Source organism: Microbacterium sp. LMI1-1-1.1 (assembly GCF_040815675.1).
GTDB lineage: Bacteria > Actinomycetota > Actinomycetes > Actinomycetales > Microbacteriaceae > Microbacterium.
Window position 1 is genome coordinate 903,355 of the sequence record NZ_JBFPNN010000001.1, and the last position, 112,811, is coordinate 1,016,165.

The following is a 112,811-nucleotide window of genomic DNA, read 5'->3' on the forward strand; positions in this document are numbered from 1 at the left end:
CGAGAAGATCAAGGACGCGGTGCAGGCCAAGAAGCTGACCGGCATCGCCGACGTCACCGACCTGACCGACCGCAACAACGGGCTGCGCCTGGTGATCGGCATCAAGACCGGCTTCGACCCGAAGGCCGTCCTCGAGCACCTGTACCGCCTGACCCCGCTCGAGGACTCGTTCGGCATGAACAACGTCGCCCTCGTCGACGGTCAGCCGCAGACCCTCGGCCTGAAGGAGATGCTGCGGGTCTACCTCGACCACCGCATCCGCGTGGTCACGCGTCGCAGCGAGTTCCGCCTCGCGCGCAAGCGGGAGCGCCTGCACCTCGTCGAGGGACTCCTCATCGCGATCCTCGACATCGACGAGGTCATCCAGGTCATCCGCTCCTCCGACGACGGCGACGAGGCGCGCACGCGGCTGCAGGAGGTGTTCGACCTCTCGCACCCGCAGGCCGAGTACATCCTCGAGCTGCGCCTGCGCCGCCTGACGAAGTTCTCACGCATCGAGCTCGAGGCCGAGCGCGACCGACTGCAGGCCGAGATCGACGAGCTCGTCCGCCTGCTCGGCGACGACCTGCTGCTGCGCGACCAGGTCGCCCGGGAGCTGCAGGCCGCCGCGGACGCCTACGGCACCCCGCGGCGCACGATGCTCCTGAACGGCGGACCCGTGCAGCCGCGCTCGGCGAAGGCCGCGGCCGCCGCGGACCTGCAGATCGCGGACGCCCCGTGCCGTGTCTTCCTGTCGGCGACGGGCCGGATGATCCGCGCGGAGCTCTCCGCCGACGCTCCGGGGGGCGGGGTCGTCCCGCCGACCCGGCGCTCGAAGCACGACGCGGTGCGCTCGTCCGTGGACACGACCACCCGCGGCGACATCGGCGCGGTCACCTCCGCCGGACGCCTCGTCCGCTTCTCCCCCGTCGACCTGCCGTCGGTGCCGGGCAACTCCGTGCAGCTGGCCGCGGGCACCCGGGTCGAGCAGTACCTCCCCCTGGCCAAGGGCGAACAGGTCGTCGCCCTGGTCCCGCTGACGGACGGGCCGCCCATCGCCCTCGGCACCGCCCAGGGCGTGGTCAAGCGCGTCGCGGCGAGCGAGCTGGGGACGAAGCCCGACATCGAGATCATCGCGCTGCGCAACGGCGACCGCGTGGTCGGCGCCGCGCCGGCCTCCGACGGGGCCGAGCTCGTGTTCGTCGCCGCCGACGCCCAGCTGCTGCGGTTCGACGCCTCCTCGGTCCGGCCGCAGGGACGGTCGGCGGGCGGCATGGCCGGCATCCGTCTCGCCGACGACGTGGAAGTCATCTCGTTCTCGGTCGTCGGAGCGTCGGCGTTCGACGCCGTCGTCGTGACCATCGCCGGCAGCAGCAGCGCCCTGCCGGGCACCGACGCGGGCAGCGCCAAGGTGTCGGCGTTCAGCGAGTTCCCCGCCAAGGGGCGGGCCACGGGCGGGGTGCGCGCGCAGCGCCTGCTGCGCGGCGAGGACGCGCTCGTGCTGGCCTGGGTCGGAACCGACCCGCGCGCGGTGGGTCCGGACGGCGCGGCGCGCACACTCCCCGACGCCGGCGCGAAGAGGGATGCCTCGGGTCAGCCGCTCGATGCGGTCGTCGCCGCGGTGGGCACGACCGTCCGCTGACCCCGCGCCACCCACTCCCGCGCTGACTGAGCTTCTGCGCTGACTGGGCGCAGATGTACACGACACAGCCGTGTCGACGTGCATCTGCGCCCAGTCAGCGCTCGGCGACAGGCCAACCCGGGGGCTCGGGTCAGACGTCGATGCGCTCGCGCGACAGACGGTCGCTGGAGTCCACGATGAACTCCCGGCGCGGGGCGACGTCGCTGCCCATGAGCAGGTCGAACACCTGGGCCGCGGACTCGATGTCCTTCACCTGCACGCGGCGGAGGGTGCGGCCGGCCCGGTCCATCGTGGTGGTCGCGAGCTGGTCGGCATCCATCTCGCCGAGGCCCTTGTAGCGCTGGACCGGCTCCTGCCAGCGCTTGTTCGACCGCTTGAGCCGGGTGAGCAGGGCGTGCAGCTCCTGCTCGCTGTACGTGTAGATGGTCTCGTTGGGCTTCGACCCCGGGTTCATGACGATCACGCGGTGCAGCGGCGGAACGGCGGCGAACACGCGACCCGCCTCGACCAGCGGGCGCATGTAGCGGAAGAACAGCGTCAGCAGCAGCGTCCGGATGTGCGCCCCGTCGACGTCGGCATCGCTCATCAGGATGATCTTGCCGTAGCGCGCGGCGTCGAGGTCGAACGAGCGCCCCGACCCGGCGCCGATCACCTGGATGATCGACGCGCATTCGGCATTCGACAGCATGTCGCTGATCGACGCTTTCTGCGTGTTGAGGATCTTTCCGCGAATGGGCAGCAGCGCCTGATATTCGCTGTTGCGAGCGTCTTTGGCGGTACCCAGCGCGGAATTGCCCTCCACGATGAACAGCTCGGAGTCGGCCACGTCGTTGGACCGGCAGTCGACGAGCTTCGACGGCAGCGAGGACGACTCCAGCGCGTTCTTGCGACGCTGCGTCTCTTTGTGAGTGCGCGCCGAGATGCGCGCCTTCATCTCCGACACGACCTTCTCGAGCAGCAGCGACGTCTGCGCCTTGTCGTCGCGCTTGGGCGACGAGAAGCGCGCCGCGAGCTCGGAGGAGACGACGGATGCCACGATCTGGCGCACCGCGGGGGTGCCGAGCACCTCCTTGGTCTGTCCCTCGAACTGCGGCTCCGGCAGACGGACGGTCAGCACCGCGGTGAGCCCGGCGAGGATGTCGTCCTTCTCGATCTTGTCGTTGCCGACTTTCAGCTTGCGGGCGTTCTGCTCGATCTGGCTGCGCAGCACCTTCATCAGGCCCTGCTCGAAGCCCTGCTGGTGCGTGCCGCCCTTCGGCGTGGCGATGATGTTGACGAACGACCGCGACGATGTCTCGTAACCCGTGCCCCAGCGCACCGCGACATCGACCTCGCACTCGCGCTTCACCTCGGTGGGGACCATCGCCCCGTTGGGCTGCAGCACCGGGACGGTCTCGGTGAACGAGCCGGTGCCGGTCAGACGCCAGGTGTCGGTGATCGCGGCATCCGGAGCCAGGAAGCCGGCGAACTCCGAGATGCCGCCGTCGAAGCGGTAGCTCGTCTCGACCGGCTCCTCGGCGCGCTCGTCGCGGATGACGATCTCGAGTCCGGGGACGAGGAACGCCGTCTGACGAGCGCGCTGCACGAGCTCGTCGAGCCCGAACGCCGCGTCGCGCGTGAAGATCTGACGGTCGGCCCAGTAGCGGATCCGCGTCCCGGTGACGCCCTTGGCGGCCTTGCCGACGACGCGGAGCTCGCTGCTGCGCTCGTACGGGGTGAACGCCGAGTCGGGGGCGTCGCCGGCGAACGTGCCGGGCTCGCCGCGGTGGAACGACATCGCGTAGGTCTTGCCGGCGCGGTCGACCTCGACGTCGAGCCGCTCCGAGAGGGCGTTGACGACGGACGCGCCGACGCCGTGCAGTCCGCCGGAGGCCGCATACGAGCCGCCGCCGAACTTGCCGCCGGCGTGCAGCTTCGTGAAGACGACCTCCACGCCCGACAGGCCCGTGCGGGGCTCGATGTCGACCGGGATGCCGCGGGCGCGGTCGCGCACCTCGACGCTGCCGTCGGCGTGCAGGAGGATCTCGATGCGCGAGCCGAAGCCGCCGAGGGCCTCGTCCACGGAGTTGTCGATGATCTCCCACAGGCAGTGCATGAGGCCGCGGGAGTCGGTGGACCCGATGTACATGCCCGGGCGCTTGCGGACCGCCTCGAGGCCCTCGAGGACCTGGAGGTGATGGGCGGAATACTCGGAAGTCACGGTTCTCCAGACTAATCGCCGGGTACGACATCCCTGAGCAGACGCGCGGCCGCCCGGGGCCGCCGTACGCGTACAGCGAAATGTGATCAACCGTCGGCATAGACGAAACATCCGCGTGGTTGTATGTGATGACTCGCCCCACCAATCATCCGAGGAGGGCACCCGAAATGACCACCACGACTGCAACCGACGCGTCCGCCGTCCTCGAGCACCGTCTGACCGCCGCGGATCGCTGCGACTCGTGCGGCGCGCAGGCCTACATCGCCGCCGAAGTGAACGGCAGCGAACTGCTGTTCTGCGCTCACCACGGCCGCAAGTACGAGGAGAAGCTCCGCGCCGTCGCCACCTCGTGGCACGACGAGACCGCGCGTCTCTCCGCCGCGGACTGAGAACGATCCAGAAGGACCCCGCCTCGCTCACCCAGCGACGCGGGGTCCTTCTGCGTGCCGGCGCGGGCTGCGGCTGACGGGCCCGCACGGACGCCGGTGACCCGGGTCAGCCCTCGTAGACGCGCGGCAGCACGGGCGAGACGCGCAGCGCGATCTCCTCGCCGATGGTGTCCACGAGCTCGGCCAGATCCGTCGCCGTGACCTCGGCGCCGCCGCCGAACACGGCTACCCGCTGCCCGCGCTGCGCACCGGGCCACGGATCCACGACGAGACGCGTCGGCTCGATCCCGCGCACGCGGCGCGGACCGGCGAGGGTCCGGACGTCGAAGCGTCCGGCGAGGGTCTGCGGCAGCCCGTGCAGGCTTCCCACGTCGAGGTGCACCGCCGTGTCCGCGACGTCGAGGACGGCGGCATCCACGGTCCCGATGGGGCGGATGCCGAGCTCGACGTCGGAGGGACCGCCGGCGGGACGGATGCCGTACGAGAACGCGCCGATGCGGACGAGGTCCTCGCGGAACGGCGCGCGCGCGAACCCGGCGGCGCTGGCGGCGAGGTGGGCCACGGCGGGCGTCAGGCCCCGGGCGGCGGCGGCCTCGCGCGCGGCGAGGAAGAGGGCGCGGGCGTCGTCGTCGTCCTCGTCGGACGCCTCGGAGATGTGCGACCAGATGCCCGTCAGCTCCGCGCGCCCCGCGGCGACGAGGGCGACGACGGTGTCGAGGGCGGCATCCCAGCGTTCCGGGCGGATGCCGTTGCGGTGCAGCCCCGTGTCGATCTTGAGGTGCACGCGGGCCGGGGGCCCCCCTGCGGGAAGGGCCTCGAGCGCGTCGAGGAGCGCCTGGTCGCCGATTCCGAGGTCGAGTCCGGCGGCGGCACCCGTCGCGAGGTCGTCGGCGCCGCCGAGCAGCCACACGAAGATGCGCACATCGGGGCCGAGAGTCTCCCGCACCGCCACCCCCGTCTCGACGTCGAAGGCGCCGAACCAGCGCACGCCCTCGTCACGGGCGCGGGTGACGATCGCCGCGAGACCGTGGGCGTACGCGTCGTCCTTGACGACGAGCATGTGCTCCGCCGGCGCGACGGTCTCGCGGATGCGGCGGAGGTTGTCGGCGAAGGCGCCGAGGTCGACGCGGTAGACGGCGCTCACACGACCACCTCGCGGCGCGCCCGGGCCCCCACGGTCGCGACGATCTCACCGGCGCCGAGGCCGGTGGCATCCATCCACTCCCCCAGCGTCGGGTCGCCCTCCGCCGCATCGCCGAAGTAGACGACCTCGGAGCCCCACGGGATCGGGGATCCCACGTCGACGACGCAGACGTCCATCGCGACGCGGCCGACGATGCGATGCCGGCGTCCGGCGATGCCGACGCTGACCGCGTTGCCGAGCGAGCGGACCACCCCTTGCGCGTAGCCGCCCGTCACGAGCGCGACGACCGTGTCCGCCGGGGCCCGGTGCGTGTAGCCGTACGAGACGCCCTCGCCGGCCAGCAACGGCTTGCAGCCGAGCACGCGTCCGCGCAGCGACATCACCGGGCGGGTCCCGCTCCCCGGCAGGCCGAAGAGCGCCTCCGGACGGAGCCCGTCCGGCGCGATGTCGAGGGCGGACAGGGTGGATGCCACCCACTCCGCGCCGTGCCCCCACGCGTCGGCCGCGAGCACATCGCCGCCGGCGGCCGATCCCGCGAGGAGGGCGTTGGCGCGGAGGTTCGCCGCGGAGAGCCGCGCGACGGGACGGACCGCCGCGCCGCCGCCGAGGTGCAGAGCGGGCGCGGAGGTCACGCCATCTAGACTATCCGGGTCCCTGCCGCCGACTCCGGAGCCTGTATGCCGAACCAGGGTTTCTCCCTCGCCCCCCGCCTCCGCTACCTCGCCGGACGCGCCCGCCGCATCGACGTCGGATCGGTGGTCGAGCGCGCCAAAGAGGCGTCCGCCCAGCACGGCAAGGCGCTGCCGCTCGTCGTCGCCGACATGCTGTTCCAGGCGGGCGTGAAGAACGTCGGCTTCCAGGACTACATCGACTACGACTTCGCGATCCTCTCCCCCGCGGAGCGCGCCACGTACATGACGCACCCGGTGTCGAACCAGATCTCGCAGAAGTACGACCACCCCGACTACCGCGGGATCTTCCAGGACAAGGTCGCCTTCGACCGTCGCTTCAGCGACTTCCTGCGCCGCGAGTGGATGGTCGTGGAGCCCGGCAACGCCGACGAGCTGCGCGCCTTCACCGAGCGGCTCGGCACCATCGTGACGAAGGAGCCGGTCGGCCAGGCCGGAACGGGTGTGCACCGCTACCACGCCGCCGAGGTGGACGACTGGGACGGCTTCCACCGCGGTCTGCTCGAGCGCGGCGAGATCCTCGTCGAAGAGGTCATCCGCCAGCACCCCGACCTCGCGGCGGTCTGCCCCGGGACGGTCAACACCACGCGCGTGACCGCGTTCTTCGACGGGACGACCACGCACATCCTCGCCATCGCGCAGAAGTTCGGCCGCGGCGCGGTCAGCGATCAGATGACCTTCGGCGGCTTCTACACGATGCTCGACGACGAGGGCCGCGCGTTCGGACCGGGCTACGACTCCCACGGCCACGTGCACGAGCTGCATCCCGACTCCGGCGTGCGCATCGCCGACTTCCAGCTGCCGATGATGGATGAGGTCCGCGCCTTCGTCGACCAGGTCGCCCGCGTCGTGCCGCAGGTGCAGTACGTCGGATGGGACATCGTCGTCGGCCCCGACGGCCCCGTCCTCGTCGAGGGGAACTGGGGCGCCGGCGTGTACGAGAACAAGCCGAGCGTCACCGGCATCCGCACGGGGCACAAGCCGCGCTATCAGGCCGCGATCGGCTTCTGATCCCGGATGCCGCGACGGCCCGCTCCCGTGAGGGGGCGGGCCGTCGCCGTTCCGAACCCTGCGTGATCGGCCGGTGGCATCCGGATGCCACGAAGGCCCGCCCCGAGAACGGGACGGGCCTTCCGAGCGGAGCTGTCAGCTGCGGCGGACGATGCCCAGCGGCGTGGACTCGTGGCCCTGGCCGAGCGGGTTGTCCTTGAGGATCGCGACGAGGCGCTTCTCGCCGGCCTTGTCCATCGTGGAGCCGAGGATGTTGCCGCCGAGGTCGTTGATGTCGACGACCGCGACCTGCGCGTCGACGCCGAGCAGCGACTTCAGGTGGGCGGCGACCTCACGAGGACGCTCCGGACCCAGCACGACCGCCTGGTTGTACGGCGGGATGGTGCCCTTGGTCGGCCCGTCGATGGCGCGGGCCTTGTCGCCGGCGATCCGGTAGAAGTCGCCCTTGCGACCGAGCGCCTTGGTGACGGCGGCGACGGCCGCCGCGACGAGGATGCGGGGAGTCCCGCACTCGCGCAGCGCCATCTCCATCGTCTCGGGCATGCCGAGACCGATGCCGTACGGCGTGCGGGTGACGTACTTCGACAGGAACAGCGCCAGCTTGCGGGGCTTGATCGAGTCGAGCTTGTACGAGCGGCCCTGCGTGATCGCGACGATCTTCTCGGTGACGAACAGCAGGTCGCCCGGCTGCACGGCATCCTTCGCGTACTCGAGGATGAACGCGTCGAGGTCGTCGCCCGGCATGACGACCCGCGTGCGGATCGGGATGCGGGCGTACGACGTGCCCTCGACGGTGACGGTGAGCGCCTTGCCGGCGTTGGCCTGCCCGCTCATTCGAGGTAGTCCCGGAGCGACTGCGAGCGGCTGGGGTGACGCAGCTTCGCCATGGTCTTCGACTCGATCTGGCGGATGCGCTCGCGCGTGACGCCGAACGTGTCGCCGATCTGGTCGAGGGTCTTGGGCTGGCCGTCGCCGAGGCCGAAGCGCATGCGGATCACGCCCGCCTCGCGCTCGCTGAGCGAGTCCAGGAGCGACTCGAGCTGGCGCTGCAGCATGGTGAAGCCGACCGCGTCCGCGGGCACGACCGCCTCGGTGTCCTCGATGAGGTCGCCGAACTCGCTGTCGCCGTCCTCACCGAGAGGCGTGTGCAGCGAGATGGGCTCGCGGCCGTACTTCTGCACCTCGATGACCTTCTCGGGGGTCATGTCGAGCTCGCGGCTGAGCTCCTCGGGCGTGGGCTCGCGACCGAGGTCCTGCAGCATCTGGCGCTGCACGCGGGCCAGCTTGTTGATGACCTCGACCATGTGGACCGGGATGCGGATGGTGCGCGCCTGGTCGGCCATGGCGCGGGTGATGGCCTGACGGATCCACCACGTCGCGTAGGTCGAGAACTTGAAGCCCTTGGTGTAGTCGAACTTCTCGACCGCACGGATCAGACCGAGGTTGCCCTCCTGGATGAGGTCCAGGAACTGCATGCCGCGACCCGTGTAGCGCTTGGCCAGCGAGACCACGAGGCGGAGGTTGGCGCCGAGCAGGTGGCTCTTCGCGCGCTGTCCGTCACGGGCGACCCACTGCAGGTCGAGACCGAGCTGGTTGGACTTCTCCGCCGCCGACATGTGCGACAGCTTCTCCTCGGCGAACAGACCCGCCTCGATGCGCATCGCGAGCTCGACCTCTTCGGCCGCGTTCAGCAGGGGGACTTTACCGATCTGCTTCAGGTAGTCCTTGACGGGGTCCGCCGTCGCGCCCGTGATCTGGGCCGAGTAGACGGGGACGTCGTCCTCGTCGCTCGAGGAGATGACGATCGCACCCTGCGGCAGCACCTCGGCGGGCGCTGCGGGCGTCTCGTCGTCGTCATCCTCGGAGTCGGACTTCTTCTTCGCGTCGGCCTTCGTGTCGTCGGCGTCGTCCGCGTCGGTGTCGTCGCTGTCGTCCGCGGACTCCAGGTCCTCCTCGACGTCCTCCTCGATCTCTTCCTCGTCGAGGTCGTCGTCCTTCTTCGCCTTGGTCTTGGCCTTGGCGGGCGCCGCCTTGGACTTGGCGGGAGCCTTCTTCGCGGGCGTCTTCTTCGACGCCGTCACGGTCTCCTCGGTCGTGTCGAGGTCGGTGTCCTTCGCACTCCGGGAGCGGGTCTTGGTTGTCGTGCTCGCCACGTTTCGCCTTTCACCGGGAACGTGCGCGCACGGCCGCCGGTCGGTTCTCGGACACTAGTAAGACCCTTGTCAAGTCCCATCCGTGGAGCTGGGCTCCCGGACCGGTCGACAACGGGTCAGGTTCTTCATTGTCTCACATCCTCGGGCCGGGACTTGACGCGGACCGGGGATATATGCGTATGCAACGTTCGCGAGACGGCAGGAATTCCCGGATGCCGCCTCCCGGCGCTCCGCCTGCGCTCCGGTGCCGCGTCAGCCGAGTCGGCCGCGGCGATCGTCGTCGCCGGGACGCGACGCGAGGAAGCGTTCCAGCTCCGCCGCGAGCTCGTCGGCGCTGGGCAGGTCGCCCGTGTGGATGATGGGCGTCGCGTGCGTGGAACCGGCCATGTAGGAGTCGTACCGCTCCTCGAGGCCCTGCAGCATGCGGGTCAGCTCCTCGCTGTTCTCCACCTGCTCCCCGACCTTCTCCAGGAACTCGCGGTTCTCCTCGCGGAGGACGTCGCCGGCGAAGACCAGCCCCGTGGCGACGGTCAGGCTGTCCAGCGCCGCGAGGGCGGCGGCCGGGTACTCCGTGTCGCCCAGGTAGTGAGGCACCAGGAGCGCGAATCCGGCGATCTTGGCCCCCGCCTCGGCGAAGCGGTACTCCAGGAGGTGCCCGGCGGTCGCGGGGATCTGCGTGCGCGGACGCCAGATGGAGTGCGCCTCGGCGAGGTCGGCGCGCGTGCCGCTCACTGTCGTGCCGATCGGCCGCGTGTGCGGGACCGGCATGGGGATGGCGTGCACCCACGTCACCGAGGACACCTGCAGTCCCGCGCTCAGCTCGAGCACGGTCTCGGCGAACGCCTCCCAGAGGAAGTCGGGCTCGTACCCGGCCAGGAGGAGGAACGGGTGGCCGAGCGTGTCGTGGGCGAGGGAGAGCTCGAGACGCGGCGGACGGAAATCGGTGAGGTGGTCCTCGTCGAAGCTGATGAGCGGCCGACGGGCACGATAGTCGAGCAGGACGTCGTTGTCGAAGACGTAGAGCGCGTTGGGATCGAGGTCGTCGCGGAAGTACTCGACCAGGCGCGTCACCGCTCCCCCGGCGTCGGTGAAGCCGGTCAGGGCGACGACGAGCGGAAGGCCCGAGGGCACCGGCGGCGCGGCGGGGGCGCGATCGTACAGCGGTGCGGAATACGGCATGTCCCCACTCTACGAGCCGCTTCCGACAGGCGGACCCGGTGCGTCCCGCTGCTAGCGAACAGGGGCCGAACCTAGGATGGAGGGCATGCCGTTCCCCTCCGTGGCGCACACCAGCGCTCCCCTCATCGAGTCCGACGCGGATGCCCTGCTCCTCCTGATCGACAAGAACGACGAGCGGGGACCGGACCCCGACGGGTGGGACGGGCTCTTCGCCGCCCTCTCCGCCGTCGGATTCACCGGTGCCGCGGGCTCGTTCCAGCGCGTGCACGTGCCGGGCGTGTCGACCCCGGTGGCGGTCGCCGGCGCGGGCGCGTCCCCGGATGCCGCCGCCCTCCGCGACGCGGCGGGGACCGGCCTGCGCCTGCTGACCGGCTTCTCCCACGTCGCCGTCCAGTCCCTCGTCGACGCCCCGTGGCGACCGGTCGCCGAGGGCGCCGCGCTCGGCGGCTATCGCTTCGCCGGCTACAAGGCGGACGGCCCCAAGCAGCGCGCGGAGCGCGTGACCGTGCACACCGGCGAGGCCCCGAGCGAGGCGGACGTCGCGGCGGTCGCCGCGGTGTCCGGTGCCGTCGCCCTGGTCAAGGACCTCGTGACCACCCCGGCCGAGTGGCTGGGGCCGGCCGACTTCGCCGCCGCCGCCACCGAGGCCGTCGCCGGTCTCCCGGTCGAGGTCGAGGTGCTCGACGAGGCGGCCCTGCGCGACGGCGGGTACGGCGGCATCCTCGGCGTCGGTCAGGGTTCCGACCGACCGCCGCGCATGGTGCGCCTGGACTACGCCCCGGCGGGCGCCGAGCGTCACGTCGCCCTCGTCGGCAAGGGCATCACCTTCGACACCGGCGGACTGTCGCTCAAGCCCGCGGCATCCATGGTCGGGATGAAGTACGACATGTGCGGCGCCGCCACCGTCCTGGCCGTGGTGAAGGCGGCCGCGGAGATGCAGCTGCCGGTGCACGTCACCGCGTGGCTCTGCATCGCCGACAACATGCCCTCGGGACGCGCCATCCGTCCCGGCGACGTGCTGCGCACGCTGGACGGCACGACCGTGGAGGTGCTCAACACCGACGCCGAGGGACGTCTGGTCCTCGCCGACGGTCTCGCCGCGGCGAGCCGGCAGCACCCGGACCTCATCGTCGACGTCGCGACCCTCACCGGCGCGATCACCGTCGCGCTCGGCACCCGCCACACGGGCGTCATGGGCGGCGACGAGGCGGTGGCCGAGTACCTCGCCGCCTCCGGCTCCGCCGGGGAGCTCGCGTGGCAGCTGCCGCTGCCCGCCCACATGGTCGACGACCTCGACTCCCCCATCGCCGACCTGCAGAACGCCAAGATCGGCGACCCGGCCGGCGGCTCGCTGTTCGCCGGACTCTTCCTGCGCCACTTCGTCGGGCGCGTGTCCGAGGACGCGGACGCCCCGCGCATCCCGTGGGTGCACCTCGACATCGCCGGCGTGGGGATGAACAAGGCGGCGCCCTTCGGGTACACCGACAAGGGCGTCACGGGCGCGACCGTCCGCACGCTGGTCGAGCTGCTCGCGGCGGGCGCGGCGCGATGACCGAGCACCGCGCCGACGTCGTCGTCCTCGGGGGCGGCAGCGGCGGGTACGCGGCGGCTCTCCGGCTCGCCGAGCTCGGCAAGGACGTCGTCCTCGTCGAGAAGGACAAGCTGGGCGGGACCTGCCTGCACCGCGGGTGCATCCCCACCAAGGCGCTGCTCCACGCCGGCGAGGTCGCCGACGCGGCACGCGGGGCCGCCGACATCGGCGTGCACGCGAGTTTCGACGGCATCGACATCGCCAAGGTCCGCGCTTATCGCGAGGGGATCGTCGCGAAGAAGTTCAAAGGCCTCGAAGGACTGATCTCGACCCGCGGCATCCGTGTCGTCGCCGGAGAGGGCACGCTCGAGGCGGGCCCCGCGGTCCGCGTCGGCGAGGACCTCTACCGCGGGACGGACGTCATCCTGGCGACCGGCTCCTACAGCCGCAGTCTCCCCGGTCTCGAGATCGGCGGCCGTGTGCTCACGAGTGAGCAGGCCCTCGACCTCGACGAGGTCCCGGACCGCGTCGTCGTGCTCGGCGGGGGCGTCATCGGGGTCGAGTTCGCGAGCGTATGGCGGTCGTTCGGCGTCGACGTCACCATCGTCGAGGCCCTGCCCCACCTGCTGCCCGCGGAGGACGTGTCGTCGAGCAAGGCGCTCGAACGCGCGTTCCGCAAGCGCGGCGTCTCCTTCCAGCTCGGCCGCCGCTTCGCGTCCCTCACGCAGACCGACACGGATGTCACGGTGCAGCTCGACGACGGCTCGGCCGTGACCGCGGACTACGTGCTCGTCGCCGTCGGGCGCGGACCGTCGACGTCCGGACTGGGCTACGAGGAGGCCGGAGTCATCCTTGAGCGGGGCTTCGTGCGGACGGACGACCGTCTGCGGACGGCGGCCCCGCACGTCTGGGCCGTCGGCGACATCGTCCCCGGGCTCCAGCTCGCGCACCGCGGCTTCCAGCAGGGCATCTTCGTGGCCGAGGAGATCGCCGGGCTCGCGCCCGTCGTCGTCTCCGACGTCGACGTGCCGCGTGTGGCGTACTCCCACCCCGAGGTCGCCTCGGTCGGGCTCACGGAAGCGCAGGCCGTCGAACGCCACGGAGCCGACGCCGTCAAGGCGTACGAGTACAACCTCGCGGGCAACGGCCGCAGCGAGATCCTGGGCACGTCTGGCATCGTCAAGATCGTCCGCCGCGTCGACGGCCCCGTCCTCGGGGCCCATCTCGTCGGCGATCGCGTCGGCGAGCTCATCTCGGAGGCCCAGCTCGCCGTCGGCTGGGAGGCGCACCCCGAGGACATCGCACCGTTCGTCCACGCGCACCCCACACAGAGCGAGGCGCTCGGCGAAGCCTTCCTGGCGCTGGCCGGCAAGCCGCTGCACGCACTCTGATCCCCAACCCGTCACTAAGCTAGTTACCGCATCCGGTACGAAGGAGACATACCCATGAGCACTTCCGTCGTCCTCCCCGCTCTCGGCGAGAGCGTGACCGAGGGAACGGTCACCCGCTGGCTCAAGCAGGTCGGTGACACCGTCCAGGAGGACGAGGGTCTGCTGGAGATCTCGACCGACAAGGTCGACACCGAGATCCCCTCGCCCGTCTCGGGCGTGATCGAGGAGATCCTCGTCCAGGAGGACGAGACCGTCGAGGTCGGCGCCGTCCTCGCCAAGATCGGTGACGGCTCGGGCGCCGCGTCCTCGGACGACGCCCCGCAGAGCGCGCCCGCCCAGCAGGAGGCCGCCCCGGCCGAGGAGCCCGCCGCACCCGCGGAGGCCGCCCCCGCCGAGCAGCCCGCCGCCGAGCAGCCGGCCCCGGCGTCGTCCGGCTCGGACTCGGGCGACTCCACCGAGGTGAAGCTGCCCGAGCTGGGCGAGAGCGTCACCGAGGGCACCGTCACCCGCTGGCTGAAGTCGGTCGGCGACGACGTCGCCGTCGACGAGCCGCTCCTGGAGATCTCGACCGACAAGGTCGACACCGAGATCCCGTCGCCGGTCGCCGGCACGCTGCAGGAGATCCTCGTCCAGGAGGACGAGACCGTCGAGGTCGGTGCAGCGCTCGCCCGCATCGGCAGCGGCGCCCCGGCCGCGTCCGAGGCCCCCGCCCCCGCCCCCGAGCAGCCCAAGGCCGAGGAGCCGAAGGCCGAGGAGCCCGCGCCCGCGCCGGAGAAGCCGGCGGAGCAGCCCGCGCCCGCCGCCGAGAAGCCCGCCGCCCAGCCCGCGCCCGCCGCCGAGAAGCCCGCCGCCCAGCCCGCTCCCGCCGCGTCGTCCAACGACGAGGTCACCTACGTCACCCCGCTCGTGCGCCGTCTCGCGCAGCAGCAGGGCGTCGACCTCGCCTCCGTCACCGGTACCGGTGTCGGCGGACGCATCCGCAAGGAGGACGTGCTGAAGGCCGCCGAGGCCGCGAAGTCCGCTCCCGCCGCCGAGTCGGCTCCGGCTCCCGCCGCTGCGGCCTCGTCCGCACCGGTCGAGGTCTCGCCGCTGCGCGGGACGACGCAGAAGATGTCGCGTCTGCGCAAGGTCATCGCCGAGCGCGCCGTGGCGTCGATGCAGGCCACCGCTCAGCTGACGACGGTCGTGGAGGTCGACGTCACCAAGCTGTCGGCGCTGCGCGACCGTGTGAAGGGCGACTTCCAGCAGAAGACCGGCGACAAGCTGTCCTTCCTGCCGTTCTTCGCGATCGCCGCCGTCGAGGCGCTCAAGACCTACCCGATCATCAACTCGACGGTCGAGGGCGACGAGATCGTCTACCCCTCGAGCGAGAACATCTCGATCGCGGTCGACACCGAGCGCGGTCTGCTGACGCCGGTGGTCAAGGAGGCCGGCGACAAGAACATCGCGCAGCTCGCTCGCGAGATCGCCGACCTGGCCGCGCGCACCCGTGACAACAAGCTGAAGCCGGACGAGCTCGCGGGCGGCACCTTCACGCTGACCAACACCGGTTCGCGTGGGGCGCTGTTCGACACCCCGATCGTCTTCCTGCCGCAGTCGGCCATCCTCGGTCTCGGCGCGGTCGTGAAGAAGCCCGGCGTGGTCTCGGTCGACGGCAAGGACGCGTTCGCGGTGCGCTCGTACGTGTACCTGGCTCTGTCGTACGACCACCGCATCATCGACGGTGCCGACGCCGCCCGCTTCCTCGGCGCGGTGAAGACCCGCCTCGAGGCGGCGCAGTTCGAGGGCGACCTGGGTATCTGACCCCGCCCCAGACCGGCTCATGATGGCTGGTCCGTGATCGCTCCGGCGGCGCGGACCAGCCATCTGTCGTTCACGCGGACGAGCGTGACGTACTGTCGTCGTCCAGACACCTCGAGGCGCAGCACCACGAGTCCACCGAAGTCGTCGACGAGCGCCATGCTCGCGCCGGCCGGCGGCAGCAGCTCCGGCTCGTCCGGGGACGGTGGGGCCTCGCGCAGCGGGGCGAGGCAGACGGTGTCGGACCCGCAGGCTCCCGCCGCCTCGACGACTCGCCGTATCCCGTTCGGGACAGCGCCGTCCGAGGACACGTCCGGGGCCGCCGACGGGCCGAGGTCCGCCACGGCATCGTCCACGTCATCGCCCTGCACGGGCCGGTCGGCGACGCTCCCGCCCGTCACGCCCGGCGTCGCGCCCCCGCCATCGCCCGGCCCCGCGATGGCCGTGACGCCGACGGCCACCACGGCCGCGAGGACAGCCGCAGCCGCCCACAGGACGACACGACGCCGCGAGGATGCCGGCGCCCGGCGGCGCCATCGCCTGCGTGCGTCGCGGAGGGCCGCGGCGACGGCTGTCCGGAGGTCGGCGTCCACGAGGGCCAGCAGTCCCGTCGACCCGCCCGCGTCCTCCTCGGGGTCGTCGGCGACGACCGGGCGCAGAGGACCGAGAACGAGTGGGCGCGGCTCCCCCAGACGGAACACCCGCTCCTCCGCAGCTGACGCCGCGGCGGTCGACGGTCGCTCCAACACGCGGCGGACCTCGGCGACCACCGCGTCGATGTCCGGAGGCGCCAAACGCCGCAGACCGTCGACGGTCCGCAGGATCGCGGGGGGCCGCGCCGGCGGACACGGAACGGGGCGTCCTTCCCTGGTCAGTCCCCAGGCGGCATTCCGATCCGCCCTCCCGGCGCCCCGGAGAAACGGGACGAGCAGGGTGACGACCTCTCCGGTCGACATCGCGATGCCGCTGCGTCGACGGCGCTCAAGGTAGTCGTCGAGGAGTTCGACGCACTCGGATGACTCCCCGGGCGGGGAGCTGAGGGGCGGCACGGTGTTCACGGGACGATGGTGACCGGAACGGCGGGGACGCCGTGGGGCCGAACGTGCGATCCGTGGACGGGGACGATCACCCGACCACTGGGGAGGAGCGGTGACCACGCCGCGCGAAGATAGAATCGACCCCATGGCCGCGCGCACTTCGACCCCCGAGAAGCGACCGGGATTCTTCTCCCAGCTTCGGACCCTGTACACCTTCACGCAGAAGGAGTACCGCTGGCTCCCCTTCCTGCTGGCCGGCATCGTGCTGGTGAGCATCGGCATCGGCGTGCTGATCGGCTTCCTCATCCCCCCGGCCGCGATCTGGGGGATCCTCCTGTGGGGCTTCACGGGCCTGCTCGCCGGTGTGCTGGCGTCGATGATCACCATGACGCGGCTGTCGACGAAGGCCATGTACAAGAAGATCGACGGCATGCCCGGGGCGACCGGTCACGTGCTGTCGTCCTCCCTCGGGCGTCACTGGCAGGCCTCCGAGACGCCCATCGGCGTGAACCCGCGGACGCAGGAGGCCCTCTACCGGGCCATCGGTCGTGGCGGTGTGGTCCTCATCGGCGAGGGCTCGCAGTCCCGGCTGACCCGTCTGGTCGGCGAGGAGCGCTCACGCGTGCAGCGCGTCGCCGCCGGCGTGCCCGTCACCGTCCTCTACGTCGGGCACGGCGACGACCAGGTGCAGATCAAGGACCTCGCCTCGACCATCAAGGCGCTGCCGAAGAAGGTCGACCGGGCCACGATGGCGGCCGTCATCAAGCGCGTCTCGTCGGTGTCGCAGGGCCTGTCCTCGCTCCCGATCCCGAAGGGCGTCGACCCCACCAAGATGCGGGCGCCGCGCCCCCGCTGAGTCTTCACAGAAGCCCCCGCCACGGCGGGGGCTTCGTCGTTCGTGGGAGCCGTGGCATCCCGTGGTCCCGAGATCACATGATCTCGCCGAGGACACGCTGACGACGACCGGAACGTGGCGCTCCGCGAGACCAGGCGACACGCACCCGGACCCCGACGGAGCCGTCCGAGACACGGACGGTCGCGCCGGGTCAGGAACGGACGAGGATCGTGCCCGCCGCCTTGTCGTGGAGTCCGCGCTGGTCGGCGTCCCAGATCACCGCCGGGATGACGACGATGAGCAGGAGTGTGCGGACGACGGGGCGCCACAGGCCCGCCCACGCGCCGTCGAGCCGCTGCAGGCGCAGACCGAACAGACGATGCCCGGGGCTCCCCTGGAGAGTCGGGAGGAAGACGATCTGGATGGCGGCGAAGATCACGAGGATCGCCAGGCTGTCCCAGCCGAAGAAGCCGGAGATCAGATACGCCGCGCCGTAGTCGACGAACAGCGCTCCGACACGGCGGCCCGGACGGGCCACGGAGCCGCGTCCCTCGCGGGGCAGGCCGAGTCGTTGACCCGGGTAATCGTTGGCGGGAGCGGCACTCACGTGATTAGCGTAATCGCCGCCGCGTAACATGCCCGAAACATGCGGGACTTCGCCGAGCAACTGGTTCTGGATAGGGTCGTGGAGGCTGGCCACGCCGGTCGATCCCGAATGTTCTACCTCTGGAGTCTTCATGTTCAAAGATTCGTCCGAGGTGCTCAAGTTCATCCAGGACGAGGACGTCAAGTTCCTCGACATCCGTTTCACGGACCTCCCGGGTGTGCAGCAGCACTTCAACATCCCCGCCTCGACTGTCGACGAGGAGTTCTTCACCGTCGGGCAGCTGTTCGACGGCTCGTCGATCCGCGGGTTCGCGAACATCCACGAGTCGGACATGCAGCTCATCCCCGACGTCACGACGGCGTACCTGGATCAGTTCCGCGAGGCCAAGACCCTCGTCATGATCTTCGACATCTACAACCCGCGCAACGGCGAGATCTACTCGAAGGACCCGCGTCAGGTCGCCAAGAAGGCGGAGAAGTACCTCGCCTCGACCGGTATCGCCGACACCGCTTTCTTCGCCCCCGAGGCGGAGTTCTACATCTTCGACGACGTCCGCTTCGAGGTGAAGCAGAACTCGAGCTTCTACTCGGTGGACTCCGAGGAGGGCGCGTGGAACACGGGCCGCGCGGAAGAGGGCGGCAACCTCGCCAACAAGACCCCGTACAAGGGCGGCTACTTCCCCGTCTCGCCGGTCGACAAGACCGCCGACCTCCGCGACGACATCACCCTCAAGCTGATCGAGGCCGGCTTCGTGCTCGAGCGCTCGCACCACGAGGTGGGCACGGGCGGCCAGCAGGAGATCAACTACCGCTTCGACACCATGGTGCACGCGGCCGACGACATCCTGAAGTTCAAGTACATCGTCAAGAACACGGCCGAGGAGTGGGGCAAGGTCGCGACCTTCATGCCCAAGCCGCTCTTCGGTGACAACGGCTCGGGTATGCACACCCACCAGTCGCTGTGGAACGACGGCAAGCCGCTGTTCTACGACGAGACCGGCTACGGCGGGCTCTCCGACATCGCGCGCTGGTACATCGGTGGCCTGCTGGCCCACGCGCCCGCCGTCCTCGCCTTCACCAACCCGACGCTGAACAGCTACCACCGCCTGGTGAAGGGCTTCGAGGCGCCGGTCAACCTGGTGTACTCGGCCGGTAACCGCTCGGCGGCCATCCGCATCCCGATCACGGGTTCCAACCCCAAGGCCAAGCGCATCGAGTTCCGCGCGCCCGACGCCTCGGGCAACCCGTACCTCGCGTTCGCTGCGCAGCTCATGGCCGGCCTCGACGGCATCAAGAACCGCATCGAGCCGCACGAGCCCGTCGACAAGGACCTCTACGAGCTCCCCGCCGAAGAGGCCAAGAACATCCCGCAGGTTCCGAACTCGCTGCTGGACTCGCTCGAGGCCCTGCGCGCCGACCACGAGTTCCTCCTCGCCGGTGGCGTCTTCACGCAGGAGCTCATCGACACCTGGATCGAGTACAAGATCGAGAACGAGATCCAGCCGATCGCCCAGCGCCCGCACCCCTTCGAGTACGAGCTGTACTTCGGGGTCTGAGCACCGCTGACCCGACGCCCGTCCCGCCTTCCGCGGGGCGGGCGTCGTGCTGTGCGGGGGTGCTCTTCCGAATGTCCCCGGCCCGCCCTACCCTGTCCGCATGTGCCGAAACATCGTCCCCCTCCACAACTTCACGCCGCCGGCGACCGATGCCGAGTGCCACGACGCCGCCCTGCAGTTCGTCCGCAAGATCGTCGGCACGACGACGCCGTCGCGCGCCAATCAGGACGTCTTCGATCGCGCGGTGAGCGAGATCGAGGCATCCCTCCGTCACTTGCTCGACGACCTCGTCACATCGGCGCCGCCGAAGATCCGGGAGGTCGAGGCGGCCAAACGGCAGGCGCGGTCGGCGGAGCGCTACGAGGCGATCCGGGTGTTCCAGGAGCAGAAGCGGGCGGCGCGCAGCGCGTCGTGACCCGACGACGGAGACGGACATGACCGACGACGAGGTCCTTGCCTGGCTGCGCGAGAGCGACCCCAGCCTGCGGTGGAAGGTGGAACGCGATCTCCTCGACGCGCCCCCGGCGACCTGGGAGGCCACCCGCGCGCTCGTCGCACGCGAGGGATACGGTGCGCGTCTGCTCGCCCTCCAGGACGAGGACGGGCTCTGGGCGGGCGGGGCCTACTTCCCCGCCGACGCGAGCCGCGAGGAACCGGGTCAGCCGTGGACCGCGACGACCTGGTCCCTGAACACGCTGAGGGAATGGGGAGTGGATGCCACTGCCCTCCGGCCCGGGACTGCGGCGCTGCTCGACCGGAACGCACGGTGGGAGTACGAAGACCTCCCGTACTGGGGCGGCGAGGTGGACGTGTGCATCAACGCCTTCACCCTCGCGAACGGCGCCTGGCTCGGGGCCGACGTCGATGGCATCCGGAACTGGTTCGTGGAGCACCGGCTCGCCGACGGTGGCTGGAACTGCGAGTGGGTGGAGGGCTCGACGCGGTCGTCCTTCGCGTCGACGCTGAACGCGGTGATCCACATTTTGGACGACGAGCGACGCACCGGCGGGACTCCCGAGCTGCGGGCCGCCCGGCACGCGGGCGAGGAGTACATCCTCGAGCGACGCGTGCGGCATCGGCTGTCGACGGACGAGGTGCTGCCGTCGGTGGACCGGTTCGGCTACCCGTTCCGCTGGCGGTACACCGCGCTGCGGGTGCTCGATCACTTCCGCGCGGCGTCGGAGGCCGACGGAACGCCACCGGACCCCCGCCTCGCCGAGGCCGTCAAGGTCGTGCGGAACGCGCGCGACGCCGACGGCACCTGGCATCAGCAGGACCCTCCGGTGGGTCGCGAGTGGTTCCCGGTGGACGTCCCGGCCGGCCTGCCCTCCCCGTGGCTGACGTTCTTCGCGCTGCGCGTCCTCCGGTGGTGGTCGGCCGCGACATGAGGGACTGACGTGGCGGGGTCCTCGGCGATGGATGCCGGGGGCTGAGTCCCGCTGCGCGGTCCTGGGACCGGTGCGCATTCGGATGTGCGATGCGGATTCGGATCGTTCGCGGCGATCCGTCCGATTCCGGCGCCGAGATCCGATTCCGGCGCCCCTACGAGGAGCCCTCGAGCAGCTCCGTGTGCATGCGGCCCGGGTGAATTCGACGTCGTCCGCGGGCTAAATGCCGCCTCCCGACCTCCCCCGCACGGCATCGTGGTCGCGTTGTTGGGAGGACCACCGTGAGCCACTATCGAGTCGACCCGGACCGCGTCATCGGGGTGCTGGCGGGTGTCGATGACGCCGGGGCGGAGATGGCGCCGGCGATCTCGGGAATGACGGATGCCGCCCTGGACGGGGAGGGTCTGGTCGTCGACGGCCGCCGCACCCTCCTTGCCGGGTGGTGGGCGTTCCTGGAGGAACGTCGATCCGTCCCGGGTCGGCTCGCTCGTGTGGTGGCCGCCGCCGCATCGGCGGTGAGTGCGGCCACCGTCGCGATCGTCACCGGCGACGTCGACATGGGGGTCAGTGCAGCGGAGGCCGAGACGCGGGCTCTGACCGAGTGGCGATTCGCCTTGCCCGAGGGCCTCGGAGCGAGCGCACGATGAGGGTGCCCCGCGTCGATGACCTGCCCCGGGTGGTCGAGGAGGCGGTTCTGAGCGATCTCGGTGCGCGGCTGGAGCTCATTGCCGGGCAGACGTCACGGTCGATGGCGGACGTGGAGGAACGCTGGCGGGGGCTCGGCGAACACGACGTCTTCGACGTCGCGGGGACGGAGGAGGTCGGCTCTCTCCTCGCGTCTCCCGCACGGGATGCCGGCTTCTTCGCCGATGCGCTCCGGACGGCCCGCGACGCGCTCTCGCAGGCGGAGACGGAGGACTTCGCCCCACTCCGGAAACGTCGGGCAGAGCTGGAGGCTCGTATCCCGACGGTCGTCGCGGAGTACGAGACCGCGGCCGACGGGTCGATGAGAGCGGAGGCCGAGTACCGGTCTGCTCAGCGAACGGAGGCCGGTGTGCACGTCCTCGAAACGACGACGTGGGCGCGAGTGGCAGCACATCAGGTGCTGCAGTCCGCCGAGGAAGCGCTCGACGATCTGCGCCGCGACGTCCAGCAGTTCGAAGAGGACGTGGAGGAGGCGGAGGACCGTCTGTCGTCGCGTCTGCGCGGCATCGCCGGCGGCACGACCGTGCACGACGGCGCCGGGAGCGAGGTCCGCGTCGCGCAGGACTTCTGGGGCTTCGTCGAGCGCGCCTATCCCGGCGCCCCGGCAGCCGCGACCACGTCCCGCTCGCTCTCGGAGCAGTTGACGCACGTGCTCGGCCGTTCGACGGAGCGCCGCATCGAGTGGCTGTCCAAGACGGACCCAAGGGATGCCACCACGTGGCTCAAGGATCATCCCGACTTCCTTCAGTCCATCGCCTTCGTCGACGCCGGGCGCGCGGCGCGACTGTTCGCGGAGATGGCCGCGGCGTCCTCGGCGGCGGAAGACGGTGAATGGAACACGGGCCCGCTGGGTCAGCTCATGACCGTGGCGCCGCTCGCGGTGGGGAACTTGAACGGGATTCCGACGGCGCAGAGGAACCTGTTCAATCAGAAGGGACTCTCACGGATGCTGGCCCAAGACGACCTCGACGACGGGACACGGTCACAGCTTGGCGAAGTGCAGTCCAGGCTGCGTCAGCCCCTCGACGATGACACAATGCCATCACTTCTGAGTCTCTTCCCCGACGCAGACGGATCTCCACGTGCCAACCTTGCGTATGGCGACATCGACGGAGCCACACAGGTGACGACGATCACGCACGGGCTCTCGACTAACCTGCGATCGCTGCCCGACTGGTTTTCAACCGGCGCTGACCTCTACTCCACTCTTTCGAACGAACTGGATCGCACGGACCATATCTCCGATGTGGCGCTCGTCCTGGTGATGGACTGGGATTCGGGCGACCTCCCCACGGTGTGGGGGATAGACGGTCCGGATGCGGGGGCTGCTCGTCTGTCCGAGACATGGAAGGGGATACGGCAGCTGAACCCCGGTGCGCAGCTGAACGCCGCCGGCTACTCGCTTGGGACGACGATGACCACCCAAGCTGTGGCGGACAATCCAGGTCTCGTCTCGCATGTGTGGCTCTTCGGATCGGCAGGCATCACCCCGCAGACAGGTGAATCGTTGGCAGAGCAGATCGACGCCGGTCGGACCGCGGTCTCAGTTACTCACGCCGACGCCGATGGCATCGCCGAGTGGGGCCGCAAGTCGTGGCTGGGTAGTCGTCACAGCGAAGACCCCCGCGAAGTCGACGGCGTGCACGTTTTCGGCTCAGACGGCGGGTGGGTGCCGGGGTTCGGTTCTCCTGAGGGCGAGTACGGCGAAGCGACCGACGGCCACAACGCGCGAGAAAGCGCTGGCGACGAGGTCGTGGGATGGGGCGCGGGACCTGACGGAACCTTATATCCCGAGTTCCACCGGATGGAGAAAACGGGCTACCTCGACCCCTGGGCGGAGTCATTCAAACACCTGGTCAACGAAATGCGGGAAGCCTACGACGAAGTGGGGGGGGCTTCGGTGATGCGGAACGGACGGTGCATCCGTCTGCTTCTCACCGTCACTTGCCTGCTCACAACGACCGTCTTGACCGGATGTGGAGGTCCGAATGTGTCCCCTGTGAAGCCCCCAGCCGACGATGCGACATTCGCCGAAGCCAAGGCCGTCAACGCCGAGTTCAAACGCACCGTCGCCGAGGTGCAGGAGCAGATCTACGACGGTGATTGGCGTGTCTGGGAGTACGGCGATGTCCCCCTGACATGCGGGCAGAACGGCTACGAGTTCTTCCTCCGGCGAAAGCTCCCCCTCGACTTCTCGTTCCACGAACGGGGACCGCAGCGAATGACGGAGCTGCACACCTGGCTGCAGGAGGACGGATGGTATGTAGAGCCCATCAAGACGTACAGCCCCGGTATCGACAACATCGTCATCGTGGGCTCGAAGAAGGAAGGCCGCGTCGCCCGACTCGATATCGACTTCGTGCCCGGAGTCGCCGCGGAGGGCACGATCGACGTCCTGGAGATACGAGCCACCTCGACATGCGCGCCGGGCAACGCGTATCCGTTGCTCGACCGGCTCCGCGGGCCTTACACAGGCAGGCCCGAAGACCCCGGCCTCCCCTCACTGGAAAGCCCGCACGACACCCCCCTCTTCGAGCCGTTCGACCAGAAGCACACCCAGTGACCGCCGACTTGCTCAAGCGAATGCGCCTCCCCCCGCTGGAACGCCCCCGCGACACGCCCCTCTTCGAGCCGTTCGACCAGAAGACCCCGCACCCGAAACCCGCAGATTCGGACGAGTGACGCGGAATCGGAGCAGATCGCGTAGGCGGTCCGAATCCGGCACCGTCCTCCGATTCCGGCGCCGCCGCCCAACACGGGAAGCACGAAAGCGGTGAGAAGTTCGCGGCATCCCTCCAGGTCAAGGTCCACGACGGATCCGCCGGTCACGGGAGGATGGATGCCATGCCCACCTCCCCCTACGCATCGCGTCCGTGGCTGAGCTCCTACGCCGAGGGCGTCCCGCACGAGATCGACGAACCGTCGCAGACCCTCCCCGAGATGCTGGCCGCGAGCGTCCGCGTCCACGGCAAGCGCCCCGCCCTCGAGTTCTTCGGGGCCACGCTCAGCTACCGGGAGCTCGGCGACCAGGTCGACCGCGCCGCCGAAGGCCTGCGGCGGCTAGGCGTCCGCGCGGGTGACCGCGTCGCGCTCGTCCTGCCGAACTCGCCGCAGCACGTGATCGCGTTCTACGCCGCGCTGCGGCTCGGCGCCATCGTCATCGAGCACAACCCGATCTACACGCCACGCGAGCTGCGGCATCAGTTCGAGGACCACGGCGCGCGCTTCGCCGTCGTCTGGGACAAGATCGCCGACACGGTGGCCGGATTCCCGCCCGACCTCGCGCTGGAGCACATCATCAGCGTCGACATCACGGCCGCGTTCCCGCTCGGCAAGCGCCTCGCGCTCAAGCTCCCGATCCCCAAAGCGCGGGCGGCGCGCGCGCAGCTGACCGTGACGCCCCGGTCGAAGCGCGTCCGACGTTGGGAGACGCTGCTCACCCACGGGCATCTCCCGCGCAAGGTCGAGGGACCGTCGCTCGGCGACATCGCCCTACTTCAGTACACCAGCGGGACGACCGGGTCGCCGAAGGGCGCCATCCTCACCCACCGCAACCTGCGTGCCAACGCGATGCAGGGTCGCGCGTGGGTGCCCGGGCTGCGGGACGGCGAGGAGACCTTCTACGGCGTCCTCCCCCTGTTCCACGCCTACGGCCTCACCCTCAACCTCACCTTCGCGATGAGCATCGGCGCCAAGCTCGTGCTCTTCCCGAAGTGGGACCTCGAGCTGGTGGCATCCGCCGTCAAGAAGAGCCCGCCGACGTTCCTGCCGGCCGTCCCGCCCATCTACGACCAGCTCGCACGCGCCGCCTCGCGCGGATCGATCGACCTGTCGACCATCCGGTTCGCCATCTCGGGAGCGATGAGCCTGCCCGTGCCGACCGTCACCCGCTGGGAGGACGCGACCGGCGGTCTGCTCGTCGAGGGCTACGGCATGACCGAGTCGTCCCCCGTCGCGCTCGGCAACCCGATCGGCCCGTCGCGCCAGCCCGGCACGGTGGGCGTGCCGTTCCCCAGCACGGAGATCCGCGTCGTCGACCCGGAGGACCCCGAGCGCGACCTCGAGGCCGGCGAGACGGGCGAGCTGCTGCTGCGCGGGCCGCAGGTGTTCCAGGGGTACTGGAACCGTCCCGCCGACTCCGCTGCGACGCTCATCGACGGGGGCTGGCTCCGCACGGGTGACATCGCCTCCGTCTCCCCCGACGGCTTCGTGTCGATCGTCGACCGCCTGAAGGAGATCATCATCACCGGCGGCTTCAACGTGTCGCCGAGCGAGGTGGAGGACGTGCTCTCGTCCCACCCCGACGTCGCCGGCGCGGCCGTCGTCGCACTCACCCGCCCGCGCGGCGGCGAGGAGGTCGCGGCCGCCATTGTCGCCCGGGAGGGGACGGACGTGGATGCCGAGGCGATCAAGGAGTTCTGCCGATCGCGCCTCGCCCCGTACAAGGTCCCGCGCCGCGTGTTCGTCGTCGACGACCTGCCCCGGTCCCTCATCGGCAAGGTCCTCCGCCGCGAGGTGCGCGAACGCCTGATGAAGCTCTGAACGCGCGGGGGCGCTCTCGCGAGGCGGCCGCGGCTCACGTCCCGCCGTGACGTCCGGAAGAGACTCGCCGAGGGCGGCTCACGCGCATCGACCGTGACGCCCGGAACAGCCCCGAGCCCGGGGCGCCCGCGCAACGATCGCGCGCGCGCCCCCGCTCGACTCACCCGTAGAAGAGCTTCTCGAACACCCGGCGGGAGCGCCGCGTCGCGCCGAGGTAGTCCTCTTCGACGCGCGTCGCCGATCGCGGCGGGTATTCCAGGATGCGGCCGATGCCGTCGAGCTTGGCCCGGTCCGCCGGCAGGACGTCGCTGGTCTGTCCCGACAGCAGCGTGTTCGCCGACCGCAGGCGGCTGGCGAGGTGCCAGGCCGCGGCCAGCCGCTCCCCCGCCTCGGGCGGAATGATGCCCGCGTCGACCGCCGCGGACAGAGCCCCCAGCGTCGAGGTCGTCCGCATGCCGGGAACCGCGCGGGCGTGCTGCAGCTGCAGGATCTGCACGAGCCACTCGACGTCGCTGATCGACCCCGGGCCGAGCTTCAGGTGGCGCGCCGGGTCAGCGCCCTGCGGCAGCCGCTCGTTCTCGACGCGCGCCTTGATCCGTTTGATCTCGCGCAGTCCGTTGGCATCCGCCGTCACCGGGTACCGCACCTCGTCGGCGAGGGCCAGGAACGCGTCGATGAGCTTGACGCTCCCGGCCACCCCCCGGGCTCGCAGGAGCGCCTGCGCCTCCCACGACAGCGACCAGCGCCGGTAGTACTCGGCGTACGCCTCGAGGGAGCGGGCGAGCGGGCCGCTGCGCCCCTCCGGCCGCAGCTCCGCGTCGAGCTCGAGCGGAAGCCGGTGATCCTCGGAGTGCTCGCGCAGCCCCGCGACGATCTTCAGCGCGAGCCGGCTGGCCCGCTGCGGATCCACGCCGTTCGCCCGGTAGACGTACATCACATCGGCATCCGATCCGAATCCGATCTCGCGCCCGCCGAAGCGGCCCATCGCGATGACCGAGAAGTCGAGGTCGTCGTCCTCGGGGGGAACGACCGCGCGGCGCACCGCGCGCAGCGTGGCCTGGATCGTCACCTCGGTGATGGTCGTCAAGGCATCCGCGAGCTCTTCGAGGGAGACCACCTCGAGCACCGCCGCCATCGCGACCCGGAGCATCTCACGTCGGCGCAGCGCCCGCACCGAGCGCATCGCGTCGTCGATGTCCGCCCACCGCGTCTGGATCGCCCGCGCCTCCTCCTGCAGGGCCACCCCCGTGCGAGGACGCAGCAGCGCGTCGTCGTCGAGCCAGGCCACGGACTCGGGGATCCACTCCATCAGCTCGCCGATGTACCGCGAGCCGGAGAGCACGCGCGTCAGGCTCTCGGCGGCGCCGGCGGAGTCGCGCAGCATCCGCAGGAACCAGGGCGTATTGCCGAGACGCTCGCTGATCCGGCGGAACACGAGCAGCCCGTAGTCGGGGTCGACCCCGTCGGCGAACCACCGGATCATGATCGGCATCAGGTGGCGCTGGATGGTGGCCTTGCGACTGAGTCCGGTCGTCAGCGCGGCGATGTGCCGCAACGCCCCCGCCGGGTCGCGGAAGCCGATGGCCGCGAGTCGGTCGCGCGCCTGCGCGGTCGACAGCGTCCGCTCCCCCTCGGGCAAGGCGGCCACCGCCGACAGCAGCGGACGGTAGAACAGACGCACGTGGATGTCGCGCACCTCGCGCTTGATGGCCTCCCACGCCGCCTGGACCCCGGCCGCGGTGTCCGAGAGCCGCGAGGCGCGCGCGAGGATCCGCAGGTCGTCGTCCTTCTCGGGCAGGAGGGCGGTGCGGCGCAGCCCGCGCAGCTGCAGCCTGTGCTCGAGCAGGCGCAGCAGACGGTAGTCCCGGCCGAACGCCTCCGCCTCGGTCCTCCCGATGTACCCCTCGGCGACGAGCGCGTCGAGGGCATCGAGGGTGCCGCGTTGGCGGATCCGCTCGTCGGTCAGTCCGTGGACGAGCTGCAGCAGCTGCACGGTGAACTCGACATCCCGGATGCCGCCCGGCCCGAGCTTCAGCTGGCGGTTGACCTCCGCGGCGGGGATGTTGTCCGTCACGCGCTCGCGCATCCGCTGGACGCCCTCGACGAAGTTCTCGCGTCCCGCGCTGTGCCACACGAGCGGCTGGACCGCCGCGACGTACTCCTCGCCGAGGGCCGCGTCGCCCGCGATGGCCCGCGCCTTCAGCAGCGCCTGGAACTCCCAGCTCTTGGCCCAGCGGTCGTAGTACTGCAGGTGCGAGCCGAGGCTGCGCACGAGGGCGCCCTGCTTGCCCTCCGGGCGGAGGTTCGGGTCGACCTCCCACAGCGGCGGCTCGATCTCCGGCCCGGAGATCCCGCGCATGGTCTGCACCGCGAGGCGGGTGGCGATGTCGAGGGCGCGCGCCTCCGACACCGTGTCCTCGTCCGCGGTCCCCCCGACGAAGATGACGTCGACGTCGCTGACGTAGTTGAGCTCGCGGGCCCCGGCCTTCCCCATCGCGATGATGGCGAACCGTGTCGCCGCGACCTGCGCGCGCGGGAACGCCGCCGGGCCCGTCCCCGAGATGCGCGTCCGGGCGACGCTGAGGGATGCCTCGAGCGCAGCGCCGGCGAGATCGGCCAGCGCCGACGCGACGATCGGCACCACGTCGGCCGGCTCCGGCTGACCGAGGTCGAACGCCGCGATCCGGGCCAGCAGACGGCGGTAGCGGATGCGCAAGGCCACCCAGGCGGCATCCGTCCCGTCCTCGGCGAAGCCGTCGACGTCGCCGACCGCGGCGAGCAGCTCGGCGCGCATGGTCTGCTCGTCGGGCACGGTCAGCCCGGCACCGCTCAGGTGCGCCAGCTCGTCGGGATGCCGGAGGTAGAACTCCGCGAAGCCGTCGGACGCGCCCGTGAGGTCCCAGAGCGCACGCCACGCACCGGCGTCCGCCGCGGCGGCGCGCACGGCGTCGGGATCACGCCGGGCGACCTGCACGATCGCCGACAGGGCGTGATCGGGACTCGCCACGCGCTGCGCGAGCGCGGTCGCCTCGTCGCGGCCGGTGCCGACGAGCCGCTCGAGCTCGTCGAGCATCGCGTCGGCCTCGGCCAGGCGGGAGAACCCCGTGCGGGCCAGAGCCGTGAGCGACATGGATCGATCGCCCGAGATCATCGGTCCTCCCCGGAGAGGTCGCCGGTCAGAGCGCCTCGAGGTTGCTCGCGAGCTCGAACGGCGTCACCTGCGCACGGTACTGGTGCCATTCGCGACGCTTGTTGAGCAGCACGTACTTGAACACCTGCTCGCCGAGAGTCTCGGCGACGAGCTCGGACTCCTCCAGGTACTCGAGCGCGTGGTCGAGGCTCGACGGCAGCGGTGCGTACCCGAGCGCCCGACGCTCGACGTCCGAGAGCGACCACACGTTGTCCTCGGCCTCGGCCGGGAGCTCGTACTCCTCCTCGATGCCCTTCAGGCCGGCGGCCAGCATGAGCGCGTACGAGAGGTACGGGTTGGCCGCGGAGTCCAGCGCCCGGTACTCGACACGGGTCGACTGCCCCTTGTTGGGCTTGTAGAGCGGGACGCGGACGAGCGCGGAGCGGTTGTTGTGACCCCAGCAGATGAAGCTGGGCGCCTCGTCGCCGCCCCAGAGGCGCTTGTACGAGTTGACGAACTGGTTCGTGACGGCGGAGATCTCGTTGGCGTGCCGCAGCAGGCCGGCGATGAAGTGACGGCCGACCTTGGAGAGCTGGTACTGCCCGCCCTCCTCGTAGAAGGCGTTCATGTCGCCCTCGAAGAGCGACAGGTGCGTGTGCATGCCGCTGCCGGGCTGACCGCTGATCGGCTTGGGCATGAAGGTGGCGTACACGCCCTGCTCGATCGCGACCTCCTTCACGACGGTGCGGAAGGTCATGATGTTGTCGGCCGTCGTGAGCGCATCGGCGTACCGCAGGTCGATCTCGTTCTGCCCCGGACCGCCCTCGTGGTGGCTGAACTCCACCGAGATGCCCAGGTCCTCCAGCATGCGCACCGAGCGGCGGCGGAAGTCGTGGGCGGTCCCGCCGGGGACGTTGTCGAAGTACCCGGCGGAGTCGACCGGCTGCGGGCGCCCGTCGGCGCCGAGCTGCGAGGACTTCAGGAGGTAGAACTCGATCTCGGGGTGCGTGTAGAAGGTGAAGCCGGCGTCGGCAGCCTTGGCCAGCGTGCGCTTCAGGACGTGGCGCGGGTCGGCGACCGCGGGCTGGCCGTCGGGCGTCGTGATGTCGCAGAACATGCGCGCGGTCGGGTCGATCTCGCCGCGCCAGGGCAGGATCTGGAACGTCGTCGGGTCCGGGTGTGCAAGGAGGTCGGACTCGTACGACCGCGTCAGCCCCTCGATGGCGGACCCGTCGAAGCCGAGGCCCTCGGAGAAGGCCCCCTCGACCTCGGCCGGCGCGATGGCCACCGACTTGAGCGTGCCCACCACGTCGGTGAACCACAGGCGTACGAACTTGACGCCGCGTTCCTCGATCGTCCGCAAGACGAAATCGCGCTGCTTGTCCATCAGATCCCCTCGTCGTCTCGTCGCTCAGCGACCGGCGCCGTCGGCGCCCCAGTCGGCCTCACGCGCGTCGTCTTCATCCCATTTGGCCGACCGTGCGCGCAGAATCTCGGGTGCGCGCGCGGCTTCCTCGGCGCTGTCGAACGGGCCGGCGCGATCAGCCATGGGAGATTCGAGGCCTTCCTCGACCTGACCGGTCTGGAGGTTGTACCAGTACTTCCGCGTGCCGTCGCTCACGATGTCTCCTCCAGGATCTCGCGCCCCGGCGCAGATGCGTCGGGCCCTCCCCCGATCCTACTGATCGCGACCCCGCGGCTGGATAGGCTGGAGGGCATGGCAACGAATGCGTCCCGCGCGATCGGGGTGGACATCGGCGGCACCGGCATCAAGGCCGGCATCGTGGATCTGGAGGCCGGCGAGCTGGTGAGCGACCGCATCAAGGTCGCCACGCCCGCCGGCGCCGAGCCCGCGGACGTGCTGACGGCGGTGCATCAGGTGATCGAGCGCCTCGAGGCCCCTGCGGACATGCCGCTGGGCGTCGCCTTCCCGGCCATCGTCAAGGGCGGCCGCACGCTGTCCGCGGCGAACGTCTCGGCGACCTGGGTCGGCTTCGAGGCCGAGAAGTTCTTCGAGGACGGCCTGTCGCGCGGCATCCATTTCGCCAACGACGCGGACGTCGCGGGCATCGCGGAGGTGCGGTACGGCGCGGCCAAGGACGTCGAGGGCCTCGTGATCCTCACGACGCTCGGCACGGGGATCGGCTCGGCCATGATCTACGACGGCGTCCTCGTCCCGAACAGCGAGCTGGGACATCTGCAGCGCGCGGGGCACAAGAAGGATGCCGAGCACTTCGCCGCGTACTCCGCGATGGAACGCGAGGAGCTGTCGTGGGAAAAGTGGGCGAAGCGCCTGCAGTGGTACTACGACTACGTCGAGTTCCTGTTCAGCCCCGACCTCATCGTCGTCGGCGGCGGCGTGTCGAAGCACTCCGAGAACTTCCTCCCGCTGCTGAAGCTCCGCGCGCCGATCGTGCCCGCGAAGCACCGCAACAACGCCGGCATCATCGGGTCGGCCTCGCTCGCGGTGCCGGTTCCGGAGGCCCTCCCCGCCGTCAAGTGACGTTCCCGTCGCACTGACGAGAGGCGCGCGCCGTCGGGCGGCGTGTCGGAGGGGTGTGGCAGTCTCGGTCCCGTGACCGCCCAGGACCCCTCGGAGACGCCGCGCCTCGACGCGTCGATCGTCGCGCTCCGTGTCGTCGTGGTCGCCAGCACGGTCGTCGCGGCGGTGGCCGGCTACCTCGGGTGGGCGGACGACACCGACCCCGCTCCCGCCGTCGCGGCCGCCGTCGCCGCCTCCGTCGCGGCGGTCGGGGCCTTCGTCGTCTGGTACCTCGAGGAGCGGCGCAAGCGCGCTCTGCAGTCCGCGCGGACGACGGTGGCGGAGCTGCTCCGCGCCGAGAAGATCCGCATCCTCACGATGACCAACGGCGCCTTCCTCCCGACGCTGTCGGCGCTGCAGGACCTCGCCGCGATGCGCCCCGGCGAGCGGGCCGTCGAGATCAGCGGCTTCCGTCAGGCCGTGGTGGAGCGCGCCTGCGACCTCGTCAAGAACGAGAGCCCGCGAGCGGCCTACTTCCGCGTGCAGGACCTGTCGGCGCGGCGCCGGGTGATGAGTCCGCGCCCGTACATCTCGCAGCGGGCCCGCGTGGACGAGTTCACCTCGCAGTTCGTCGAGGGCGCCGACGACGAGCCGGGCGTGTGGGAGCTCATCGACCACGCCGAGCACGCCATCCTCCGCGAGGACGTCCGGCCGCCCGGCAAGGTCTACCGCTCGTACATCTCCGCGCCCGTCCGCTGCGGGGGGATCGCCTTCGGCATGCTCACCTTGAACGTCCTGGATGCCGGCGGCCTCTCCACCGAGGACCGGGACTTCCTGCTCGTGCTCGCGCGCGTGCTGGCCGTCGCAGAGGCGCTGACGCTCCTCGAGAAAGAGCGCGAGGCGTCCGTCCGGATGTCGCTCATCCGTTCTAGAATCGGGTCAGAAGGGGGTAACGCATGAGCACTGCCGTGTCGGTCTCGGGCCGGTCCAGCTTCGTGAACGCAGAGATGGCTAAGGCGCACGCCGAGGCGATCCGATCGGTGGATGCCGAGCGCTCGCAGCCCCCGCACATCCGCGCCGCTCGTGCGCGTGCCCTTCTGCGCTGGCTCGACAAGACCGACTGACGTCGCGCCGCCCGTCGGTCACGGAAAGACGAGCTCGAACCGCTCCAGGGCGACCCGAACAGTCGCCGGGTCAGTCTTCGTGTCGGCCGCTGAGGCGGTCCCACTCGAGTGACCGGTACTGCAGGTAGGTGCAGAGGTTCGACGCGACGATGAGCTCTGCCCCCAGCGCCCCCATCTCATAGGGCGGAGCGGAGAGCTCCGTCTCGTGGACCTCGAGCGTCATCTGCCACAGCGGATCGTCGAACCCCCGCGGTTGCATGTAGATGACGCCGTCCGCCCGCCGAAGGCGCACGATCACCAAGCCGGTGTCGCTTCTCCGGTCACCGTCCTGCTCGGCGACGACGATGTCGGCACCGGCGGTGTTCCCCGCCTCGATGAAGTCGTCGACCCACTGCTGCAGCACGTAGACGTCCCGTCGCGGCGGGAAGGGGATCTCTCCGGTCACTGAATCATCCTCTCAGCTGTCGCGCGCGGACGGCGCATGACGGCTAACTATTGCGTCACGTCCGCGACGACGTTATGGGCGTTTCATGAAGCTCGCGCGGGTGCCGCTCGACGGCGGGTGGGCGACGACCTCGTCACGCGGTCGAGGCCTTGCCGACATGCACCGTCAGCCCGTTCGGGCCGTTCGCCTCGTCGAACATCTGCTCGACGAGATGTTGGTCGATCGACGGGCTCCGACCGCCCCAGAACTGGAGCACGAGCGGCGTCGACGCGCTGAGCCACAGGCTCAGGGTGCCGGCGCTCGGGTGCGGCGCGTGCAGCATGAAGGACTCGCCGCGCCGCAACTTGTTCATCACCACGATGCGAAGGTGCGCGAGGGTGCGGTCGTCGACATCGAGGACGGCACGGCCCTGATAGAAAAGACGGCCCACGTTCAACTCCTGACACGAACGGCCGGCGGGACCCTGCCGGACCCGCTTACGCCGTAAGGGACATCTTACGCAACGCCGTCACGGGTACGCGCGCGTGGCTCAGACCAAGAGCCAGGCCGACGTCGGTCAGTCCTCTCGCGCCGGCGTGATCAGCACCCCGCCGAACCGCGCCTCGGAATAGCGCCACTCCCGTCCATCGACCCACACCCGCGCCGATGCGCAGGGCAGCGGTTCGTGCTCGCCGTTCGGCCAGAGCAACACGAACCCACCGCTCGGGGACGCATTCGACCCCGTCACGCGTGCGCCGTTCGCATCGACGGCACGAGCCTCGCAGTCGCGGCACAGGTACTCGGGATACCGGTCGGATTGGGTGACCTGGGCGCCGCAGTTCGGACAGGGCTGGGTTCCGCGCGCACCGGGGAGAAACGGGCTCATTCGACAAGCGTAGGTTGCGCCGCCTGCGCGCTGTCGGCTGCTCTCGAAGAAGCGCCGTCGGTGGAGGCGAATGGGCCGGCCTGTACGCCGGGTTCTGTCCGGGGGCGGAAGCCCCGTGGACGGTCATCTCTCTCGGCGACACGTTGCCGTGCCGCTCCAGCGGCCTACCCGGGGACTCGGCGAGCCGCGTCGACATCCCCTGTCTGGCCTTGCTCCGGACGAGGTTTACCGTGCGGGTCGTGTCACCACGACCCCGGTGGTCTCTTACACCACCCTTTCACCCTTACCCGCGCGAGGCGGGCGGTCTGCTCTCTGTGGCACTGTCTCGCGGATTGCTCCGGGTGGGTGTTACCCACCGTCCTGCCCTGTGGAGCCCGGACGTTCCTCGGCACGGGCGAACCCGTGACGCGACCGTCCAGCCGACCCATTCGCACGTGCGAGTCTACCGTCGCGGGCGGTCACGCCTTCTCGGCGGTCGGTCCGATCCGCAGGTCGAGAGGGAAGTCGAGCGGGAACGACCCGAACAGCAGACGACCCGCGGATGCCGCGGACTCCCGCACCGCCTCCGCCACCGCGTCCGCGTATTCGACGGGCGTGTGCACGACGATCTCGTCGTGCAAGAAGAACGCCAGATGCGGCGACCGGTGGAACACGGGACCCGACGCGGGCGCGGAGCGCGCGGCATCCACGTCCGGGAACGCCGACAGGCGCGTGCGCAGGTCGGCCAGCCAGGCGAGCGCCCACTCGGCCGCGGTGCCCTGGACCACGAAGTTGCGGGTGAAGCGCCCCCGGTCGCGGGCGGAGCGGCGCGCGCGGGTCTCGTCGATCCCGGATGCCGCGGCGTCACTCGCCCGCGACTGCAGGTCCCGCCAGGTCGACCCCGCGGTCGGCGAGGTGCGTCCGAGCCAGGTGTGGACGACCCCGCCGTCCTCTCCGACGCGGGCCGCCTCGTCGACGAGCGCCATCGCACGAGGGAAGGTGCGCCGCAGGCGCGGGAGGAGCCGTCCGCTCTCCCCCGTCGTGGCTCCGTACATCGCCCCGAGCATCGCGAGCTTCGCCTCGGCGCGGCTCGCCACGGCGCCCCGCTCGACGATGCCGGCGTACAGGTCGCGTCCGGATGCCGCCTCGGCCAGCGCCATGTCGCGCGACATCGCCGCGAGCACGCGGGGTTCGAGCTGCGCCACGTCGGCGGTCACGAGCGTCCAGCCCGGGTCGGCCCGGACCGCCGTGCGCAGCGCTCGCGGGATCTGCAGGGCCCCGCCGCCCGACGACGCCCACCGGCCGGTGACCACGCCCGCGGGGACGTAGACGGGACGGAAGCGGTCGTCGCGGACCCACTCGTCGAGCCACGCCCACCCGTTCGCGGTGTAAAGACGCATCTGCTTCTTGTAGGCGATGAGCGGGGCGACGACCGGGTGGTCGTGCTCGGACAGCTCCCACCGGCTCGTCGACTGGACCAGGACGCCGGCCCGGCGCAGGGAACGCAGCAGGCGCGGCTGCGAGTCGAGGGATGCCGACGGGTCGTCGAGGGCCGCACGGACGACGGCCGCCGTCTGCTCGATGCGGGCGGGCAGGCCGCCGCCCCGGCGGGCACCGAGCTCGCGTTCGAGCATGTCCTCGTGCGCGCGCCGGCTCCACGGCACGCCCGCGGCGTGCAGCTCCTCCGCGATGAGCGCCCCCGCCGACTCGGCGGCGCAGAGCAGACGGAGCGCGCCGGGCGACGTCGACGACGCGATCGCGGCGATCTGGCGGCGGTACTCGGCGAGAGCGGCCGTGAGGGTCTCGGGGATCCCGGATGCCGCCTCCCCCAGGTCGAAGAGGGTGTCGCCCGAGCTGGGCGCCGTCGTCCCGGCATCCCATTCGCCTCTCGCCCGGAGGCCGTGGTCGTCGGTCACGGCCTGCGCGTCGCGGAGGATGCCGTGGACGAGGCGGAGGTCCCACACGCGCGCCACGCGGACCCCGGCCTCGAGCAGACGCGGGTAGACGAGTGCGGAGTCGGCCCACACCCATCGCACGTCGCCATCGTGCTGCCGGGCGGCGATCGCCGCGGGGAGCGCGTCGGCGGTCAGCTCCTGAGCGGGTCCGGTGGGCTCGGTGTCCCCGTCGACGGCGACGATCGCGAACCGGCCGTCAGCGACCCGTCCGACGACGACCGTGTCAGTGGGCACGGCCGCCGCGACGGGTCATCGGGATTCTTCGGTGCGGACGAGGATCGCGCCGCACTCGGGGCAGAAGACGACCTCGTCCGTCTGCGCGCGGCGGACGGCGCTGAGGTCGCTGGGCGGGAGGACAATGCGGCACGCCTCGCACGCGCCGGCGCGCAGGAGTCCGGCGCCGTTGCCGCGCGCGGCGAGGCGCTCGTACAGCGCGACGAGGTCGGCGGGGATGGCCGCGGCCACGGCGTCCCGGTCGCGGCGGGCGGCCTCGAGGCGGGTGGTGGCCTCGGCGACGGTTGTCTTGGCCTCCGCGCTGAGCTGAGTGCCCTGCGCGTTCGTCTCGGCGATGAGAGCCTCCTGCTCGGCGACCGCGGCATCGGCGGCCTCGAGCCGCTCCATCAGGGCGATCTCCGCGTCCTCGAGGTCGCTCTTGCGACGGGCGAGGGAGGTGAGCTCGTTCTCGAACCCCTGTGCCTGCTTCGCGTTGGACGAGGCGGCCAGGCGCTCGGTGTCGCGGGCGATGCGGGCGTCCACGACCGACACGTCGGACTCGAGGCGCTTCAGCTCGGCGGCGATGTCGTCGCGGACGTTCGCGCGCGCCCCCAGCTCCTGCGACAGCGTCGACCGCTGCGCGATCAGCTCGCGCACGCGCTCGGCCTGCGGGGGGTTGCCGGCGACGCGCTCGTCCCGACGGATACGGGCGTCGAGGTCGGCGAGATCGAGCAGTCGGCGCTGGTCGGCGGGATCGGCGTTCACGCTCCCACGCTACCCCGGGGGTGGGACAGACAGGCGTCCGGCTAGCCTGGACCCACGGAACCCCCGGATGAATGGATGCCATCACCGTGACCTGGAGCATCGACCCTGCGCAGGCGCGCGCCGTCTGCCGTGCCACGGACGAGCACGCGTCCGCGATCGACGCCGTCGTGATCACCACCGCGGACGCCTTCGAGTCGGCGCAGAGCGCCGTGGGAGCGGGTGAGACCGCCACGGCGCTGGCAGAGGTCGCCGCCGACCCGTTCCTCATCCGCCTCGCGGGCATCCGGCGGCACATCAGCACCGTGACGGAGACGACGGAAGGGGTCGTCGCCCTCTACGAGCAGGCGGACTACGACATGGCCGCCCAGACGCAGGCGACGATGAACGGGTCCAAGCCGTGAGCGTCGCTCCCGCGACGATCCCGCGGTCCGCCGACGTCTCGGCCGCCGCGGACACGCTGTCCGCTGCCCTCGACGGGCTCGACGACGCCGTCTCCGACGTCACGAGCTCGTGGAGCGGGCTGAGCGCCGTGTACGAGGCGCCGGAAGCACAGACGGCCTACGGCGCCCTGGCATCCGTGTCGCCCGCCGCCGATGAGCTTGCGACCGCGCTGTCGTCGGCGGTGAGCGCGCTGCGGACGTATGCAGAGGCCCTCGCCTCACTGGAGACCCGCCGCGCGGCCATCGTCTCCGATCTCGCGGTGGTCGAGCGCGAGATCGACCTCCCGCTCGAGGAGCGCGACCCGGAGGCCCCGACCGTCGCCGAGGTCGCCCGCGCACGCCGGACCTTCGACGCCGACGCCGCCGCCGCCGACGAGGACTGCGCCCGGGCCCTGCGGGCGCTGCGCACGTCGACGACGTGGGTGATGAACGACGGTCTCGAGATCGTGACCGGCAACGCCGGGTCGGCGGTCCAGGGTCTCGCGAGCGAGCTGCTGCAGCGCTACCGCGGCACGCTGATGGTGCCCGGCCCGGGGGCGATGCTGCCGGACGAGATCCGGCTCACCGCGGGCGATCTGGAGCCCACCTGGCCCCGCTCCCGCATCGACGGGCAGATCTGGGTGCAGCGCCCGTCCGGCACGTGGATGCTGGAGAGCAACCTCCTGCCCGACGCTCCCCCGGCGCTCGGCGGCCTGCCGGGCTGGAACGGGCAGCCGAAGTTCGCCCCCGCCGAGATCGGGACGCCGCCCGCCTGGGCCGGGCACGCCGGTAAGGCGCTGTCGGTGGTGGGTGCGGGCCTGACCTACTGGAGCGTCTACGGCGAGAGCTACAACGACACGCTCACCCGCCACCCGGACTGGAGCGAGGAACAGCGTCAGCAGGAGGCGTGGGTGGACACGGCCGTCGTCGGCACGAGCTCTGTCGCCGGCGGCGCCGGCGGCGCGTGGGGCGGTGCGCTGCTCGGCGCGAGCATCGGGTCGGTGTTCCCGGGACCCGGGACGATCATCGGCGGCATCGTGGGTGGGGTGATCGGCGGCGTCGCCGGTGGATGGGGAGGACAGCAGGTGTCGCAGAGAGCGGTGGACAGCATCCGCGGCGAGAACGAGACCATCATGGCGCCGGGTCCGCTGGGTGCGGCGCACGGACCCGCCGGAGACCAGCTGTGACCGCCGGCCTGATCGTCGGCATCGCCTTCCTCGCGCTCGGCGTGGTGGCCTACAGCGGCGTGTGGAAAGGCTGGATCCGCGTCCGCCGCGGGTACGGAAGCACCATCGGCTTCGCGTGGCTGTGGCTCGGCCTGTCGTTCACGACGGCGTCGGTCGCCACCTCCATCGCTGCGGCTTCCCGCCCGCTCCTGCTCGTCCTCCTGGCGGTCGCGGCGGTGCTGCTGGTCGTGGCCATCGTCGGCTTCTTCTGGCTCCCGCCCTTCCTCCTGCCCGCGTGGTACCGCGTGCTTCGCGGCGACGACGTGCGTCCGAAGGGTCGCCCATGAAGTTCTCGACCGGTCCCGCCAGTCGCGAGTCCGCCCTCCTCGTCGCGGAGACGCCCCATGCGCACGTCACCCACCCGGACTGGCTCGAGACGTCCGCGTTCGACGGGGCCGACCTCGTCCTGACACCGGTCGAACGCCCGGACGGATTCGTTCCCAACCTCGTGCTGACCTCGGTGGCGAGCACCGCTCCCCTGACGGATGCCGCGGCGGCGGCGGTCCGAGCCGCCGGTGCCCAGCACGACGGCGCGTACATGATCGCGGTCGACCTGTGGCATCCCTCGCCCGACGAGTCCCCCGCCCGCGGTCGACGCATCATCTTCGCCTACCCGGGCGACGACGGACGAGATGTCGTCGTCGCCAAGTGGGTGTGGGCCACCGGAAGTCATCACGTGCACCTGTCGGCCAGCTGCGTCCCCTCCCAGTGGACCGGGTACTCCCCGGTCTTCGACGGGATCGCCGCCCACCTGGCGCTCACCACCGACCCGGCGGAGACCGCGGAGGCGGCGGCCCGCGCCGGTGACGCTCCGCTGGATGCCGTCGTGACCGCCCGTGTCGGAAATCCGATCGAGTCCCTCGACGACATCCCGGCGCCGGCGTTCGCCTCCGCGGCGCCGCGTCTGTCGCCCGACGCGCTGCAGGCGGTGCTCACCGGAACGGCGAGATCGCGCATCGGTGCGGCCCACGGCGTCCTCGCCCGCCGCGACCGCGGGACCGCTTCGGCGCACGAGCTTCGCGATGCCGGGTGGATCGACGACGACGGTCGGCTGACACGGGACGGTTCGGCTGCTGGAGCGGCCCTCGCCGCGAAGCGGCACATCGCGACCGTCCAGGCGCGCCGGGGGGATCGCGCCGCGCTGCTGATCGCGTATGCGGGTCCGCGCGGCGTGCTCGTCCTGCACGACCCGGCGCTGTCCGAAGACGTCGGCGGCCCTGCTGACACGGCCTCGCGACACGCGGTGGTCCTCGACCCCGATCACATGCCGGTGTTCGTGGCCGCCTGGCTCGGTGTCACCCCCGGCTGGCCCGTGAGCGAGCCGGACGAGCAGATCGCCGCCGACGAGCTCGCCGCGCACATCGGGGCCACCGACGGCGCCGTCGAACCCTGGACCGAGGTCCTGATCCGCGGCGACGACGGCGACCTGTACGACGTGGTCTCGCCGTCACGCGGCTGGCTCCGGATCGGAGCGCCGGTCGATGGCATCCATCCGCTCCGCGCCGAACCGACGGCCGTCGTCTTCGACCGGCTCGCCCTGCTGAGCACGCGGGCCCTCGCCTGAGGAAGGGGTGCGTCCCGGGCTAGACTCGGGGACTCCAGGGCCTTTAGCTCAGCTGGTAGAGCGCCACGTTTACACCGTGGATGTCGTCGGTTCGATCCCGGCAGGGCCCACCGCTCGCTTCCGCTGGTCCAGTGAACGCTCGCGCGCGGGGGAAACGCCGTGGCACGGCGTTTCCCCCGGCGCAGAGCGTTTACCGACAAAGCACCCGGCTCGGTGAGGTCATGTTCTCCGCGTGACGACGAGGCACCCGACGCAGACTGCGACGAGGACCGCGCACACCGCGATGGCCGTCCCGGCCGGTGGCACCAGCTCCCCCTTGAAGCGCACCCATGCCAGCGTGGGCGAGAACACGGCCGCGGCGAGGGCAGTTCCGAACATCAGTCGCGGATACGCCCGTCTTTCCTGCATCGACGTCACCGTCATCCGTCGCAAGGCGACGATGACGCAGACGAGCGTGCTGATGGCAGCGGCCGCGAGGATCCAGGTCCACGACGCCTCTGGCGTCATGGAAAAGCGGCGCGTCCCCCCGAACCCTCCCCCCACCAAGGCGACGATCGGGACGGCGGAGACCCATTCGAAGAGTTCCCACCCGACCGGGGCACGCCGGGGTAACGCCCCGGTCCGGGCGCGCCAGGCCCGCCGCGTCTTCGGCGCGTCCTCCCGAGGGAGGTCGGGCGCGTCGCTCGTGGTCACGCGATCAGTATCGAGCACGCGGCGGCCCGCCGTCGCACGCCGGTAAACGCTCGCGCGAGCGGGACGGCGGACGGGCGAGAGCGGTCGATTCCGGAGAATGGATGCCTCGACGTCGAGGCATCCATCCGCCCCGACACCCGCGGGTGGAGGACCGCACGACCGGAGCGCCGCCGACTCGCTAGGCTGGACGCTGGTGAATTGTGCGGAGCAGACAAGGGTTGCCGCACGCGTATGGCGATTCTCTGGCATGACCTGCCAGACGACGAAAGGTCTTCCGTGACTGTTCACGATCAGGATCCGTATTCGCAGGGGCCGCAGGACAGCGACCCGGAAGAGACCGAGGAGTGGAAGGAATCCCTCCGTCAGCTCGTCCAGGCGAAGGGTCCGGCTCGCGCCCGCGAGATCATGCTGAGCCTGCTCAAGGGCTCGAAGGAGCTGCACCTCGGCGTGCCGATGGTGCCGACCACCGACTACATCAACACCATCGCGCGCGACAGCGAGCCCGAGTTCCCCGGTGACGAGGAGCTGGAGCGCCGCTACCGCAAGTGGATCCGCTGGAACGCCGCGGTCACCGTGCACCGTGCGCAGCGCCCCGGCATCGGCGTCGGCGGCCACATCTCGACGTACGCCTCGTCGGCGGCGCTGTACGAGGTGGGCTTCAACCACTTCTTCCGCGGCCTCGACGACCCGTCCGGCGGCGACCAGATCTTCGTGCAGGGCCACGCCTCCCCCGGCACCTACGCCCGCGCGTTCCTCGAGGGCCGCCTCACCGAGGCGCAGCTCGACGGCTTCCGCCAGGAGAAGTCCGCGGCGCCGAACGGCATCCCCTCCTACCCCCACCCCCGTCTCATGCCGGACTTCTGGCAGTTCCCGACGGTGTCGATGGGTCTGGGCCCGATCAACGCGATCTACCAGGCCATGTCGAACAAGTACCTCAGCAACCGCGGCATCAAGGACGTGTCGGACTCGCACGTCTGGGCGTACCTCGGCGACGGCGAGATGGACGAGGTCGAGAGCCGCGGACAGCTCCAGGTCGCGGCGAACGAGGGCCTGGACAACCTGACCTTCATCGTCAACTGCAACCTGCAGCGCCTCGACGGCCCCGTCCGCGGCAACGGCAAGATCATCCAGGAGCTCGAGAGCTTCTTCCGCGGTGCCGGCTGGAACGTCATCAAGGTCGTCTGGGGCCGCGAGTGGGACGACCTGCTCGCCCGCGACACCGACGGTGCGCTGCTGAACCTCATGAACAGCACGCCCGACGGCGACTACCAGACGTACAAGGCCGAGAACGGCGCGTACGTCCGCGAGAACTTCTTCGGCCGCGACCCCCGCGCGCTCGAGCTCGTCAAGGACTACTCGGACGAGCAGATCTGGGGCCTCAAGCGCGGTGGCCACGACTACCGCAAGGTCTACGCGGCGTTCAAGGCGGCCAAGGAGCACAAGGGCCAGCCGACCGTCATCCTCGCCAAGACCATCAAGGGCTACGGCCTGGGTCCGCACTTCGAGGGCCGCAACGCGACCCACCAGATGAAGAAGATGACCCTCGACGACCTGAAGGCGTTCCGCGACGCGATGGACATCCCGGTGTCCGACGCGCAGCTCGAGGAGAACCCGTACCAGCCGCCGTACTACACCCCCGGTGAGAAGGACGAGACGATCCAGTACATGCTGGAGCGTCGCCGCTCGCTCGGCGGGTTCCTGCCCGAGCGCCGCTCGACGCACGTCGGCCTGGAGCTGCCCGGCGACGCCGCGTACCAGCTGCCCAAGAAGGGCTCGGGCACGCAGGAGGTCGCCACGACGATGGCGTTCGTCCGCCTGTTGAAGGACCTGCTGCGCGTCAAGGGCTTCGGTCACCGCATCGTGCCGATCATCCCCGACGAGGCGCGCACGTTCGGCATGGACGCGTACTTCCCGACGGCGAAGATCTACAACCCCAAGGGCCAGCACTACACCTCCGTGGACCGCGAGCTGCTGCTCGCGTACAAGGAGAGCCCCGAGGGTCAGATCATCCACGTCGGCATCAACGAGGCCGGCGCCCTCGCCGCCTTCACCGCGGCGGGCACCTCGTACGCCACGCACGGCGAGCCGCTGATCCCCGTCTACGTCTTCTACTCGATGTTCGGCTTCCAGCGCACGGGCGACGCCCAGTGGGCGGCGGGCGACCAGATGGCGCGCGGCTTCATCATCGGCGCCACCGCCGGCCGCACCACCCTGACCGGTGAGGGCCTGCAGCACGCCGACGGCCACTCGCAGCTGCTCGCCTCGACCAACCCGGCGACCGTGTCGTACGACCCGGCCTACGGCTACGAGATCGCGCACATCGTGCGCTCCGGCCTGGAGCGCATGTACGGCGGGGAGCACCCGGACCCGAACGTCATGTACTACATGACGGTCTACAACGAGCCGCTCGTGCAGCCGGCCGAGCCCGAGGGGGTCGACGTCGACGGCATCGTCCGCGGCATCCACCACGTCTCCTCCGGCGAGGGCGACGGTCCCCGCACCCAGCTGCTCGCCTCGGGCGTCGGTGTGCCGTGGGCGTTCGAGGCCCAGCGCCTCCTCAAGGAGGACTGGGGCGTCGTCGCCGACGTGTGGTCGGTGACCTCGTGGACCGAGCTGCGCCGCGACGGCCTCGCCGCCGACGAGCACAACTTCCTCCACCCCGACCAGGAGCCGCGCGTCGCCTACCTGACCGACAAGCTCAAGGAGGCCCAGGGTCCCGTCGTCGCGGTCAGCGACTGGATGCACGCGGTCCAGGACCAGATCCGTCCGTGGGTCCCGCAGAACTACTGGACGCTCGGCGCCGACGGCTTCGGCTTCTCGGACACCCGTGCGGCCGCGCGCCGGTTCTTCAAGATCGACGGTCCGTCGCTCGCGGTCCGCGCCCTGCAGGCGCTGGCCGAGGAGGGCAAGGTCGACCGCGCCGTCGTCGGCCAGGCGATCGAGAAGTACCGCCTGCACGACGTCAACGCCGGGACCAGCGGCAACGCGGGCGGCGAGGCCTGATCGCGTGACCGACACCGCGGCCGCGCAGGACAAGGCCGAGACGCTGGCGTGGCTGCGCCGTATCTCGGGTGACCTCGCGACCGCGACCATCCAGCGTCTCGAAGAGACGCTGCCCTGGTACGCCGAGATGCCCCCTGCGCGCCGGTCCGCTGTCGGACTGGTCGCGCAGGCGGGCATCACGTCGTTCCTGAAGTGGTTCGAGGAGCCCGCCTCGACCCCGGCCATCGCCGCGGACATCTTCGCCGCCGCCCCGCGCGAACTGCTGCGCAGCGTCAGCCTCACGCAAACGCTCCAGCTGGTCCGCGTCACCGTCGAGGTGATGGAGGAGCGCGTCGCCGGCCGCAGCGAGAAGGTGCGCGAGGCGATGCTCTCGTATTCGCGCGAGGTCGCCTTCGCCGCCGCCGACGTCTACGCCCGGGCCGCCGAGGCGCGCGGACTGTGGGACGCGCGCCTGGAGGCGCTCGTCGTCGACTCGATCCTCACGGGCGAGGCCGACGAGGAGCTGCCCAGCCGTATCGCGGCCCTCGGGTGGCACGGCCACGGCGAGGTCGCGGTGCTCGTGGGCACCACCCCGCGTCTCCTCGACGTCGACCAGGTGCGGCGCACGGCCCGCAAGCTCGGCGTCGACGTCCTCATCGGGGTGCAGGGCTCCCGTCTGGTGCTCGTCATCGGCCGCGCCGACCTCCCCGCCCGTGGGGCCGACGAGATCACCGAGCTGCCCTTCACCGACATCGCCAAGCGGCTCGAACCGGGCTTCGGCGGCGGACATCTCGTCCTCGGGCCGGCCGTGGCGGCGCTCGTCGACGCCGGGCAGAGCGCCCGCGCCGCCCTCGCCGGATTCGCGGTGGCGCGCGCGTGGCGCAACGCCCCCCGCCCGGTCGAGGCCGACGACCTCCTTCCCGAGCGCGCCCTCGCGGGCGACCCGGTCGCCAAGCTCACCCTCGTCGAACGCGTGTACCGCCCGCTGCAGGCCCACAGCGCCGACCTCGTCTCCACCCTGTGGAGCTACCTCGACAACGGCCGGTCCCTCGAGGCGACCGCCCGCGAGCTCTTCGTGCACCCCAACACCGTCCGCTACCGCCTCAAGCGCGTGTCCGAGGTGATCGGGTGGGATGCCACCGGCCCGCGCGAGGCGTTAATCCTCCAGACCGCGCTGATCCTCGGCTCCATCGGCACGGATGCCACCCGCCGACGCGGCGCGGGCGCACGCCGGCACAGCCTCTCCTGACCCGCCGTCCCGGCGCGAGGACCGCGTCGATGCACGGCGCGCACAAAGACACGCCGCTTTCTTGTGCCGATATCTCCAGAAGCGTCGGCCGGATCCTTGACAGGATGGACGGGTGATCATCGCCGTCTTCCCCGGACAGGGTTCGCAGACCCCCGGGTTCCTCTCCCCCTGGCTCGAGATCGACGGCGCCCGCGAGCGCCTCGAGGCCTACTCCGACCAGGCGGGCGTCGACCTGGTCGCCGCCGGGACCGAGTGGGACGCCGACCGCATCCGCGACACCAGCGTCGCGCAGCCGCTCATCGTCGCGGCGTCCCTGCTGTCGTGGGCGGCCCTCACCGCCGCCGGTCCGCGCCCGTCCGGCGTGGCCGGGCACTCCGTCGGCGAGATCGCCGCGTTGGCGGCATCCGGGGTCCTGTCCGACGCCGACGCCCTGCGCCTCGTGGGCCTGCGCGGCCGCGCCATGGCCGAGGCTGCACAGACCGTCGAGACCGGCATGAGCGCCGTCGTCGGCGGCGACGAGAGCGCCGTGCTCGAGCGCCTCGACGCGCTCGGCCTCACCCCCGCCAACTACAACGGCGGCGGCCAGATCGTCGCCGCGGGCGAGCTGCCGGCACTGGCCGAGCTCGCCGCGGACGCACCGCGCGGGACGCGCGTCATCCCCCTGCAGGTCGCCGGCGCCTTCCACACGCGCTTCATGGAGCCCGCCGTCGCGGCCCTCCGCGACGCCGCCGCGACCGTCGAGACGGCGGCCCCCGACACGACCCTGTGGACGAACTCCGACGGCTCGACCGTCGACGACGGCCGCCGCGCCCTCGACCTCGTCGTCGCGCAGGTCGCCTCCCCCGTCCGCTGGGACCGCTGCATGGCGTCGTTCGCCGCGCAGGGCGTCACCGGCATCATCGAGCTCGCGCCCGCCGGCGCGCTGACGGGGCTCGCCAAGCGCGCGCTGCGCGGCACGCCGACCGTGGCGGTCAAGACCCCCGACGACCTCGACGCGGCCGTCTCACTCCTGAAAGAAGACCAGGCATGAGCACCCCCACCCTCCGTCAGCTGCAGGGCCCCGCGCACACGCGCATCTACGCGTACGGCGCCGCCCGCGGCGAGAACGCCGTCCCGAACGAGGATCTCGTCGGCCCGATCGACTCCAGCGACGAGTGGATCCGCCAGCGCACCGGCATCGTCACGCGCGTCCGCGCGGACAAGACGACGGATGCCATCGACCTCGCCGCCGCCGCCGCGCAGGAAGCCGTGGAGAAGTCCGGCGTCGCTCCGTCCGACATCGACGCGGTCATCGTCGCGACCATCAGCAACCCGAAGCAGACGCCCTCGGCCTCGGCCATCGTCGCCGACCGCATCGGCGCCAACCCGGCGGCCGCCTACGACGTCAACGCCGCCTGCGCCGGCTTCGCCTACGGCGTCGCCCAGGCCGACGCCCTGGTGCGCGGCGGTCTCGCGAAGCACGTCGTCGTCGTCGGCGCCGAGAAGCTCAGCGACATCGTCGATCCGACCGACCGCAGCATCTCCTTCCTGCTGGGCGACGGCGCCGGCGCTGTCGTCGTCGGCCCGAGCGACACCCCCGGCATCGGCCCCACCGTCTGGGGGTCCGACGGCTCGAAGGCGGATGCGGTGGGGATGAACCACACCCTCACCGACTTCCGCGACGGTTCCGCACCGTGGCCCACGCTGCGCCAGGAGGGCCCCACGGTCTTCCGCTGGGCCGTGTGGGAGATGGTCAAGGTCGCGCGCCAGGCGCTCGAGGCCGCCGGCGTGGAGGCCTCCGACCTGGCCGCCTTCGTCCCGCACCAGGCCAACATGCGGATCATCGACGAGTTCGCCAAGCAGCTGGGCCTGCCCGAGAGCGTCGTCATCGGTCGCGACATCGAGACGACGGGCAACACCTCGGCGGCATCCATCCCCCTCGCCACCCACCGGCTGCTCGCCGAGCACCCCGAGCTGAGCGGCGGCCTGGCCCTGCAGATCGGCTTCGGCGCCGGTCTCGTCTTCGGCGCGCAGGTCGTCGTCCTCCCGTGACACGCGGGCCCCGAACCCTAAACTGATCCAGGCCCGCGACCAGGGCCGAATCCCCAAGAACAGGAGCAACCCATGGCTTTCACCAACGACGAGGTCCTCGCCGGCCTGGCCGAACTGATCACCGACGAGACCGGCATCTCGGCCGACGAGGTCGCCCTCGAGAAGTCGTTCACCGACGACCTCGACATCGACTCGATCTCGATGATGACGATCGTCGTCAACGCCGAGGAGAAGTTCGGCGTCACCATCCCCGACGACGAGGTCAAGAACCTCAAGACCGTCGGCGACGCCGTCACCTACATCTCGTCGAACCAGTCGTGACTCTCCCGGTGGGGGCTGCGGCCCCCACCGGTCAGACCGAGGATCTTTCCCCATGAGCACATCCCGCATCGTCGTCACCGGTATCGGTGCGACCTCGCCCATCGGCGGCACCGCGCCCGAGAGCTGGTCCGCCCTGCTGGACGGCGCCTCCGGCGCCCGCACCCTCGAGCACGAGTGGGTCGAGAAGTACCAGCTCCCCGTCACTTTCGCCGCCGAGGCCCTCGTGCGGCCCGAGACGGTCCTCGAGCGCCCCGTCGCGAAGCGCCTCGACCCCTCCTCGCAGCTGGCCATGGTCGCCGCGAAGGAAGCGTGGGAGGACGCCGGCGCGCCCGAGATCGACCCCGAGCGCCTCGGCGTCGACTTCGCCACCGGCATCGGCGGCGTGTGGACGCTGCTGGACGCGTGGGACGTCCTGCGGGAGAAGGGCCCCCGCCGCGTCATGCCGATGACGGTGCCCATGCTGATGCCGAACGCCGCGGCCGGCAACCTCTCGCTGCACTTCAACGCACGGGCCTTCGCCCGTACGGTCGCCTCGGCCTGCGCCTCGAGCACCGAGTCGATCGTCAACGCCGTCCAGCACATCCGCGACGGTCTCGCCGACGTCGTCATCGCCGGCGGCACCGAGAGCGCGATCCACCCCATCACGATCGCGTCGTTCGCCTCGATGCAGGCGCTGTCCAAGCGGAACGACACCCCCGAGACGGCGTCCCGTCCGGCGAGCGTCGACCGCGACGGCTTCGTCATGGGCGAGGGCGCGGGCGTGCTGATCCTCGAGACCGAGGAGCACGCGAAGGCCCGCGGCGCGAAGATCTACGCCTCCATCGTGGGCGGCGGGGTCACCGCGGACTCGTACCACATCACGGCCAACGACCCCGAGGGCCGCGGCGCCGCACGCGCCGTCCGCATGGCGCTCGAGATGGCCGACGCCTCGGTGGACGACGTCACGCACATCAACGCGCACGCCACCTCGACCCCGGTCGGCGACCCGAACGAGTACCAGGCGCTGCGCGCCGTCTTCGGCGACCGCGTCGACGAGATCCCGGTGTCGGCGACCAAGGCGTCCACGGGTCACCTCCTCGGCGGCACGGGCGCGCTCGAGGCGATCTTCACCGTCCTCGCCCTGAAGAACCGCGTCGCCCCGCCGACCATCAACCTCACCGAGCAGGACCCGGCCGTGCCGTTCGCGCTGTCCGGCTCGCCGGTCGAGCTCGGCTCGGGCGACCAGCTGGCGATCAGCAACTCCTTCGGCTTCGGCGGTCACAACGCCGTCGTCGCGATCGCGTCGGTCTGACCACGTCGAACGCCCCCGTCATCCCCCGACGAGCTCGGGGATGGCGGGGGCGTTCGTGGTATCGGACGAGGGATACACGGTCCCGGTGCCGGGGAGCGGTCACCGGCCTCCGGTAGTGGTGCCTCCCCCGTCCGACGATCAGGGGCCGGCTCAGCCGACCTTGTGCAGCCAGACGATCTGCTGGTCGTCGCCGGCGTGGCGGAACGGCTCGAGCTCCTCGTCCCAGGCCGAGCCGAGGGCGATGTCGAGCTCGCGCTGCAGCTCGAACGCGTCGCCGGCGGCGACCTCCAGCGCGTAGCGCACGCGGTCCTCGCCGATGACGACGTTGCCCGCGGCATCCGTCTGGGCGTAGTGGATGCCAAGACCCGGCGTGTGCATCCAGCGTCCGCCGTCGCTGCGGGGCGTGGGGTCCTCGCTCACCTCGAAGCGGAGGTGCTCCCATCCGCGGATGGCGCTCGCCAACGCCGCTCCGGACCCCACCGGGCCCTCCCAGTAGAACTCCGCGCGACGGCTGCCCATCAGCACGGGCTGGTCGGCCCAGTCGAAGTTGACGGGACGGCCGAGAGCGCGTCCCACCGCCCACTCGAGGTGGGGGCACAACGCGCGTGGCGCTGAGTGGATCAGGATCACTCCGCGCGAAGACGTGGTCGCCATGGTCTCTCCTTCGTCAGGTACGTCTTCCCCTACGACCTGTCTGGAGCGATGGCGGTTGTTCGGTTGTCTCGGGTCATTATCACCCGCACATAACGAAATCACAACACTGTGATTCCGCCCTTCGACCGCGGCCGTTCCCGCCCGGGGCGGGGCGCGGACGGACATTAATCCGCAGGAAACAGTCCGGTTACCCTGCGCGGATACTGTCGCGGCAAGGCACATCCGTTGGCTGGGGGGCGGTTCAGGATGAGCAGGTCGTCGTATCTCGTCGCTCGACCGCCCGCGCGCGTCGCCGGACGGACGTGGGCGCTGCTCGCCGGCGCCGCGGTCGTCGTCATCGGTGCGACGGGAGCGGCCATCCGTGCGCTCGACCAGCCCGGACCGGAGGTCGTCGTGCTGATCCCGGCTCTGGCCGTGGTCGCCGTGGCGGTCTTCCTCGTGCCGGTCCACTGGCTGCCGTCGGTGGTGGTGGCCGTGCTCGCGCTCTTCCCGACGCGGTTCATCCCCTCCGACGGCCCGTTCAACGCCCTGCCGCCGCTCGCGATCCTGCTCGGGGTGTGGGTGGTACGCCGGCTGCTGTGGCCGCAGGACCGCGGCCGTCTGCCGCAGGAGCGCTCCGCCGCCCTCGTCGCGCGATACGCCGTCTACGCCACGGCGATCGCGCTGACCACCTGGCTGCTGCTGTCGGTGGCGCTGACCGGCCTGCAAGAGAGCTCGCTCGGCTGGACCCTCTCGTTCGTCGCGAGCGTCTTCGTGCCGCTGCTGGTCCTCGACGCCCGCCGCGAGGTCGCCCTGTTGCGCAAGACGCTCCTCGTGGTCGGCGCCCTCGCGGGGGCGTACGTCGTCGGCGAGATGGTGCTCGGCTTCTCGCCCCTCTACGGGACGGCATCCGGGGACCTGCTGTTCTCCGTCTACCGGGCGCGCGGCGCGTTCTCGCACCCGCTCTTCGCCGCGGCGTTCCTCACGATCCCGGCCGCGCTCGGACTCGGCACGTGGCTGACGGAGGGCCGACGCTGGCCGCTCGTCGCCGCGGCGATCTCGGCCGCCGGCGTCATGGCCACCGTCTCGCGCGGCCCGCTCGCCGCGCTGGGCATCGCCGTCGCCTTCGCCGTGCTCCTCAGCCCGCTCTTCATCGGCTGGGCCCACCTGCGCCGCTGGGTGCAGCTGCTCGCGGTGGCGGCGATCGGGGCCGTCGCCGTGCTCAACTTCGGTCCGCTGGCCGAACGCGCCGACTCGATCGAGTCGCGGATCTCCGCCGAGGTCCGCGACCGCGCCGTGGACGTCTCGATCCGCGCCGCCGACTTCTCCGGGTGGATCGGCACGGGTCCGGGTACCTCCGGTCAGACCAGCCGCCTCTTCGACACGATCATCATCGAGAACAGCCTCCTGCAGCTGCTGATCAGCATCGGCATCCCGGGTCTCCTGCTCTTCGTGCTGTTCGTCGCCGCCCTCGCGTGGCGCACGACGCTGACCGGGGCACTCGGTCCGCTGCTCGCCCTCATCGCCTACGTCGTGGCGATCGCCGGGTTCAACACCCTCGACGCCGTCCGCAGCATGCACGTCGTCGTCGGCGTGCTGGCGCTGCTGTGCGTGCACGGCGGCACGCGGACGCGCGACCCGCTCTCCCCCGCCGCCGTCGCCCGACCCGCGGCCGTCGCGGCGCCGCGCGCGACCCTCCGGAACGCCGGCGCGCGATGACCGCCGCGACGCAGAGCCTCGGGCGGACGGCGTCGCGCGGCGCGGCCACGACCATGGGCGCACAGGGGCTGCGGATCCTCGTCCAGGTCGTCGGCATCGTCCTGCTGGCGCGTCTGCTCGCCCCGGGCGACTACGGCGTCATGGCCATGGTGCTCGCGATCGTCGGCGTCGGCGAGATCGTGCGCGACTTCGGGCTCTCCAGCGCGGCCATCCAGGCACGCACCCTCTCGCACGGACAGCGGTCCAACCTCTTCTGGATCAACCTCGGCATCGGCGCCGTGCTGACCTGCCTCTGCGCGGCGCTGGCGGTGCCGGTCTCGGCGCTCTACGGCGATCCGCGGCTCGTCGCCGTCACGCTCGCCCTCGCGCCCACGTTCCTGCTCAACGGGTTCTCGACGCAGTTCCGCGCGCACCTGAACCGCGACTTCCGGTTCGTCGCCCTCTCCGCCGTCGAGATCGGCGCACAGGCCACCGCGCTCGGCGTCGCCCTCTCGCTCGCGGCGTGGGGATGGGGCTACTGGGCGCTGGTCGTGCAGCAGGTGCTGCAGGTGCTGCTCCAGGCGGTCGCGCTGCCGATCCTCGCGGGCTGGTGGCCGGGACTGGCGCGGCGCGGCGAGCCCATGCGGGGCCTGCTCACCTTCGGCGGCCACCTCGTGGCATCCCAGGTCCTCGTCTACGCCAGCCGCAACATCGACAGCGTCATGATCGGACGCCTCTACGGAGCGGTGCCGCTGGGGTTCTACAACCGCGCGTTCCAGCTCATGGTGCTGCCGCTCAACCAGATCAACGCGCCCGCCTCGCGCGTCGCGCTGCCCACCCTGTCGCGCCTGCAGGACGACCCGGCGCGGTACGCCCGGTTCCTCGCGGTCGGGCAGGTGGTGCTGCTGAACGTGGTGGCCGGGGTGCTCGCCTTCAGCGCCGCGCAGGCGCCCGCGCTCATCGCCGTCGCCCTCGGCCCGCAGTGGGAGCCGAGCGTCCACCTGTTCCAGATCCTCGCCGTCGCCGGGTTCTTCCAGGCCGCGGCGTACGCGACCTACTGGGCGTCGCTGTCGCTCGGGCTCATGCGGCGCTTCTTCTGGTACACCGTGGCGACCCGCCCGCTCATCATCGGCCTCATCGTCGTCGGTGCCTCGTGGGGCGTGGAGGGCGTCGCCGTGGCCTACACGGTCGGCAACGCCCTCGCCTGGCCCATCGGACTGATCTGGATGACGCGCGGGACCATCGCCCCCACCGGGCCGCTGTTCGTCGCCGCCCTGCGCACCCTGCTCGTGCACGGCGCCGCCGCCGGGCTCTCCGCCGCCGCCACGTGGGCGCTGCCCGGACTGAGCGAGCCGCTGCACCTGCTCCTCGGCGCGGTGGTGCTCGTCGCCGCGCTCGCCCTCGCCGCCGCGATCGTGCCGGCGTTCCGGCGCGACGTCCTCGGCATCCTCGCGCTGCGCCGCCACCTCGGACGCGCGCGCGCCGCCACCCCTCTCGAGACGGAGTCCGCATGAGAGTCCGCAACATCCCCCGACGCGCCCGTCGCGTCTGGTCCGGCCTGCTGCAGCGCAGCGGTCTGCCGACCCGCCGCTTCGCCCGCACCCTGCGCACCGCCGCGGGCCGGCCGGGCGACCGCGCGCACCTGCTCGTCGCCGCGCCCGGCGCGGGCAACATCGGCGACCAGGCCATGCTCGAGGCGTTCGTCGCGGCCGCCGACCGGCCCGTCACGATCGTGACCCGCCACGACGACGACTTCGTCCTGCCGCCCGATCTCGCGCCGCGCGCGCGGACGGTGGCCCTGCCGCATCTGCTGTACGGCGACGGCGTGGAGCACCGCGGAGACGTGCGGGCGCTCGGCGGGCTGCTGGGCGAAGCCGCGACCGTGTCGATCATCGGCGCGGACATCATGGACGGCGTCTACAGCCTGCGCCCGTCCGTACGGCGGTCCACGATCGCCGCGGTCGCCGCCGAGCTCGGCTTCGACACCACGGTCATCGGCTTCAGCTGGAGCCCCGCCGCCCCCGCCCCGGCCCGCGAGGCGCTCCGCCGCGCCGGGGCGGCCGGGGCGCGCCTTCTCCTGCGCGACCCCGCCTCCGCCGCGCGCGTGCGCGACCTCGGCGTGGCGGGCGTGCACGAGACGGCGGACATCGTCTTCACCGACGAGCGCGTCGCCGTGGACCTCCCGCCGGAGCTCGCCGCGCTCCCCCGGCCCTACGCCCTGGTCAACGCGAGCGGGCTCATCGCCCGGACGGTCGACCACGGCGTCGAGTACGCCGGGCTCGTCGCGGACCTGCGAGCCCGTGGCATCCATGTCGTCCTTCTTCCCCACGTCCTGCGCGACAGCGCCGACGACCGTGCCGCCTGCCGGACCGTTCGGGACGCCGTGGGCGCGGACGGCGTGACGCTCGTGGCGGGCATGCTGTCGCCGTCGGTGATCCGGCGCCTGGCCGCCGAGGCCGAGATCGTCGTCACCGGCCGGATGCACCTGGCGGTCATGTCGCTCGCGCAGGGGGTGCCCGCCGTCACGCTCGCGTCCCAGGGGAAGGTCGAGGGCCTCATGCGGCTGTTCGACTGGCCGCAGCTCTGCGTCGCGCCCCGGCCCGGGATGTCCGCCGACATCCGCGCCGTCGTGGCCGACGTCCTGTCCGACGCCGGCAGCCGGGAACGGGTGCGGCTGGGAACCGAACGCGCGCGCGAACGCGCCCGCGTCAACATCGACCGCATCGGCGCCGGGGGCGGAGCCGTGCGGGCCGACAGCTCTGGGGGGAGCATCGATGGACGTGCAACGACGTAGCGGGTGGGTCCGCGACGACGTCGGCCGGCGGGAATGGGTCGACCTCGTGAAGGGCGTGGCGATCATCATGATCGTCGCGTACCACTCCTCGCTCTTCCTGAACTCGGTGGGAGTGGATGCCGCCGGCATCGGCCGCGCGCGCATCGTGCTCGACCTGTTCCCGATGCCGGCGTTCTTCCTCATCTCGGGGCTGTTCCACACCCGCGTGCGCGAATGGAGCTTCGCGGACCTGTGGCGGCGGCGCCTCCGCCAGTACCTGTACCTGTACGTGCTCTGGTCGGTGCTGCGCTTCCTCTTCTACCTCGTCGTGCCGAACGTCCGCGCGGACGGAGCGGGACAGGCCGCCGACGACCCGGTCGCGCTGCTGCTCATCCTCGTGTGGCCCATCAGCTCGTACTGGTTCATCTACGCGCTGTTCGTCTTCACGATCGTGTTCTGGGCCTTCCGACGGATGCCGCCCTGGGTGCTCCTCGCGCTGACCGCCGTCGCCTCCGCCCTCACCTCCGCCGGGCTGCTCGACACGGACAACGTCGGCCTCAACCGCATGATCGAGTACCTCGTGTTCTTCGTCGCCGGCGCGTACTTCCACCGCCGGATCTACACGGCGGTCGAGCGCACCGGGCCGCTCGGCACGGTCGTGGCCGTCGTCGGGTTCGCCGCGTTCGCCGCCGTCGCGACGTTCGTGCCGCGCCTGGGTGGCATCCCGGGGGTCGCCCTCGTCGGGCAGGTGCTCGTGCTGGCCGCGGGTTTCACCCTCGCGACCTGGCTGGTGCGGCTGCGGCCGCTCGGCTGGCTGACCTACGTGGGCGTGCGGTCGTTGAACATCTACCTCGTCCACATCTTCGTCATCGCGCTGCTCGCGCTCCCGCTGGCCCTCGTGCCCGAAGCGCTGGACTCCCTGCCGGGTCGCGGCCTGCTGGTCATCGGCGCGATGACCGCGGTGGTCACGGCCCTGTCGATCCTGCTGACGCGGTACCTGACGCGCGTGTCGTGGCTGTTCGTCTACCCCTTCCGCAACGGCGTGAAGCTGCGTGCCCGACGCCCCGCGGCGGAGCGGTCATGACCGGCCCGCTCGTGACGCTGCGTGCCCGACGCCCCGCGGCGGAGCGGTCATGACCGGCCCGGCGGCTCCCGTGCGGCTGAGATGGCCGGACGTGGCCCGGGGCGGCGCCATGATGCTCGTCGTGCTCGCGCACACCCTCCAGCTGCTCGACGCCTACGGCTGGTCGCTCGGGTGGCTCGACACGGCCAACACGTTCCTCACGGCGATCCGGATGCCGCTGTTCTTCACCATCGCCGGGATGCTGGCCACGTCGGCTCTCCGCCGGCCGTGGGGGCGGCTGTGGCGCACGCGGCTGCTGCTGCTGGTCTACGTGTACGTGCTCTGGATGGCCGTCCGGACCGTGTGGTTCTCGTTCGTGCCGTGGCCGTTGAGCGACCTGCCGCCGTGGGCGTCGTTCCTGCTGCTGCCGGTGTGGCCGACCACCGGGCTGTGGTTCCTGTACGCGCTCGTGCTGTACACGGTCGCCGCGAAGGCGCTGTCCCGTGCCCCCCGGTGGGTGTCGCTCGGGGCGGCCGCGGCGCTGTCGGTGCTGGCCGCGTACGACCTCGTCCCCACGGGCGACAACCCGATCTGGCGCTCCATCGCGCTCTACCTTCTGTTCTTCCTGCTCGGCGTGCACGGCTCGGACCTCTGGAAGGCGCTGGCCGCGCGGACCCGCGCCTGGTGGGCGGTGCCGGCACTGCTGCTCGTCCCGGCCGCATTCGCCGTCTTCACGCTCGTCCCGTCGGCCGGCGCCGGTGCGGCCCGCGTGCTGCTGTCGACGGTCTGCGTCGCCGCCTGCATCGTGCTCGCGAGCGTCCTCGCCCGCGTCCCGGGGCTCTCCGCCCCGTTCGCTGCCGTGGGACGCCGCACCCTCCCCATCTACGTCATGCACACGCTGCTGCTGGCCGCCGCGGTGGCCGTCGTGCCCGTCGGCGTCGTGCCGACCCCGGCTGCGGCGATCGGGCTCTGCGCGGGGGCCATCGTGGTGAGCCTGGGCCTGGCGAACCTCCTCGAGCGCGTACCCGGCGTCTTCGCACCCCCGGCCGCCTGGACCCGGGACACGACCCGGGTCTGACGCGGGCGCGCGCGGCGTGCGGCGGGCTCGAGGGCGTGTCTGCAGGGCGGGCGGCATCCGGGTCGCCCCAGCGGCCACATCCGACGCCGCGGGCCCCACCGGTCCTGCAAAATCGCGCGGCGGCCCGGGCAGCGATCCGCGGCGCACCGGGGCCAGCCCCCTCACCCGCTGACTTGGCGCAGATGTACGCGCCGGAGGCCCGGCGGCGTACATTCGCGGCAAGTCAGCGCAAGAGGAGGGGGCGGGGGCGCGCAATTGCAGGATTGGCGGCGTCAGGGACGCCCCAGCGGCCACATCAGACGCCGCATGCCCCACCGGTCCTGCAAAATCGCGCGGCGGCCCGCGCGACGAGAGATGCGACGCGGCGTGGCCAACCCCCGCTGACTTGGCGCAGATGTACGCGCCGGAGGGCCGACGGCGTAGATCTGCGGCAAGTCAGCACAAGAGGAGGAGGGGCCGGGGCGCGATTGCAGGAGCGGCGGCATCGGGGACGCCCCAGCGGCCACACCAGACGCCGCAGGCCCCACCGGTCCTGCAAAATCGCGCGGCGGCCCGCGCGACGCGAGATGCGACGCGGCGTGGCCAACCCCCGCTGACTTGGCACAAATGTACGCGCCGGAGGCCCGGCGGCGTACATCTGCGGCAAGTCAGCGCAAAAGGAACAGGAGGAGGGGGTCAGGCCAGGACGGGCGCGGGGGTCTCGGGAGGCTCGGCGAGACGGCGGCTGCCGAGCGGGGTCAACCAGATGTCCTCGGCGCGGGGATAGACCGCCCCGGCCGAGAAGGCGGCGGTGAACCCCTCGGCGCCCCGGCGGGCACGGCGCTCCCGCTCGGCCGCGTCGCCCATCGCCTGTGCGAGGGCGTCGGCGAGGGCGTCGACGTCCCCCGGCGGCACGAGGAATCCGCGCTCGTCGTCGAGGACCGCGGGGATGCCGCCGACCTCGGTCGAGATCACGCACACGCTCCGCGCGAGCGCCTCGAGGACGAACATCGGCATCGCCTCGTCGCGCGAGGGCAGCACCGCGATCGCGGCCTCGCCGAGCAGGTCCAGGAGTCGGTCGTGCGGGACAGAGCCCAGGAACGTCGCGCCCGGGAGGGCGGCATCCACGAGCTCGCCCTCCCGGATGGGACCGGCGACGATGAGCTCCCACTCGGGGAAGCGCTCGTGCACGCGGCGCCAGGCCCGGTCCAGGACGTCGATGCCCTTGCGGTGCGAGACGACGCCGCCGAAGACGACGGCGGGTGCGCCGCGCGTGGGCGCCCCGGCCGGCACGGCGTTCGGCAGCATGGTCACCGCGGACGATCCCACGTGCCGGGCCGCGATCGCGCGCGACTCCTCGGAGAGGGCGATGACATGGGATGCCGCCTGCAGCACGCGCGCCACCCGCCGGGGGCTCCGCTTCTCGTACGCGGCGAACTCGCTCCCGTGCAGGTGGACGACCACCGGCATCCCGAGTCGGGCGGCGAGCAGGGCCAAGTGCCCCTCGCGGACGAACGACCCGCGCTCGGACAGGTGCGCCACGACGACGGCCGGTCGGTCGCTCCGCCCGAGGCGGTGCAGCGTGCGACGAGCCGCCAGGAAACGGAACAGGGCGGTGGGGTGGTCGCCGGGGTCGCCGCGCGTGACGAGCACGGTGTTGTCCACGCGGTCGAACGGCCAGCTGAGGTACGCGTTGACGACCTGCGTCATCCCGCCCGGGATGTCGCCGGCGCGGCCGAGGTGGTGCACGACGGGCCGAGCGCTCGCGGGGGCGGCGACGGGGACGACCTCGTCGCGGCGCAGAAGGCGACCGAGGTCGCTGCGCACCGCCGCCAGCCGTGCGCGGGCGCCCTCGAGCGTCCCGAGGGCCTCGCCGCGACGCCCCGCGAGCTCCACGAGCCGGTCGCGCAGCTGTTCGGCGTCGAGGTCGCGCGTGTTCAGGGCGATTCCGCTGAGGCCGATGGTGTCGAAGTGGCGGGAGATCTTGTCGGCGTCGTCCAGCTGGAGGCCGATCGGCATCGCGCCCTCGGTGAACGCCGCGATGATGGCGTGAAGACGGTCGCTCGCGGCGACCCGGGTGCGCCGGTAGACGGCGCGCAGTCGCGCCTCGTGCGCGTCGTGGGCACCGAGCACGGGCCAGCCGACCACCTCGGCGTCGAGGTCGCGGCCGAGTCGCTGCGACCGCTCCTCGTCCACGCTGACCTGCGTCACCACGACCAGCCGGAGACCGAGCGCGTCCGCGGCCCCGCGCACGCCGCGCATCCAGGCGGCATCCGGGTAGGGACGCTGGGCCACCTCGGTGTCGTCGCGCAACGAGACGACGAAGAGGTCGCGGGTGTCCCCGCCCGCCCGGGCCGCGGCGAGCGCATCGGCGTCGAGGCCGTCGCTGAAGCCGAGATCGGGCATCGACGGGCCGAAACCGAGATAGTCGGCGGTGCGGTCGTCGCGCCAGCGCGTGTAGCTGGAGAGGGCGTTGGACGGCCACATGAGCGCCCGCGGGAGGGGCGCGAAGTTGCGCGCCCCGGCGCCGATGCGGGCGACGCGTCCGCCGCGGGCGCGGACGAGCGCGACGGCGGGGAGCATCGCCAGATGCTCCTTCATGCCGATGAGCGTGAGCTGGAGCTCCCCCGGCTTGTAGAGCGTGTCGGCGTTCCCCCGCGCGGCCTCGGCGAGCAGCGCCCGGTACCAGGAGACGAAGGAGCGGTAGACGACGTCGTCGGGGTGCAGCCGCAGGCCGTCGTCGTAGCCCGCGGGCGAGTGACCGACGTACACGTGGAGCCGGCCGTTCTCCCGCGCCCAGTCGAGCAGCGGCCTGCGCAGGAGCACGTCGCCGATGTTCTCGTACTGCCCGCGGCCGACGGCGAAGATCTGACGGCGGGGCTCCGTGGCATCCGTCCCCTCCGCCGGGGCCTGCGCGGCGCTCACGCGGCCCGCCGGACGGGTGCGGCGAGGTCGTCGACGATCGCCCGGGTCGCGGCGACGTCGAGGACGGCGGCGGTGACGTCGGGGCCGTCGACGGCGATGCCGATGCCCAGCTCGTTGACGAGCGCGGCGATCTCGGCCTGGTGGTCGTCCACGTGCTCCCCCCGGGCGGCGGCGCGGGTCGCGATGACCGGGAAGACACCGAGCGAGAGCATCTCGAGGAGCGTGCCGACGCCGGCGTGGCTGATGACGACGTCGGCGTTCAGGGCCTCCTCGACGAACTGCTCCGGCGGCATCTCGTCGTACACGCGTCCCGGCAGGTCGTCGCGACTGGTCTCGCCGAGCTGCCACACGGTGGTGTCGTCGACGAGCCCGCTCGCGAGCAGGGCGTCCACGAGCGAGTCGAAGCGGTATCCGCGGATGGTCCCGAGGGTCACGAAGAGACGCCGGCCCGTTCGGCGCCGCGGCGTCGGGCGGTACGTGCTGAGGACGCTCTGGCACTCGTGCCAGCGACCGCCGGCCCAGGCCGGGGTCTGCGTTCGCAGGTGGACGGCCGGGACGTTCTGCAGCAGCCGCCCGGTGGTGGACGGGCCCTCGACCCGGCACACGCTCTCGACGTACGTCGACGCGATGCCGAGGCTCGCCGCGAGCGGCAGGGCAGCGGTGGCCACGGCGGCGCCCGTGCTGATCGCGGCGTCGAAGGGCTCTGACCGCAGGAAGCGGTGGATGGGCCCGACCGCGGCGAGCGTGCCGCGGAGGTCGCGCGGCCCGATGTACGGCAGCATCGCGACGCGTCGTCCTTCCAGCAGCTGCCGGCTCTGCGGTGTGTCGAAGGTGATCCAGAGCGAGTCGGGATGCCGCCCGAAGGACGCCTCCAACCGCAACAGCTCGGCGAGGTGTCCCCCCGTCGAGCACACCAGAGCGGCCTTGCCGCCCGATCCAGGTATGCGCCATGCCATGGCCGACCCGCTTTCCTCATGCAGGGTCGATGAAGACCCCACCCCCAACTCACGCGATCGGATCGTTTCCCCACAACCGACCGTGTGCTTGCCTGAGACGCGCTGGTGGACTCCGCGTTCGCGAGGAATGTATCGCGGGCCGGAGGGGCCTCGGACGGCTTTTTACGCAGCGAGTCGAACTTGTCATACGCCGTTCATCTGGGGCGTGCGCCGAACGGCCAGGATAGCGGGCAGGGGACGGGAGCCGGCTGTCGGCGCCCGGAAGACGGGCCGGGGGCCCACGGGGGATGGTCATGATGACGGGTGCTTCGACGACGGGCGGGCGGGCGGGCGTCTCGCGCCGCGGACTCCTTGCGGGCATGTTCGCGGGGGCCGGAACGGTCGCGCTCGGCTCGGGGGCGGTGCTCTCGGCGGCGGCGGCGACGGCCGCACCGACGCCCACGCTGCCCGGCGAGTACACGCGCAAAGAGGACGTGACCGCGACCGGGGTGGTGTTCGACAACATCTGCGTGACCATCTCGAAGGATCCGGCACGCATCTACGTCCCGCGGACGATCAAGCCCCAGAGCGGGGTGCCCGTCCCGGTCGTGTGGTAATACCACGGCTCCGGCGGCGACCACAACGCGCTCGAGGGCGGGTACCGCTCCCCCGCGCTGTCGACGATCGACAAGGGCGGCATCGCGATCTGCCAGAAGGCCGGCGGCACGCTCTACACGAACCCGACCGCGCTCGCCCTCCAGCAGGCCGGCTGGGACTACATCGCCCGGCTGTTCACCGTGTCGGCGAACACCCTGCGCTCCACGTCGGGCGGTGGCATCCTGGCCACCGAGGTCTACGGCATGCGCCTCATCCCGAACATCGTCGGCATGTACGGCGTGAACGCCAGCTACGACCTGCGGGCCATGTACGACCAGGGCGGCCGCGGTCAGGCCTCGGTCATCCTCGCCTACGGCGACGACCTCGACGCCATCGAGGCGCGCAACCCGGCGCGTCTGCCCGCGTCGACGTGGACGGGCACGAAGCTGCGGGTCGTGGTGTCCTCGCCGAGCGGCACCGACACCATCGTCCCGCCGGAGCAGCACGGCCTGCTGCTGCGCGAGCGGGCCCTGCCGGTCGCCGCGGAGGCGTCGGTGCGCACGCACACGAACGGGCACAACACGCCGGGCTTCGCCGCCTCGGACTTCGTCGCGGCGATGGGCCGCTGGGGCAGCTTCCCCGTCGTGGCCACGCCCACGCCGACGCCCACGGCGACGGCGACCGCGACCGCCACCCCGACGCCGACCGCGAGCCCCACGCCGACGAAGACCGCGACGCCCACGGCGAGCCCGTCCCCGACGCCCACGAAGACCGCCACGCCGACGCCGACTCCCACGCCGACCCCGACGCGCGACACGGTCGCCCCGGCGGTGTCGATCATCGCGCCGGCAGACTCGACGACCGTCTCAGCCGTCGTGACGCTCCGCGTGTCCGCCACCGACGCCGTCGGGGTGACCGCCGTCGGCGTGTACGTCGGCACGAACAAGATCGCGGATGCCACCAAGGTGAGCGCCTCGGAATGGCGCGCCCCCTACGACACCCGCAACATCCGCAACGGCACCTACGCGATCACGGCGAAGGCGACGGATGCCGCGGGGAACGTCGGCACGTCGTCGGCGGTGCGCCTCATCATCAAGAACTGACCGGGGGGCTCTCCGCCGTCGCGGCGGGAGCCGTCCGCCGGCGCGGGGGCTCTCCGCCGTCGGGGCGGGAACCGTCCGCCGTCGCGCCCGCGGCCGGACCCCGCCCGGCCCGGAGCGGGGCTCACCGCGGCGGCAGGTGCGCCTCGATGACAGCCGCCTGCGACAGCGCCGTGTCGATGCCGATCGACGACGGCAGCCCGGGGGCGCTCGACACGTACGCGAGCAGCGTGCCCACGGTGCGGGTGCTGGTGGCGCCGAAGTACATGACGTCGAGCCCGTCCTCGTCGGCGATGTCGTAGAACCGCGTGAACAGCGCGTTCCACGCGGCGGCGTCCGCGGCGGACTGCACGCCGCCCTCGCCACCGGAGGGCCACCCGACCTCCCCCACCGCGCAGTGCACCTGCCAGGTCGTGCACCAATCGCCGAACGTGCCGAGCTGGGTCAGCACGCGCTCGGGGTCCTCCACGTCCCCGTACACCGCGCCGTCCGAGTCCGCGTAGAAGTGCTCGGAGTACACGACCCGCCCCAGGGGGTCCACGATCCACGGTCCGTCCGGGGCGATGGCGGCGAGACGGCCGCGCTCCTCGCTGAGGATCCCCTCCACCCAGACCGGCTGCACGGCGCCCGTCTCGCGGATCGCGTCGACGGCCACCTGCGCGTAGTGACGGTAGGTGTCCACGCCGACGGACCACCGCGGCTCGTTGAAGACGTCGAAGGCGGCGACGCCCGGCTCGTCGCGCAGGGCGCCCGCCAACGCTCCCCAGATCGTGCGGACGTGCCCTTCGTCGATGCCCGCGCCGCACGCGAGGCTCCCCTCGACGTACGGCCCCGCTCCCCACGGGTACGTGCACCCGTTGTGCAGGTCGACGACCGTGCGCACCCCGGCATCCCATGCCGTCCGCACCTCCCGGACCACCGCGGCCAGGGCGTCCTGGTCGACCGGCTGCGCGAGCCCGTCCGCGGCGGTCCCCCCGTCGGGGATGACCTGCAGCCGCTGCCAGGGCACCGCGAGCCGGACGGAGGTGATCCCGCGGCCGGCGAGGAACGCGTAGCTGGACGCGGGCTCCCCGAGGGTCGCCGCATCGGCGCCCGCCCCAGCCAGGACGAAGCTGTAGATGTTGACGCCGCGCAGGTACGGCTCCCCGGCGAGGTAGTCCGCGAGCGCGTCGGGCGGCGGCGAGACGATCTCGGGGCGGGGGGTGGGCGGCGTGCCCTCGGGCAGGCACCCGCTGAGGACGAGGGCCGCCGCGAGAGCCGTCGTCACGGCGGCCGTCACGCGCGCGGTTCGCCGCCCCCGGGCCCTCACGCGCGCGGTTCCCGGACCCTCACGCGCGCGGTTCGCCGACCGCGCTGCCCGACCGCACCACGGCCCGGGTCACCGCCTTCTCGAGCAGCGTCGCACTGGCATCCGCGCCGAACCTGTCCAGCCAGTCGTCGATGCCGCCGACCTCGAGGCCCGCGGCCTCCTGAACTGCGTCCGCGACCGCTGCCGGGTCCGCACTGGCGGCGAGCTCGCCGGTCACGCCAGGGATGATGGCGTCGGCGACGCCGAGGGCGGTGGAGATCGCCACGGAGGGCACCCCGCGTGCCGCGGCCTCGATGAGGACGTTGCCGAGACCCTCGCGGTGCGACGGCAGGAGCACGACCGACGTCGGACCGAAGTGCGAGATCCAGTCCTCCACCCAGCCGTGACTAGTGAACGCGACGCCGCGGCGCTCGGCCTCCGCGGTCATCTGCGCGAGCAGCGGTCCGCCACCGAACGAGACCACCTCGGTCGGGATGCCGCGGCGGACGAGCTCCTCGGCGACCGACAGCGCCAGCTCGGGGTTCTTCTGCGGGACCAGGCGGCACGCGAGGACCAGTTGCACGCCAGCCGCGGTCCCGGGCACGCGCGGGACCGGCGTGCGCTCGCGCACCTTGGCCATCGCCGGGTTCGGCACCACGAGGCTGCGGCTCGCCGGAATGCCGAACGCCGCGTTCATCTCAGCGGCGACGGGGTGCGAGGCGCTGGTCACGACGTCCGCACGGCGGTACCACCGGCGCGCGAGCGCAATCTTCGCCCGGTGCGCGGGCGGCGCCCCCGGCAGCCCCAGGCTGATGAGGTTGTGCTCCGTCACGACGAGCCCCGGCCGATGCCGGGCGCGCTCGCGCGCCGCGATCGCGAGGAGGTTCGGGTACGTCTGCAGCCCCACGAGGGCGTCGAACCCCTCGCTGTCGATCAGCCGTGCCAGCGCCGACACCTTCTTCAGGTGGGACCGGATGCCGCCGAGCCGGTGCACGGTGACACGGGGCGGCAGCACGTCGCCGGTCGGACGGTCCGAGACGACGACCACCGCCACCTGGTGCCCCTGGTCGGCGAACCACGTCGCCCAGGCCACGCCGACCGCTTCCGCCCCGCCGCCGTGCACCGAGCTGACGACGAACGCCAGCCGGCGACGGGGGGCGCCGGTCCCAGCACGGACCGTCTCAGGGGCCGCAGTAGACATTCGTGCCCCCGCTCGCCGCACCGTCCACGACGTTGTCGCACGACACGCTCACCCCGCGGCTGCGGTCGTGCACCCACACGCCGTACCCCGAGGCATCCGCCGTCCCGGTGTTCGCACGGAACTCGTTGTTCCAGCCCCAGTCCTCCCACGCCATCGACGAGTAGGCGTGCTGGACGGCGGAGGTGCCGGTGTTGCCGGTCACGGACCAGTCGTTGCCGGTGACGAGCACCCAGCCGAGCGACCGCGAGCCGGGCTGGGAGCCCTCGAAGACGTTGTCGGCGATCAGGCCGTCGCTCGTCCCCTCCTTGGCCTCGATGCCCTCGGCGCCGGTGTTCTTGATCGTGTTGGCGACGACGACGTTCCGGTCGGAGGCGTCCGGCCGACCCTGGGTGACCTCGCTCCAGCGTCGCTGGGAGGTGCCGATGTAGACGCCCTCGCCGTAGGCGACGTCCGCGGAGCCGGTCCGCGAGATGAGGTTGTGCGCGACGATGCTGTCGGTCGTGAAGGCGTAGAGGTGGATGCCCTCGTAGCCGAGGTCCTTCACCACGAGGTCGGTCACGGCGAGGCTGCTGCTGCCCTTGACCATCACGCCCTGCAGGGAGCGCGCGACCGTGAAGCCGGTGACGACGACGTTCTTCGCCCCCTCGATGCGCAGCGCGGACCCGCTGTTCACGTCGCCGGTGGTGAGCACCGCCCAGGGGCTGCCGCACAGCCAGATCGGACGCTCGGCCGTGCCGGACGCGTTCAGCAGGAAGGTGCCGGTGTAGCTGCCGTCGGCGAGCCGGATGACGGTGCCGGGCCCGGCGGTGCGCAGGGCGGACGTCAGCTGGGACGCGGTAGAGACCGTCGTCGTCGCCGCGGGGCAGTCGGTGGCCCGCGGGGCGTCGGCCGCGGCCGCCGGCGGGGCGGCGTCGGTGACGACGAAGGAGTCGAGGTGGGTCATGCGCCCGCCCGAGGCGCTGTTCTTCGATCCGGAGCCGACGATGGTGATCGTGTGCTCGCCGGGCTCGACGGGGGCGCTGTAGCCGACGACGCCGGTGGTGGAGCTGCGGGCGTAGTTGTCGACGCGGGCCACCTCCTCGCCGTCGATCAGCACGCGGATGATGCCCGCGTTGGCGGACTTCCACGTGTACCAGGTGATCCAGGAGCCGGAGAAGGTGAGGCTGGCGGACGCCGACGACGCGGTCGCGTAGCGGATGCCGCCGCCGCTGCTGCCGGAGCTGCTGAGCGAGCTCCAGGACCCGCTGTACCGGATGGCGGACGAGTTCTCCTCGTACGTGCCGGGACCGGGAGCGGTGGATGCCGCCCGCACGGCGCCCGTGGACGCGCTCGGGGCGGCCGCGGCGACGGGGCCGGCGGCCACGGCCGGCAGCGGTCCGGCGAGGAGGGCGAGGACGGCCCCGGCGACGACGGCCCCGCGCAGGCGCAGGCGGGACGGGCGACGGGAGGGGACGGTGGAACTGGGGGTGAGGCGCATGGCGTGTCCTGTCGGTTGCTGTGGGGCAGGAGGTCGGCGTCTACCGATCGGCGATCGCCAGGAGCACGCGATGCGCACGCGTGGACGTCTTCGCCGTGAGAGCGAGCAACGCCCGGCGCGGATCATGCCGTCGGACGAACAATGCCAGGTCGCCGGCGCGGAGGATCCGACGGTTGCGAGAAAGCAGCAGTTTCTGCTCTGATGTCCGGTAGTCCGCACGCAGAGCGTCCTTGATCCCCGAAAGGGCCACGTACCGGGCACGGAAGTACCGATAGTCGTCGGACCCCCGCAGGCCGAGCCGGGAGGCCGCCCGGGCCATCGCCTCGTCGATGACGGCGAGGGACTCCGCCCGACGGCTCACGGACGTGATGAGGGATCCCGGCCGCAGCCGGTACTCGTACACGGAGACGTCGGTGAAGGCGACGCTCCGCGCGTGACTCAGCGCGTCCGCGACCATCACGAGGTCGGACTGAACGCGCGCGGGGGCGAAGCTCGCCTGCGCCATCACCGTCCGGCGGAACAGCTTGTTCCACAGGTGACCGGTGACCTCGCCGCGCAGCAGCATCCGGAAGGCGTCGCGCCCCGACACGGGCGGGGACACCGGCGGCCGGAGCGCGCGCCGCCGCCCCTCCGCCGTCACGAGCGTGGCCGCCGCGACGACGACGTCCACGTCGCGGGCGCTGGCCATCGCGACCAGCACGCGCAGAGCGTCGTCGGCCCACTCGTCGTCGGCGTCGACGAACCACAGCCACTCGCCCCGGGCGGCCTCCACCCCGGCCTGGCGGGCGCGCGCGACCCCGACGTTCTCCGGCAGGAGGACCGCCCGCACCCGGTCATGCGCGGCGGCCAGCTCGGTCGCCACGCGGCCGGTGTCGTCGCCGGACCCGTCGTCGACGATGACGATCTCGACGTCGGTGGAGTGCTGCTCCTCGAGGCGGGCGATCGCGCGAGGCAGGTCGTCGGCCGCGCGGAAGGCGGGCAGGATGACGCTCACGCGCGGCTCGCCGGTCATCGGCGCACCTCCGCGGAGATGCGGTCGGTGAGCTCGGCGAGCCGTCCGCGGGCGGCGATGACGGCCTCGACGATCTGCGCCCGCCGGGCGAGCGCGTCGGCGAGGACGGCGCGGACCGCCTCCGGGTCGCCGAGGTCGCGCGGGACGCTCGTGCGCTCGATGCCCGCGCCGGCCAGGGTCCGGGTGGTCTTGTCCATCGCGCCCGTGCTGAGGGCCACCGGGACGGCCCCCTCGGTCGCGGCGATCACCACGGCGTGCAAACGGTCGCTGAGGACGAGCGCGCTGCGGCGGTACGTCTCGCGCAGGCGCGCCTCCTGCCGGGCGTGGTCGTCGTCGAGCCAGGTCACGGCCTCGCAGTCCAGCCGCGCCGCGAGGTCGCGGGCGAGGTCGCCGTCGCGCTCGATCTGCGCCACGACGACGGGCTGCAGTCCGAGATCGTCGGCGAGCGCGCGCACCCGCGCGACCCACGCGTCGTCGGGCCGCTCGCGGGCGGCGTGGCTGAGGCCCTGCCGCACCGAGAGGGCGAGGAGCGGGCGCGGGGCCTCGGCGTCGCGCAGCACCTCCGCGTCGGCGCCGAGGGCGAACGCCCAGTCGGGGGTGACGGCCCCCAGACCCATGAGGCGACGGCTGGGCGCGTCGCGCCAGGTCACGACCCGGCACAGTCGCAGGACGGCGGAGATGGGATGCCGCCACGCCTGCGGCTCCCGCACTCCCACGCCGGTGAGCACCGCCGTGCCGCCGCGCAGCCGGTGCACGAGCAGCAGCGGGGCCAGCCGGAGGTAGCGCAGGGCGAAGGGGCGGCGCACCTCGGTCTCGCCGGTGTCGAAGGCGTAGACGCCCCGTCCGGCCAGCAGGTGGCGCGAGACGGTCCGCCGCCAGGTCCGCGGGTCGCGCACGGGCCGGTCGCCAGACTGCAGGCCGAGGCCGCTGAGGTAGTCGTCGGTCTTGTCGCCGACGTAGACGGTCAGGGGGCCGAGCGTGCGCAGGTGGTCGAGGTAGCCGCGCCGGAGCACGGTGTCGCCCACGTTGTCGTACTGCCCGACGGCGGAGGCCAGGACCGTCATGTCACGCTCTTTCCGGCGGCTTTCGCGCGCCCGGTCGATCGCGCCGAGCAGCATCTCGCCGCTGCGGTCGCTGGAGAAACGGCGGGCCCACGCGGCGGTGCGCTCCGGGACGACCCGGTCGACCGTGCGGATGGCCGCGGCGAGATCCTCGGCGTCACCGGTGAAGGCGAGCTGCCCGGTGATGCTCGGCACGAGGGCGTCCGCCACGCCGTAGGCGGACGAGACGGCGACGCTCGGGATGCCGCCCATCGCCGACTCGACGAGCACGTTGCCGAACCCCTCGCGGTAGGACGGCAGCACCGTGACCGCGTTGGGCGGAGCGGATGCCACCCAGTCGGCGGTCCAGCCCGGGACGCTCAGCGGCACGTCGAGGCGTTCGGCGGCCGCGACGAGGTCGTCGGCGAGCGGACCGCGGCCGAAGCACACGAGCCGCGCGTCGACCCCGTCGCGGCGGAGCAGGGCGGCCGCCTCGGCGGCCATCGGCGCCCGCTTCTGAGCGACCAGGCGCATGGGCAGCAGCAGGTGGACGGGCTCGTCGAAACGCACGGCGGTCGTGCGCGGGCTCGCTCCGGTCCGCAGCTCGGCGCGGCGGGCCGCGGGGTTCGGGACGACGACCAGGCGCTCGGCCCGCACCCCGTAGGCGCCGACGAGCTCGGCGGCGACGGCGTGCGAGATCGCGACGACGGTGTCCGCGCGGCGGTACGCCCGCCGGGCGACGACGCGTTTCACCGTGTCGGCGATCGAGCGGGGCTCGCCCTCGCGGGTGGTGATGTTGCGCTCGCTCACGAGGACCACCGGTCCCCCGCGCAGGCCCGCCGTCGCGGCGAGGGCGACGAGGTTCGGGTAGCTCTGCAGGGCCACGACGGCGTCGATGCGCTCGCGGCGCAGCTCGGCGCGGACTGCGCGGACGCGGCGCGCGGTCCCCCCGGCGCGCAGCTGCCGGATGCGCACCCCCGGTCCCGTGGGCGCGTCGGCGACCGGTCCGGTGGTGATGACGCGTACGTCGTGCCCCTGGCCGGCGAGCCAGTCGGCCCAGACGGCCGCGACGAACTCCGCGCCGCCGCCGGTGAGGGAGGTGGTCAGCAGGGCGATGCGCATGTCATCGGCCTCGTCCGGTCAGGCCCGCGCCGCACGCAGGTCGCGGTAGAGCGAGGTGGAGGGGTCCGCGTCGACACCGCCCACCGGGGCGTCCACGACGACGACCCCGACGGGGTCGATCCCCACGGCCCGCAGCCCGGCGGTCGCGGCGCTCAGCTGCGGGCGGGTGGCCCGCCCCGCCGTGACGGCCAGCAGCGTTGAGCCGGCCGCGGAGGCGGCGAAGATCGTGTCGCTGAGGGGCAGGGCGGGGGCGGCATCCAGGATCACCATGTCGTGGCTCTCGGAGAGGGTCTTGACGAGGGCGGTGAAGGCGGAGCCCGACATCAGCTCGGCGGGGCTCTGCGTCGTCTCCCCGACGGGCAGCACGTCCACGCCGTGCACGGTGCGGAGGGCGGCGGCCGCCTCCGTCTCGCCGCGCAGCACGCCCGCCAGGCCGGGGCCGTCGAGCGCGAGCATCTCGGTCACGGACCCGGAGCGGAGGTTGGCGTCCACGAGCGCGACGCGCACGCCGAACTCGGTCATGGCGAGCGCGAGGTTGACCGTCAGCGCCGACGACCGGTCGCGCGGGGTCGCCGGGACGACGGCGACGATGTCCAGGCGCGTGTCGGGCATGTGCCCGAGGACGGCGGCGACCGTGCGGTAGGCCTCCGCACCCGCGCTGAGCGGGGCGTCGGCGACCTCCGTGGCCGATCCCGACGCGCGCGCCGGGATGCTGCCGATGACGCGCGGCACCTCGTCGCCGTCGACGCCCACCGAGGCGGCGCCGTGGACGCGGCGGTCGCGGACGGCGGCCACGGCGATCCAGATCAGTCCGACCGCGAGACCGCACGCCATGCCGAGGGCGATGTTGACGAGCGGGTCCGGCGACACCGGCTCCTCCGGGGCCAGGGGCTCCTGCAGCGTGTCGATGCGGATCGGCGCCGTCCCGCCGCCGGAGGGCGTCTCGATGTCGAGCACCGTCTGGCTGAACGCGTCGACGAACGCCTGCGCCTTCTCCTGCGCCCCGGCCGCCGTGGGCGCATCGGCGGACAGGGCGAGGATCGGGGTGTTCAGGGGCGCCTCGATGGAGAGGTCCCGTGAGACGACCTCGACGGTGTCGGCGAGACCGAGGCTCGCGATGACCTCCTCGATCACGCGCGGCGACATCGCGATCTCCGTGTAGGCGTACGCCTTCTGCACGGCGTAGTTGTTCGCCTGGACCAGGTCGGAGGATGCCGCCCCCGCCGGGGCGTCGTACGTGACGACGAGCTGCGCCGTCGACTGGTACACGGGGGTCATGACGAACCCGGCGCCGAACCCCGCGGCGGCACCGATCACCACCAGCGCCACCACCGTCCACCACCACTTCCGGATTGCGCGAAGGAGGGTCGTGGCGCTCATAACGTGGTCCGTTCGTTCGAGAAGCTCGACGTGACCAAGTGGGAATCGGCACCGGAGTACCGAGAACGCTCCCCCCAGACACGTTCTTGGTACTTCGGAACGTACTGACGGCATGTTGCGCGCGTGTTGCCGTCGAGCGGCGATTTGGGACGGGGTGTGTCCCGCGGATGACCCCCGGGTGAACGTTCCCCGCATCCCTCCCGGACCTTCCGCCGTTCGATCTCGTGCCGTCGTGCGGAGTCGTGGCCCGACACGCCGCGGGACGACGGCCGTGGCTCGGCGTGTCGCCCCGGAACTCCGCAGGACGGTTGAGAGGGAGGGATGCCGCCGTGAGCTCGTGGCATCCCTCCCCTTCTTCGGTGCGCCCTCCGCTGCCGTCGTGCGGAGTCGTGGCCCGACACGCCGCAGGACGACGGCCGCGGCCCGGCGTGTCGCCCCGGAACTCCGCAGGACGGCAGCAACGGGACGGCGTGCAGCCGAAGATCAGGCCCATGCGGCACGATCGACACGTGGCGGATCGGCGAGGCACCGGGGCTCGAGGCTCCCGTCCGGGCCAGCGGCGCCCGGCGGCATCCCGCCCGGCGGCATCCCGATCGACCCCCCGCCGCCCGGCCGCCCGCCGCCGCCCCCCGCGACGCACCGTGCTGCTCCGCCGGCGCATCGTCGCCGCCGGCATCCTGGTGGTCGCCCTCGTGGCGCTCGTCGCCGTCGCGATCGTCCCGCTGGCCTCCCGGCTCGGCGCCGCGACCGACGACCGCCCGCCGCTGAACGCCGCCGCGTTCGATCCCGGTCTGCTCATCGAGGACGCCGCCTTCTACGACGGTGCGGCGATGACCGCGACCGAGATCCAGGACTTCCTCGACGAGCACATCGGACGGTGCGCCACCGACTCCTGCCTGAACGTGCTGCGGGCGGACCTGCCCGCCCGCGCGGAACTGGTGTCGGATGCCACCGGCCGGACCATCTGCGGGCCGTGGGAGGGCGGTGAGCTGTCCGCGGCGGAGATCATCGAGCGGGTCCAGCAGGCGTGCGGCATCTCGGCGAAGGTGCTGCTCGTCATGCTGCAGAAGGAGCAGAGCCTGGTCGCCGGGGCCACCGCGCGCGACCCCGCCCCCGAGGAGCTGGCCGCGGCGATGGGCGCGCGGTGCCCGGACGACGCCCCCTGCGACCCGGGCCGTGCCGGCTTCGCCGACCAGGTCGCGCAGGGCGCCACCGACCTCGCCGCCTACCGTGCGTCGGAGTTCATGCGGCAGCCCGGCGTGCACGTCATCGCCTACTCGCCCGACCCGGCGTGCGGAGGCTCCGAGGTGCGGATCGCCAACGACGCGACCGCCGCCCTGTACAACTACACCCCCTACCAGCCGAACGCCGCCGCGCTCGCGGCCGGATGGGACGAGGGCGACGCGTGCTCGTCCTACGGCAACCGCAACTTCGCCTGGTACTGGGCGGCCTGGTTCGCCTGAGCCCGCGTCCCCCGAGCCGCCTCCGAGGCGCCGGCGCGGACCGGCTCAGTACGCGCCCTCGCGCCGCACGACCGCGCGGACCGTCTTGAACAAAATCGCGAGGTCGCCTGTGAGGGTCCAGTTCTCGACGTAGAAGAGGTCCAGGCGCACCGTCTCGTCCCAGTCAAGGTCGCTGCGGCCGCTCACCTGCCACAGTCCCGTGATGCCCGGCTTCACGAGGAAACGCCGGTGCACGCTCCGTCCGTACAGCTCGACCTCGCGGCCGAGCGGGGGCCGCGGACCGACGAGCGACATCGAGCCGCTCAGCACGTTGAACAGCTGCGGCAGCTCGTCCAGGCTGAAGCGCCGGAGCACCGACCCGACCGCGGTGACGCGGGGGTCGTCCTTCATCTTGAACATGACCCCGTTGCCGGTGTCGGCGGCGCGCAGCTCGGCGAGGCGCTCCTCGGCGTCGACGTACATCGAGCGGAACTTCAGCATCGCGAACGTCCGGCCCTTCAGCCCCACCCGTTCCTGACGGAACAGCGCCCCGCCCGGGCTGGACCCCCGCACGAGGAACGCGATCGCGATGAGCAGCGGCGACAGCAGCAGGATGAGGGACGCGGATGCCACGATGTCGAACGCCCGCTTCACGTGCAGGCGCCCGCCGTCGTAACGGGGCGTCTCCACGTGCAGCAGCGGCAGGCCCGCGACCGGCCGGGAGTGGATGCGGGGACCGCCGACGTCCGTCAGGCTCGGCGCCACGACCAGGTGCTGGCGCCCCGGCTCGAGCTGCCAGCTCAGCTCCCGGACCGTCGCCGGGCTGAGCTCGTTCGCACTGGAGATGAGCACGGTGTCCGCCCCCAGCAGCTCCAACGCCTCGACCACCGAGACCGCCGTCGCCCGCGGCGTGGCCGAGCTGTCGACCGGCGACACGAAGCCGTCCGGATCGTAGGAGCCGACGACGTGCAGCCCCGCGCCGGGGACCTTCTGCAGGTCGCGGACGAGCGGCTCCACGGCATCCAGGTCCCCCACCACGAGCACCTTGTGGGACATGCGGCCGCGCCGCCGCTGGGCCACCAGCCACCGGCGGGCGAGCCACCGGCCGGCGACGAGGCCGACCCCGGTCGACACGCCGCCGATGGCGAGGATCGCGTGCAGACCGGCGAGGGAGGTCACGTAGGCGACGAGGGCGACGCCGGCGAAGGTGAACATCACCGACAGCAGGACGGCGCGGTACTCGCGGCTGCCGACGCCGAAGACCCGGGGGACGCGGCTGCCGGTCGACGAGAGCGTGACGAGCATCGCCGCCGCCAGGACGGCCAACGGGATGCCGACCGGCACCCACACCCGCCCGTCGAGCAGCGGAAGCATGTGCGGCTGCGAGCCGAACACGGCCGCCGCCAGGAGGGAGACCACGACGATGATGACGTCGATCACCACCAGGCCGCGGGCGTAGCGGCGCGCCCACCTCTCCCGCGCGAACGTCGGCGCCGCGCCTCCGCGCCGCGGCACGTCCTCGACAACGTCCTCTTGCCGTCGTGTGATCGTCACTGGGCACCCCCCGTCATCGGCTCGCCGCCGGGCTCCCCTCCCGGCACGCGAACCACTTCCCCGAGGTCAGCATGAACCCGTCCGGTGGAGAAAGGGTTACCCCCGTGTTACGGGGATGTGGAGTTTGCCCGCGCCCGGGGAGCGACCGTCCGTGGCCCACGTCGGGCGACCTTCACGCCCGGGAAACGCCCGCTTCACGTTCGGCGGTTACTGTCGCGCTCATGAGCAACCTGGGGGGCCGCGCTCGCGGGGACGGGCGCACGGAAGGCCGGCGCGGATGAGCCCGGCCGAGTCGATCACGGTGCTGCACTCGCTGGCACCGCCGGACGGCACCACCCGGTACGTGGACCAGATGACCGCTGGGGCGCCAGACGACGTCCACGTCGCGTACTTCAGCTGGCGACGGGCGCTCACCGGGCGCTACGACGTCCTGCACCTCCACTGGCCGGAGTTCCTGCTGCGCGGCCGGACACGCCGGCAGCGCCTGCGCCGCCGTCTCGCGATGCGGGGGACCCTCCTGCGCGCCCGCCTCACGCGGACGCCGATCGTCCGCACCGCGCACAACATCGCCCCGCACGAAGACGGCTCGCACGCGGAGATGCAACTGCTGCGCGCCGTGGACCGTGCCACGACGAGCTGGATCCGTCTGAACGACGCGACCCCGCTCGCGGACGGAGCGCACGGCACCACGATCCTGCACGGCCATTACCGCGACCGCTTCGCCGCGCACCCGCGCCGCGAGCGCGTCGACGGACGCGTGCTCTACTTCGGCATCATCCGCCCGCGGAAGAACGTCGAGCAGCTCGTCGACGTCTTCACCCGCCGGGACCGCCCCGGCTCGCACCTGCGCATCGTCGGGTCGCCGACGCCGGAGCTGGCCGAGCGCATCACCGCCCGGGTCGACGGCCGCGACGACGTCTCGGCGCGGCTGGCGTTCGTGGACGACGACGAGCTCGTCGCCGAGGTCAGCGCCGCCACGCTGGTCGTGCTGCCCTACGCCGAGATGCACAACTCCGGCGCGGCGCTCGTGGCGCTCTCGCTCGACCGTCCCGTGCTCGTCCCGCGCAGCGACGCCAACACCGCGCTCGCCGCGGAGGTCGGCCCCGGCTGGGTGCGCCAGTTCGACGGGGCGCTCGACGAGGACGATCTCACGACCGCGCTCGCCGCCGCGGCGGAGATCGACCCGGCCGCCCGCCCCCGGCTCGAGGGCCGCGACTGGGACGAGGTCGGCCGTCGCCACCGCGACGTCTATCGTGAGGCCATGGCCCGCGCCCGAGGAGGACGACGATGACCCCTATCCGCCGGAGGAGCCTGGCCGCCGCGGCCCTGGCGGTCCTCGCGCTGACCGTCACCGCCTGCACGCCGGGAGGGGACGCCGAGCCGACGGCCGCTCCCATCGTCGTCGAGAAGGACCTCACCTACCCCGGGGGCGACGGCAGCGCCCTCGGCGTCGACGCCTGCCGCCCCGACGACGACACGGCGCACCCCGCGGTCGTCCTCGTCCACGGCGGGGCCTTCTCCGAGGGCGACCGCACCACCATGGCCGGCGTGTGCAGCGAGCTCGCGAAGAACGGGTACGCGGCCTTCGCGGTCGACTACCGCCAGCTCCCTGCCACCTATCCGGCCCAGATCGACGACGTCCAGGCGTCTGTCCTCTGGCTCCGCGAGCCGGAGCAGGTCGAGCGCTTCCGCCTCAGCTCGACCGTCTCGCTCCTCGGCAGCTCCGCGGGCGCCATCATCTCCCTCAGCACCGCGGCTGCGCTCGCCGGCAACGACGCGCCCGTCGCCTCGGTCGTCGCCTTGTCGCCGGCGGGCTCGCTCACCGCGGACGCCGCGGAGCTCGGGGACCCGCGACCGGACCTGGAGAAGGTCGTCCTCGGGTACCTGGGGTGCGACGTCATCACGGACTGCCCGATCGCCGAGCAGGCGTCGCCCGTGGCCTCCGCTGCGCTGCTGCCGCCGACGCTCATCGTGCACGGCACCGACGAGCTCATCCCGCTGGCGCAGGCGGAGCTCCTCGACGACGCGCTGTCGACCGACGGCATCGAGCACGAGCTCGTCGTCGTCGACGGCACGCGGCACGGCCTGCAGCTGCTCGACAGCGCCGTGAAGGCCGACGTGATCGAGTTCCTCGGCGCGCACGCGTCCTGAGCGGCATCCCTCCCCCATCCCTTCCCCCTCGACCGTCCTGCGGAGTGCCCGGGCGACACGCCGGGCCGCGGCATCCCTCCCCGGCGTGTCGGACCCGGACTCCGCACGACGGCACGGAACGCGCTGCAGACGGACCGGAATGGATGCCACCAGCTCACAGCGGCATCCATCCCCCTCGACCGTCCTGCGGAGTTCCCGGGCGACACGCCGGGCCGCGGCATTCCTCCCCGGCGTGTCCGACCCGGACTCCGCACGACGGCTAGGGGCCGCACGGCAGACCGACCGGGATGGATGCCGCGAGCTCACAGCGGCATCCATCCCCCTCGACCGTCCTGCGGAATTCGCGGGCGACACGCCGGGCCGCGGCATCCCTCCCCGGCGTGTCCGACCCGGACTCCGCACGACGGCACGAGTCCGCATTGCAGACAGACCGGGGATGGATGCCGCGGGCCGTGAGGTCAGCTGCCCTGCGACGGCGTGGCGCCGGGGGTCGGGGCGTCGGCCGGCGGGGTCGGGGCGTCGGCAGGCGGGGTGGGAGCCTGGCCGTCGGCCGGCGGCGTGGGGGCCTCGCCGCGGGGTCCGCGGGGTCCGCCCTCGGCGTCACTCGGCGGGCCGGGACGCTCCCCCGGACCGCAGGCGCCGGGTCCCTCGCCGCGGGTCGGCGGGGTCTGAGCCGTGCCGTCGGCGGGCGGAGTGGGTGCCGTGCCGTCGGCCGGCGGGGTCGGGGCATCCGTGCCAGGAGTGGGCAGCGCGGTCGGCGCTCCCCCGTCGGCGGGGGCGGGCGCAGCCGTGGAGGCGCTCGTCGCACCGGTCGGCTGCGCGGCCAGAGCCGCCGTCCCGCCGGCGAGACCCGCAGCGACGACGACGGCGCCGACGATCAGGGCCGGTCGCGCCCACGTCCGCTTCTTCTGCGCCACGGACGCCGCAGCCGCAGGGCCCGCGGGAGCCCCGGACGCCCCCTCGTACGGCGTGAGCGGCAGTGTCTGCGCGTCGCCCGCGGAGTCCAGCCGGGCGACCTCCGCACGATCCGCGACGGACTGAGCCGCGTCCAGCCGGGCGGTCTCCGAGCGATCCGCGTCGGAGGGAGCGGCGTCGAGGCGGGCGGCCTCCGCCTCGTCGCGACGCTCGGCGTCGCCGTCGGCGGGGATGTTCTGATCGGTCATCATCTTCTCCTTCTCGGCGTTCTCCGCCGTGTCGATGACCAGCCTTCGAGCCGTGTCTGAAGCCCACCTGAAGCCGCCACCCCGGGGGCGATCGCATACCGTTCGCATAACCGTCGCCCAGCCGTCCGCCCTACCGTGGAGCGGATGTCCGCTGCTGCCCGTGTCCTCGTCGTCGACGACGACGAGACCATCCGTCTCGCCGTCGTCACGGCCCTGCGCGCGGACGGTTTCGTTGCCGAGGGCGCGGCCGACGGTACGGATCTGGCGGACCGGCTGCAGGCGTTCCGCCCCGACCTGGTGATCTTGGACTGGATGATGCCGGGACCGTCCGGCATCCGTCTGCTCCCCCTCATACGCGCCACCGGCGACATCGCCGTCATCATGCTGACGGCACGCGACGAGGTGGACGACCGGCTGCGCGGGTTCAGCGAAGGCGCGGACGACTACGTGGTGAAGCCGTTCACGATGGCCGAGCTCGTCGCCCGGGCCGGTGCGGTGCTCCGACGTCGCGGACGGCTGCCGCAGACGATCGCCGTCGCCGACCTCGTGGTCGATCCCGACGCCGCCGTCGCCCGCCGCGCGGGCGAGACGCTGGACCTCACCGCCACGGAGTTCCGACTCCTCCACCTTCTGGCCGACGGACGCGGGCGTACGCTGTCGAAGACCCAGATCCTGACGCAGGTGTGGGGGTACGAGGACTACGACCCGAACCTCGTCGAGGTGCACCTCAGCGCGCTGCGCCGCAAGATGGAGGCTCACGGGCCGCGTCTCATCCACACCGTCCGCGGTCTCGGATACCGATTGAGCGCGGCGTGAGCGCGCCCCGCCCGCTGCGGACGGGCTCGCTGCGGCTCCGGACCGCGGCGGCCGTGCTCGCACTGGTCGCGGTCCTGCTGCTCGTCCTGACGATCACCGTCGACGTGGCGCTGGGCGCACGGCTCCGCGCCCAGATCGAGGACCGCCTCCGCGACCGCGCGGCCGCCACCGCGTCGCTCGTCGGGACGGTCGACGACGCCGACCTCGCCGACCGCCTGTCGGCGCAGGGCCTGGCGGTCCGCATCGATGGGGCGAGCGGCGGGTCCGTGGTCGCCGGCCCGAGTCCCGATCAGCTGCGGAACGGGCCTCCCGGCGGTCCTCCCGCGGGCGGGCCGGGCGGCGAGGACCGCACGCCGACGACGACGACTCAGGATGCCACGGGCGTCACGGTCACGACATCCGAGGTGTCCGGTGACGACGATCTGGTGACGCTGCGGTCGACGCTCAGCGACGGATCGGTGCTGACGCTCACCGCGTCCGCCGCGGGCGTCCAAGACACGCTGGTGCAGGTGCGGTGGGTCATGGGGCTCGCGTCCGCGGCGATCCTGCTGTTGTCGGCGGGCGCGATCGTGCTGGTGGTCCGGGCGACGCTGCGGCCGCTGGACCGCGTGTCGCAGGTCGCGCGCTCGATCGGCGCCGGCGAGCGGGAGCGGCGCCTGAACCCGACGCGTCCGGACACCGAGATCGGCCGCGTCGCGACCGCGCTGGACGACATGCTCGACGACGTCGTGGGCGCCGAGAACGCCGCCGTCGCCGCGGAGGCGCGGCTTCGGGCCTTCCTGTCGGACGCCGCGCACGAGCTGCGCACGCCCGTCGCGGGGATCCGCGCCGCCGCCGACACCCTCGTCCGCGCGGACCTCGACGGGCCCGACCGCGAGCTGCTCGCGGCGCACGTGGCGCGCGAGGCCGCGCGGGCCTCCCGCCTGGTCGACGACCTGCTGATGATGGCGCGCGTCGATCGCGGTCTCGAGCTCGCCCCCGTCCGGACCGACCTGCGCACGCTGGTGGGCGCCGAGGCGGAGCGGGCGCGTCTGCTGCACCCGTCGCTGACTGTGCGGGAGAGGATTCCGGATGCCGCCGTGCCGGCACTCGTCGACCCGCAGCGCATCGCGCAGGTGGTGTCGAACCTCGTCGAGAACGCCGCCCGCGCGACGGACGGTCGCGGTGAGGTGACGGTCGACCTCCACGCGTCGGCGGACCGCGCGACGGTGTCGGTGACCGACGACGGCCCGGGCGTCCCCGCGGACGAGCGCGAGCGCATCTTCGAGCGGATGGTGCGCCTCGACGCCGCCCGGTCGACGGGCGGCGTCGGGCTCGGGCTGCCGATCGCCCGCGGCATCGCCCGCGCGCACGGCGGCGACGTGCAGTACGTCTCCGCCGTGCGCGGGGCGCGGTTCGAGCTGGAGCTGCCGCTCGCCGCGCTGTCCACCGCGGAGGCGCCGGGGGCGCCGTTCGCGGCGGAGGTGCCGGACGCGCCGTTCGCGGCGGAGGTGCCGGCGTCCCGGGCCGAGGATGAGCCTGGGCCCGGGACGCGGGGCGGTCACGCGCGGGCGGGGGCACCGTCCGACTCGACGCGAGCCAGGTGATGCCCGTCGTCCTCGGCACCAGGGCTGGTCACCTTCACGACGAGTGTCAGCAGGTGGCCCCCCTTATGGGGATGCTCCTCGCCGAGCACAGCCGCGAGCCCGAGCCCGCCCGCTCCCCCGACCGCGTCTACATCGCGGCGCTCGACTTCATCGAGGAGTGGGGCCGCAGCCCGTCGGTCACCTCGCCTCCGTGCACGAGGCGATGTACGTGTCACGGCAGTACCTGGCGCGTATCTTCGCCTCCCACGGCACCACTCCCGGCGCCGAGCTGCGACGTCATCGCGCGCGTCTGGCCCACCGGCTCCTCGCGGACGGGTTCATGGATGCCGCCGAGATCGCCGCCGCAGCAGGATTTCCATCCGTGCGGACGATGCGGCGGGTGCTGCGCAACGACTAACGGAACGGAAAGCACCAGAGAAAGGTCCCGGGCCAAACGGATCGCCGGCCCGGGACCTGAGAGTGACGTGATTATGAACAGGCGGGCTTGAGGAAGGCGGCACCACCGCCATCGAGCGAGAAGCCGGAGACGTTTGTGGCATTCTTCACCTTGGCCCACGTGCCGTCGTAAGAGTTCACGGTCCAGATGGTCTTGTCCGAATCGATCGCCCACACGGTCTTGCCGTCGGTTTGAATGCTCGTGAAGGTACCGGGCTGGCTCTTCCCGTAAAGCTCCCCGTCGCCGGAGTAAACCTTATTCGCTGTCAGGAAGTTTGCCCCACCCCCATTCACGGAGTAGCCCGAGACACTGGTGGCATTCTTGACCTTCGCCCACGTGCCATCATAGGAACCGACGCTCCAAACGGTGTTGTCGGAATCCACGGCCCACACCGTCGCGCCGTCTGTCTGAATGCTTGTGAAAGTCCCCGGTTGAGTCTTGCCGTAGAGCTGACCGTCGCTCGAGTAGACTTTCTTATCTTTCAGATAATTCCCGCCGCCGCCATTGAGGGAATACGCCGAGATATTGGTCCCACCCGTGACCTTCGACCATTTCCCATCATAGGAGTCGACACTCCAAAGGGTACTGTCCGAATCGATAGCCCAGACCGTTTTTCCATCGGTCTGGATCTTGCTGAAGGTCCCGGGCTGATCAGTGCCATAGAGCGACCCCTCGCTGTTGTAGACCTTGCCGCCCTTGAGATAGGTAGCGCCCCCGCCGTTGACCGAGTATTGAGTTACATCGGTGGCGTTAGTCACCTTTGTCCACTTGCCGTCGTACGAGTTGACGTACCAGACGTTCTTATCGGAGTCCATTGCCCAGACCGTCTTCCCAGTCGTCTGGATACTGGTGAAACTATTCGGCTGATCGGTGCCATAGAGGCTCCCGTCACTCGCATAGACCTGCCCGGTCGGCTTGCCGCTCACCGTGGCGTTCGTTGACGCACTTCCACTCGTCGCGGAGAACGTGCTGTTCCCACCCCTCCCCGGCACCTTGATGTCCGGCAGCGAGATCGAGCCGTCGGACCCGGTCGTAGCCGTGTAGCTGGTCGAGCCGTCGGAGAACGTATAGCCGTCCGCGAGAGTCACCGTGACCGACTCTCCGGCCGCCGCGACGCCGTTGCGGGTCGCGGTGACCTTCACGCCGGTGATGGTCTTGCAGCCCTCGCCGGAGTATGACGACTTGTCGAACGCGAGCTTGAGGTCGGTCGTCGCGGCGAACGCGGGCGCCGCCGTGACGACGGAGATGACGGGGATCGACCAGGCCGCTCCGGCGAGGATGGTCCGGCGCTTGACGCCGTCGTCGTCGACGAAGATGCCGTCACGGTTGAGGGAAGGGGTCATGAATGAGCCTTTCGTGTTGGGGGCAGGTGGCATCCACACTCCCGACATCGCCGCCGCCCTCCGACATCGACGTGTCGCGTCTGACCTGCGGGTTGTCACATCGACCGACGGCTGGTGATTTGCGTTTGCGGCACCGGGTGGCGGGCGTCGACAGGCTTTGACGTGTGTACGTTCCCGGTCGGAGGTGTTTCCTCTGACGAGGACGAACGTGGGCGGAGATGCGCTCCGTCGCGACGTGAAGGGCCCCGGTGCGTGATGCGGTGCAACCACGGAGACGCAGGTACCAGCTGGATGGACGTGCCGCTCTCGAGTGGCTGAGAGGACGGGGCTGGGTGGCCGCGCCGCCGACGGGTGCGCTGCTCGAGGTGGGGATCGTGTCGGACGAGATGGTGACCGAGGCGTTCATCGTCCGGCGGTTGTGGCACACGCCGCTCGACCTCGAACGGAGTCCGGCGCTCGCGCTACCCCGTCAGGACCGGGTGGCCGTCATGCTGCTCGTCGACGGCGGGGTCACCGTCTTCGCGGACGATGAACCACTCCCCCTGGCGGTGAATGACGCATTGCTCTACACCGCTGGCGGTCTTCGATCCATCCATGGCGACACACCCACTGCACGGATCGAGCTGTCTCTGGCGCGACCGCCGTCCGTGCTCTCCGGGTCGCCACGTTTCGTCCCCGGCACCGAATCCGCCGTGGCCCCCGCCGCCCTCAGCTCCCTCGCGAACGTCATCCTGAACGCCGAGGGCTCCCCGCGGGCCGTCGTCACGGAACCGCTGCGCAAGATGCTGGCCGCCACCGTGGAGCTGCTGGTCGCGGAGAACGCGACGCCCTCCTTCGGCGCGCGCCCTCCCCAGCGTCTGTTCGAGGATGCGCGCACCTACATCGAGACGTGGGGGCACAGCCCTACGGTGACGGCGTCGTCGGTCGCCGAGGGGATGCACGTGTCGCGGCAGTACCTCACGCGCGTCTTCGGCGCGCACGGCACGAGCATCGGCGCGGAGCTGCGCCGCCACCGTGCGAGCCTGGCCGAGCGCCTGCTGGCGGAGGCGCTGATGAGCCCGCACGAGGCGGCGACGGCCGCGGGCTTCTCGTCGCTGCGCGCCATGCGCCGCGCGCTCCGCGAGTCCTGTTGAGCAGCCCCGCGGTCCGGCTCCGCGTGGGAGGTGTCCCGACCTCTCCACGGCCACGGGAGGATGAGGTCATGGCATCCCGATTCACCCTCGTCACGGACATCGACGCACCGCCCGCGGCGGTGTTCGACCTGGCCCGAAACATCGGAGCGCACGTGGCATCCATGACCCCCTCCGGGGAGAGCGCCATCGGCGGGGTGACCACGGGCCTCATCAGGCTCGGCGAGGAAGTCACCTTCCGCGCCCGTCACTTCGGCGTGTGGTTCACGATGACGGCCCGCATCGTCGAAATGACTCCGCCCGAACGGTTCGTGGACGAGCAGACCCGCGGCCCATTCCGCCGATTCCGTCACGAACACCGGTTCGAGCCGAGCCCATCGGGCGGCACGACCATGACGGACACCATCGAGTTGGCCTCACCCGTTCTCGGGAAGGCGGTCGAACGTCTGCTGCTGGTTCCCTACCTTCGGCGGGTCATCGCCGGACGGAACGCCGTGCTCGCGGCATCCATCCGCCCTTCCGCCCCCGACGAGGAACGCCCGCTGCCCTGAGAAACGCCGGGTGAGGGCGTTTCTCGGTGCAGCGGGCGTTTCTCGGTGCGAACGGCCGGGCTCAGCGCCGGGCGTGCGTCGGCACGGGCACCGGGGCGATGCCCGCTGCGGTGAGCGTCAGGCCGTCGGCGCCGCTGGCGTCGTGCATCATCTGGTCGATGAGCTCGCGGTCGATGGCCGGTTCGCGGCCGCCGTAGAACTGCAGGACCAGGGCGTTCGACGCGTGGATCCACAGGCTCGCCTGCCGGACCCCCTCGTTGACGGGCACCTGGAGCATGAAACCCTCGTTGCGGCGCAGCTTGTTCATGATGACGATGCGGAGGTGGGCGAGGATGCGGTCGTCGATGTCGAACGACGCACGGTCGCGGTAGATGAGGCGTCCCACTGCTGGTCCTTTTCCGGCGCGCTGAAGCGTACCTGTGATGCAAGGGCGGGACCGCGCCGGGAAGCGCAGCAATGCGGGGACCTCCATTCTGCCACCTCCCCGCGGCATCCGGTCATCGGAACGGCTGCTCTCATAGCCGTCCCCCAGCCACCGCGCTCGTCTTCTGCAGGACCGCCGGTGCCCCGGTCACCCCACGTGACGGACGAGGGATGCCACGCCCCACCGCCCCTGCAGCCTCGCACCCCCACGGCCCGCTCCCGGGCTCGCACAGGCCCGCACACCGGCCAATCCGCAGGACCCCTGAGGCCCACGTCACCCCACGTGACGGACGAGGGATGCCACGCCCCACAGCCCCTGCAACCTCACACCCCCACGCCCCACAGCCCCACAGCCCCACAGCCTCGGGCCCGGGCGGCTCAGCCCTGGGCGCGGTACTGCTCGAGCCCGGCCGCGGCCCACGCCGCCGCCGCCTGTCGGGCGCCGGTCGGCTCGAGGACCTCGACCTCGCCGCCGCGGCGCGCCGCGAGGCGCTTGAGGCCGTGCTCGTCGGCGAGCCACAGCGTCGCCGTGGACGTCTCCCCGTCGGTCTCGATCTCGGCACGGGCGAGGTAGTCGCCGATGAGCGGGGCGACAGTCGACGGGAAGCGGAACCGCGTGGGCGCGTCGTCGTCGCTCGGGGCGAACAGCTCGGGCACCGGGTCGGCCCCGTGGAGGGCCGGGATGTCCGTGAGCGTCGGGTCGCTGACGCGGTCGAGGTGGAAGGTCCGCACGGCCTGACGCGTGTGGCACCAGCCCTGCAGGTACCACTGCCCGTTGGCGATGTGCACCTTGATCGGGTCGACGGTCCGCGTGGTGGGACCGGCGTCCGGAGCCCGGTACGTGAAGGTCACGGCGACGTGGGCGCGCAGCGCGCGGTCGACCACGTCGCGGACCCCGTCGACCGGTCCGGGGGCGACGATCACGGCCGCCGGCGTCGCCGAGGCCCCGCGGGCGAGCTTGGCCAGCAGACCCGTGACGAGCTCGTTGTCGCCGACACCCGGAAGGGTGCGGGCCAGCTGCAGCCCGGCCAGCAGCGCCGCCGCCTCGCGGGCGGTCAGACGCGGGCTGCGCTCCAGGCCGACGGTGTTGGTGATCGCGATGATCTCCTCGCGGTCGAGGAGGTCCCAGTCGATGTCGAACAGCTCGTTCGGCAGCTGCCAGTACCCGGCCTCGCCCGGCAGGCCGATGACCGTCAGGCGCTCCACCATCGCGCGCATCTGCGCCGGGCTGACGTCGAAGTCGTCGGCGGCCTCGGCGACGGACACCTCGCCCTTGCCGATGAGGTACGGCACGAGCTGCAGCAGCAGGGCCGCCCGGTCGAGGGCGGGCAGCGGACGGTCCATGCTCATCGGGCACCTCCGCTGTGGAGGGCGAGCGTCGCCTCGAGCCGGGCGACGACCGCGTCGCGCAGATCGTCGGGCGCCACCACGCGGACCTCCGGCCCGTACGAGGCCAGCTCGTCGGCGAACACGTGCAGGTCGACGTAGGGCACGACGATCCCCTGTTCCGCCGGCGTGGCCCGCCGGGCGAGCCGGAGCGCCGCCTCGGTGCCGGGGTGGACCTCGAGCAGCGCGCGCTGCCGGTCCGCGACCGCCCGCAGGCCCGCCAGCGCGCGTTCCCCGGCGCCGTCGCGCAGGGCAGGGTCGAACGACTCGCGCGTCACCGCGACATCGCCGACGATCCGGGAGAGGAGGAAGGTGCGGTCGGCATCCAGGTTCAGGTCATGCCCGAACACGTGCCACCGGGCCTCGTACTCGACGAGGGCCAGCGGACGCACACGACGCTCTCGCGGGTGGGCGGACCCGGGCCGCAGATAGGCGAAACGGACGACGCGCCCCTGCTCGATCGCCCGCTGCAGCACCGGGAACGACGCCTCGCGCAGGCTGATGCGGGGCGCGTAGCCGATGATCGGCTCGTCCACCGGGATGCCGAGGGCTCGGATCTTGCGCAGACCGCTCCGCGCGTCGGCCGACAGCGACTCGCTGCCCCAGACGCTGCCCGCGATGTTCAGGAGGGCGATCTCGGCCGGGGTGAACGCGATGTCCTCCGGGAGGGCGTACTCGGCGGTCGGGACGCGGTACCGCGCCTCTCGCAGGTCGTCCGGATCGGCGCGGTCGCCGATCGTCTCGATGGGCACGCCGAGACCCCGCAGGTTCTCCTTGTCGCGCTCGAACATCTTCTCGAGCGCGTCCTTGGACGCCCCGGCTTCGAACTGCTCGCGATACCCCGCGACGGACGACAGGATCGTGTCCTTCGTCAGCCCCTGCTCGGTCGCCATGAGCGCGACCACGAGATTGACCAGCCGCTCCTCAGGAGCGTTGCGAGGTGATCTGGGGGGCACCCGCCCATCCTAGGTGCGGGGTGGGACTCAGTCGTCGACGCCCAGCACGTCGATGACGAACACCAGTGCGGTGTCGGCCGGAGCGCGGAACGCCGACTGCTCCTCGGTCGTGTCGTCCGCGGGGACGACGACCAGCACCTGCGAACCGACCGTCTGGCCTTCGAGGGCGGATGCCACGGACTCCGGCAGCTGCGAGGGCTGCACGGCCACGGGGGCGGTGTCCCACGTCGAGACGAACTGGCGGCGATCGGTCCAGCCGACGCCGAGCACGTGGATGCGGGTGATCGCGTCTGCGGTGACCTCCGCGCCGTCGCCCTTCTTCAGCGTCTGGACGACCACGTCGGACGGCGCGTCGCCGTCGGGGATGGTCACGCCCGGCTGACCGTCGGGCGCACGGACCACGGAGGGCAGACCGAAGCCGGAGGTGAACTGGTCGGCGCCGTCGGCGGCGGCCAGGTAGGCGCGACGCACGTCGGCCACGACCACGGCCGAGCCGCCCGCGGGGATGCCGAGACCGGTCGCGGCCTGCTCGCCGACGCTGTCGTAGGGAAGCGAGACGACGAGACGCGAACCCTCGGTCGCGCACAGCAGCGCGCCGGAGAAGTCGGGGAACGTCTGGTCCCACACCGAGAGGGGCTGCGCGTTCTGCGTGTTGCCGTCGTAGCGGGAGCTGACGATGCGCTCCCCCGTCTCGCCGTTGTAGACGGTGAGGTCGAGCAGGACCGTCTGGTCCGCCTCGGTGATGCGCGTGCCGTCGCCCTGGATGACCGTCTCGACGGAGCGGTCCTCGGCGACGAACGGCGTGCGCAGCTCGACGTCGGGGATCTCGCCGAAGTCGCCCGACACCGTGACGAGGTCGTCGAGCCGCGCATCGGAGGTCGGAGCGGGGCACGAGGAGGCGGCGGATGCCGAGCAGCCGACCAGGCCGAATCCGGCCAGGGCGGTCACGGCGACGAAGGCGGGGAGTCTGCGCACCGGAACAGTTTAGGCGGTCGGATCCGCGGGCTCCGCCGCTCCGGTCGCGGCGTCGGCGGACTGCTTGACGCCCGCGGCGGCCTTCTGCGCCTCCCGGATGCGCTTGCGGAGGTTCTTGTCCGTGATCTCGCGGTCGCCGACCGCGCCGGGCGTCCACAGCTCGACGTCCTCGTCGCCGTAGCTCGACTTCGACGCGCGCCGCTTGACCTCGGGCGGGACGGCGCCGGGCGCGAGACGACGGGCGGTCAGGAGGAAGCCGGTGTGCGCCACCATGCGGTGGTCGGGTCGGACCGCGAGGCCCTCGACGTGCCACCCGCGGACCATGGTCTCCGAGGCATCCGGGTCCGTGAAGAGACCCGTGTTGCGGATGTACTCCGCCACCCGGCTCAGCTGCGTGGCCGTGGCGACGTAGCAGAGGACGACGCCGCCCGGCGTGAGGGCGTCGGCCGCGACGTCGATGCATTCCCAGGGGGCGAGCATGTCGAGCACGACGCGGTCCACCGAGGCGGGCGCGACCGCGTCGGGGAGGCTCTCGACCAGGTCGCCCACGACGACGTCCCACGTCGGCGGCGTGGTCCCGAGGAAGGTCTCCACGTTGGCGCGGGCGACGTCGGCGAACTCCTCGCGGCGCTCGAACGACACGAGGCGGCCGGACGGGCCGATCGCGCGCAGCAGCCACAGCGACAGGGCGCCCGAGCCGACGCCGGCCTCGACGACGGTGGCACCGGGGAAGATGTCGGCCGCGGCGAGGATCTGCGCCGCGTCCTTCGGGTAGACGATCGCGGCGCCGCGCGGCATCGACATGACGAAGTCGCGCAGCAGCGGGCGGAGGGCCAGGTACTCGTGGCCGGAGCTGTTAGTGACGACGCTGCCGTCGGGCTCGCCCACGAGGATCTCGTGCTTGAGGACGCCGTTGTGGGTGTGCAGCTCGCCGTTCTCGCGGAGCGTGATCGTGTGCAGGCGGCCCTTCGGGCCGGTGAGCTGCACGCGATCGCCGACCCGGAAGGGGCCGCTCAGGTGGGGGGTCTCGCTCATCGGGTCTCCAAGCGGGTGGGGGCGGCGGCGTGCGCGGCGTGCAGCACGGCCAGGTCGTCGGCGGTGCGGCCCTCGAGCGTGGGCCACAGGGCGTGGGCGCCGACCTCGTCGAGCGACACCATGAGCGGGATGCCGAGGGACACGGCACCGCTGGCGATCGCCGACCGCAGGCCGTTCGGCGAGTCCTCGATGGCGACGGTGTCGGCGATGTCGACGCCGAGCGCGGCAGCCGCCTGCAGGTAGGGGTCGGGGAACGGCTTCGGGCGCTCCACGTCGTCCCCGGCGACGACGACGTCGAAGGCGGGGAAGTCGATGAGGTCGACCACCGACAGGGCCATGCGCCGCATCGACATCGTCACGAGCCCGGTCTTCACTCCCGCGCGGCGCAGGTCTGCCAGCAGCTCACGGGCGCCGGGACGGAACGGGACACCGGTCGTGGCGAGCTGACGGAGCACCTCGTCCGTGAGGTGGGCGATGATCTCGTCGACGCTCATCCGGACGCCGGCGTTCTGCAGCAGCGCCGCCGAGTCCTCGAGCGCGAGGCCGACCATGCCGAGGGCCTGCGCGTGCGACCAGGTGCCGCCGAAGCTCTCCACCAGCGGCTTCTCGGCCGCCATCCAGTAGGGCTCCGTGTCGACGAGGGTGCCATCCATGTCCCACAGGACGGCGGCGGGAACGGGAGTGGTCATCGTTCCATCGTATCGAGCGCCCATCCTTTTCCCCCGCCCGCCCGCCCCGGCCCGGGCGGGAGCGCGCCGGGCAGCCCGCTCCAGCCGCCGTGCGCCGCATGCGCCTATCCTGGAAGTCAGCCCGGACCGGGCAGAGGAGGTCGTGTGGACGCACTGGGTCGCCGGATCATCGTCGCCGCATTCGATGGGTGGAACGACGCCGGAGAGGCGGCGTCCGCCGCTGCGGCGCTCCTGCGTGCCGATCGGGGCTACGAGGTCGTCCACACGGTGGATCCGGAGCTGTACTTCGACTACCAGTACACGCGCCCGCAGATCGGCCTCGACGCCGAGGGCCGACGGACGCTCACCTGGCCCGAGGCGACGCTGCTGCGGCCGGTCGAACGCTCCGACAACGAGTTCTGGCTGCTCGTGGGCGTCGAGCCCGCGCGCGCCTGGCAGGCGTTCTCGGCCGAGTTCATCGACGTCGCGCTGCGCGAGGACGTCACCGGCTTCGTCGCTCTCGGCTCGATGATGTCCGACGTGCCGCACACGCGCCCCATCTCCGTCTTCGCCGGGAGTGACAACGACGGCGTGCGCCAGTCCCTCGGACTCGAGAAGAGCATGTACGAGGGGCCGGTCGGCATCCTGAGCGCGATCGGTCACGCGGCCGAGGGCGTCGGCATCCCGACCGCCAGCCTCTGGGCGAGCGTTCCGCACTACGTCGCGGGTCACACCCCGTCGCCCAAGGCGACGCTGGCCCTGCTCGACCGCCTCGAGACGATCACGGGCATGGACGTGCCGCGCGGGGAGCTCTCCGCCGAGGCCGCCGCCTGGGAGGCCTCCATCGACGCGGCCGCGGCCGACGACGAGGAGATGAGCGATTACATCCGCCAGCTGGAGCAGACCCGCGACACGTGGGACTCGCCGGAGGCGTCGGGGGATGCCATCGCGCAGGAGTTCGAACGGTACCTGCGCCGCGGTGGTGAAGGTCCGGCCAAGCCCGGACGCGACGACCCGCCGCGACGCTGAGCGCTGCGCTGCTGCGCGTGACCGGTGGTCCGCGGCCGACGCCCGGCGATGAACGCTTTCTGCGCTCATGAACGCGCGCACCCCGCGTTTCTCGGCGCCAACAGCGTTCATCGCGCGATGCAGGAACGGGCACGGGAACGACGACGGCGCCGCCCCCGAAGGGACGGCGCCGTCGTGTCGTGTCCGGATCAGTACGGCTGGAGCACGCCCACGGACAGCAGGACGATGAGCACCGCGCCGAGGAGCACCCGGTAGATCACGAACGGCAGGAAGCTGCCGCGCTTCAGGTAGCGCATCAGGTACGCGATCACGGCGTAGCCGACGACGAAGGCGACCACGGTCGCGATGGCCGTCTCGCCGAGGGTGTACGGTCCGCTCGGCTCCTCGAAGCTCTGGTACAGCTCGTACAGGCCGCTCGCGAAGACCGCGGGCACGGCGAGGAGGAACGCGTACTCGGCGGCCGCGGTGCGCGTGTAGCCGAGGGCGAGGCCCATCGTCGTGGTCGCACCCGAGCGGGAGACGCCGGGGATCAGCGCGAGGGACTGCGCCGCGCCGTACGCGAGGCCGTGCGGGTACGTGATGTCCTTCAGCTCCCGCGTGCGGCGCCCGTAGCGGTCGGCGATGCCGAGGATGATGCCGAAGACGATCAGCACGATCGCCACCAGCCACAGGTTGCGGAACGTGTCGCGGATCACGCTCTGGAACGCGAATCCCAGCAGGCCGATCGGGATGGTCCCGATGATGATCAGCCAGCCCATACGGGCGTCGGGGTCGTTGCGCGGGACCTTGCCGCTCAGCGACTGCGCCCACCGCGTGATGATGCGCACGATGGTGCGCCAGAAGAACAGGAGCACCGCGATCTCGGTGCCGATCTGGGTGATCGCGGTGAACGTCGCGCCCGGGTCCGTCGCCGAGGGAAGGATCTCGCCCACGATGCGCAGGTGCGCGCTGGAGGAGATGGGGAGGAACTCGGTCAGGCCCTGGACGAGCCCGAGGATGATGACCTCGAAGATGTGCATATGGTCCTTCAGTACGTCCGGATGAGGTCGGCGAGGACTCGACGACCGAACTCGAGTGCGTCGACGGGGACGCGCTCATCGACACCGTGGAACATACCGGTGAAGTCGAGGTCGGACGGGAGTCGCAACGGCGCGAACCCGTAACCGGAGATTCCGAGGGAGGAGAGGGCCTTGTTGTCCGTGCCGCCGCCGAGGAGGTACGGGATGACGGGGACGCCCGGGTCGTGGCGGCCGAGCTGCGCGACCATCGCGTCGACGAGGTCGCCGCCGAAGGGCACCTCGAGACCGATGTCCTGGTGCACGATCTCCACCTCCACGGCGGGCCCGACGATGCGCCGGATGTCGGCCAGCGCCGCATCCTCGGTGCCCGGTAGGACGCGCACGTCGACGAGCGCCTCGGCGCGGTCGGGGATGACGTTGTGCTTGTAGCCGGCGGTCAGCCCGGTCGGGTTCGTGGTGGTCCGCAGCGTCGAACGCACGAAGGCGGCGGCGGGTCCGGTGCGGTCCGCGAGCGCGTCCGGATCACCCGCGTCATCACCCGTCAGCTCGGCGAGTCCCGCCAGCAGCTGGGTGGTCGTGTCGGTCAAGCGGACCGGCCACTCGGTGCGGCCGAGCGCGGCGACGGCCTCCGACAGCGCGGTGACGGCGTTGTCGGGGTGGAGGCGGCTGCCGTGCCCGGCGCGGCCGCGTGCGACGAGCTTGATCCAGATGAGCGCCTTCTCGCCGACCTGCAGCAGATAGGCGCGGCGGTCGCCCACGGCGATGGAGTAGCCGCCGACCTCGCTGATCGCCTCGGTCGCCCCGGCGAACCACTCCGGGCGGTCCTTGATGACGAGGGCCGATCCTTCGACGCCGCCGTTCTCCTCGTCCGCGAAGAACGTGACGATGATGTCGCGTTCGGGCTGCTCCCCCGCCCGCAGCAGGTCCGCGGCGGCCGTGAGGATCATGGCATCCATGTTCTTCATGTCGACCGCTCCGCGTCCCCACAGGATGCCGTCGCGGATCTCCCCCGCGAACGGGTCGACGCTCCAGTCCTCGGCGACGGCCGGGACGACGTCGAGGTGGCCGTGGAGGATGAGCGCCGGCTTGTCCCGGTTGCGGCCGGGGATGCGCGCGCTGACGTTCGTGCGACGCGGGATGGGCTCGTAGTACTCGGGCTTCAGACCGAGCTGTTCCAGGTACGCGCCGACGTACTCGGCGGCCTCTCGTTCGCCCTCGGAGCGCCCCCCGCCGTAGTTCGACGTGTCGAAGCGGATGAGGTCGGCCGCGACGCGGGCCACCTCGGGGATGTCGGTTCCGGGCGTGGACATGCGGACTACGGTACCCGCGCCGATGGCCCGCGCCCGGCAGGTGTCGCCCCGAGACGCGCCCGGCGGGCGCCGCCGATTCGAGGGCGGGTCCAGAGCGTGGTAAAGTCGTTCCTCGGTTGCGAAAGCGCCGACACCCAGATGCGCGGGTGGCGGAATAGGTAGACGCGCTAGCTTGAGGTGCTAGTGCCCGTATAGGGCGTGGGGGTTCAAGTCCCCCCTCGCGCACAGAACGACGAAGGCCCCCGGTTCATCCGGGGGCCTTCGTCGTTGTGTGCCCGGGCGGGAGGACATTGAACCCTCGCGGGGTTGGGCCCACGCCGCCCGAGAGGCTCCGCGCGCCGCGCAGCAGCGGGTGGAGGGGCGGTGGGGAAAGTCCCCCCTCGCGCACAGATGAGAAAGACCCCCGGGTTCGCCCGGGGGTCTTTCTGGTTTTGTACGTGACCCCGGGGTAACACCGGCGTGACACGGCGGCCGTAGCGTCGAGGCGTCCCTCGCAGAACGGATCCCCATGCCTCGCTTCCAGGTGCCCACGATCGACATCTCGGCCTGGGTCGGCCGCGGCTCGCCCGATTCGCGCGCCGCCGTCGTCGCCGCCGTCGACCACGCGTGCCGCACCGTCGGCTTCATGCAGATCAAGGGTCATGGCATCCCGGATGCCGTGATCTCCGACTTCGAGGCCGGGCTCGACGAGTTCTTCGCGTTGCCGTTGGCCGCCAAGAAAGCGTACGTGCGCCCCTCCGGGGAGAACCGCGGGTACAGCCCGCCGAAGAGCGAGTCCCTCAGCTACAGCCTCGGCGTGGACCCGGTCACGCGGATGAACGACTTCTTCGAGGCGTTCAACGTGGGGACGTCGGCCGCGGAGTATCCCGGCAGCACCGCGACCCCCGCGGACTACGCCGAGAACACCTGGCCCGCCGAGACCGCACTGTTCGAGCCGGCCGTCCGCACCTACTACGACGAGGCGCGCCGCGTGGCGCACACCCTGACCCGCATCTTCGCCGCGGCCCTGCGCGTGCCGGAGGACTTCTTCGACGGGGTGACCGACCACTCGATCGACGTTCTGCGCATGAACAACTACGCGCTGCCGCCCGGGACCATCGAGCTCGACGGCGAGCTGACCGGCATGGGCGAGCACACCGACTTCGGGCTCGTGACGGCGCTGTGGGCGGATCAGGTGAAGGGCCTGCAGGTGCTCGGACAGGACGGGTCGTGGAACGACGTCTCCCCCGCCGACGGGGCCCTGCTCGTCAACCTGGGCGACGTCGCGGCGCGCCTCACGAACGACAAGTGGATGTCGACGCTGCACCGGGTCAAGCCGCCCGTCATCGACGGCACGATCGAGCGGCGACGGTCGGCCGCGTTCTTCCACGACGGCAACGCCGACGCCGTCATCGCGCCGCTGCCGCACTTCGTCTCGCGCGAGGCCCCCGCCCTGTACGAGCCGGTGACCGTCAGCGAGCACATCGCCGCGAAGCTCGGCGGCTCGCGCGCCGGGCGCAAGAACGACACCGCGGTGCGGGAAGCCGCGCGGGTGATGGCCAGCCTGGGCTGAAGCGCGGCGCCGGTGCGCAGGCGGACGATCGCGGTCGCGCCCGGCACCGGCGCGAGGGGCGGAGGGATGCCACCGGCTCAGGCCGCGGACACCCCGAACAGCAGTCCGAGCACGTAGGTCACGGCGGCGGCCCCGAAGCCGATGGCGAGCTGCCGCAGTCCGCGCTTGAGCGGGGACGCGCCCGACAGCAGGCCGACCATCGCGCCGGTGGCCAGGAGCGCGACGCCGACGAGGGCGAGCGCGAGGACGACCGCGACGACGCCGGACAGCCCGAGCAGCCACGGCAGGACCGGGATGATCGCGCCCGACGCGAAGAACAGGAAGCTCGACAGGGCCGCACCCCACGCGCTCCCGACGACGTCGTCCGCGGACTCCCCCGGCGCGGCGCCGACGGGCGCACTGCCGGCCTGCGCCGCCGTGACGACCTCGCGGGCCTTGTCGAGGGCGGCATCCGCGTCCATCCCCCGTGTGCGGTAGACGAGGGCGAGCTCGTTGGCATCCAGGTCCAGGTGCGGGAGGGCGGAGTCGGCGTAGTCGCTCTCCTCGGTGGCCTCGAGCAGCTCGCGCTGGGACCGCACCGAGACGAACTCGCCCGCGCCCATCGACAGCGCGCCGGCGAGCAGGCCCGCGATGCCGCTGAACAGCACGAAGCCCGGGGCGACGCCGGTCGCGCCGATGCCCATGACGAGGGCGAGGTTGGAGACCAGCCCGTCGTTCGCGCCGAACACGGCGGCGCGGAAGGTTCCGGACAGGCGCCGTCGACCGCGGGCGGCGAGACCGCGCACCACCTCGTGGTGCACCCGCTCGTCGGCGGCCATCGCGGGGGTCGCGTACGGCTCGTCGGCGTACGGCGACCGGGCCTCGGCGTTCTGCGCCAGTGCGAGGACGAAGATCGACCCGAAGCGGCGCGCCATCCACGCGAGCAGCGTCGTGCGGACACCGGCATGCGGCAGGCGCTGCGGGGTGTCGCCGAGGAGGTCGAGCCAGTGGTCCTCGTGGCGTCCCTCCGCCTCGGCGAGCTCGAGCAGGATGGCCCGCTCCTCCCCCGTACGCCGGGACGCGAGCTCGCGATACACGCGGGCCTCGGCGCGCTCGTCGACGAGGTAGCGGGCCCAGCGACGGCGGTCGCGGGCGGTCGGTGTGGCGAGGGTCGTCACGGTTCTCCTTCAGGTCGCCCCCCACCGTAATGAGGCGCACCCCGGCGTCCGGGCGCGTCGGCCGATACTGACAGCATTTCGGGCCTCCGAACCGCGTCTTCCCGCGGATCTCGGACGCCGGATGCCAGTGTTTCGGGCGCGCGAAACGGACGGCGGACCGCGGGTTCGCGCCGGCCGTCGCGGGCGTCGCGCGCGCGTCGCCGGCCATTGCCCGCGCACACTGCAGGACCGACCCACAGGCCCGCGCCACTCCCGCCCCATCCGTGCCCACCCGCACCACCGGCCCTGCAGAGTGCCCGCGACACGAACGAACGCGCGGGGCGAACGCGCGCGACACGAACGAACGCGCGCGCGTCAGGAGTGGACGCGCTTGCGCAGCACCTCGATGCGCGCCTGCAGCTGCGCCACGGTGGCGTGCGAGACGGCCGGGCCGCCGCAGATCCGCCGCAGCTCCGCGTGAACGAGCCCGTGGGCCTCGCCGCTCTGCCGGGCGTAGAGCCCGACCATGCTGTTCAGCAGCTGCCGCTGCTCCTTCAGGGTGCGGTGCAGCGGCTGCGGCAGGCCACCCTCGTCCACCGTCGGCGGCTCCTGCCCCGCGGCCTTCTCGTTGGCCTCGCGGGTGGAGCGGTGGCGCGACTGCCGGGTCGCCCGCGACATGAGCACCTCGTGCACCTGCTCGGGCTCGAGGAGACCCGGGATGCCGAGGAACTCCTCCTCCTCGACCGTCCCGGGCACGGCGAGCTGACCGAACTCCTGCCCGTCGAACATCACGCGGTCGAAATGGGCGAGCGAGCCGAGCGCTTGATACTCGAACTCCTGCTCGAGCGCGTCGGACGCCTTGTCCTCGCGCTCGGCGGCATCCATCATGTCCTCTTCGGCGTTCCACTGGTCGTCCGCGTCGCTGTCGCGGTCGAGGGCGTGGTCGCGCTGCGCCTCCATCTCGCCGGCGAGGGCGAGCAGCTGCGGGACGTTGGGGAGGAAGACGCTCGCGGTCTCGCCGCGACGGCGGGCGCGGACGAAACGGCCGATGGCCTGGGCGAAGAACAGCGGGGTCGACGCGCTTGTGGCGTACACGCCGACGGCGAGGCGCGGGACGTCCACGCCCTCGGACACCATGCGGACCGCCACCATCCAGCGGCTCGTCCCCTTCGAGAACGTCTCGATGCGGCCGGACGCCTCCGCCTCGTCGGAGAGGACGACGGTGACCTTCTCGCCGGAGATGTCCTCGAGGATGGCGGCGTATGCCCGGGCGGCCGTCTGGTCGGTCGCGATGACGAGGCCGCCGGCATCCGGGACCGTCTCGCGCACCTCGGTGAGGCGGCGGTCGGCGGAGCGGAGGACGGCGGGGATCCAGTCGCCGTTCGGGTCGAGCGCGGTGCGCCAGGCCTGGGAGGTGATGTCCTTCGTGTTGTCCTGCCCGAGCTGTGCCTCCATCTCCTCGCCGGCCTTGGTCCGCCAGCGCATCTGGCCGGCGTAGACGAGGAAGAAGACGGGGCGGACGACGCCGTCGTCGAGGGCGCGCCGGTAGCCGTAGGCGTAGTCGGTGCGCGAGAGGCGGATGCCCTTCTCGTTCGGGTGGTATTCCACGAACGGAATGGGCGCGGTGTCGCTGCGGAACGGCGTCCCCGAGAGCAGCAGGCGGCGGGTGGCGCGGCTGTACGCCTCGCGGAGCGCGTCGCCCCAGCTCAGCGCATCGCCGCCGTGGTGGACCTCGTCGAGGATGACGAGGGTCCTGGCATCCATCGTCAGGCGCTGGTGGACGTCGGCCTTGACCGCGACCTGGGCGTACGTGACCGCGACGCCGTGGTACTGCCGGGACGGCGTGGCGTGCCGGTTGGAGAAGTACGGGTCGAGACGGATGCCGACCCGGGCCGCAGCCTCGGCCCACTGGGTCTTGAGGTGCTCGGTCGGGGCGACGACGACGATGCGGTCGACGACCCGACGGCGCATGAGCTCGGACGCGAGGCGGAGGGCGAACGTCGTCTTTCCGGCGCCGGGGGTCGCGGCGGCGAGGAAGTCACGGGGACCCTTGCCCTCGCCGTCGGGTCCGTCGAGGCCGAAGTACAGGTCGAGCGCCTCGGCCTGCCACGCGCGCAGGCGCTGGGCCGTTCCCCAGGGCGCGCGCTGCGGGAACGACGGCGACAGATGCTCGGCGGCGAAGGAGCCGAAGTGCGTCTCGGAGCCGAGGTCGCCCTCGGGGACGGCGCCCGGGGCCGGCTGATCGGCGACGGGGGCGGTCGCGTCGGCGGGGGCGCCGTGCACGGGTGCGACGGGACGGTCGGCCAGGGCGTCGGCCGATGCGAGGGGTGTGGTGCGTATCTCGTCTTCCAGCATCGAACCTCCATCCCTCGCGAGCGCGAACATCCACGATAGGTCACGGCGGCGACGCCCGCGCCCCGGGGGTGTGCGGCCACCACCCCGTCCGACCGGCGCCGCCCGCGAGAAACGCCGTCTGCACCGAGGAACGCCGGGTGCGACCGTTTCTCGGTGCAGCGAGCGTTTATCGGCAGAGGGATGGGGGCGGACGGATGCCACGGCTCCCACCCCCGCCGCCCTTGCCGTGTCGGGGGGCGGGGTTAGCCTGGGGACGGAGGTTTCGATGACACTCGATCCGCACTCGCCCCGCACTCCGCAGAACAGCACCGCGCCCGCCCGGCCCGACGACACGGCCGCCGCCGCGTCGGACAACCCCGGCCCGCACCCCTGGCGACGATACGTCGCGCTCGGCGACTCCTTCACCGAGGGGATCGGCGACCCGCTGCCCGAGGGCGGGCACCGCGGCTGGGCCGACCGCGTCGCGGAGGTCCTTGCGGCCCAGGTCGAGGACTTCGCCTACGCGAACCTCGCCGTCCGCGGCAAGCTCATCGGTCAGATCGTGGCGGACCAGATCGAGCCGGCCCTCGCCCTCCACCCCGACCTCATCACGTTCTCCGCCGGCGGCAACGACGTCATCCGCCCCGGCACCGACCCCGACGCGGTGGCGCAGCAGTTCGAGGACGCGGTCGTACGGCTGCGCGGCCAGGGCGCCACGGTCGTCGTCTTCACGGCGATCGACACCGAGTTCACGCCGGTGTTCCGCGGCATCCGGGGCAAGGTCGCGATCTACAACGAGAACATCCGCGCCATCGCGGACCGGTACGACTGCGTCGTCGCGGACCAGTGGGGCCTCAAAGAGGTGCAGGACATGCGCTTCTTCGACGACGACCGCCTGCACTACAACGCGCTCGGTCATCACGAGGTCGCCCGCATGGTCCTCCGTGCCTTGAATGTGCCGAACGACCTGCAGCCGATGCAGCCGCAGGCGCTCCCGCTCATGAACTGGCGCGCCGCGCGCGAGAAGGACCTCGTCTGGGCCCGGTCGTACCTCGTGCCATGGGTGCTGCGCCGACTGCGCCACCAGTCCTCGGGCGACCACGTCGTCGCGAAGCGTCCGGAGCCGCTGCCGGTCGTCACCCTGGCGCCCGGACCGGATGCCGCCGGCCCCGACGCCCGCCGCCCGCACGGCACGGAGGTGTGACGTGCCCTTCGTGAACGCCGGCACGCTCGGCACCGAACCGGGCCGACGGGAGGAGCTCGTCGGCATCCTGGTCCGCCGGAACGACGCCCTGCGCGAGCTGGGCTGTCAGCTGTACGAGGTGGGCACGAACGAGACGCCCGACACGGTGTTCGTCGTCGAGGTGTGGCGAGATGCCGACGCGCATCGCGCGTCGCTGGAGCACCCGGACGTCCGCGCCGCCATCGCCGAGGCCCGGCCGCTGCTGAACGGCGAGTTCGGCGGGTTCCGCTTCGACGTGGCCGGATCGCCTTTGCGCGACTGACGGCACGGCCCGATCCCCGCGCCGGCTCGGCGATCGCCCGCCGTACCCCGCGCGCTCAGCGCTGCGCGCGCCCCAGCTCCCACAGCGCGACCGCGCTGGCGGCGGCGACGTTGAGCGAGTCCACTCCCCCGGCCATCGGGATCGTGACGACCGTGTCGGCCGCGGCCAGCGCCCCGCGGCTCAGCCCGTCGCCCTCGGCCCCGAGCAGCAGGGCGACGCGCTCGTGCCCGGCCGCCGAGAAGGCGTCGAGCGGCACGGCGTCGTCCGAGAGGGCGAGCGCTGCCAGGTGCAGTCCGGCGTCACGGAGCAGCGGAGCGGCCGACGACCATTCGGGCAGACGCGTCCACGGCACCTGGAAGACGGTGCCCATCGACACGCGCACGCTGCGCCGGTAGAGCGGGTCGGCGCAGCGCGGGGTGACGAGCACGGCGTCGGCGCCGAGCGCGGCGGCCGACCGGAACGCGGCGCCGACGTTGGTGTGGTCGACGATGTCCTCGAGCACCACGACGAGCCGCGCCCCGGCGACGACGTCGTCGACGGACGCGAGCGCCGGACGGTGCATGGATGCCAACAGCCCCCGGTGCACCGTGTACCCGGTGACCCCCTCGGCCACCTCGGACGCCACGACGAAGACGTCGACATCGACTCCGACGAGCGCCACCGCGTCGTCGACGAACTTCTCCTGCACCAGCACCGAGCGGGGACGGTGTCCCGCGCGCAGCGCCCGGTCAAGCACCTTCGACGACTCGGCGATGTAGAGGCCGCCGGCCGGTTCGGCGACGCGGCGCAGCGACACGTCGGTCAGGTCGCGGTAGTCGGCCAGGCGCGGGTCGGCGGCGGAGTCCACGGGGATGAGGGGCATCCCTCCACTCTGCCAGCCGACCGGTCCGCGAGACGCCGACCCCCGCGCACGACGCACCCTTCACGCAGAACAGGACGCCCGCGGCATCCCTCCCCCGGATTCAGGCGACGTGCAGCACCCGCCCGCCGCCGACCACGAGCGCGCGCTCCGGCTGGCGGACGAGCGCGTCCATCGCGTTCTCCGCATCGAGCAGGACGATGTCGGCGCGGGCACCGGCGACGAGGTCGTGCACCTCGCGTCCGACGGCCCAGCCCGCGGCGCTCGTCGCCCGCTGCACGACCCGCAGCAGGTCGTCGTCGCGCACGAGTCCCCCAGCCCGCGCGTACTGCCACGCGATGCCGAGCGTGTCACCAGTGCCGTAGGGGCTCCAGAGGTCCCGGATGCCGTCGGTGCCGAACCCGAAATCGATCCCGGCCTCCTCCAGCTCGCCGAGGGGCAGCTGCGGCAGGCGCAGCGGGGCGACGGTGGTCATCGTGACCCCCGCGGCCCCCATCGCGGACAGCAGGTCGCGACGCCGCGCGGGCTCGAGCTGCGCGACGGCGAACCCGTGCGCGATGTTCACGCGGCGCTGCAGGCCGAGCCGTTCGACGCGTTCGACCACCAGCTCGATCTGGAACGCCCCGAGCTCGGCGGGGTCGTGCAGGTGGATGTCGACGCCGACGCCCGTCTCGGCTGCGAGCCCCAGGACCGCGTCGATCTGCCCGACCGGGTCGCGGTCGATGGTCGCCGGGTCGAGCCCGCCGATCCACCGCACGCTGTCCCGTCCGGCGGCCTCGCGCAGCAGGTCGAGCACCCCGGGCCGGCGCAGCACCCCGTCCTGCGGAAATGCGACGATCTGCACGTCCAGCGCCTCGCCGTAGGCTCCGGCGGCGTCCTCGACGGCATGGATGCCGCGCAGCCCCACCCCCGTGTCCACGTCGACGTGACTGCGGATCGCGGTGGTGCCGTGACGGACGAGCTCCTTCAGCACGCGCGCCGCGCGCTCGGCCGACGGGATGCCGAGGGCGTCGCGCTCGGCCCGCTCGTGACGGATGCGGCCCTCCGTCGTCGGCTCACCGCCGGAGGACTGCCACGGCAGCCCCCACCAGGACTTGTCGAGATGGGCGTGCGCGTTCACGAGACCGGGCAGGGCGAGCAGGTTGCGCCCGTCGAACTCGCGGGCGCCGACCGGGTAGGTCGCGGGGGCGGTGACGGCGGTGATGCGTCCGTCGGCGAGGGCGATGTCGACGGGCTCGCCGCCCCAGGGCCGCACCCGTCGTATCGCGGTGACGTCGAGCGTGGGGATGGGGGGCGTGGAGCTCATCGGATCGTTATGGGCGGCGCGACCGGCGACGACCCGGCCGCCCCGCGGGTCGGGCCCATGGCATCCATCCTCCTTCGTGCACGCGGCTCGCGCCCGACGGTAAACGCTCTCCCGTGGGCGAAGCGCCGTGTCGCGTCGTTTCCACCGGGCCGGAGCGTTTACACACCCCGGCGGTCCTCCGCGGGGCTCGACGTCGACGCCCCGATCTACACTCGGACAGGACGGAGGTGCGCATGACGGACACGACACGGGATGCCGGGACGGAGGCATCCATCGACCGTGCCGTCGAGGTGCTCGCCGGTCGTCGTGTCGCGGTCCTGACCGGCGCGGGCGTCTCGACGGACTCGGGGATCCCCGACTACCGCGGCAAGGGCGCGCCGACGCGGACGCCGATGACGGCGCAGCAGTTCCTCTCCAACGAGGACGCGCGGCGGCGGTACTGGGTGGGCAGCCACCTGGGGTGGCGTGTGTTCGCCGCGGCGCAGCCCAACGGCGGTCACCGCGCCTTGGCCGCCCTGGAGCGGGCCGGCGTCGCCAACGGGGTGGTCACGCAGAACGTCGACGGTCTGCACGTGCGCGCGGGCAGTCACCGCGTCGTCGAGCTGCACGGCACGATGCGCCGGGTCGGCTGCCTCCACTGCGGCCAGGTGTTCGACCGGCGCGATCTGGCCGAGCGGGTCGAGGCCGACAACCCCTGGATCACGATGCCCGAGAACGTCGAGCTCGGCCCGGACGGCGACGTGACGCCGGCGTCGGCCGAGGGCTTCGTGGTGCCGACGTGCTCGGTGTGCGGCGGGACGCTCAAGCCCGACGTGGTCTTCTTCGGCGAATACATCCCGCTGGAGAAGTTCCGCGAGGCCGAGCAGCTCGTCCACGCGGCGGGTGCGCTCGTCGTGGCGGGGTCCTCCCTCGTGGTGAATTCCGGCATCCGCCTCGTCGAGCGGGCACGCCGTCGCCGATTGCCGGTCGTCATCGTCAACCGCGGCGAGACCCGTGCCGACGCCCGCGCGAGCGTCAAGATCGACGGCGGCACGACCCACGTGCTCGAAGAGCTCGCCGCGCGCCTGCCCGCCCTCCTGTGACGCCTCGCCCGGCCGACGGCCGAGCCCGCCGGGTTAGGCTCGGACGGTGACGATCCTCACCCTTGTCCGCCACGGCGAGACCGACTGGAACGCCGGCGGTCGCATCCAGGGCTCGACCGACATCCCGCTGAACGCGACCGGTCGGGCGCAGGCGCGCGAGGTCGGCGAGATCCTCGCCGCGGAGTACGCCGGCCGCGCGGCCTTCGTCGTCTCCAGCGACCTGTCCCGCGCCGCGGAGACGGCCGACGTCATCGCGGCGGCCCTCGGCACGAGCGTCGCGCGGCGCCTGCCCGGCCTGCAGGAGCGCTCCTACGGCGATGCCGAAGGGATGGATGCCGCCACCTTCTACGCCACGTACGGCCCCTGGCACGCGGCGAACGTGCCGAACGCCGAGGCGTGGCCGGTCGTGCGCGAGCGCGCCCTGGCCGCGCTGGCCGAGGCCGTCGCCGCGGCGCCCGCCGACACCGACGTCATCGCGGTCGCGCACGGCGCGCTGATCCGCGAGGTCATCATGCACGCGACCGACGGGGAATTCCCGCGCGAGGGCGAGCGCCTGCCGAACTGCTCCGTCACGACGTTCCGCCTGGACGACGAGGCGTGGGAGATGCTGGCCTACGCCGGCGTCGCCACCTGACCCCGGTCCCCCTCGCGGGCTCTCCCCCGCGCCCCCCTGCCCTTCTGCCCCTGCGCTGACGTGGCGCACACGTACGCGGCGCGGGTACCCCCGCGTACATTCGCGCCACGTCACGGCCGAAGGCGCGAGCTACCGGCGGGCAGTGGCGGGAGCAACGGCGCCGGCGCGGGTCAGCGCTCGCGCTGCAGCACCCGACGCGCGTGCCGCAGGATCGGCTCGTCGATCATGCGACCCCGGAAGCGGAACACGCCGCCCTCCCCCTCCGCCGCGGCGAGCACCGCACGGGCCCATCCGACCTCCGCGGAGGACGGCGCGTACGCCGAACGGATGGTCTCGACCTGACCCGGGTGGATGCAGGCGGTGGCGGCGAACCCGGACGCCGCGGCATCCCGAGCCTCCTCCGCCAGGCCGTCCACGTCGGCGATGTCGACGTGCACCGCGTCGATGGCCGCCTTCCCGGCCGCCCCGGCCGCGAGCAGCACGCGTGCCCGGGCGAGGCGCGCGACGTCGCGGTAGGTGCCGTCGTCGCGGCGGCTGGCGGTGCCGCCGAGGCTGGCGACGAGATCCTCCGCCCCCCACATCAGTGCGACGACGTGCGGAACGGCGGCGAGCTGCTCGGCGGCGACCACCCCGCGAGCGGTCTCGCACAGCACGACCACCTCGTACCCGGACAGGGCGGAGAGGGATGCCACGTCCTCCGCCTTCGCGACCATGACCCGGCGCACGCGGGTCGCGGCCAGCGCGGCGAGGTCCTGCGCGAAGTCCTCGCTCCCGGGGGCGTTCACGCGCACGACGAGGCGGTCGGGGTCCGGGTCGGCGTCGACCAGCGCCGCCCGCGCGGCGGCCTTCGCGTCGGGGGCCACCGCATCCTCGAGGTCGAGGATGGCGGCATCCGCCCGGTCCAGCGCCTTCGCGAGACGGTCGGGACGGTCCCCGGGGACGAACAGCAGGGCCGGCCCGAGATCGAACGCACGGGTCATCGTGCTCCCTCCCCGCGTCGCCGACGCGCCGGCGGATCTGCGCGGCTCATCGCCCTCTCCCCTCGCTCCAGACGAGGACCGTCCGCGTCGCCGTGGCCACGATCTCGTCGTTCTGCGAGCGGCCGGTGTGGGCGAGCACGACGACGCCCTGCCCGGGCCGCGAGGCGGAGGGCCGGACCGACACCACCTCGGTCTGCGCGCTGAGGGTGTCCCCGACGAACAGCGGGGCGGGGAAGCTCACGTCCGTCAACCCGAGCTGGGCGACGAGCGTGCCCTGCGTCAGCTGCGCGACCGACAGGCCGACGAGGGTGGACAGCGTCCACATCGAGTTGACGAGGGGCCGCCCGAAGGGCTGGGTCGCCGCGTAGGCGGCATCCAGGTGCAGCGCCTGCGTGTTCATCGTCAGCGTCGTGAAGAGGACGTTGTCCGCGTCGGTGACGGTGCGCCCGGGCCGGTGCGCGTACCGCTCGCCGACGACGAACTCCTCCAGGTACAGGCCGCGCTGCTCGATCATGCCGCCACGGTACCGGTGAGCCCGAGCGCCCGCGAGATGACCATGAGCTGGACCTCGGTGGTCCCCTCTCCGATCTCGAGGATCTTCGAATCCCGGTAGTGGCGCGCGACGGGGTACTCGTTGATGAACCCGTTGCCGCCGAACACCTGCGTCGCGTCGCGCGCGTTCGCCATGGCGGCGTCGCTGGCGGTCATCTTCGCCACCGCGGCCTCCACCGAGAAGGGCTTCCCGGCGTCGCACAGCCGCGCCGCGTGCACCCACGCCAGTCGCGCGGTGTGGACACGGGCGTGCATGCGGGCCAGCAGGAACTGGATGCTCTGCCGCGTCGACAGCCGCTCGCCGAAGACGGTGCGGCTGCGCGCGTAGTCGACGGCCGCCTCCAGGCATCCCTCCGCCGCCCCCGTCGCGAGCGCCGCGATGGCGACGCGCCCCTCGTCGAGGGTGCGCAAAAAGTTCTTGAACCCCTGCCCGCGCTCGCCCAGCAGGTTCGCCGCGGGCACGCGCACGCCGTCGAAGGTGAGGGGGTGCGTGTCGGACGCGTTCCAGCCGACCTTGTCGTAAGCGGGCCCCACGGTGAAGCCGGGGGTGCCGTTGGGCACGATGATCGTCGAGATCTCGGGCCGGTCGCCGGTCCGGCCGGTGACCGCCGTCACGGTGACGAAACGGGTGATCGCCGTGCCGGAGTTGGTGATGAACTGCTTCGACCCGTCGACGACCCACTCGTCCCCGTCGAGACGGGCGGTCGTGCGCGAGGCGCCCGCGTCGCTGCCCGCCTCGGCCTCGGTCAGCCCGAACCCGGCGAGGGCGCGTCCGGCGACGAGGTCGGGCAGGTACTCGTCCTTCTGCGCCGGGGAGCCGTAGCGGTAGATCGGCATGGCTCCGAGCCCGACACCGGCCTCGAGGGTGATCGCGAGGGACTGGTCGACGCGCGCGATGCCCTCGATCGCCACGCACAGCGCCGCGTAGTCGCCGCCCTGTCCGCCGACCTCCTCGGGGAAGGGCAGCCCGAACAGCCCGAGCTCGCCCATCTGGGCGACGATGTCGAGCGGGAGCTCGTGCGCGCGGTCCGCCTCGTAGGAGCGGGGCGCGACCACCTCGTCGGCGAACTCCCGCACCATCGTCCCGAGCTCTCGTTCGTCGTCGGTGAAGGCCTGCTGGCTGTCGATGCTCACGGGTGCGTCTCCTTGAGAGAAGGGGTGGGAAGGGATGCCGAGGACGCGACGCGATCGCGGACCCCGGACGGGAGAGGGACGTCGATGGATGCCGCGGCGTCGACGTGATCGCGAGGCCCGACCTCCCCGGGGGTCACGGTCGCCACGACCGCGTCGCGCGCGACCTGGGCGCCGACGGCGACGCGGACGCGCACGATGCCGGCGTGCGGGGCCACGACCGTGTGCTCCATCTTCATGGCCTCGATCGTGAGCAGCCGGGCTCCCGCGTCGACGACCGCGCCGTCGGCGGCGTAAACGGCCACGACGGTGCCCGGCAGCGGAGCGACGAGCTCCGGGGCGACGGCTCCCGGCGCGCGACCGGCCGCGGCGCGTCGGCGGGCGGCGGCGTCCCGCCGCGACACCAGCCGCAGACGGTGCGCCGCGCCGTCGGCGTGCACCCAGTACTCGACCGGACCGCCCGTGACGACGGCGCCGTCGGCGGCGCCCGGGGCGACGTCGTGCATCCGTCCGGCGTCGTCCTCCAGGACCACCGTGCGGGGAGCCTGTGCTCCGCCGGCGCGCCAGGCCCCGACGCGACCCCAGACCGAGCCGTCGGCGGGGGGCGCGGCATCCCTCTCCGCCCGTTCCGCGACGGCGGCGAGCGCGGTCTCCGACGGGGACGGGACCGCGGGCGTGCCGCGCCGGTCGAGCAGCCCCGTGTCGAGGTCGCCCGCCTGCACGGCGGGGTCGGCGAGCAGCGCCCGGAGGTCGGCGATGTTCGTGTCGACGCCGAGCACGACGGTCTCGGCGAGCGCGGCGTCGAGCCGGGCCAGGGCGGTGGCGCGGTCGGGTCCGTGGGCGACGACCTTGGCGATCATCGGGTCGTACAGGGCGCTGACGACGCTGCCGGCCTCGACGGCACTGTCGACGCGGGCGGAACCGGGATGCCACCGGCTCACGGTCCCCGTCGCGGGGAGGTAGCCGCGGGCCGGGCTCTCGGCGTAGACGCGCGCTTCGATCGCGTGCCCGTCGAGGCGGACCGCGGGCAGGTCGAGGGCGAGTCCCGCGGCCATGCGCAGCTGCTGCTCGACGAGGTCGATGCCGGTGACCAGCTCCGTCACGGGGTGCTCGACCTGCAGGCGCGTGTTCATCTCGATGAAGAACGGCTCGTCGACCCGGTCCCCGGCGACGAGGAACTCCACGGTGCCCGCGCCGAGGTAGCCGACGCTGCGGGCTGCGGCCACGGCGGCGTCGCCGAGGCGCGCGCGGGTCGCCGCGTCGACCACGGGTGAAGGCGCCTCCTCGATCACCTTCTGGTGCCGCCGCTGCAGCGTGCACTCGCGCTCGCCGAGGGACACGGTCGTCCCGTCCGCGTCCGCGAGCACCTGCACCTCGATGTGCCGCGGCCGGTCGAGCAGCCGCTCCAGCAGCAGGGTGTCGTCGCCGAAGGCGGCGGCGGCCACGCGGCGGGCGGTGGCGAGCGCGTCGGCGAGGTCGTCCGGGCCGGTGGCGACCGTCATCCCCTTGCCGCCGCCGCCCGCCGAGGGCTTCACGAGCAGCGGATATCCGGCGCGATCGGCCTCGTCCGCGATCCGCGCGTCCGACAGGCCCGCCGCCGAGAACCCCGGCACCGTGGGGACGCCGTGCCTCGCGACGTGCTGCTTCGCCCGGATCTTGTCCCCCATCACCTCGAGCGCCTCCACGCCCGGGCCGACGAACACGATCCCCGCGGCGACGCACGCGCGGGCGAAGCCGGCGTTCTCGCTGAGGAAGCCGTACCCCGGGTGCACGGCCTGCGCCCCCGACGACACCCCCGCCGCGATCACGGCGTCGACGTCGAGGTACGACGGCACGCGTACGGCGTGGTCGGCGTCGCGGACGTGGGGCGCGGCGGCATCCACGTCGGTGAAGACGGCGACGGAACGGATGCCGAGACGCCGGAGCGTCCGGAACACGCGGCGCGCGATCTCCCCGCGGTTGGCGACGAGCACGGTCGAGAAGAGGGGGTCGCTCACGATCACATCCGGAAGAGGCCGAAGCCCCGGTCGGCCAGCCGCACCCGGCTGACGACGTCGAGCGCGAGCCCGAGCATCGTGCGGGTGTCGACGGGGTCGATCACGCCGTCGTCCCAGAGCCGGGCGGTGGCGTAGTACGGGTCGCCCTGCTCCTCGTAGCGGGCGCGGATCGGTTCCTGGAACGCGGCGTCGTCGGCATCCGTCCACTCCTGTCTGCGCGCGACGCGCTGATCGCGGGTGACGGTGGACAGGACGGATGCCGCCTGCGCGCCGCCCATGACGGAGATGCGGCTCGACGGCCACGTCCAGAGGAACCGCGGGTCGTACGCGCGGCCGCACATGGCGTAATTGCCCGCGCCGTAGGAGCCGCCGACGAGGACGGTGAGCTTGGGGACGCGGGTCGTGGCGACGGCGGTGACCATCTTGGCGCCGTCCTTGGCGATGCCGCCGGCCTCGGCATCCCGTCCCACCATGAACCCCGTGATGTTCTGGAGGAACAGCAGGGGGATTCCGCGCTGGTCGGCGAGCTCGATGAAGTGCGCGGCCTTGAGGGCGGACTCGCTGAAGAGCACGCCGTCGTTCGCGATGATCCCGACGGGGTGTCCGTGCAGGCGCGCGAACGCCGTGATGACGCTGTCGCCGTAGAGGGCCTTGAACTCGTGCAGGGACCCGCCGTCGACGAGGGTGTCGACGACGGCGCGCATGTCGACCGGCTGGGCGACGTCGGCCGGGACGATGTCGTAGAGATCCCGCGGGTCGCGCGCCGGGTCCGTCGGCGGGAGCACCTCCCACACCGGTGCGGGGGCGGGCGGGAGGGTCGCGACGATGTCGCGGACGATCTCGAGCGCGTGCTCGTCGTCGTCGGCGAGGTGGTCGACGACCCCCGAGCGGCGGGCGTGCAGGTCGCCGCCGCCGAGCTGCTCCGCGGTGACGTCCTCGCCGATGGCGGCCTTGACCAGCGGCGGCCCGCCGAGGAACACCGTGCCCTGGTTCCGCACGATCACGCTCTCGTCGCTCATCGCCGGGACGTACGCCCCGCCCGCGGTGCACGAGCCCAGGACGGCGGCGATCTGCGGGATGCCGCAGGCCGACAGCTGCGCCTGGTTGCGGAAGATCCGGCCGAAGTGGTCGCGGTCGGGGAACACCTCGTCCTGCAGCGGCAGGAACGCCCCGCCCGAGTCGACGAGGTACACGCACGGAAGGCGGTTCTCGAGCGCGATCTCCTGCGCTCGGAGGTGCTTCTTGACTGTGAGCGGGAAGTACGCGCCGCCCTTCACGGTGGCGTCGTTCGCGACCACCATGACGTGGCGGCCGTGGACGAGACCGATCCCGGCGACCACGCCCGCCCCCGGCGCCTCGCCGCCGTAGAGCCCGTGCGCGGCCAGCGGCGCGACCTCGAGGAACGGGCTGCCCTCGTCGAGCAGCCGGTCCACGCGATCGCGGGCCAGCAGCTTGCCGCGGGCGGTGTGCCGGGCGCGCGCCTCGTCGGACCCGCCCCGCGCGGTGCGGGCGAGGGTGTCGCGGAGGGCCCCGGCGAGGCTCTCCTGGGTCGCGGATGTCGTGCTCATGGTGCGGTTCCCTTCCGGCTCAGCGGAGCAGCATGGCCCGGCCGGGCTCCCGCAGGACGCCGGCGACGTCGGTGAGGAACCGCGCCGCCTCGGCGCCGTCGACCAGGCGGTGGTCGAACGACAGGCTCAGCGTCACGACGTCGCGGAGGGCGATGGCGCCCTCGTGCTCCCACGGCATCCGTCGCACCGCCCCGACCGCGAGGATTCCCGCCTCCCCCGGGTTGAGGATGGGCGTGCCGGCGTCCACGCCCAGGACGCCGACGTTCGTGATCGAGAAGGTCCCGCCGGTCATCGCCGCGGGGGCCGTCCGACCGGCGCGCGCCGTCGCGGTGAGCTCGGCGATCGCGTCGGCGAGGTCGACGAGCGCGAGACGGTCGGCATCCGGCACGTGCGGCACGACGAGGCCGCGGTCGGTGGCCGCCGCGATCCCCAGGTGGACGTAGTGGTGCGTCACGATCTCGCCGGCCTCCTCGTCCCAGCGCGCGTTGAGCGCCGGGGTGCGTCCGAGGGCGAGGCAGGCGGCCTTCGCGACGACGGCCAGGATGCCGATGCGGTGACCGTCGAGGGCGCGATCGCGGGTCAGCGACCCGAGCAGCTCGGTGGTCGCCGTGACGTCGACCGTGAGGAACGTCGTGGCGTGCGGAGCGGTGAACGCGCTGCGGACCATGGCGGCGGCGGTGTGCTTGCGCACCCCGCGGATGGGCGTGCGCGTGACCCGGTCGTCAGCCGCCGCGGCGGCACGCGGCGACGGGGCGTTCTCTCGCGCGGCGAACGCCTCGACGTCCTCCCGGGTGACGACCATGCCCGGCGCGGTCGTCGCCGCCACCTCCGCCAGGTCGATGCCGAGGTCCTTGGCGAGCTTGCGCACCGGCGGGGTCGAGCGCGGGCGCTCCCCCGTCGTCTGCCCGCCGGGCAGCGGCTCGGCGTCGTGGGGCATCACGTCGTGCGGTGCGGCCGCGTGCACGGCGGCATCCCGGTCCAGAAGCGTGCCGGCGCCCGTCCGCGGGCGGCGCCGGGGCCGGTCGCCGCGGGTCGGGGCGGCGCCGTACCCGACGAGGTTGGGTGTGGCCCGGGTCTCCCCGTCCCCCGTCTCGGCCGTCGTGCGGAGATCCGGGACGACACGCCGCCCGGCGGCGGCCCCCACCGGCGTGTCGGCCGTGGACTCCGCGGGACGGCGGGCGGGATCGGATGCCGGCTCGGTGGCATCCCCTCCCCCGACCTCGAACGAGACGAGGGGCGCGCCGACCTCGACGACGTCTCCGGCGGCGGCGTGCAGTCCGCGGACCACGCCGGCGTACGGGGAGGGGATCTCGACGATCGCCTTGGCCGTCTCGACCTCGGCGATGGTCTGGTTGAGGGTGACCTCGTCGCCCTCGTCGACGTGCCACTGGACGACCTCCGCCTCGGGCAGTCCCTCGCCGAGGTCGGGCAGCAAGAAGCGCTCGATCATCGCGCCACCTCGCCCGGGACCCGGTCGCACACGATGTCGACGGCGTGCAGGATGCGGTCGAGGTCCGGCAGGTGGTGCCGTTCGAGTTTCGCCGGCGGATAGGGGATGTCGTGCCCGGTCACCCGCTGCGGCGCGGCCTCGAGGAACGTGAAGCACCGCTCGGTGATGCTCGCGACGATCTCTGCACCGACCCCCGCCTCGCGGGCCGCCTCGTGCGTGACGACGACGCGACCGGTCTTGCGGATGGATGCCGCCACGGTCGACATGTCGAGGGGCGACAGCGACCGCAGGTCGATCACCTCCAGCGACAGGCCCTCGTCCTCCGCGGCGAGCGCCGCGTCCAGCGCGACACGGACTTGCGCGCCGTACGTGACGATGGTGGCATCCGTCCCCTCCCGCGCGACGCGGGCGAGGTGCAGCGGCGGGGCGTCGGCGAGGTCGAGGTCGAGGTCGACCTCCCCTTTGGCGTGGTACAGCCGCTTCGGCTCGAAGAAGATGACGGGGTCGTCGGAGGCGATCGCCTGGCGGAGCAGGAGGTGGGCGTCCTGCGGGGTCGAGGCGGCCACGACGCGCAGACCCGCGGTGTGCACGAAGTACGCCTCCGGCGACTCGGAGTGGTGCTCGGCCGCGCCGACGCCACCCGCCCACGGGATGCGGATCACCAGCGGCATCCGGACGCGCCCGTTCGTGCGGTAGTGCAGCTTGGCGACCTGGCACACGATCTGGTCGAACGCGGGGTAGACGAAGCCGTCGAACTGGATCTCGACGACCGGACGGTAGCCGCGCATGGCGAGACCGACCGCGGTGCCGACGATCCCGGCCTCGGCGAGCGGGGTGTCGATGACGCGGTCCGCCCCGAAGCGCTCGAGCAGGCCGTCGGTGACGCGGAAGACGCCGCCGAGGCGGCCGATGTCCTCGCCGAGCAGCACGACGCGGTCGTCGTCCGCGAGGGCGCCGGCCAGGGCCGCGTTCACCGCGGCGCCGAGAGTCAGCGCGACCATCAGGCGACCTCGTCCTGAGCGCCGGTGGGGCATGCGACCGTGAGAGCGACCATCACTCGTCCTCCCCGAACCCGTCGAGGTAGGCGCGGTACTCCGCCTTCTGCGCGGCGAGGGGCGCGTGCGGCTCCGCGTACACGTGGTCGAAGAGGCTGTCGGCGGGGCGGGTGGTCGCCCCGATGCACGCCGCGCGCACGTCGGCGGCCAGCGCGTCGGCGGCGGCGTCGACCTCCGCGGCCGCGTCATCGTCGAGCAGCCCTTCGGCGCGGAGGAACGCCTCGAACCGGGCGATCGGGTCCCGTCGCGCCCACCGCTCCACCTCGGCGGCGTCGCGATAGCGGGTGGGGTCGTCGCTCGTGGTGTGCGGACCCATCCGGTACGTGACCGCTTCGAGGAACGAGGGACCCTCGCCCCGGCGGGCGCGGTCGAGCGCCCAGCGCATCGCGCCGACGCAGGCGAGCACGTCGTTGCCGTCGACGCGCATGCTGGGCACGCCGAAGCCGGGCGCGCGGCCCGCGATCGGGAACCGCGCCTGCACCGAGACCGGCTCGGAGATCGCCCACTGGTTGTTCGAGCAGACGAACACCACCGGCGCCCGGAACGACGAGGCGAACACGAGCGCCTCGTTCACATCGCCCTGGCTGGTGGCGCCGTCCCCGTAGTAGGCGACGGCGACGTCGGTGGAGCCGTCGCGCTGGGCGCCCATCGCCCAGCCGGTGGCGTGCAGCGACTGGGCCCCGATGATGATCTGCAGGGGCGCGACACCGATCGCGGCGTGGTCGTACGCGGAGTGCTCCTCGCCCCGCCAGGCGAGGACGTAGTCGGCGGGCTGGGCGCCACGGGCGAGCAGGACGCCGTGCTCGCGGTAGCTGGGGAAGACGAAGTCCCCCGCGGCGAGCGCGTGCGCGGTGCCGATCTGGACGGCCTCCTGCCCGCGGCACGGGGCCCACAGGGCGAGCTGCCCCTGGCGCTGCAGGGCGACGCCCTCGGCGTCGAGGCGGCGGGTCAGCACCATGTCGCGATGGAGGGCGCGCAACGCGTCCGGGGCGAGGTCGACCACCCAGGGATCGAGCGAGGGATCCGCGACGCGCGTCCCGTCCGGCTCGAGCAGTCGGGCGGTGCCCACGTCTTCCGCGAGGTCGGCGGCGTCGGTGCGGGTGTACGTCATCGTCATCCCTCCAGTCCTGTCCGCGCGCCTTGTGGGTGCGTCGGACGATCCGGGTGCCGGCGGCGTCGCCGACAGGGCCGACCGTACGCGCGGAAGGCAAGCCGCTCAAGACCCGGCCTCGGAAGTGAGCAGGCTGCCCATTGCGCCGACCGTCAACGCTGCTAATGTTCGCAGCATGACCAAGCTCGACGCGGTCGACCTCGACCTCCTCCGCGCCTTGTCCGCGGATCCGCGCGCCACCGTCGTCGCCCTGGCCGAGAGCCTCGGCCTCTCGCGCAACACCGTCCAGGCGCGGATGGCCCGCCTGGAGCGCGGTGGCGTCTTCCTGTCCTACGAACGGGCACTGGCGCCCGATGCGCTGGGCTTCCCCATCGAGGCGTTCCTGCAGGTGACCGTGCGGCAGGCGGAGCTCCCCGCGATCCGCGAGGCGCTGGCGCTGGTCCCCGAGGTGGTCCAGGCGCACGGTCTCAGCGGCCAGGTGGACCTGCTCGTGCGCGTCGCGTGCCGGGACACCCAGCACCTGTTCGACACGGACGCGCGCATCCTCTCGATCGAGGGCGTCGAACGCACCGAGACCTCCCTCGTCATGGGCGAGGTCATCGGCTACCGGGTCGCGCCGCTCATGCAGCTCGCCCGCCGCGGCGCCGGGGCCACCCCCGCCTGACAGGACCGTGGATGCCGCCCGCGTGGCATCCATCTCCCACCCGTCGGGTCGGAAGAACAGGGGATGCCACCGGCGTGGCATCCCTCCCGCCCTCCCGCTCGCGGCCTCAGGGGCTGGGGATCACCGGGATGCTCGCGGTCTCGGTGCGCGGCTCGACCGGGCCGGACGCGTCGAGCTTGACGAGCACGACGCCCGCGAGGATGAGGGCGCCGCCGACGAACTGGATCGGCGCGGGGGTCTCGCCGAGGAGCAGCCACGCGAAGCCGAGCGCGAACAGCACCTCCGACAGGCCGACGAACGACGCCAGGCGCGAGCCGATGAGCGGGACGGCGATGACGCCGAGCGCATACCCGACGGTGGTGGCGACGCCGCCGACCCACAGCAGCGGGAGGATGCCGGGCACCTCGAGTCCCGCGAGCTCCACGGTGATGGAGGGGGCGGCGAAGGGCAGGACGCCGACGAGGACCAGCGCGCCCATGAGGGCGGTTCCGACGAGCAGTCCCCCGGCCGCCAGGGCGAGCGGCGGGAGGTCGTCGCCGGCGCGGCCCGCGATGACGAAGTAGGCCGCGGCGCACACGGCCGCGCACAGGGCGAACACGGTACCGAGCAGGTCGAAGCGCGCACCGCTGATGTCGACGACGAGGACGAGTCCGGTCATCGCGACCACCGATCCGATGACGACCGCCCGCGACGGCGCGCGGCGGGTCCGGACCCAGACGGCGATGACGATGAGCACGGGAGCGATGTACTGGATGAGCAGCGCGACGGCGACCGGCATGCGCTGCATCGCGGAGAAGTAGAACAGCTGGCACCCGGCGACGGCGGTCAGGCCGAAGGCCGCGATGAGAAGGCCGTGACGGCGGAGGAAGCCGCGCTGCCGGCGGATCGCGAGGACCAGAGCGGGCGAGAGCAGCAGCGCCGCAAGGCCCATGCGGACGATGAGCACCGCGCCGAGCGACCACCCGCCGTCGAGGAGCGGCTTGACGAACGGGCCGCTGGAGGAGAACGCGAGCGCCGACGCGACGGCGATCGCGAGCCCGGTGACCGCGCCGGAGCCCTGACGGACGGGGCGCGGGAGGGTGACGGGCGTCGTGGTCATGCGGGTTCCTC

98 protein-coding genes, 2 tRNA genes and 1 other RNA gene (1 of these 101 running past the window's edge) are annotated in these 112,811 nt (G+C 72.2%); 50 read left to right on the plus strand and 51 right to left on the minus strand.

The features are described 5' to 3' along the window. Window positions 1-1,621: the 3' portion of a DNA gyrase/topoisomerase IV subunit A gene (locus MRBLMI1_RS04250; RefSeq protein WP_367726906.1), read on the plus strand. 833 nt of this gene lie to the left of the window's left edge; only the last 1,621 of its 2,454 coding nucleotides appear in the window; the start codon falls outside the window, past its left edge; the stop codon is at window positions 1,619-1,621. Between the two features lie 130 nt (window positions 1,622-1,751). Here the strand turns inward: MRBLMI1_RS04250 and MRBLMI1_RS04255 are convergent, their stop codons facing one another. After that, complete coding sequence (locus tag MRBLMI1_RS04255; RefSeq protein WP_367726907.1) at window positions 1,752-3,821, minus strand: DNA gyrase/topoisomerase IV subunit B; 2,070 nt, start codon at window positions 3,819-3,821, stop codon at window positions 1,752-1,754. Between the two features lie 167 nt (window positions 3,822-3,988). Between MRBLMI1_RS04255 and MRBLMI1_RS04260 the strand changes: the two genes are divergently transcribed. After that, window positions 3,989-4,210, plus strand: coding sequence for a DUF7455 domain-containing protein (locus tag MRBLMI1_RS04260; protein WP_367726908.1), 222 nt, complete (start codon window positions 3,989-3,991; stop codon window positions 4,208-4,210). Window positions 4,211-4,316: 106 nt separating this feature from the next. On the opposite strand, the gene MRBLMI1_RS04265 is transcribed toward MRBLMI1_RS04260, so the two are convergent. Together MRBLMI1_RS04265 and MRBLMI1_RS04270 are read right to left on the minus strand one after the other, a co-directional pair. After that, on the minus strand, window positions 4,317-5,354 hold the full coding sequence (locus tag MRBLMI1_RS04265; RefSeq protein ID WP_367726909.1) for an alanine racemase: 1,038 nt from the start codon (window positions 5,352-5,354) through the stop codon (window positions 4,317-4,319). Continuing rightward, window positions 5,351-5,986, minus strand: a complete 636-nt coding sequence (locus MRBLMI1_RS04270) for an alanine racemase C-terminal domain-containing protein (protein WP_367726910.1) — start codon at window positions 5,984-5,986, stop codon at window positions 5,351-5,353. The genes MRBLMI1_RS04265 and MRBLMI1_RS04270 overlap by 4 nt, the downstream gene beginning before the upstream one ends. 45 nt (window positions 5,987-6,031) lie before the next feature. On the opposite strand from MRBLMI1_RS04270, the gene MRBLMI1_RS04275 reads away from it, so the two are divergent. Next, complete coding sequence (locus MRBLMI1_RS04275; protein ID WP_367726911.1) at window positions 6,032-7,054, plus strand: sugar-transfer associated ATP-grasp domain-containing protein; 1,023 nt, start codon at window positions 6,032-6,034, stop codon at window positions 7,052-7,054. Between the two features lie 135 nt (window positions 7,055-7,189). Here MRBLMI1_RS04275 and MRBLMI1_RS04280 read toward each other — a convergent pair whose 3' ends face one another. From MRBLMI1_RS04280 to MRBLMI1_RS04290, 3 genes are all read right to left on the minus strand, one after another. After that, window positions 7,190-7,888, minus strand: a complete 699-nt coding sequence (locus MRBLMI1_RS04280; RefSeq protein WP_367726912.1) for a coenzyme F420-0:L-glutamate ligase — start codon at window positions 7,886-7,888, stop codon at window positions 7,190-7,192. Further along, window positions 7,885-9,207: an RNA polymerase sigma factor gene (locus MRBLMI1_RS04285; protein WP_367726913.1), complete on the minus strand. Its 1,323-nt coding sequence runs from the start codon at window positions 9,205-9,207 to the stop codon at window positions 7,885-7,887. Before MRBLMI1_RS04285 ends, MRBLMI1_RS04280 begins: the two co-directional genes overlap by 4 nt. A 252-nt stretch (window positions 9,208-9,459) precedes the next feature. After that, window positions 9,460-10,386: a proteasome assembly chaperone family protein gene (locus MRBLMI1_RS04290; protein WP_367726914.1), complete on the minus strand. Its 927-nt coding sequence runs from the start codon at window positions 10,384-10,386 to the stop codon at window positions 9,460-9,462. 85 nt (window positions 10,387-10,471) lie between these two features. On the opposite strand from MRBLMI1_RS04290, the gene MRBLMI1_RS04295 reads away from it, so the two are divergent. The 3 genes from MRBLMI1_RS04295 to sucB are packed head-to-tail and all read left to right on the plus strand — an operon-like array spanning window position 10,472 to window position 15,111. Then, window positions 10,472-11,938 (plus strand): leucyl aminopeptidase, encoded by a 1,467-nt coding sequence (locus tag MRBLMI1_RS04295; RefSeq protein ID WP_367726915.1) that lies wholly within the window; start codon window positions 10,472-10,474, stop codon window positions 11,936-11,938. After that, window positions 11,935-13,308 (plus strand): dihydrolipoyl dehydrogenase, encoded by a 1,374-nt coding sequence (gene lpdA, locus MRBLMI1_RS04300; RefSeq protein WP_367726916.1) that lies wholly within the window; start codon window positions 11,935-11,937, stop codon window positions 13,306-13,308. Before MRBLMI1_RS04295 ends, lpdA begins: the two co-directional genes overlap by 4 nt. Before the next feature lie 54 nt (window positions 13,309-13,362). Then, window positions 13,363-15,111 carry a 2-oxoglutarate dehydrogenase, E2 component, dihydrolipoamide succinyltransferase gene (gene sucB / locus MRBLMI1_RS04305; RefSeq protein WP_367726917.1) on the plus strand — a complete coding sequence of 583 codons (1,749 nt, stop codon included), beginning with the start codon at window positions 13,363-13,365 and terminating at the stop codon, window positions 15,109-15,111. A 17-nt stretch (window positions 15,112-15,128) separates the two neighbouring features. Here sucB and MRBLMI1_RS04310 read toward each other — a convergent pair whose 3' ends face one another. Beyond that, window positions 15,129-15,857 carry a hypothetical protein gene (locus MRBLMI1_RS04310; protein ID WP_367726918.1) on the minus strand — a complete coding sequence of 243 codons (729 nt, stop codon included), beginning with the start codon at window positions 15,855-15,857 and terminating at the stop codon, window positions 15,129-15,131. A 433-nt stretch (window positions 15,858-16,290) separates the two neighbouring features. Here MRBLMI1_RS04310 and MRBLMI1_RS04315 point away from each other — a divergent pair, with 433 nt between their 5' ends. Then, a complete protein-coding gene (locus tag MRBLMI1_RS04315; RefSeq protein WP_367726919.1) occupies window positions 16,291-17,001 on the plus strand; it encodes a DUF4191 domain-containing protein in 711 nt (236 codons plus the stop codon). A 190-nt stretch (window positions 17,002-17,191) separates the two neighbouring features. On the opposite strand, the gene MRBLMI1_RS04320 is transcribed toward MRBLMI1_RS04315, so the two are convergent. Next, a complete protein-coding gene (locus MRBLMI1_RS04320; protein ID WP_414685775.1) occupies window positions 17,192-17,617 on the minus strand; it encodes an RDD family protein in 426 nt (141 codons plus the stop codon). 100 nt (window positions 17,618-17,717) lie between these two features. Here MRBLMI1_RS04320 and glnA (MRBLMI1_RS04325) point away from each other — a divergent pair, with 100 nt between their 5' ends. The 6 genes from glnA (MRBLMI1_RS04325) (at window position 17,718) to MRBLMI1_RS04350 (ending at window position 25,777) form a co-directional block, all read left to right on the plus strand. Next, window positions 17,718-19,142 carry a type I glutamate--ammonia ligase gene (glnA, locus tag MRBLMI1_RS04325; RefSeq protein ID WP_367726921.1) on the plus strand — a complete coding sequence of 475 codons (1,425 nt, stop codon included), beginning with the start codon at window positions 17,718-17,720 and terminating at the stop codon, window positions 19,140-19,142. A 100-nt stretch (window positions 19,143-19,242) separates the two neighbouring features. Further along, on the plus strand, window positions 19,243-19,557 hold the full coding sequence (locus tag MRBLMI1_RS04330; RefSeq protein ID WP_367726922.1) for a DUF2277 domain-containing protein: 315 nt from the start codon (window positions 19,243-19,245) through the stop codon (window positions 19,555-19,557). 19 nt (window positions 19,558-19,576) lie between these two features. Next, window positions 19,577-20,530 (plus strand): squalene cyclase, encoded by a 954-nt coding sequence (locus tag MRBLMI1_RS04335; RefSeq protein WP_367726924.1) that lies wholly within the window; start codon window positions 19,577-19,579, stop codon window positions 20,528-20,530. Between the two features lie 281 nt (window positions 20,531-20,811). Next, window positions 20,812-21,177, plus strand: a complete 366-nt coding sequence (locus MRBLMI1_RS04340; protein ID WP_367726925.1) for a hypothetical protein — start codon at window positions 20,812-20,814, stop codon at window positions 21,175-21,177. Continuing rightward, on the plus strand, window positions 21,174-23,798 hold the full coding sequence (locus tag MRBLMI1_RS04345) for an alpha/beta hydrolase (RefSeq protein WP_367726926.1): 2,625 nt from the start codon (window positions 21,174-21,176) through the stop codon (window positions 23,796-23,798). The genes MRBLMI1_RS04340 and MRBLMI1_RS04345 overlap by 4 nt, the downstream gene beginning before the upstream one ends. 281 nt (window positions 23,799-24,079) lie before the next feature. Next, on the plus strand, window positions 24,080-25,777 hold the full coding sequence (locus MRBLMI1_RS04350; protein WP_367726927.1) for a long-chain-fatty-acid--CoA ligase: 1,698 nt from the start codon (window positions 24,080-24,082) through the stop codon (window positions 25,775-25,777). Window positions 25,778-25,937: 160 nt separating this feature from the next. Here MRBLMI1_RS04350 and MRBLMI1_RS04355 read toward each other — a convergent pair whose 3' ends face one another. The 3 genes from MRBLMI1_RS04355 to MRBLMI1_RS04365 are packed head-to-tail and all read right to left on the minus strand — an operon-like array spanning window position 25,938 to window position 30,528. Beyond that, window positions 25,938-28,928, minus strand: coding sequence for a bifunctional [glutamine synthetase] adenylyltransferase/[glutamine synthetase]-adenylyl-L-tyrosine phosphorylase (locus tag MRBLMI1_RS04355; RefSeq protein WP_367726928.1), 2,991 nt, complete (start codon window positions 28,926-28,928; stop codon window positions 25,938-25,940). A gap of 25 nt (window positions 28,929-28,953) precedes the next feature. Continuing rightward, the gene (gene glnA, locus MRBLMI1_RS04360; RefSeq protein ID WP_367726929.1) at window positions 28,954-30,294 is read right to left on the minus strand and encodes a type I glutamate--ammonia ligase; all 1,341 of its coding nucleotides are present in this window, start codon (window positions 30,292-30,294) and stop codon (window positions 28,954-28,956) included. A gap of 24 nt (window positions 30,295-30,318) precedes the next feature. Continuing rightward, window positions 30,319-30,528 (minus strand): SPOR domain-containing protein, encoded by a 210-nt coding sequence (locus tag MRBLMI1_RS04365; protein WP_367726930.1) that lies wholly within the window; start codon window positions 30,526-30,528, stop codon window positions 30,319-30,321. Window positions 30,529-30,624: 96 nt separating this feature from the next. Between MRBLMI1_RS04365 and ppgK the strand changes: the two genes are divergently transcribed. The 3 genes from ppgK to MRBLMI1_RS04380 all read left to right on the plus strand — a co-directional run bounded on the left by ppgK (window position 30,625) and on the right by MRBLMI1_RS04380 (window position 32,513). After that, window positions 30,625-31,410: a polyphosphate--glucose phosphotransferase gene (ppgK, locus tag MRBLMI1_RS04370; RefSeq protein WP_367726931.1), complete on the plus strand. Its 786-nt coding sequence runs from the start codon at window positions 30,625-30,627 to the stop codon at window positions 31,408-31,410. Window positions 31,411-31,482: 72 nt separating this feature from the next. Further along, window positions 31,483-32,349 carry a hypothetical protein gene (locus MRBLMI1_RS04375; protein ID WP_367726932.1) on the plus strand — a complete coding sequence of 289 codons (867 nt, stop codon included), beginning with the start codon at window positions 31,483-31,485 and terminating at the stop codon, window positions 32,347-32,349. Further along, window positions 32,346-32,513: a hypothetical protein gene (locus tag MRBLMI1_RS04380; RefSeq protein WP_367726933.1), complete on the plus strand. Its 168-nt coding sequence runs from the start codon at window positions 32,346-32,348 to the stop codon at window positions 32,511-32,513. Before MRBLMI1_RS04375 ends, MRBLMI1_RS04380 begins: the two co-directional genes overlap by 4 nt. Window positions 32,514-32,583: 70 nt before the next feature. Here MRBLMI1_RS04380 and MRBLMI1_RS04385 read toward each other — a convergent pair whose 3' ends face one another. The 6 genes from MRBLMI1_RS04385 to MRBLMI1_RS04410 form a co-directional block, all read right to left on the minus strand. Then, the gene (locus MRBLMI1_RS04385) at window positions 32,584-32,958 is read right to left on the minus strand and encodes a hypothetical protein (RefSeq protein ID WP_367726934.1); all 375 of its coding nucleotides are present in this window, start codon (window positions 32,956-32,958) and stop codon (window positions 32,584-32,586) included. Between the two features lie 133 nt (window positions 32,959-33,091). After that, window positions 33,092-33,388, minus strand: a complete 297-nt coding sequence (locus MRBLMI1_RS04390; RefSeq protein WP_367726935.1) for an ATP-dependent DNA ligase — start codon at window positions 33,386-33,388, stop codon at window positions 33,092-33,094. 126 nt (window positions 33,389-33,514) lie between these two features. Continuing rightward, window positions 33,515-33,823 (minus strand): hypothetical protein, encoded by a 309-nt coding sequence (locus MRBLMI1_RS04395; protein ID WP_367726936.1) that lies wholly within the window; start codon window positions 33,821-33,823, stop codon window positions 33,515-33,517. A 67-nt stretch (window positions 33,824-33,890) separates the two neighbouring features. After that, an RNA gene (gene rnpB, locus MRBLMI1_RS04400) (RNase P RNA component class A) lies at window positions 33,891-34,250 on the minus strand. 31 nt (window positions 34,251-34,281) lie between these two features. Beyond that, the gene (locus MRBLMI1_RS04405; RefSeq protein ID WP_367726937.1) at window positions 34,282-35,991 is read right to left on the minus strand and encodes a bifunctional 3'-5' exonuclease/DNA polymerase; all 1,710 of its coding nucleotides are present in this window, start codon (window positions 35,989-35,991) and stop codon (window positions 34,282-34,284) included. A 15-nt stretch (window positions 35,992-36,006) separates the two neighbouring features. Next, a complete protein-coding gene (locus MRBLMI1_RS04410) occupies window positions 36,007-36,735 on the minus strand; it encodes a zinc ribbon domain-containing protein (protein ID WP_367726938.1) in 729 nt (242 codons plus the stop codon). A gap of 71 nt (window positions 36,736-36,806) precedes the next feature. Between MRBLMI1_RS04410 and MRBLMI1_RS04415 the strand changes: the two genes are divergently transcribed. The 5 genes from MRBLMI1_RS04415 to MRBLMI1_RS04435 all read left to right on the plus strand — a co-directional run bounded on the left by MRBLMI1_RS04415 (window position 36,807) and on the right by MRBLMI1_RS04435 (window position 40,054). Continuing rightward, window positions 36,807-37,136, plus strand: a complete 330-nt coding sequence (locus tag MRBLMI1_RS04415) for a DUF6507 family protein (RefSeq protein ID WP_367726939.1) — start codon at window positions 36,807-36,809, stop codon at window positions 37,134-37,136. Beyond that, window positions 37,133-38,341 carry a WXG100 family type VII secretion target gene (locus tag MRBLMI1_RS04420; RefSeq protein ID WP_367726941.1) on the plus strand — a complete coding sequence of 403 codons (1,209 nt, stop codon included), beginning with the start codon at window positions 37,133-37,135 and terminating at the stop codon, window positions 38,339-38,341. Before MRBLMI1_RS04415 ends, MRBLMI1_RS04420 begins: the two co-directional genes overlap by 4 nt. Beyond that, the gene (locus MRBLMI1_RS04425) at window positions 38,338-38,667 is read left to right on the plus strand and encodes a hypothetical protein (protein WP_367726942.1); all 330 of its coding nucleotides are present in this window, start codon (window positions 38,338-38,340) and stop codon (window positions 38,665-38,667) included. The genes MRBLMI1_RS04420 and MRBLMI1_RS04425 overlap by 4 nt, the downstream gene beginning before the upstream one ends. Further along, the gene (locus tag MRBLMI1_RS04430) at window positions 38,664-39,944 is read left to right on the plus strand and encodes a hypothetical protein (RefSeq protein WP_367726943.1); all 1,281 of its coding nucleotides are present in this window, start codon (window positions 38,664-38,666) and stop codon (window positions 39,942-39,944) included. Before MRBLMI1_RS04425 ends, MRBLMI1_RS04430 begins: the two co-directional genes overlap by 4 nt. 37 nt (window positions 39,945-39,981) lie before the next feature. Further along, window positions 39,982-40,054: transfer RNA gene (locus MRBLMI1_RS04435), tRNA-Val, on the plus strand. A 109-nt stretch (window positions 40,055-40,163) separates the two neighbouring features. On the opposite strand, the gene MRBLMI1_RS04440 is transcribed toward MRBLMI1_RS04435, so the two are convergent. Continuing rightward, a complete protein-coding gene (locus MRBLMI1_RS04440) occupies window positions 40,164-40,637 on the minus strand; it encodes a hypothetical protein (RefSeq protein WP_367726944.1) in 474 nt (157 codons plus the stop codon). Window positions 40,638-40,913: 276 nt separating this feature from the next. Between MRBLMI1_RS04440 and aceE the strand changes: the two genes are divergently transcribed. The 6 genes from aceE to MRBLMI1_RS04470 all read left to right on the plus strand — a co-directional run bounded on the left by aceE (window position 40,914) and on the right by MRBLMI1_RS04470 (window position 48,511). Then, window positions 40,914-43,640, plus strand: a complete 2,727-nt coding sequence (gene aceE, locus MRBLMI1_RS04445; RefSeq protein ID WP_367726945.1) for a pyruvate dehydrogenase (acetyl-transferring), homodimeric type — start codon at window positions 40,914-40,916, stop codon at window positions 43,638-43,640. Window positions 43,641-43,644: 4 nt separating this feature from the next. Further along, complete coding sequence (locus MRBLMI1_RS04450) at window positions 43,645-44,868, plus strand: PucR family transcriptional regulator (protein ID WP_367726946.1); 1,224 nt, start codon at window positions 43,645-43,647, stop codon at window positions 44,866-44,868. Between the two features lie 112 nt (window positions 44,869-44,980). Further along, entirely contained in the window at window positions 44,981-45,898 is a 918-nt protein-coding gene (locus MRBLMI1_RS04455) for an ACP S-malonyltransferase (RefSeq protein ID WP_367726947.1), read from the plus strand. Further along, window positions 45,895-46,899, plus strand: a complete 1,005-nt coding sequence (locus tag MRBLMI1_RS04460) for a beta-ketoacyl-ACP synthase III (protein ID WP_367726948.1) — start codon at window positions 45,895-45,897, stop codon at window positions 46,897-46,899. The genes MRBLMI1_RS04455 and MRBLMI1_RS04460 overlap by 4 nt, the downstream gene beginning before the upstream one ends. A 72-nt stretch (window positions 46,900-46,971) precedes the next feature. Next, window positions 46,972-47,220 carry an acyl carrier protein gene (locus MRBLMI1_RS04465; protein ID WP_128216336.1) on the plus strand — a complete coding sequence of 83 codons (249 nt, stop codon included), beginning with the start codon at window positions 46,972-46,974 and terminating at the stop codon, window positions 47,218-47,220. 52 nt (window positions 47,221-47,272) lie between these two features. Beyond that, window positions 47,273-48,511 carry a beta-ketoacyl-[acyl-carrier-protein] synthase family protein gene (locus MRBLMI1_RS04470; RefSeq protein ID WP_367726949.1) on the plus strand — a complete coding sequence of 413 codons (1,239 nt, stop codon included), beginning with the start codon at window positions 47,273-47,275 and terminating at the stop codon, window positions 48,509-48,511. 150 nt (window positions 48,512-48,661) lie between these two features. Here the strand turns inward: MRBLMI1_RS04470 and MRBLMI1_RS04475 are convergent, their stop codons facing one another. Then, complete coding sequence (locus tag MRBLMI1_RS04475) at window positions 48,662-49,165, minus strand: DUF3145 domain-containing protein (RefSeq protein ID WP_367726950.1); 504 nt, start codon at window positions 49,163-49,165, stop codon at window positions 48,662-48,664. Between the two features lie 246 nt (window positions 49,166-49,411). On the opposite strand from MRBLMI1_RS04475, the gene MRBLMI1_RS04480 reads away from it, so the two are divergent. From MRBLMI1_RS04480 to MRBLMI1_RS04500, 5 genes are read left to right on the plus strand one after another with little or no spacing between them, the layout of a single operon-like run. Continuing rightward, entirely contained in the window at window positions 49,412-50,863 is a 1,452-nt protein-coding gene (locus MRBLMI1_RS04480) for an O-antigen ligase family protein (RefSeq protein ID WP_367726951.1), read from the plus strand. After that, window positions 50,860-52,356 carry a lipopolysaccharide biosynthesis protein gene (locus tag MRBLMI1_RS04485; RefSeq protein ID WP_367726952.1) on the plus strand — a complete coding sequence of 499 codons (1,497 nt, stop codon included), beginning with the start codon at window positions 50,860-50,862 and terminating at the stop codon, window positions 52,354-52,356. Before MRBLMI1_RS04480 ends, MRBLMI1_RS04485 begins: the two co-directional genes overlap by 4 nt. Beyond that, window positions 52,353-53,636, plus strand: coding sequence for a polysaccharide pyruvyl transferase family protein (locus tag MRBLMI1_RS04490; RefSeq protein WP_367726953.1), 1,284 nt, complete (start codon window positions 52,353-52,355; stop codon window positions 53,634-53,636). Before MRBLMI1_RS04485 ends, MRBLMI1_RS04490 begins: the two co-directional genes overlap by 4 nt. After that, window positions 53,617-54,699, plus strand: coding sequence for an acyltransferase family protein (locus MRBLMI1_RS04495; RefSeq protein ID WP_367726954.1), 1,083 nt, complete (start codon window positions 53,617-53,619; stop codon window positions 54,697-54,699). Before MRBLMI1_RS04490 ends, MRBLMI1_RS04495 begins: the two co-directional genes overlap by 20 nt. Before the next feature lie 49 nt (window positions 54,700-54,748). Beyond that, window positions 54,749-55,756: an acyltransferase family protein gene (locus tag MRBLMI1_RS04500; RefSeq protein WP_367726955.1), complete on the plus strand. Its 1,008-nt coding sequence runs from the start codon at window positions 54,749-54,751 to the stop codon at window positions 55,754-55,756. Window positions 55,757-56,431: 675 nt separating this feature from the next. On the opposite strand, the gene MRBLMI1_RS04505 is transcribed toward MRBLMI1_RS04500, so the two are convergent. Both MRBLMI1_RS04505 and MRBLMI1_RS04510 read right to left on the minus strand, forming a co-directional pair. Further along, a complete protein-coding gene (locus MRBLMI1_RS04505) occupies window positions 56,432-58,660 on the minus strand; it encodes a glycosyltransferase (protein WP_367726956.1) in 2,229 nt (742 codons plus the stop codon). Then, a complete protein-coding gene (locus MRBLMI1_RS04510; RefSeq protein WP_367726957.1) occupies window positions 58,657-59,616 on the minus strand; it encodes a glycosyltransferase in 960 nt (319 codons plus the stop codon). Before MRBLMI1_RS04510 ends, MRBLMI1_RS04505 begins: the two co-directional genes overlap by 4 nt. 296 nt (window positions 59,617-59,912) lie before the next feature. Between MRBLMI1_RS04510 and MRBLMI1_RS04515 the strand changes: the two genes are divergently transcribed. Together MRBLMI1_RS04515 and MRBLMI1_RS04520 are read left to right on the plus strand one after the other, a co-directional pair. After that, window positions 59,913-60,212, plus strand: coding sequence for a hypothetical protein (locus MRBLMI1_RS04515; protein ID WP_367726958.1), 300 nt, complete (start codon window positions 59,913-59,915; stop codon window positions 60,210-60,212). Window positions 60,213-60,392: 180 nt separating this feature from the next. After that, window positions 60,393-61,295, plus strand: coding sequence for an Ig-like domain-containing protein (locus tag MRBLMI1_RS04520; RefSeq protein ID WP_367726959.1), 903 nt, complete (start codon window positions 60,393-60,395; stop codon window positions 61,293-61,295). Between the two features lie 121 nt (window positions 61,296-61,416). On the opposite strand, the gene MRBLMI1_RS04525 is transcribed toward MRBLMI1_RS04520, so the two are convergent. The 6 genes from MRBLMI1_RS04525 to MRBLMI1_RS04550 are packed head-to-tail and all read right to left on the minus strand — an operon-like array spanning window position 61,417 to window position 69,812. After that, window positions 61,417-62,571: a glycoside hydrolase family 5 protein gene (locus MRBLMI1_RS04525; protein WP_367726960.1), complete on the minus strand. Its 1,155-nt coding sequence runs from the start codon at window positions 62,569-62,571 to the stop codon at window positions 61,417-61,419. A gap of 49 nt (window positions 62,572-62,620) precedes the next feature. Beyond that, entirely contained in the window at window positions 62,621-63,781 is a 1,161-nt protein-coding gene (locus tag MRBLMI1_RS04530) for a glycosyltransferase family 4 protein (protein WP_367726961.1), read from the minus strand. Then, window positions 63,762-65,258 (minus strand): NosD domain-containing protein, encoded by a 1,497-nt coding sequence (locus MRBLMI1_RS04535; RefSeq protein WP_367726962.1) that lies wholly within the window; start codon window positions 65,256-65,258, stop codon window positions 63,762-63,764. The genes MRBLMI1_RS04530 and MRBLMI1_RS04535 overlap by 20 nt, the downstream gene beginning before the upstream one ends. 40 nt (window positions 65,259-65,298) lie before the next feature. Further along, window positions 65,299-66,270 carry a glycosyltransferase family 2 protein gene (locus tag MRBLMI1_RS04540; protein WP_367726963.1) on the minus strand — a complete coding sequence of 324 codons (972 nt, stop codon included), beginning with the start codon at window positions 66,268-66,270 and terminating at the stop codon, window positions 65,299-65,301. Beyond that, on the minus strand, window positions 66,267-68,432 hold the full coding sequence (locus MRBLMI1_RS04545) for a glycosyltransferase (RefSeq protein WP_367726964.1): 2,166 nt from the start codon (window positions 68,430-68,432) through the stop codon (window positions 66,267-66,269). The genes MRBLMI1_RS04540 and MRBLMI1_RS04545 overlap by 4 nt, the downstream gene beginning before the upstream one ends. An 18-nt stretch (window positions 68,433-68,450) precedes the next feature. Then, window positions 68,451-69,812, minus strand: coding sequence for a Wzz/FepE/Etk N-terminal domain-containing protein (locus MRBLMI1_RS04550; RefSeq protein WP_367726965.1), 1,362 nt, complete (start codon window positions 69,810-69,812; stop codon window positions 68,451-68,453). Window positions 69,813-70,453: 641 nt separating this feature from the next. Between MRBLMI1_RS04550 and MRBLMI1_RS04555 the strand changes: the two genes are divergently transcribed. Next, complete coding sequence (locus MRBLMI1_RS04555; RefSeq protein WP_367726966.1) at window positions 70,454-71,275, plus strand: hypothetical protein; 822 nt, start codon at window positions 70,454-70,456, stop codon at window positions 71,273-71,275. 45 nt (window positions 71,276-71,320) lie between these two features. On the opposite strand, the gene MRBLMI1_RS04560 is transcribed toward MRBLMI1_RS04555, so the two are convergent. Next, window positions 71,321-72,808, minus strand: coding sequence for a sugar transferase (locus MRBLMI1_RS04560; protein ID WP_367726967.1), 1,488 nt, complete (start codon window positions 72,806-72,808; stop codon window positions 71,321-71,323). Between the two features lie 277 nt (window positions 72,809-73,085). Here MRBLMI1_RS04560 and MRBLMI1_RS04565 point away from each other — a divergent pair, with 277 nt between their 5' ends. After that, window positions 73,086-74,099 carry a glycosyl transferase gene (locus tag MRBLMI1_RS04565; protein ID WP_367726968.1) on the plus strand — a complete coding sequence of 338 codons (1,014 nt, stop codon included), beginning with the start codon at window positions 73,086-73,088 and terminating at the stop codon, window positions 74,097-74,099. Beyond that, window positions 74,096-74,959, plus strand: coding sequence for an alpha/beta hydrolase (locus MRBLMI1_RS04570; protein WP_367726969.1), 864 nt, complete (start codon window positions 74,096-74,098; stop codon window positions 74,957-74,959). The genes MRBLMI1_RS04565 and MRBLMI1_RS04570 overlap by 4 nt, the downstream gene beginning before the upstream one ends. 458 nt (window positions 74,960-75,417) lie before the next feature. Here the strand turns inward: MRBLMI1_RS04570 and MRBLMI1_RS04575 are convergent, their stop codons facing one another. Further along, window positions 75,418-76,122 (minus strand): hypothetical protein, encoded by a 705-nt coding sequence (locus MRBLMI1_RS04575; protein WP_367726970.1) that lies wholly within the window; start codon window positions 76,120-76,122, stop codon window positions 75,418-75,420. Between the two features lie 144 nt (window positions 76,123-76,266). Here MRBLMI1_RS04575 and MRBLMI1_RS04580 point away from each other — a divergent pair, with 144 nt between their 5' ends. The 3 genes from MRBLMI1_RS04580 to MRBLMI1_RS04590 all read left to right on the plus strand — a co-directional run bounded on the left by MRBLMI1_RS04580 (window position 76,267) and on the right by MRBLMI1_RS04590 (window position 78,921). Further along, a complete protein-coding gene (locus MRBLMI1_RS04580; RefSeq protein ID WP_367726971.1) occupies window positions 76,267-76,938 on the plus strand; it encodes a response regulator transcription factor in 672 nt (223 codons plus the stop codon). Beyond that, the gene (locus MRBLMI1_RS04585; RefSeq protein ID WP_367726972.1) at window positions 76,935-78,524 is read left to right on the plus strand and encodes a sensor histidine kinase; all 1,590 of its coding nucleotides are present in this window, start codon (window positions 76,935-76,937) and stop codon (window positions 78,522-78,524) included. Before MRBLMI1_RS04580 ends, MRBLMI1_RS04585 begins: the two co-directional genes overlap by 4 nt. A 157-nt stretch (window positions 78,525-78,681) precedes the next feature. Next, a complete protein-coding gene (locus MRBLMI1_RS04590) occupies window positions 78,682-78,921 on the plus strand; it encodes a helix-turn-helix domain-containing protein (RefSeq protein ID WP_367726973.1) in 240 nt (79 codons plus the stop codon). 71 nt (window positions 78,922-78,992) lie between these two features. Here MRBLMI1_RS04590 and MRBLMI1_RS04595 read toward each other — a convergent pair whose 3' ends face one another. Further along, the gene (locus tag MRBLMI1_RS04595) at window positions 78,993-80,303 is read right to left on the minus strand and encodes a hypothetical protein (protein ID WP_367726974.1); all 1,311 of its coding nucleotides are present in this window, start codon (window positions 80,301-80,303) and stop codon (window positions 78,993-78,995) included. Between the two features lie 332 nt (window positions 80,304-80,635). Between MRBLMI1_RS04595 and MRBLMI1_RS04600 the strand changes: the two genes are divergently transcribed. Continuing rightward, complete coding sequence (locus tag MRBLMI1_RS04600; protein ID WP_367726975.1) at window positions 80,636-81,436, plus strand: helix-turn-helix domain-containing protein; 801 nt, start codon at window positions 80,636-80,638, stop codon at window positions 81,434-81,436. A 68-nt stretch (window positions 81,437-81,504) separates the two neighbouring features. Continuing rightward, window positions 81,505-81,984, plus strand: a complete 480-nt coding sequence (locus MRBLMI1_RS04605) for an SRPBCC family protein (protein WP_367726976.1) — start codon at window positions 81,505-81,507, stop codon at window positions 81,982-81,984. Between the two features lie 61 nt (window positions 81,985-82,045). Here MRBLMI1_RS04605 and MRBLMI1_RS04610 read toward each other — a convergent pair whose 3' ends face one another. The 6 genes from MRBLMI1_RS04610 to MRBLMI1_RS04635 form a co-directional block, all read right to left on the minus strand. Beyond that, window positions 82,046-82,369, minus strand: a complete 324-nt coding sequence (locus tag MRBLMI1_RS04610) for an ATP-dependent DNA ligase (RefSeq protein ID WP_367726977.1) — start codon at window positions 82,367-82,369, stop codon at window positions 82,046-82,048. Between the two features lie 416 nt (window positions 82,370-82,785). Then, a complete protein-coding gene (locus MRBLMI1_RS04615; RefSeq protein WP_367726978.1) occupies window positions 82,786-83,757 on the minus strand; it encodes a helix-turn-helix transcriptional regulator in 972 nt (323 codons plus the stop codon). Further along, window positions 83,754-84,686 (minus strand): helix-turn-helix transcriptional regulator, encoded by a 933-nt coding sequence (locus tag MRBLMI1_RS04620; RefSeq protein WP_414685805.1) that lies wholly within the window; start codon window positions 84,684-84,686, stop codon window positions 83,754-83,756. The genes MRBLMI1_RS04615 and MRBLMI1_RS04620 overlap by 4 nt, the downstream gene beginning before the upstream one ends. A gap of 90 nt (window positions 84,687-84,776) precedes the next feature. Beyond that, entirely contained in the window at window positions 84,777-85,724 is a 948-nt protein-coding gene (locus MRBLMI1_RS04625) for an FKBP-type peptidyl-prolyl cis-trans isomerase (RefSeq protein WP_367726981.1), read from the minus strand. A gap of 9 nt (window positions 85,725-85,733) precedes the next feature. Continuing rightward, on the minus strand, window positions 85,734-86,759 hold the full coding sequence (locus MRBLMI1_RS04630; protein ID WP_367726982.1) for a tRNA (adenine-N1)-methyltransferase: 1,026 nt from the start codon (window positions 86,757-86,759) through the stop codon (window positions 85,734-85,736). Beyond that, on the minus strand, window positions 86,756-87,448 hold the full coding sequence (locus MRBLMI1_RS04635) for an HAD family hydrolase (RefSeq protein ID WP_367726983.1): 693 nt from the start codon (window positions 87,446-87,448) through the stop codon (window positions 86,756-86,758). Before MRBLMI1_RS04635 ends, MRBLMI1_RS04630 begins: the two co-directional genes overlap by 4 nt. A 144-nt stretch (window positions 87,449-87,592) precedes the next feature. Between MRBLMI1_RS04635 and MRBLMI1_RS04640 the strand changes: the two genes are divergently transcribed. Continuing rightward, entirely contained in the window at window positions 87,593-88,456 is an 864-nt protein-coding gene (locus tag MRBLMI1_RS04640) for a PAC2 family protein (protein WP_367726984.1), read from the plus strand. Between the two features lie 188 nt (window positions 88,457-88,644). Here the strand turns inward: MRBLMI1_RS04640 and MRBLMI1_RS04645 are convergent, their stop codons facing one another. Further along, entirely contained in the window at window positions 88,645-89,475 is an 831-nt protein-coding gene (locus tag MRBLMI1_RS04645) for an undecaprenyl-diphosphate phosphatase (protein ID WP_367726985.1), read from the minus strand. Between the two features lie 8 nt (window positions 89,476-89,483). Then, the gene (locus tag MRBLMI1_RS04650; RefSeq protein ID WP_367726986.1) at window positions 89,484-90,785 is read right to left on the minus strand and encodes a M20/M25/M40 family metallo-hydrolase; all 1,302 of its coding nucleotides are present in this window, start codon (window positions 90,783-90,785) and stop codon (window positions 89,484-89,486) included. A gap of 140 nt (window positions 90,786-90,925) precedes the next feature. Here MRBLMI1_RS04650 and MRBLMI1_RS04655 point away from each other — a divergent pair. Both MRBLMI1_RS04655 and MRBLMI1_RS04660 read left to right on the plus strand, forming a co-directional pair. Then, window positions 90,926-91,010, plus strand: a tRNA-Leu gene (locus tag MRBLMI1_RS04655). Window positions 91,011-91,293: 283 nt separating this feature from the next. Then, on the plus strand, window positions 91,294-92,337 hold the full coding sequence (locus MRBLMI1_RS04660) for an isopenicillin N synthase family dioxygenase (RefSeq protein WP_367726987.1): 1,044 nt from the start codon (window positions 91,294-91,296) through the stop codon (window positions 92,335-92,337). Between the two features lie 77 nt (window positions 92,338-92,414). Here MRBLMI1_RS04660 and MRBLMI1_RS04665 read toward each other — a convergent pair whose 3' ends face one another. Together MRBLMI1_RS04665 and MRBLMI1_RS04670 are read right to left on the minus strand one after the other, a co-directional pair. Continuing rightward, a complete protein-coding gene (locus MRBLMI1_RS04665) occupies window positions 92,415-93,494 on the minus strand; it encodes a VIT1/CCC1 transporter family protein (RefSeq protein WP_367726988.1) in 1,080 nt (359 codons plus the stop codon). 354 nt (window positions 93,495-93,848) lie between these two features. Next, a complete protein-coding gene (locus MRBLMI1_RS04670; protein ID WP_367726989.1) occupies window positions 93,849-95,828 on the minus strand; it encodes a DEAD/DEAH box helicase in 1,980 nt (659 codons plus the stop codon). Window positions 95,829-96,093: 265 nt separating this feature from the next. Here MRBLMI1_RS04670 and MRBLMI1_RS04675 point away from each other — a divergent pair, with 265 nt between their 5' ends. Continuing rightward, window positions 96,094-97,011 (plus strand): SGNH/GDSL hydrolase family protein, encoded by a 918-nt coding sequence (locus MRBLMI1_RS04675; RefSeq protein WP_367726990.1) that lies wholly within the window; start codon window positions 96,094-96,096, stop codon window positions 97,009-97,011. A 1-nt stretch (window position 97,012) separates the two neighbouring features. Further along, complete coding sequence (locus tag MRBLMI1_RS04680) at window positions 97,013-97,312, plus strand: putative quinol monooxygenase (protein ID WP_367726991.1); 300 nt, start codon at window positions 97,013-97,015, stop codon at window positions 97,310-97,312. Window positions 97,313-97,367: 55 nt separating this feature from the next. Here the strand turns inward: MRBLMI1_RS04680 and MRBLMI1_RS04685 are convergent, their stop codons facing one another. Together MRBLMI1_RS04685 and MRBLMI1_RS04690 are read right to left on the minus strand one after the other, a co-directional pair. Then, window positions 97,368-98,174 (minus strand): TrmH family RNA methyltransferase, encoded by an 807-nt coding sequence (locus tag MRBLMI1_RS04685; protein WP_367726992.1) that lies wholly within the window; start codon window positions 98,172-98,174, stop codon window positions 97,368-97,370. Between the two features lie 100 nt (window positions 98,175-98,274). Further along, entirely contained in the window at window positions 98,275-99,477 is a 1,203-nt protein-coding gene (locus tag MRBLMI1_RS04690; protein WP_367726993.1) for an amidohydrolase family protein, read from the minus strand. 233 nt (window positions 99,478-99,710) lie between these two features. Between MRBLMI1_RS04690 and MRBLMI1_RS04695 the strand changes: the two genes are divergently transcribed. Continuing rightward, the gene (locus MRBLMI1_RS04695; RefSeq protein ID WP_367726994.1) at window positions 99,711-100,559 is read left to right on the plus strand and encodes a Sir2 family NAD-dependent protein deacetylase; all 849 of its coding nucleotides are present in this window, start codon (window positions 99,711-99,713) and stop codon (window positions 100,557-100,559) included. A 46-nt stretch (window positions 100,560-100,605) separates the two neighbouring features. Next, complete coding sequence (locus MRBLMI1_RS04700) at window positions 100,606-101,193, plus strand: histidine phosphatase family protein (protein WP_367726995.1); 588 nt, start codon at window positions 100,606-100,608, stop codon at window positions 101,191-101,193. A gap of 170 nt (window positions 101,194-101,363) precedes the next feature. Here the strand turns inward: MRBLMI1_RS04700 and MRBLMI1_RS04705 are convergent, their stop codons facing one another. The 8 genes from MRBLMI1_RS04705 to pdhA are packed head-to-tail and all read right to left on the minus strand — an operon-like array spanning window position 101,364 to window position 111,037. Then, the gene (locus tag MRBLMI1_RS04705; protein WP_367726996.1) at window positions 101,364-102,173 is read right to left on the minus strand and encodes an HpcH/HpaI aldolase/citrate lyase family protein; all 810 of its coding nucleotides are present in this window, start codon (window positions 102,171-102,173) and stop codon (window positions 101,364-101,366) included. Between the two features lie 46 nt (window positions 102,174-102,219). Continuing rightward, on the minus strand, window positions 102,220-102,687 hold the full coding sequence (locus MRBLMI1_RS04710; protein ID WP_367726997.1) for a MaoC family dehydratase: 468 nt from the start codon (window positions 102,685-102,687) through the stop codon (window positions 102,220-102,222). Beyond that, window positions 102,684-103,859 carry an acyl-CoA dehydrogenase family protein gene (locus tag MRBLMI1_RS04715; protein WP_367726998.1) on the minus strand — a complete coding sequence of 392 codons (1,176 nt, stop codon included), beginning with the start codon at window positions 103,857-103,859 and terminating at the stop codon, window positions 102,684-102,686. Before MRBLMI1_RS04715 ends, MRBLMI1_RS04710 begins: the two co-directional genes overlap by 4 nt. Next, window positions 103,856-105,853 (minus strand): acetyl/propionyl/methylcrotonyl-CoA carboxylase subunit alpha, encoded by a 1,998-nt coding sequence (locus MRBLMI1_RS04720; RefSeq protein ID WP_367726999.1) that lies wholly within the window; start codon window positions 105,851-105,853, stop codon window positions 103,856-103,858. Before MRBLMI1_RS04720 ends, MRBLMI1_RS04715 begins: the two co-directional genes overlap by 4 nt. 2 nt (window positions 105,854-105,855) lie before the next feature. Further along, window positions 105,856-107,421 carry a carboxyl transferase domain-containing protein gene (locus MRBLMI1_RS04725; protein WP_367727000.1) on the minus strand — a complete coding sequence of 522 codons (1,566 nt, stop codon included), beginning with the start codon at window positions 107,419-107,421 and terminating at the stop codon, window positions 105,856-105,858. Window positions 107,422-107,440: 19 nt separating this feature from the next. Next, the gene (locus tag MRBLMI1_RS04730) at window positions 107,441-108,871 is read right to left on the minus strand and encodes a dihydrolipoamide acetyltransferase family protein (protein WP_367727001.1); all 1,431 of its coding nucleotides are present in this window, start codon (window positions 108,869-108,871) and stop codon (window positions 107,441-107,443) included. Further along, the gene (locus MRBLMI1_RS04735; RefSeq protein WP_367727002.1) at window positions 108,868-109,872 is read right to left on the minus strand and encodes an alpha-ketoacid dehydrogenase subunit beta; all 1,005 of its coding nucleotides are present in this window, start codon (window positions 109,870-109,872) and stop codon (window positions 108,868-108,870) included. Before MRBLMI1_RS04735 ends, MRBLMI1_RS04730 begins: the two co-directional genes overlap by 4 nt. A gap of 52 nt (window positions 109,873-109,924) precedes the next feature. Further along, a complete protein-coding gene (pdhA, locus tag MRBLMI1_RS04740) occupies window positions 109,925-111,037 on the minus strand; it encodes a pyruvate dehydrogenase (acetyl-transferring) E1 component subunit alpha (RefSeq protein WP_367727612.1) in 1,113 nt (370 codons plus the stop codon). A 175-nt stretch (window positions 111,038-111,212) separates the two neighbouring features. On the opposite strand from pdhA, the gene MRBLMI1_RS04745 reads away from it, so the two are divergent. Continuing rightward, the gene (locus tag MRBLMI1_RS04745) at window positions 111,213-111,701 is read left to right on the plus strand and encodes an Lrp/AsnC family transcriptional regulator (protein ID WP_367727003.1); all 489 of its coding nucleotides are present in this window, start codon (window positions 111,213-111,215) and stop codon (window positions 111,699-111,701) included. Between the two features lie 106 nt (window positions 111,702-111,807). On the opposite strand, the gene MRBLMI1_RS04750 is transcribed toward MRBLMI1_RS04745, so the two are convergent. Beyond that, window positions 111,808-112,800, minus strand: coding sequence for a DMT family transporter (locus MRBLMI1_RS04750; protein ID WP_367727004.1), 993 nt, complete (start codon window positions 112,798-112,800; stop codon window positions 111,808-111,810). Window positions 112,801-112,811: the final 11 nt, after the last annotated feature.

What these genes read in the sequence shown, in the direction of transcription:
- MRBLMI1_RS04730 (WP_367727001.1), bottom strand. Translation starts at nt 108,871, where the DNA reads ATGATCGAGCGCTTCTTGCTGCCCGACCTCGGCGAGGGACTGCCCGAG.
- MRBLMI1_RS04565 (WP_367726968.1), top strand. Translation starts at nt 73,086, where the DNA reads ATGAGCCCGGCCGAGTCGATCACGGTGCTGCACTCGCTGGCACCGCCG.
- MRBLMI1_RS04395 (WP_367726936.1), bottom strand. Translation starts at nt 33,823, where the DNA reads ATGAGCCCGTTTCTCCCCGGTGCGCGCGGAACCCAGCCCTGTCCGAAC.
- MRBLMI1_RS04480 (WP_367726951.1), top strand. Translation starts at nt 49,412, where the DNA reads ATGAGCAGGTCGTCGTATCTCGTCGCTCGACCGCCCGCGCGCGTCGCC.
- MRBLMI1_RS04550 (WP_367726965.1), bottom strand. Translation starts at nt 69,812, where the DNA reads ATGAGCGCCACGACCCTCCTTCGCGCAATCCGGAAGTGGTGGTGGACG.
- MRBLMI1_RS04290 (WP_367726914.1), bottom strand. Translation starts at nt 10,386, where the DNA reads ATGCCGTATTCCGCACCGCTGTACGATCGCGCCCCCGCCGCGCCGCCG.
- MRBLMI1_RS04350 (WP_367726927.1), top strand. Translation starts at nt 24,080, where the DNA reads ATGCCCACCTCCCCCTACGCATCGCGTCCGTGGCTGAGCTCCTACGCC.
- MRBLMI1_RS04295 (WP_367726915.1), top strand. Translation starts at nt 10,472, where the DNA reads ATGCCGTTCCCCTCCGTGGCGCACACCAGCGCTCCCCTCATCGAGTCC.
- MRBLMI1_RS04485 (WP_367726952.1), top strand. Translation starts at nt 50,860, where the DNA reads ATGACCGCCGCGACGCAGAGCCTCGGGCGGACGGCGTCGCGCGGCGCG.
- MRBLMI1_RS04695 (WP_367726994.1), top strand. Translation starts at nt 99,711, where the DNA reads ATGACGGACACGACACGGGATGCCGGGACGGAGGCATCCATCGACCGT.
- MRBLMI1_RS04330 (WP_367726922.1), top strand. Translation starts at nt 19,243, where the DNA reads ATGTGCCGAAACATCGTCCCCCTCCACAACTTCACGCCGCCGGCGACC.
- MRBLMI1_RS04745 (WP_367727003.1), top strand. Translation starts at nt 111,213, where the DNA reads ATGACCAAGCTCGACGCGGTCGACCTCGACCTCCTCCGCGCCTTGTCC.
- MRBLMI1_RS04710 (WP_367726997.1), bottom strand. Translation starts at nt 102,687, where the DNA reads ATGATCGAGCAGCGCGGCCTGTACCTGGAGGAGTTCGTCGTCGGCGAG.
- MRBLMI1_RS04515 (WP_367726958.1), top strand. Translation starts at nt 59,913, where the DNA reads ATGACGGGTGCTTCGACGACGGGCGGGCGGGCGGGCGTCTCGCGCCGC.
- ppgK (WP_367726931.1), top strand. Translation starts at nt 30,625, where the DNA reads ATGGCAACGAATGCGTCCCGCGCGATCGGGGTGGACATCGGCGGCACC.
- MRBLMI1_RS04490 (WP_367726953.1), top strand. Translation starts at nt 52,353, where the DNA reads ATGAGAGTCCGCAACATCCCCCGACGCGCCCGTCGCGTCTGGTCCGGC.
- MRBLMI1_RS04635 (WP_367726983.1), bottom strand. Translation starts at nt 87,448, where the DNA reads ATGACCACTCCCGTTCCCGCCGCCGTCCTGTGGGACATGGATGGCACC.
- MRBLMI1_RS04675 (WP_367726990.1), top strand. Translation starts at nt 96,094, where the DNA reads ATGACACTCGATCCGCACTCGCCCCGCACTCCGCAGAACAGCACCGCG.
- MRBLMI1_RS04380 (WP_367726933.1), top strand. Translation starts at nt 32,346, where the DNA reads ATGAGCACTGCCGTGTCGGTCTCGGGCCGGTCCAGCTTCGTGAACGCA.
- MRBLMI1_RS04660 (WP_367726987.1), top strand. Translation starts at nt 91,294, where the DNA reads ATGCCTCGCTTCCAGGTGCCCACGATCGACATCTCGGCCTGGGTCGGC.
- MRBLMI1_RS04510 (WP_367726957.1), bottom strand. Translation starts at nt 59,616, where the DNA reads ATGGCATGGCGCATACCTGGATCGGGCGGCAAGGCCGCTCTGGTGTGC.
- MRBLMI1_RS04320 (WP_414685775.1), bottom strand. Translation starts at nt 17,617, where the DNA reads ATGTTACGCGGCGGCGATTACGCTAATCACGTGAGTGCCGCTCCCGCC.
- MRBLMI1_RS04355 (WP_367726928.1), bottom strand. Translation starts at nt 28,928, where the DNA reads ATGATCTCGGGCGATCGATCCATGTCGCTCACGGCTCTGGCCCGCACG.
- MRBLMI1_RS04750 (WP_367727004.1), bottom strand. Translation starts at nt 112,800, where the DNA reads ATGACCACGACGCCCGTCACCCTCCCGCGCCCCGTCCGTCAGGGCTCC.
- MRBLMI1_RS04670 (WP_367726989.1), bottom strand. Translation starts at nt 95,828, where the DNA reads ATGCTGGAAGACGAGATACGCACCACACCCCTCGCATCGGCCGACGCC.
- MRBLMI1_RS04735 (WP_367727002.1), bottom strand. Translation starts at nt 109,872, where the DNA reads ATGGTCGCGCTGACTCTCGGCGCCGCGGTGAACGCGGCCCTGGCCGGC.
- MRBLMI1_RS04570 (WP_367726969.1), top strand. Translation starts at nt 74,096, where the DNA reads ATGACCCCTATCCGCCGGAGGAGCCTGGCCGCCGCGGCCCTGGCGGTC.
- pdhA (WP_367727612.1), bottom strand. Translation starts at nt 111,037, where the DNA reads ATGACGTACACCCGCACCGACGCCGCCGACCTCGCGGAAGACGTGGGC.
- MRBLMI1_RS04690 (WP_367726993.1), bottom strand. Translation starts at nt 99,477, where the DNA reads ATGAGCTCCACGCCCCCCATCCCCACGCTCGACGTCACCGCGATACGA.
- glnA (WP_367726929.1), bottom strand. Translation starts at nt 30,294, where the DNA reads ATGGACAAGCAGCGCGATTTCGTCTTGCGGACGATCGAGGAACGCGGC.
- MRBLMI1_RS04460 (WP_367726948.1), top strand. Translation starts at nt 45,895, where the DNA reads ATGAGCACCCCCACCCTCCGTCAGCTGCAGGGCCCCGCGCACACGCGC.
- MRBLMI1_RS04475 (WP_367726950.1), bottom strand. Translation starts at nt 49,165, where the DNA reads ATGGCGACCACGTCTTCGCGCGGAGTGATCCTGATCCACTCAGCGCCA.
- MRBLMI1_RS04260 (WP_367726908.1), top strand. Translation starts at nt 3,989, where the DNA reads ATGACCACCACGACTGCAACCGACGCGTCCGCCGTCCTCGAGCACCGT.
- MRBLMI1_RS04280 (WP_367726912.1), bottom strand. Translation starts at nt 7,888, where the DNA reads ATGAGCGGGCAGGCCAACGCCGGCAAGGCGCTCACCGTCACCGTCGAG.
- MRBLMI1_RS04685 (WP_367726992.1), bottom strand. Translation starts at nt 98,174, where the DNA reads ATGCCCCTCATCCCCGTGGACTCCGCCGCCGACCCGCGCCTGGCCGAC.
- MRBLMI1_RS04615 (WP_367726978.1), bottom strand. Translation starts at nt 83,757, where the DNA reads ATGAGCATGGACCGTCCGCTGCCCGCCCTCGACCGGGCGGCCCTGCTG.
- glnA (WP_367726921.1), top strand. Translation starts at nt 17,718, where the DNA reads ATGTTCAAAGATTCGTCCGAGGTGCTCAAGTTCATCCAGGACGAGGAC.
- MRBLMI1_RS04465 (WP_128216336.1), top strand. Translation starts at nt 46,972, where the DNA reads ATGGCTTTCACCAACGACGAGGTCCTCGCCGGCCTGGCCGAACTGATC.
- MRBLMI1_RS04530 (WP_367726961.1), bottom strand. Translation starts at nt 63,781, where the DNA reads ATGTCTACTGCGGCCCCTGAGACGGTCCGTGCTGGGACCGGCGCCCCC.
- MRBLMI1_RS04725 (WP_367727000.1), bottom strand. Translation starts at nt 107,421, where the DNA reads ATGAGCACGACATCCGCGACCCAGGAGAGCCTCGCCGGGGCCCTCCGC.
- MRBLMI1_RS04575 (WP_367726970.1), bottom strand. Translation starts at nt 76,122, where the DNA reads ATGACCGATCAGAACATCCCCGCCGACGGCGACGCCGAGCGTCGCGAC.
- MRBLMI1_RS04430 (WP_367726943.1), top strand. Translation starts at nt 38,664, where the DNA reads ATGAAGTTCTCGACCGGTCCCGCCAGTCGCGAGTCCGCCCTCCTCGTC.
- lpdA (WP_367726916.1), top strand. Translation starts at nt 11,935, where the DNA reads ATGACCGAGCACCGCGCCGACGTCGTCGTCCTCGGGGGCGGCAGCGGC.
- MRBLMI1_RS04335 (WP_367726924.1), top strand. Translation starts at nt 19,577, where the DNA reads ATGACCGACGACGAGGTCCTTGCCTGGCTGCGCGAGAGCGACCCCAGC.
- MRBLMI1_RS04495 (WP_367726954.1), top strand. Translation starts at nt 53,617, where the DNA reads ATGGACGTGCAACGACGTAGCGGGTGGGTCCGCGACGACGTCGGCCGG.
- MRBLMI1_RS04275 (WP_367726911.1), top strand. Translation starts at nt 6,032, where the DNA reads ATGCCGAACCAGGGTTTCTCCCTCGCCCCCCGCCTCCGCTACCTCGCC.
- MRBLMI1_RS04535 (WP_367726962.1), bottom strand. Translation starts at nt 65,258, where the DNA reads ATGCGCCTCACCCCCAGTTCCACCGTCCCCTCCCGTCGCCCGTCCCGC.
- MRBLMI1_RS04705 (WP_367726996.1), bottom strand. Translation starts at nt 102,173, where the DNA reads ATGACCCGTGCGTTCGATCTCGGGCCGGCCCTGCTGTTCGTCCCCGGG.
- MRBLMI1_RS04650 (WP_367726986.1), bottom strand. Translation starts at nt 90,785, where the DNA reads ATGTCCACGCCCGGAACCGACATCCCCGAGGTGGCCCGCGTCGCGGCC.
- MRBLMI1_RS04630 (WP_367726982.1), bottom strand. Translation starts at nt 86,759, where the DNA reads ATGAGCGAGACCCCCCACCTGAGCGGCCCCTTCCGGGTCGGCGATCGC.
- MRBLMI1_RS04605 (WP_367726976.1), top strand. Translation starts at nt 81,505, where the DNA reads ATGGCATCCCGATTCACCCTCGTCACGGACATCGACGCACCGCCCGCG.
- MRBLMI1_RS04500 (WP_367726955.1), top strand. Translation starts at nt 54,749, where the DNA reads ATGACCGGCCCGGCGGCTCCCGTGCGGCTGAGATGGCCGGACGTGGCC.
- sucB (WP_367726917.1), top strand. Translation starts at nt 13,363, where the DNA reads ATGAGCACTTCCGTCGTCCTCCCCGCTCTCGGCGAGAGCGTGACCGAG.
- MRBLMI1_RS04470 (WP_367726949.1), top strand. Translation starts at nt 47,273, where the DNA reads ATGAGCACATCCCGCATCGTCGTCACCGGTATCGGTGCGACCTCGCCC.
- MRBLMI1_RS04580 (WP_367726971.1), top strand. Translation starts at nt 76,267, where the DNA reads ATGTCCGCTGCTGCCCGTGTCCTCGTCGTCGACGACGACGAGACCATC.
- MRBLMI1_RS04415 (WP_367726939.1), top strand. Translation starts at nt 36,807, where the DNA reads ATGGATGCCATCACCGTGACCTGGAGCATCGACCCTGCGCAGGCGCGC.
- MRBLMI1_RS04545 (WP_367726964.1), bottom strand. Translation starts at nt 68,432, where the DNA reads ATGCGCATCGCCCTGCTGACCACCTCCCTCACCGGCGGCGGCGCGGAG.
- MRBLMI1_RS04540 (WP_367726963.1), bottom strand. Translation starts at nt 66,270, where the DNA reads ATGACCGGCGAGCCGCGCGTGAGCGTCATCCTGCCCGCCTTCCGCGCG.
- MRBLMI1_RS04595 (WP_367726974.1), bottom strand. Translation starts at nt 80,303, where the DNA reads ATGACCCCTTCCCTCAACCGTGACGGCATCTTCGTCGACGACGACGGC.
- MRBLMI1_RS04315 (WP_367726919.1), top strand. Translation starts at nt 16,291, where the DNA reads ATGGCCGCGCGCACTTCGACCCCCGAGAAGCGACCGGGATTCTTCTCC.
- MRBLMI1_RS04345 (WP_367726926.1), top strand. Translation starts at nt 21,174, where the DNA reads ATGAGGGTGCCCCGCGTCGATGACCTGCCCCGGGTGGTCGAGGAGGCG.
- MRBLMI1_RS04645 (WP_367726985.1), bottom strand. Translation starts at nt 89,475, where the DNA reads ATGCACATCTTCGAGGTCATCATCCTCGGGCTCGTCCAGGGCCTGACC.
- MRBLMI1_RS04620 (WP_414685805.1), bottom strand. Translation starts at nt 84,686, where the DNA reads ATGGCGACCGAGCAGGGGCTGACGAAGGACACGATCCTGTCGTCCGTC.